Below are 115,343 nucleotides of genomic sequence, written 5' to 3'. Positions count from 1 at the left end.
TCACAGATGAAACGATTCAGCACGTCTCTCAATTATTTAGAGAACATGGCTCGAATATTTGGTTTGAAAAAGAAGCAAAAGAATTATTGCCTGAAGGCTTTACACATCCAGGCAGCCCGAACGGTGAATTTACAAAAGAGCAAGATATCATGGATGTATGGTTTGATTCTGGTTCTTCTCACCAAGCGGTATTAGAAGAACGAGATGATCTGGTTCGTCCGGCAGACCTTTACCTTGAAGGTTCTGATCAATATCGCGGCTGGTTTAACTCATCTTTATCTACAGCAGTTGCAGTCACTGGAAAAGCGCCATATAAAGGTGTTCTCAGCCATGGCTTTACGCTTGATAAAGAAGGACGCAAGATGAGTAAATCATTAGGCAATACGATTGATCCGACGAAGGTGGCGAAGCAGCTTGGTGCGGAGATTCTTAGACTTTGGGTATCTTCTGTCAACTATCAAGCCGATCATCCAGTGTCTGACGACATTTTAAAACAAGTCGCAGAAGTTTATCGTAAAATCCGTAACACGTTCCGCTTCTTGCATGGTAACCTGTTTGACTTTGATCCAGCAGTCAATGCAGTACCCGTCGAAGAGCTTCGCGAAGTGGATCAATATATCTTAATCAAATTAAACAAATTGATTGATAAAGTGAAAAAAGCTTATGATGATTACGAATTTGCGGTTGTCTATCATGCCATCCACAACTTCTGTACGATTGAGCTTAGCTCTTTCTATCTCGATTTTGCAAAAGATGTGGTATACATTGAGCATGCGGATCATCCAGACCGCCGCAGCATGCAAACGGTCTTCTACGAAACATTAATGGCGTTAGTGAAGTTGACAGCACCAATTCTTCCGCATACAGCAGATGAACTATGGAGCCACTTAAGCTTTGTTGAAGAGCCAAGTGTTCAGTTAACAGATATGCCAGAAGGTGTAGATGTTCCTCAAGCAGAAGCGACAGAAGTGAAGTTTGACCGCTTTATGGAAGTACGTGACGATGTGCTAAAAGCGCTGGAAATTGCGCGTAATGAGAAAGTCATCGGACGTTCACTTGAAGCAAGTGTGACCCTTTATGCAACAGAGGAAGTGAAAAACCTTCTTGCATCCATTAAAGAAGATGTGAAGCAGCTCTTTATCATTTCTGAGTTAACAGTAGAAGATGAGAAGCATGCAGACGCATCAGCGCCTGAATACACATCAGGACGTATTGTTGTTCAAAAAGCAGAAGGCGAACTGTGCGAACGCTCCCGCATTATTTCAAAAGATGTTGGCGCAAATCCAAAATACCCAACATTGTCGCTCAAAAATGCTGAAATCGTGGAGAAATATTACCAGAATTAACAGCGTGATATCACCAACTAGCGCCCCGCATATAGCGGGGCGTTTTTGATATAGAGAAAATGACAGCGTTTAGAACGAAAGGAAAAATCTTTTGGCTTTAAAGTGAACAGGCGGGGCAACAATATGATTATCACGACAGGGCAGGAGTTGAAACAGCGACATGAATGGCGATCTAGAGACGATTTACATGGAACTCCTTCAAATGAGAGAAGAACTGCAATCGAAACTGTTTGAATATGCATCATTGCGTTCACCCGCTGAACATGTCACTTTCGATCAAGCAAAAACGACCACGCTTCTTTATCACATCAAAGAAGAACTGCAAGATGTTTCGCTCGCGATTGCAAAAATTGAACAAGGAACTTATGGCATATGTGAGGCGACAGGGCATACAATGCCCATTGAACAAATGAGTATTCTTCCGACTGCTCGTACGACTGACGACTTTTTATATCATAAGCAATACGAGAAAAAAGCATTCACCCCTTATCCTTATGAATCAAACGATTCTCATTTTGAAGCCTTCCACATGTAGGGAGGTTTTTGTCTGTCAACTAAAGTTTCTTTACTCCATCCTGTTTTCTTGATAAAATGCATAAAGACCAAAGTATGAAGATGGAGGAACGTGTGTGTTCTATTACATAATCGCATTCGTGATAATTTGTTTAGATCAATTAACAAAATGGCTCATTGTCAAACATATGATGCTCGGTGATTCTATTCCTGTGATTGATGGCTTCTTTTACATCACATCCCACCGAAATTCAGGAGCCGCATGGGGGATTCTCCAAGGACAAATGTGGTTTTTCTATGTGATCACACTCGTTGTTATTGCAGGAATTGTTTATTATTTGCAAAAACATGGACAAAAGGACAAGCTACTTGGCGTAGCGCTTGCCTTAATGCTTGGCGGAGCGATTGGAAACTTTATTGACCGTATTTTCCGTCAAGAAGTGGTTGATTTTGCTCATTTCGTATTTGGGGATTATCATTATCCAATCTTTAATATCGCAGATTCCTCTCTATGTGTGGGGGTCATTCTGCTCTTTATTCAAATGCTGTTAGATGGAAAGAAAAATAAGGAGTCAACTACATGAATCAAGTAAACATTGCCGTTTCAGAAGAACAAACGAGTGAACGGCTTGATAAATTTTTAAGCACAACTGAACCAGAATGGTCAAGAACCCAAGTCCAGCAGTGGGTGAAAGATGGGCTCATCGAAGTAAATGGAAAACAAGTGAAGGCCAATTATAAAGTACAAGCTGGAGATCAAATCAAAGTAGAAATTCCAGATCCAGAAGCACTAGATGTAGAAGCGGAATCAATGGATCTTGATATTTATTATGAGGATGAAGATGTACTAGTGGTTAATAAACCAAGAGGAATGGTCGTTCATCCAGCACCAGGACATGTGACAGGTACTCTTGTCAATGGCCTCATGGCTCATTGCAATGATTTGTCAGGCATTAATGGTGTGATGAGACCAGGAATTGTCCACCGGATTGATAAAGATACGTCAGGGCTTTTAATGGTCGCAAAAAATGATATGGCGCATGAATCACTCGTCAATCAGCTGGTGGCGAAAACGGTCACTAGAAAATACACAGCCGTTGTTCATGGCATCATTCAGCATGATACTGGAACGATTGATGCACCAATTGGTCGAGACAAAAAAGATCGCCAAAGCATGACGGTCACAAAAGAAAATGCAAAGCAGGCGGTCACTCATTTTGATGTGATGGAGCGCTTTAAAGACTTTACCGTTGTAGAATGCCGCCTTGAAACAGGAAGAACCCACCAAATTCGTGTTCATATGAAATACATTGGCTATCCGCTTGCCGGAGATCCAAAATATGGCCCGAGAAAAACCGTTGATTTCAATGGACAACTGCTGCATGCAGGCGTGTTAGGGTTTGATCACCCTAGAACAGGAGAATATATGGAGTTTACAGCTCCAATTCCAGCTGATATGCGGGGCTTTATCGATTCATTAAGAAATAACGATTGACAGGCCGTTCTTTTTTTGAAATAATAAACGAAGAAATTGAGATTCTTTAAAACAGTCCAGAGAGGCTGAGAAGGATAACGGATCAATTTGTGCACGAGTATGCACAAATGAGCTGCCCCTCTCTGCCCTTTGCAGAAGGGGCTTTTTATTTGTCAAAAAGAGGTGTAAAAGATGGAACAAAAAGCAGTCATTCTTGATGAACAAGCGATAAGACGAGCGCTTACCCGTATTGCACATGAAATGATTGAGCGCAACAAAGGGATGAAGGATGTCATCCTGGCCGGGATCAAGACAAGAGGTATTCATCTTGCAAAGCGCCTTGCAGAGCGCATCGAGCAAATTGAAGGAAACCCCGTGACTGTGGGTGAACTGGATATTACGCTATACCGTGATGACCTGACAAAAAAGACAGAGAATCAAGACCCGCTTGTCAAGGGTGCAGACATTCCAGCTGACATTAATGACAAAACACTCATTGTCGTGGATGATGTTCTGTTCACAGGCAGAACGGTGAGAGCAGCTATGGATGCGCTTGTGGATGTAGGAAGACCATCTTCCATTCAGCTGGCTGTTTTAGTCGACCGGGGACACCGGGAGCTGCCGATTCGAGCGGATTATATCGGAAAAAACATCCCGACATCAAAAGCAGAGACAGTCATGGTTCAGCTCAATGAAGTAGATCAAAACGACCTTGTCGCTATATATGAAAAATAACCTTTTTAAATGCATTCCAGAGAGTTTGCAAAGAGGGCAATAACAGAGACACCGAGCACACGACTAAAGTGACGTGTACGGTTTTTCTAGGCCTCTTTGCGCATACTCGCAAAGAGGCTTTTTTAATGAAAAAGGACACATCTAGGAGGAAAATCATGAGTCAGCAAAAAGCCAATTTAGGCATTCGAGATATCCCAAAACCGTTCACATGGCTGTCACTCAGCCTGCAGCACTTGTTTGCCATGTTTGGTGCAACCATTCTTGTACCAAAGATCATTGATATGAGCCCAGCCGTTGCGCTCATATCAAGCGGGGTTGGAACCATTGTGTACTTAATCATCACAAGAGGGCAAATTCCGGCGTATCTTGGATCGTCCTTCGCCTTTATCGCCCCTATCTTGAATGTAAAAGCCACCGGCGGCCCTGGAGCCGCAATGGTAGGTGCCTTTATGGCGGGTGTGGCATATGCACTCATCGCATTATTTATCAAATGGCTCGGCACAGGTTGGCTAATGAAGCTTCTGCCGCCTGTCGTTGTAGGACCCGTCATTATGGTCATCGGACTCGGACTCGCTGGAACAGCTGTAAACATGGCGATGTACGTCGATCCAAATGCAAAGGAGCTTGTTTACAGCCTGAAGCATTTAATGGTTGCAGGCTTCACGCTCGCTGTCACCATTATTAGTATGATCTTCCTAAGAGGATTCCTTAGCTTGATTCCAGTCTTAATCGGCATTATCAGCGGCTATCTTTTTGCTTTAACACAAGGCATTGTGAACTTCCAGCCGGTCATTGACGCAAAATGGTTTGCTGTACCAGACTTTGTTGTGCCATTTGTCGACTATACACCTGCTGTGACCTTAAGCATTCTCACAGTGATGGTGCCGGTTGCCTTTGTGACCATGTCTGAGCACATCGGCCATCAAGTCGTGTTAAGCAAAGTTGTTGGACAAGATTTTATTAAAAAGCCAGGTCTTCATCGCTCCATTTTAGGAGACAGTGCGGCGACAATCTTCGCTTCACTCATCGGCGGACCTCCAACAACGACTTATGGAGAGAACATTGGTGTCCTTGCGATCACAAGAGTGTTCAGTATCTTCGTCATCGGCGGAGCAGCGGTGTTTGCGATCTGCTTCGGCTTTGTTGGGAAAATTTCAGCATTAATCAGTACAGTACCATCCGCGGTTATGGGGGGCGTTTCGTTCCTGCTCTTTGGAATCATAGCCTCAAGCGGACTGCGAATCCTGATTGATCATAAAGTGAACTTTGAAGAAAAGCGCAATCTCATTATCGCATCAGTCATCTTAGTCATTGGAATTGGCGGGGCATTCATTGAGGTGAAACAAATCAATCTGACGCTGTCAGGAATGGCACTCGCTGCCATTACTGGCGTCCTGTTAAACCTGATTCTGCCGCATCGGAAGGCAGAAGATGATGAGTCAAATGAATCGAATACCGAAAACCTTTTAAAAGAAGTCCAGTGAGGCTGACAAGGGTTCTAATCGGAGCAGAACGTGCGAAAGCACCCCTGCTTCTTTTGGAGAACCCTAAGCTGCCGAGGCTTAGGGTTTTTTTGAACCTGAAAGTGATGAAAAACTAGAGGGGGCAGAAAAAATGAATGATTTATCGACAATGAGCAGCTTGTCAAAGGAAGAAATTTTACAGTTGATTGAAGAAGCATGTGCATTGAAAAAAGGGAAACAGGAACATGGTTTAGCAGGTGAATTTGTGGCGAACCTCTTCTTTGAACCAAGTACAAGAACGCGTTTTAGCTTTGAGGTGGCAGAGAAGAAACTTGGAATGAATGTGCTGAACCTAGACGCAGCAAGTACCTCTGTTCAAAAGGGAGAGACCCTTTACGATACAGTGAAAACACTTGAATCCATCGGAGTCAAGGCATGTGTCATCAGAGACAGTACCGACGAATATTACAAAGAGCTGATTGGGAAGGTCGGGATTCCAATCATTAATGCGGGAGATGGCTGCGGACAGCACCCTACACAATCATTGCTGGATTTGATGACGATCTTCGAAGAGTTTGGCGGCTTTGAAGGATTAACGATCTCGATTCATGGTGATATCAAACATAGCAGGGTGGCAAGGTCCAATGCTGAAGTCCTCGCAAGACTAGGAGCGACAGTGCTCTTTTCAGGACCAGCTTCCTTCCAAGATGAACAAAATCCTCATGGAACGTATGTCGAAGTGGACGAAGCCATGAAGCGGTCTGACGTGGTGATGCTGCTGAGAATTCAGCATGAAAGGCACTCAGAAAAGATGGGCAATGAGGGTTACTTATCGACTTATGGATTAACAGTAGACAGGGCAAGCAAAATGAAAGAAAGAGCGATTATTATGCATCCAGCACCAGTAAATAGAGGTGTTGAAATAGATGATTCATTAGTAGAGTCAAAACAGTCAAGGATTTTCAAACAAATGGAAAATGGTGTGTATATCCGAATGGCTGTGTTAAAAAGGGCTTTTCAAAATAGCAGACTACATCAAAAAGGGAGAGATTCTGTCTATGTCATATCTCATTAAAAACGGTTTTATCTTATCAAGCACAGGGGAAAGAGTGCAGCAGGATATTAGGGTAGAAGGAAAAGTGATTCAAGCAATGGGTCACTTAGAAAGAGAAGACGGAGAAGAAGTCATTGATGCAGCAGGGCTATTTGTATCACCAGGTTTGATTGATCTGCATGTGCATTTAAGAGAGCCAGGCGGCGAGAAAAAAGAAACCATTGAAACAGGTTCTAAGGCAGCAGCAAGAGGCGGGTATACGACCATTGCAGCGATGCCGAATACAAGACCAGTTCCAGATACAAAAGAACAAATGGAATGGCTGATGAATCGAATCAAAGAGACCTCCTCTGTAAGAGTACTGCCATACGCTTCCATCACGACGAGACAAATTGGCGAAGAGATGACAGACTTTGCAGCGTTAAAAGAAGCGGGCGCTTTTGCCTTTACGGATGACGGTGTTGGTATTCAAACCGCAGGCATGATGTACGAAGCAATGAAAAAGGCAGCAAGCCTTGATCAAGCCATAGTGGCGCACTGTGAAGATAACTCACTCATTTATGGAGGGTGCGTTCATGAAGGAGACTTTTCAAAAGCAAATGGGTTAAACGGGATACCGTCAATTTGTGAATCGGTGCATATTGCAAGAGATGTCCTCTTAGCAGAAGCAGCGAATTGTCATTATCATGTATGCCATATCAGCACAAAGGAATCCGTCCGAGTGGTACGCGATGCAAAAAAAGCAGGCATTCGTGTGACGGCTGAGGTCTCGCCACATCACCTTCTCTTATGTGATGCAGACATCCCAGGTCTTGACACAAACTATAAAATGAATCCGCCACTCAGAGGAGCAGAAGATCGCGAGGCACTGATCGAGGGGCTTTTAGATGGCACGATTGATTTTATCGCCACAGACCATGCACCGCATACAGAAGAAGAAAAGAACGAAACGATGCAGAGGGCACCTTTTGGGATTGTTGGACTTGAAACAGCGTTCCCGCTTCTGTACACACGTTTTGTGAAAACAGGGGAATGGACATTAAAAGAACTTGTTGATTATATGACCATCAAACCAGCAGAAGCCTTTGCTCTTCCATACGGAAAGCTGGAAGAAGGTCAAATCGCTGATATCACACTGATTGATTTAAACAAAGAAATGGCAATTGACAAAAAAAGCTTCTTATCTAAAGGACAAAATACACCGTTTGACAAATTGACTGTATCAGGATGGCCGGTCATGACACTTGCATCTGGGAAAGTCGTTTATGAAGAGGGGAGACTAGTAAAATGAAGAGACGCTTAGTGCTAGAAAACGGAACAGTATTCGAAGGAACAGGCTTTGGCAGCTTAGAACCGTCAGTCGGAGAAGTCGTCTTTAACACAGGGATGACAGGCTATCAAGAGATTTTGTCTGACCCGTCGTACTGCGGACAAATTGTCACACTCACTTACCCGCTGATCGGCAACTATGGCATTAACCGTGATGATTTTGAATCGATCACACCGTTTGTGAAAGGGCTGATCGTGAAAGAGCTTTGTGAAAAGCCTTCAAACTGGCGCTCTTCATACTCACTTGATGAGTATTTAAAAATGAAAAATATCCCGGGTCTTAGCGGCATTGATACACGCAAGCTCACGCGCATGATCCGAAGTGCAGGTACATTAAGAGGAGCTTTTGCAGGACCGGATGAACAAGTAGAAGACGTTGTAAGCCGCCTTCAAACGATGCAGCTACCAACAGATCAAGTAAGCCAAGTATCTGTGAAAAATGCGTATCCAAGCCCAGGAAGAGGAAAAAGAATTGTGCTTGTCGATTTCGGCATGAAGCATGGCATTTTGCGCGAACTCAATAAGCGAGATTGTGATGTCATTGTGGTGCCATACAATATCACGGCAGATGAAGTATTACAGTTAAAACCAGACGGCATCATGCTTTCAAACGGACCTGGGGATCCAGTCGATGTGCCAGAAGCGGTTGAAATGATTCAGCAGCTGATTGGAAAGGTACCACTCTTTGGTATCTGCCTAGGACACCAGTTATTCGCGCTTGCGTGCGGCGCAAGTACAGAAAAAATGAAATTTGGGCATAGAGGATCCAATCATCCAGTCAAAGAATTAGCAACTGGCAAGGTAACCTTGACGTCTCAAAACCATGGCTACACGGTTAGCGCCATTAATGAAGACGTGCTTGAAGTCACACATATTGCGCTAAATGACAACACCATTGAAGGATTAAAACATAAAGAAGCACCAGCATTCACTGTCCAGTATCACCCAGAAGCATCACCGGGTCCAGAAGATGCGAACTACTTATTTGACGAGTTCATGGACATGATTCATACAACTGAGAAAGAAGGGGAAGAAGTATGCCAAAACGCGTAGATATCAAAAAGATTTTAGTGATCGGTTCAGGTCCAATCATCATCGGTCAGGCAGCGGAGTTTGACTATGCAGGCACACAGGCTTGCTTAGCGCTAAAAGAAGAGGGCTATGAAGTCGTTCTTGTGAACTCTAACCCTGCGACGATCATGACGGATACAGAAATGGCCGATAAGGTATACATCGAACCACTGACACCAGAATTTTTAACACGAATCATTCGAAAAGAACGTCCTGATGCGATTCTGCCAACACTTGGCGGACAAACTGGATTGAACCTTGCTGTTGAATTATCAGATCTTGGTGTACTCGCTGAATGCGGTGTTGAAGTACTAGGCACCAAGCTGTCAGCTATTCAAAAAGCAGAGGACAGAGATTTATTCCGTAATCTAATGAATGAATTAAATGAACCTGTACCAGAAAGTGAAATCATCCATAACCTTGAAGAAGCGATGGCATTCACAGATCAAATCGGTTTCCCAGTCATTGTTAGACCAGCCTATACACTAGGCGGAACAGGCGGCGGAATTTGTACAAATGAGCAAGAATTAAAAGAAATCGTCGAGAATGGACTGAAGTTAAGTCCGGTGACACAATGTTTGCTTGAAAAAAGTATCGCAGGCTTTAAAGAAATTGAATATGAGGTCATGCGTGACAGCGGAGATCATGCCATTGTGGTTTGTAACATGGAAAACTTTGATCCTGTCGGCATCCACACAGGTGACAGTATCGTTGTGGCACCAAGTCAAACGCTAAGTGATCGTGAATATCAGCTGCTTCGTAATGTGTCACTCAAGCTGATCCGTGCACTTGGCATTGAAGGCGGATGTAACGTACAGCTGGCGATTGATCCAGACAGCTTCCAATACTATATTATCGAAGTAAACCCCCGCGTGAGCCGTTCTTCTGCTCTTGCGTCTAAAGCAACTGGATATCCGATTGCAAAACTTGCAGCGAAAATCGCAGTTGGCCTAACACTTGATGAAATGATGAACCCAGTCACAGGTAAAACATATGCAGCGTTCGAACCAGCACTCGACTATATCGTTTCAAAAATCCCGCGCTGGCCGTTCGATAAATTTGAATCTGCCAACAGACGACTTGGAACACAAATGAAAGCAACGGGTGAAGTCATGGCGATTGGCCGCACATTAGAAGAGTCTCTTTTAAAGGCTGTTCGTTCACTTGAAGCGGATGTGCATCACATTGAATTAAAAGACGAAGCGGACATTACGAACGAAGTGCTCGAAAAGCGGATTATCAAAGCAGGAGATGAACGTCTGTTTTATATCGCTGAGGCACTAAGAAGAGGCTATACCGTCGAACAGATTCATGAATTCTCGAAAATTGATTATTTCTTCCTTCATAAACTGGAAGGCATCATCACATTTGAAAAGACACTAAAAGAAAACAAAGGCAATGTAGACGTTTTAAAAGAAGCGAAAGAAAAAGGTTTCTCAGATATTTATATTAGCCGCGAATGGAATATGAATGAGGCAGATGTCTATAACCTAAGAACAGAAGCAGGCATCGTTCCTGTGTATAAGATGGTGGACACATGTGCGGCAGAATTTGAATCAGAAACACCGTACTTCTACAGCACATATGAAGATGAAAATGAATCCGAACGAACAGAGAAGAAAAGTGTCATCGTGCTAGGCTCAGGTCCAATCAGAATCGGACAAGGGGTTGAATTCGATTATGCGACCGTTCATTCAGTGTGGGCAATCAAACAAGCAGGCTATGAAGCCATTATTATTAACAACAACCCTGAAACCGTCTCAACAGACTTTAGTATTTCAGATAAGCTCTACTTTGAACCACTCACTGTAGAAGATGTGATGCACATCATCGACCTTGAACAACCAGAAGGTGTCGTCGTTCAGTTTGGCGGACAAACAGCGATTAACTTAGCAGATGAATTATCAAATAGAGGGGTTAAGATACTTGGAACATCGCTTGAAGACCTTGACCGTGCGGAAAACCGTGACAAGTTTGAACAAACATTAGAAACTCTCGGCGTGCCGCAGCCAAAAGGTAAGACAGCAACGTCTGTGCCAGAGGCAGTAGCGATTGCGAATCAAATCGGTTACCCCGTGCTTGTCCGTCCTTCCTATGTATTAGGCGGCCGTGCAATGGAAATTGTGTATCAAGAAGCTGAGCTCCTTCACTACATGGAGAATGCGGTGAAAGTCAATCCGCAGCACCCAGTGCTCATTGACAAGTATTTGACAGGAAAAGAAATTGAAGTAGATGCTGTGTCTGACGGAGAAACGGTTGTCATACCAGGCATTATGGAACACATTGAAAGAGCCGGCGTTCACTCTGGAGACTCCATTGCGGTCTACCCGCCGCAAACTTTGTCAGAGGACATCAAAGCGAAAATTGCAGAATACACGATTAAACTGGCAAAAGGCCTTAACATCATTGGGCTTTTGAACATTCAATTTGTTCTATCAAAAGGAGAAGTGTACGTACTTGAAGTGAATCCGCGCTCAAGCCGGACTGTCCCATTCTTAAGTAAAATTACAGGCATTCCAATGGCGAACTTAGCTACAAAGGTTATTTTAGGAGAAAAACTGAAAAACTATGGCTACCAAGAAGGGCTTCATGTTGAGCAAGAAGGCGTATATGTTAAAGTTCCAGTCTTCTCTTTTGCAAAACTAAGAAGAGTAGATATTACACTAGGGCCTGAAATGAAATCAACAGGTGAAGTCATGGGGAAAGATGTCACAATCGAAAAAGCCCTCTACAAAGGGTTGATTGCATCAGGCATTCAAATTCCAAAAGACGGAACGGTGCTCCTGACAGTGGCTGATAAAGATAAAGAAGAAGGACTTGAGATTGCAAGAAGATTCCATTCCATCGGCTATCATATTTTAGCAACAGAAGGAACAGCGAATTACTTAAAACAAGCCTCTATTCCATCAAGTGTTGTCGGCAAAATAGGAGAAGAAGGAAAGAACCTGCTGGATGTCATTCGAAATGGTGAAGCCCAATTTGTCATCAATACCTTAACAAAAGGAAAACAGCCGGCAAGAGACGGCTTTAGAATTAGACGTGAATCTGTTGAAAATGGTGTCGCTTGCTTAACGTCACTAGATACAGCGGAAGCGATTTTAAGAGTGCTAGAGAGCATGACATTTAGAGCAGATGAAATGCCAGAAGTGAAAACGAATGCTGAGGTGACAGTAACGATATGAAAAAAGCATACTTGACGGTCGTCTCAAACCGAGAGATCGCTGATCATATTTACGAAATGACATTAAAAGGTGATCTTGTTGAATCCTTTCAAACAGCTGGACAGTTTCTTCATATAAAGGTCAGTGAATCCATGACACCGCTGCTGAGAAGACCGATCAGTATTGCCAACATTCATGCCGAAAAGCAAGAAGCAACCATCATTTACCGCGCAGAGGGAGAGGGCACAAAGCTCCTTTCCCAAAAGCGGGCGGGAGAGTCAGTCGATGTGTTAGGACCGCTTGGAAACGGCTATGACCCTTCAGTCGTTCAGGCCGGACAGACCGCATTATTAGTCGGTGGAGGAATCGGTGTGCCTCCGTTATATGAACTGTCTAAGCGGTTAACGAAAAAAGGCGTCATCGTAAAACATGTTCTCGGTTTTCAATCAAAAAAGGATGTATTTTATGAGGAGATGTTTCAAGCGCTCGGAGATACATTTATCGCAACCGTTGATGGAACATATGGCTCGAAAGGTTTCGTGACAAATGTCATTGAAGAGAATGAGCTGGACTTTGATGTCTTGCTTTCCTGTGGACCGACACCTATGTTAAAAGCACTAAAAGACTCTTATCCCGATAAGCCTGTCTATATTTCAATGGAAGAACGAATGGGCTGCGGAATCGGTGCATGCTTTGCTTGTGTCTGTCATACCGATCAGCACGAGAAACCGTACGTTAAAGTTTGTCTGGATGGACCTGTTTTTAAAGCGGAGGAGGTGGCGCTATCATGCTAAACATCGAATTACCCGGCTTATCTTTAAAAAATCCAATCATTCCTGCATCAGGCTGTTTTGGATTTGGAAAAGAATTCGCATCATTATATGACCTTTCCTTGCTGGGCGGCATCATGATTAAAGCCACGACCCTTGAACCGAGATTTGGCAACCCGACACCTAGGGTAGCTGAGACAGGAGCCGGTATGCTGAATGCGATTGGTCTCCAAAATCCAGGTCTAAAAGGCGTGCTTGAACATGAATTACCTTGGCTTGAGCAGTTCGATACCCCTATTATTGCCAATGTTGCTGGATCACAAGTTGATGATTATGTTGAAGTAGCAAAGCAAATTAGTCAAGCAAGCAATGTTCACGCCCTTGAACTGAATATCTCGTGTCCGAATGTGAAAACAGGAGGAATTGCCTTTGGGACCGATCCAGAAATGGCGGCTACATTGACAAAAGCCGTCAAGGAAGTTTCCTCCGTTCCTGTTTATGTGAAGCTGTCACCTAATGTAGCCAATATCGTTGAGATTGCTAAAGCGATTGAATCGGCTGGAGCGGATGGACTCACCATGATCAATACTTTGATTGGGATGCGTTTAGATTTAAAAACAGGCAAACCCATTCTTGCCAATAAAACAGGCGGATTATCAGGTCCTGCCGTAAAACCTGTTGCCATCCGAATGGTGCATGAGGTCAGTCAAGCCGTTACTATTCCGATTATTGGGATGGGCGGGGTGCAAAGCGCTGAAGATGTACTTGAATTTTTACTAGCTGGCGCAAGTGCGGTAGCTGTTGGGACAGCCAATTTTGTGAACCCATTTATTTGCCCGGAAATCATTGATGAACTGCCGAATGTGTTAGCGGCTTATGGGTATTCATCTGTAGAGGAATGCATCGGAAGGAGCTGGAAACATGAAGCACTTGCCCATCATCGCGCTTGATTTTCCATCAGGACAGGAGGCGCACGCCTTTATAGATCGTTTTGAAGGCACTCCATTATTCGTAAAGGTTGGCATGGAGCTGTTTTACCAAGAAGGTCCTGCCATTATTGACGCACTGAAAGAAAAAAATTGCCGTATTTTCCTTGATCTGAAGCTTCATGACATTCCAACAACCGTGCAAAAAGCGATGAACCGGCTTGCTGCACTTGGTGTTGATTTGGTGAATGTGCATGCAGCCGGCGGGAAAAGAATGATGCAGGCGGCCATAGAGGGGCTTGAAAGCGGAACCCCTGCCGGGCAAAATCGCCCGGGCATCATTGCAGTGACCCAGCTGACAAGCACGTCAGAAGATATGATGAAAAAAGAATTACTAATTGACCGCCCATTGCAAGAGGCTGTGCTTCATTATGGACAATTGGCATATGAAAGTGGACTTGATGGTGTGGTGTGCTCTGTTCATGAATCAAAACAGCTTCATGAACAAATCTCTCCCTCCTTTCTCACTGTCACACCAGGAATTCGCTTACCAAATGATCAAACGGATGACCAAAAGCGTGTGGCGACACCTGCCTTTGCCAAAGAGCAGGGTGTTTCACAGATTGTTGTGGGAAGATCGATCACAAAAGCCACAAACCCAGTGGAAGCTTATCAACAAATTTTGAAAGAGTGGGAGTGACTGCCGGATGAAAACGAAAATTGCGAAGCATTTATTACAAATCAAAGCTGTCTCTTTAAAACCAGACGAACCATTTACATGGGCGAGCGGTATCAAATCACCGATTTACTGTGACAATCGCCTCACCTTGTCTTATCCTGAGGTCAGAGGGGACATTGCGGAAGGTTTAAAAGACTTGATTCTCACTCATTTTGAAGGAGCGGAAGTTGTCGCAGGTACAGCTACAGCTGGCATTCCTCATGCGGCATTAGCAGCTGATCGTCTGAACGTACCGATGTGTTATGTAAGAAGTAAACCAAAAGCACACGGAAAAGGAAATCAAATTGAAGGAGCCGTATCACCTGGACAAAAGGTGGTTGTCGTAGAAGACCTCATCTCAACTGGAGGCAGCGTTCTTGAAGTTGTTGCTGCTCTTGAAGAAGAAGGCTGTGACGTACTCGGAGTTGTTGCGATCTTCACTTATGGACTGCCAAAAGCAGCTGCGGCTTTTCAAGAGAAAAACATTCCCTATGTCACGCTGACAGACTATGACACACTGACAGAAGTGGCACTTGAGCTAAAAGCAATTGAGCCTTCTGCTATGAATAAACTAAAACGCTGGAGACAGGATCCTTCGTCTGAATCTTGGATGGAAGAAACGGTCTAATAAGCTTGTCTTGTTTTAAAAAAGCTGTGCTGCGCTGCACAGTTTTTTATTTGGTTAAAAATAGTAAAATAGACTCAAATTTAAATAAAAACTAATCCTATCAATAAAGTCGGGTTGACTTTTGTTTGAATTGTGTTAATATTTAATACAAATTAAAACTCTTATCCAGAGAGGTGGAGGGACTGGCCCGATGAAGCCCGGCAACCTGCGATTTGCAAGGTGCTACTTCCTGCAAAATGATTCTATTTTGAAAGATAAGGAAATCGTGAGCTTCCTCATCTTTCTTTCGGACTGAAAGAAAGTTTTTTTATTTTAACGGTGAGGAGGAAGAGGAGATGGAACTGAAACAAAACCAGGATGAGGACTTAGTGAAGCATATGCAAGAGCTGATTGGGGATATGAAATTCGGTTCAATTACGTTGATCGTTCAGGACGGTCAAGTGATTCAAGTGGAAAAAAATGAAAAAATCAGATTAAAGTAGTGCGGAGAATAGCAATAGAAGCAGTACTCCGGAAGGGGAGAAACAATGTTAACTTATGAAAATTGGCAAGAGCCGTCCATTACATTTCAAGAGGACGATTTGTATAAAGGAGCCCTATCTGTGCTGAAATGGGCGTACGGCCACTATGGTGATCAGCTCGTTTATGCATGCAGTTTTGGCATTGAGGGCATTGTCCTGATCGATCTTATTGCGAAAGTAAAAAAAGATGCAAGAATTGTCTTTTTAGATACAGGTCTGCATTTCAAGGAAACATACGACACCATTGATGCAGTGAAGGAAAGATATCCTGGTTTAGACATCGTGCTGAAAACACCTGAGCTGACGGTGGAAGAGCAGAATGAGCAGCATGGTGATAAATTATGGGAAACGAATCCTCAAAGCTGCTGCCATATGAGAAAGGTCATTCCATTGCAAGAGGCACTATCTGGCTATCCGGCATGGCTGTCGGGTTTAAGAAGAGAGCAGTCGCCTAAACGAGCAGGTACGAACTTCTTAAATAAGGATGAAAAATTCCAATCAGTCAAAGTATGTCCGCTCATCCACTGGACGTGGAAGGACATATGGAGATATGCGTCTAGAGAGGATCTTACTTATAATCCGCTGCATGACCAAGGATATCCAAGCATCGGGTGTGCACCTTGTACACAGCCGGCATTTACTGCTGATGATTTGCGTTCTGGAAGATGGTCAGGGACAGCAAAGACTGAGTGCGGATTACATGAGTAAGGGAGCATAATGTATGGAAATCGCCGCAATTTTATTTAGCTTATTCTTTGCTTTAAATATTGGCGCAAGCGGAGCAGCTGCTTCGATGGGCATCGCATATGGTTCAGGTGCGATCAAAAAGCCAATATACGCGCTCAGCGTTTGTGCAGTTGGAATATTAGCAGGTTCAGTGATTGGCGGCGGTGAGGTCGTCAAAACGATCAGCTCCGGGATTATGCCGGAATCTGTCATCACACTTGAAATTGTGTGTATCATCATTGGCTCGGCCGCATTATCACTTTTCATAGCGAATCTCTTGGCCATTCCTTTATCCACAAGTGAGGTCACAGTAGGAGCTGTGGTCGGTGTGGCAGCCGCATATAAAGTGCTGTATGTGAAATCGATCTTAGTCATTGTCTCTTTTTGGGTGATTATTCCGATTGTTGCCTTTGTTTTTACCTTTGCTGTTGTCAAAATCATCAGATTGTTCCCTAAACGGACATTATCCAAAAAAGGTACATTGATCTTATCTGTTGTTTTGATTATCAGTGGGTTTTTAGAAGCATTTTCAGCCGGCATGAACAATGTCGCCAATGCGGTCGGCCCGCTTGTCGCGTCAGGTGTTTTAACAGTCGGGCAAGGAACCCTTTACGGCGGAATCTTTGTGGCCATTGGGGCGCTGCTTCTAGGAAGAAGGGTACTAGAAACAAACGGAAAGAAAATTACACGCTATCAAACGGGTGAAGGCATTCTATTATCGAGCACCGGTGCAGGACTTGTCATCGTCAGCTCTATATTCGGACTCCCTGTTCCCCTTACTCAAATTACCTCCTCGTCCATTATTGGGCTAGGTATGGCAAAGGGTGGACCGAACATATTCCATAAACATGTTGTGAAAAAAATGCTGAAGGTATGGGTTGTGTCACCTTTCTTATCACTTAGTCTATCTTATTTGCTGGTAAGCCTTTTCTTAAAAGGAGACTATTACTCTATCTTTATCATGATGAGTGTACTGCTAGCTTCACTAGGTGCACTGAGTCTTATGAAGGCAGTTAAAAATGAGAGCAGCTCGATTCATGAACAGGGCGGCGGGATTTAAATATAAATCCGACTATTAACATCTAATAAATATGAACATTGAGAGGAAGATGAACAAATGAGTTTAACACCACATGGTGGCGTATTAATTAATCGAGTAAATGAAGAATATGATCTCAGCACAGCTGCAAAGGAAATTGAACTAGATGCGATCTCCTTTGCAGACCTTGAACTCATTGCAATTGGCGGATATAGTCCAATTGAAGGGTTTTTAACAAAAGCTGATTATGAAGCAGTTGTGAGCAGTATGCGGCTAGCAAGTGGTGTCGTTTGGTCTCTTCCGATTACTTTGCCTGTCACAAAGGAAAAAGCAGCGGAGATCAATCAAGGTGACATTGTTCGTCTATCGTATAATGGAACAGTATACGGGGTCATTGAGGTGGAAGATCAATACACACCTGATAAGGAAAAAGAAGCAGTGAATGTGTATAAAACAGATGACCGCAATCACCCAGGCGTGAAAAAATTATTTGAACGCGGTGACACGTATATTGGTGGTAAAATTACACTGACGAAACGCAGTGAAAAACCTTTCCCGCAATTTACGTATGAGCCAGAAGAAACAAGAAAACATTTTAAAGAAAACGGCTGGAAAACCATTGTCGGTTTCCAAACGAGAAACCCAGTCCATCGCGCGCATGAATACATTCAAAAGACAGCACTGGAAACAGTGGATGGTCTATTTTTAAATCCACTTGTTGGTGAAACAAAATCTGATGATATTCCAGCAGATGTAAGAATGAAAAGCTATCAAGTGTTACTGAACGGTTATTACCCGAAAGACCGCGTCTTTTTAGGTGTTTTTCCTGCTGCCATGCGTTATGCTGGACCAAAGGAAGCGATTTTTCATGCGCTTGTGCGTAAAAATTATGGCTGTACACATTTTATTGTCGGCAGAGATCATGCAGGTGTTGGTGATTATTACGGCACATACGAAGCGCAGGAGTTATTTGAACAATTTACAAGCGAAGAAATTGGGATCACACCATTAAAATTTGAACACAGCTTTTACTGCAATACATGTGAAGCCATGGCAACACCAAAAACATGCCCACATGATAAAAGCGAACATGTCATTCTTTCAGGTACAAAGGTGAGAACGATGCTGAGAAATGGTGAATTACCACCGAGCACGTTCAGCCGAAAAGAAGTCATTGAAACATTAATCGAAGGATTAAAAACGACAGTATCTTAAAGGAGGATATGACATGAGCAACGAACATATCGTGTGGCATGATTCATCTATTACTAAAAAAGAATATCAACAGAAAAACAACCATACAAGCGGGATCATTTGGCTGACAGGTCTAAGCGGTTCAGGTAAATCGACGATCGCCAACGCAGCGGCTCGAGAGCTGTTTGAACAAGGGTACCAAGTGACAGTCCTTGACGGCGATAACGTACGCCATGGACTCAATAAAGATTTAGGCTTTTCAGATGACGACAGAAAAGAGAACATTCGGCGCATCGGTGAAGTGGCGAAATTATTTGTTGAGCAAGGAACGATTGTTATTACTGCTTTTATTTCACCATTTCAAGAAGACCGCCAAATCGTAAGACAGTTAGTCGAAGACGGAGAATTTCACGAAGTGTTTGTGAAATGTGATCTGAACGTGTGTGAAGAGCGTGATCCAAAGGGGTTATATAAAAAAGCAAGAAACGGCGAAATTCCATTTTTCACGGGAATCGATTCACCATACGAAGAGCCAGCTGCGCCTGAGCTCGTCCTAGATACAGGTGAATTATCACGCGAGGAGTCAAAACAGCGCCTTGTTGATTATGTAAAAGATAAAACGAAATAATCGCCTGATGGCAGGGGGAGAAAGCAAGATGGGGAAAGTATACATTGTTGGTGCCGGACCGGGTGACCCAGACTTAATTACGCTAAAGGCCCATAAGGCAATACAGCAGGCAGATGTCATTTTATATGATCGTCTTGTCAATCAAGAGATTCTTGCCCATGCCAAACCGGAGGCGGAGTTGATCTATTGCGGCAAACTGCCGAATCATCATACGATGAGACAGGAAGCGATTAACGAAGCGCTTGTTGCTCATGCGAAGGAAGGGAACATAGTCGTTCGTCTAAAAGGCGGTGATCCCTTTGTATTTGGCCGTGGCGGTGAAGAAATCGAATGCTTAGCTGAGCATGGTATTCCGTATGAAGTTGTCCCGGGGATTACTTCTGGCATTGCAGCCGCTGCTTATGCAGGCATTCCAGTCACGCACCGAGAATTCAGCTCAAATGTTGCGTTTGTAACAGGGCATTATCAAAAGGATGAACATTTTGAAGAAAAGTGGGAAGCGCTGGCGACGGGGATTGATACCCTTGTCATTTACATGGGCGTCAAAAACGTGGAAAGAGTCCAGCGGCTGCTTTTGAAAAATGGGCGGAATCCTGAAACCCCAGCTGCGTTTATTCACTGGGGAACGACCACAAGGCAAAAGACGACTTGCTGCACGGTGGCGACACTATCTGAAACGGTTGAAAAAGAAGGGATTGAGCACCCAAGTTTAATCGTGGTAGGAGATGTCGTTCACTTTCATCAAAAGTTGAACTGGTTTGAACCAGCACTGATTGAGAAATGAAAACAAAGATGAAAAGACACGTGTGGACATCGTGTCTTTTCGTCTGAATAAAACTAAGGTCGCAAGGAGGAGTCAAATGAAACAAGCTGTCCTTTATGTTGGGCATGGAAGCAGGGTAAAAGAAGCACAGGATAAAGCCATTTCTTTTATGAAAAGCTGTATGCCGTTAGTGGAAGCAGATATCCAAGAAATTTGTTTTTTAGAGTTGACGGACCCTTCAATTGAAGAAGGGTTTGAGACTTGTGTGCAAAAAGGAGCAACCCACATTGCGATCGTCCCGCTCCTCCTTTTAACTGCCATGCATGCCAAATCAGATATTCCAGATGAGATTGTGAAAGTACAAAAACGTTTCCCACAAGTGAAGGTGACATATGGAAGACCTATAGGCGTGAACCAAGAAGTCACGAAAGCGGTTATCGCAAGGATTGAAGAAGCTGGATACAAGGGAGAGCGTGCAAAAATTCTCTTAATTGGCCGTGGAAGCTCTGATCCAGATGTAAAGCGGGATGTGTTTGGCATTGCAGATGATGTCCGTAGCATGTTGCCTTGTACAGAGGTTTTTCCGTGTTTTATTACAGCGTGTGAACCGAATTATCGTGACGTCTTAGCACAGTTAACAGTAGATGACGATACGCCTGTCTATCTCGTGCCTTATCTTTTATTTACCGGCATTTTAATGAAAGAGATTGAGAGTGAAGCGAATCAGGCGAGAGAGCGGTTGCGAGATGTCCGTGTCTGCCGATATATTGGGTTTCATCCCCATGTAAAAGCAGCTTATATTGAACGTGTGCAGGAAACCATCTTAAACAAAGAGGATGCGTTTCGTTTTCAAGGAGAAAGCCATGCTTCCAGTTCATCTTAATCTAACCAATAAACATGTGCTGATTGCCGGCGGTGGAAGGATTGCGGCTAGAAGGACGAGTGCGCTATGCATGGAGCCATGCAGCATAACCATTGTGAGCCCTGACATTTGTGATGAAATGGCGGATCTCATTGAGACATATGAGCTGACTTGGAAGAAAAAGAAAGTTGAGGCGGAAGATGTAAAGGATGCATTTTTAATTGTCGCTGCTACAGACGATCCTTCAGTAAACGAGTGGATGACGCAATCAGCGCTTCCTCATCAGCTCGTCAACTGTGTGAGCCGGTCAGAGCTTGGCAATGTGATTGTGCCAAAAGTTGTGAGGGCAGGAAAAGTGACAATCTCTGTATCTACGAGTGGTGCAAGCCCAGCCCGCACTAAACAGCTGGCTGAGGCCATTGAGACCTTGCTTGAACAAGAGGATGTAGATGCACTCGATGAGCTCTATATAGAAAGAAAAAAACGACAAAGAAAAAGCCGATAAAATCTCATCCAAAGATTTAATCGGCTCTTTTTTATTTTCTCAGCTTTAGGACAACATCCTCATCAGGCGTCACAAATAATGTTTGCTGCTGATCATACGTGACAAAGCCCGGTTTTGCTCCGTTTGGTTTTTTCACATGCCGGATTTTCGTATAATCGACAGGGACGGAGCTTGATTCTTTTGCCTTCGAGAAGTAGGCAGCAATTTGTGCCGCTTCAAGCAAGGTTTGTTCATCAGGCGCTTTGTGACGAATGACAACATGTGATCCAGGAATATCCTTTGTGTGCAGCCAAATGTCATCACGAGCTGCCGCCTTTGTGGTCAAATATTCGTTTTGCTTGTTGTTTTTTCCAACGAGAATCGGAACACCTTGAGAAGATTCATATGCTTCAAGCTGAATGGCCGATGGTTTTTTCTTTTTGGCGTTGCGCTTTTGTTTGGGACGCAAATATTTTCCTTCCACCAGTTCTTCTCTTATTTCCTCTAAATCTTTTGGTGAGGCAGAGGACAGCTGCTGGATCAGCTCGTCAAAATAAACAATTTCTTCATGTGTTCGTTCGATTTGTTCATTTACGGCCTCTACTGCATTTTTTGCCTTTTGGTATTTTGTAAAATACGCTTGTGCATTTTCAGAAGGGGTTTTGTTTGTTTTGAGCGGAATCGTGATCTCTCCGCCTTCTTCATCATAATAATTGATGACAGTCGCTTCTTTATCCCCTTTTTTAATTGCATATATATTGGCAGTAAGCAATTCACCATAAAGCTGATACTTGTGCGCATTTTGAGATTCTTCAAGCGTTCTTGTTAGTTTTTTCAGCTTGTTTTCATTTTTCTTTTTTTCATTCGCAACAAAACGTTCAAGATCAGCCGCCTGCTGTTTGACTCTATCTCTTTCAGCTTTTCCGAAATAAAAACGGTCAAGTAGCTCGCTAAGAGAATCAAATGTCTTCATGTCACCATGGACGTGCTGAAGTTCTAATAAATAAAAATACTCTTTCCCATCTTTTCTCGTGAGCTGAGGGGTAAAAGAATGCGCCTGAATGAGCTGAAACATCTCGAGCAATGTACTTGGAATCGTTTCCTGATTGGCAAGACCGGCCCTGTGGACAGCTTCCTTAGCAAACAGCGGAGAAACCCCAGAGAATGTATCGACAATTTGATTGGCGATTTTCCCTTCTTGAAAACGTAAATGCTTTAAAATATCTTCCTTCGTCACGTCAAAAGGATTCAGCTTTTGCTGTGCCGGCGGCAGAAGATATTGATGTCCTGGTAGCACCGTTCGATAGCTGTTCACAGATGGAGAAAGATGTTTCAGTCCGTCAATGATCTGCTCCGTTTCGTCCTCCACGAGAATCAAGTTGCTGTGCCGGCCCATAATTTCAATATATAGCTTACGGGTTTGTTCATCGCCAATTTCATTTCGGCTTCGCACGTGCAGCACGATCACCCGATCTAACCCAATTTGTTCAAAACGTTCAATGAACCCACCCTCAAGATGTTTTCTGAGGAGCATACAAAACATTGGCGGTTCGCTCGGATTATCATCATGGTGCTCAGTGAGCTGTACCCTTGCATAGCTCGGGTGAGCGGATAAAAGAAGCTTATGATTCTTCCCCTTTGACCGGATATGAAAAATCAGCTCATGCTTGTATGGCTGATGTATTTTCGAAATTCTTCCGCCAGTTAATGTTTCTTGCAATTCATTAGTCATACCGTATGTAAAAATGCCGTCAAATGACATGTTGGATACACCCTCTTCTTTCACACAAATCTACTGAAAGAACCTTACGTTTTCTCGTTCTTTAGGCAGTCTTATTATTATAGCATGATTTAGGACGAGTCTGAATAAACTGGCTTATAGAACACTGCATAAGAGAGAGAACAAAAGAGGAGTGGACGAGGTCAAATGAATTGGCATGAACTGAACCAAACCGATTTATTAAAAACAATGAATACATCGATAGGTGACGGACTGTCAGAAAAAGATGTGCAAAAGCGGCTTGAAAAGCATGGGCCAAATGAATTGCAGGAAGGGAAAAAGGCATCGGCGTTCGTTATTTTTTTAGCACAATTTAAAGACTTTATGGTGTTAATCCTGCTTGCGGCAACGATTATTTCTGCCTTTTTAGGTGAATACATTGATGCTGTGGCGATTGTGGCGATTGTGCTGATAAATGGTGTGCTTGGCTTTTATCAGGAACGCCGTGCGGAAAAGTCCCTCCAAGCACTAAAGGAATTATCAACGCCGCATGTCTATGCAAGGAGAAACAATGAATGGGTCAAGATCCCGTCCAAGCACCTCGTGCCGGGAGATATTGTGAAGTTTTCAAGTGGGGATCGAATTGGCGCAGATATCAGATTACTAGAAACAAAGAGTTTGGAAATCGAAGAATCTGCCCTCACTGGAGAGTCCATCCCAGCGGTCAAACATGCGAGTCCGCTCTCGCGAGATCATGTCTCGCTTGGAGATTTGACGAACATGGCCTTTATGGGGACGCTTGTCACAAGAGGAAGCGGTGTAGGGGTTGTCATTGGTACAGGGATGAATACGGCGATGGGACAAATTGCCGGTATGCTGGATTCAGCAGGTAATATGGAAACACCGCTGCAAAGACGCCTTGAGCAGCTGGGGAAAATTTTAATTGTTGCTGCATTATTTTTAACTGTTCTTGTGGTTGTTCTTGGTGTGGTGCAAGGTCATGATTTGTATCATATGTTCTTAGCGGGTGTATCTCTCGCTGTTGCTGCGATTCCAGAAGGACTGCCGGCGATCGTCACTGTCGCACTTTCCCTAGGTGTGCAGCGGATGATTAAACAAAAATCCATTGTCAGAAAGCTGCCGGCTGTGGAAACACTCGGCTGCGCCTCGATTATTTGCTCAGATAAAACAGGCACAATGACACAAAATAAAATGACAGTGACACATGTATGGGCAGAGGGGAAAACGTGGAATATTTCTGGCACTGGGTACGAGCCGTCAGGTGATTTTACCTTAAACGGAGAACTTGTCCATGTAGACAAACATCCAAGCCTGCAAAAGGTGCTATTATACGGAGCACTTTGTAATACATCGACCATTGTTGAAAAAGACGGTGAGATGAGACTTGATGGCGATCCGACAGAAGGAGCACTTCTAACCGCTGCGCGTAAAGCGGGTTTTACAGAGCAATTCATCGAAGCGGGATTTCGTGTGGTGGAGGAATTCCCTTTTGACTCTGAAAGAAAAATGATGTCAGTCGTCGTGGAAACGAATCAGAAGGAGCGGTATGTCATTGCCAAAGGGGCGCCAGATGTGCTGATGAACCGTTCAAGTCATATGATGCACGGCGGACGCACCGCATCATTTTCAAAGGCCCACCGGCAAGAAACAGAAGCTGCCATTCAAGGTTTAGCAAGACAAGCGCTTAGAACCATTGCGATTGCATATAAAAAAGTAAGCCTGACAGAAAAAATCACCTCTGTTCAGCAGGCAGAAACTGGCCTCACATTTATCGGTCTAGAGGGCATGATTGATCCACCTCGTCCTGAAGTGAGACGAGCGATTAAAGAATGCCGGGATGCTGGCATTAAAACAGTGATGATTACAGGCGATCACGTAGAAACGGCTAAAGCGATCGCTAAAGATTTAAGTCTCTTACCGAAGCAAGGAAAGGTGCTTGATGGAAAAGCTCTGGATCAGCTAAGCGACAAAGAGCTGGAGCAAACAGCAGAAGATGTGTACGTCTTTGCCCGTGTATCACCTGAGCATAAACTGAGAATTGTGAAGGCCTATCAAAAAAATGGCCATATTGTCGCGATGACAGGTGATGGGGTGAATGATGCGCCAGCGATTAAACAGGCGGATATCGGCATATCCATGGGGATTACCGGAACAGACGTTGCCAAAGAAGCTTCTTCTCTTATTTTGCTTGATGACAACTTTGCGACCATTAAATCCGCTATTAAAGAGGGCCGGAATATTTATGAAAACATTCGCAAATTTGTCCGCTATTTGCTGGCATCGAATGTGGGAGAGATTTTGGTCATGCTGTTTGCGATGCTTCTTGCGCTTCCATTGCCTCTCGTTCCAATTCAAATTTTGTGGGTAAACCTTGTCACAGACGGCTTGCCGGCTATGGCACTTGGAATGGATAAACCAGAAGGCGATGTCATGAAGAGAAAGCCGCGGAACATGAAAGAGGGGATTTTTGCAAGAGGGCTTGGTTGGAAGGTCATATCAAGAGGGTTTCTGATCGGGATTGCCACTTTGTTAGCCTTTATGTTTGTGTATCACCGTGATCCGAACAATCTTCAATATGCGCAGACGGTTGCATTCAGCACACTCGTTTTGGCGCAGCTCATTCATGTGTTTGACTGCCGCAGTGAACGGTCTATTTTTGAACGCAATCCATTCGGGAATATGTACTTGATCGGCGCCGTTGTGTCTTCCCTTCTGCTGATGCTTGTGGTCATTTATTATCCGCCGCTTCAGCCGATTTTCAAAACGGTGGCAGTCGCACCAGTCGATTGGCTTCTGATCATCGGTATGTCTGCATTGCCAACTTTTTTACTGGCAGGATCACTTTTGACAAGAAAAAAATAATTGGTTATGGTATAATTTTGAGGTAATAGTGTCTGCTATTACCTTTTTCATTTTATTAATATGAAAGAATTGGGTGTTTTCACATGATACGCAGTATGACGGGATTCGGCCAAGCGAGTAAAACGGATGGTGAACTGACAGTGTCAGTTGAGCTAAAATCGGTCAATCACCGTTTTAAAGAGGTTCATGCCCGTTTGCCGAGGCCGCTTTTATATTTCGAAGATACATTAAAAAAAATCATTCTTCGTCACGTGCAGCGCGGTCGAATTGAGCTGTTTGTTACGATTGAAGGCGGTAAACTTGCAAGCCGGTCTTTACAGATTGACTGGCCGCTGCTTGATGAATATATGAAAGCCGCAAAAGACCTTGAGGACCGCTATCATATTTCAGGTATTCAGCATGCACATGACTTACTGAAGCTGGAACAGGCTGTTCAGGTGGAAGAGTCAGTCAGCCGTAATGAGCAGCTGGAGCATTTGCTGATAGACACTTGTGAAGAAGCTGTCAAGGAGCTTTGCTTTATGAGAGAGCAGGAGGGAACATCACTTCAAAAAGACTGTGAACTCAGGCTGTCTGAACTCGAGGCATTTACAGAAGAAATCAAAGTGTTTGCACCAGAGGTTGTGAGTCAGTACAAAGAACGATTGAATCAAAGATTGCAAGAATGGATCGGAGAGGCGCTTGAAGAGAGCAGGCTGATCACAGAGGCGGCCATCTTTGCGGATCGCTGTGACATTACAGAAGAGATTACCAGGCTGAAAAGTCATTTTCAGCAGTTCCAGCAAATTTTGACGCAAGGCGGCGCTGCCGGACGAAAGCTTGACTTTCTTGTACAGGAGCTCAACCGTGAAGTGAACACGATTGGATCTAAAGCAAACCATCACCATTTAACAAAGCTGGTGGTTGAAATGAAAAGCGCTATTGAAAAAATAAAAGAACAAGTGCAAAATATAGAATAGTCATTGTGTATGCTGTTTACAGTGCGTCTCTTTCGGCGAGACTAGAGACGTTTATATTACAGGGGGACGAAAGAAGATGACCATAAAGTTGATCAATATCGGATTTGGAAACATCATTTCAGCGAATCGGATGATTTCGATCGTCAGTCCGGAATCAGCACCGATTAAACGAATGATACAAGACGCAAGAGATCGAGGCATGCTCATTGATGCGACATACGGAAGAAGAACCCGTGCTGTTGTCATTATGGACAGTGACCATGTCATCTTATCTGCCGTTCAGCCTGAGACTGTCGCGCAAAGACTTTCTGTAAAAGAAGAAATCATAGATGAAGGGCAGGGGTAATACGCCATTATGAAAGAAAGAGGACTTTTAATCGTTCTCTCTGGACCTTCGGGAGTTGGAAAAGGAACGGTCAGACAAGCCATTTTCTCCCAGGAAGATACGAAATTTGAATACTCTATTTCTGTGACAACCCGCAAACCGCGTGAAGGTGAAAGAAATGGTGTTGATTATTTCTTTAAAACCAGGGAAGAATTTGAACATATGATTGAAAACAAAAAGCTGTTAGAATGGGCAGAGTATGTCGGGAATTACTACGGCACGCCTGTTGACTATGTAGAACAAACATTGAGCGAAGGAAAAGATGTTTTCCTTGAAATCGAAGTGCAAGGTGCACTTCAAGTAAGAGAAGCATTCCCGGAAGGTCTCTTTATTTTCCTTGCACCGCCAAGTCTTTCAGAACTTCAAAACCGCATTATTACACGCGGGACAGAATCTGAGGATCTCATCCGTAACCGAATGGCTGCTGCAAAAGAAGAAATTGAAATGATGGATGCTTATGACTATGTCGTTGAAAACGACGATGTCGAGCTTGCATGTGAAAGAATTAAAGCGATCGTCCTTGCAGAGCACCTGCGAAGAGACAGAGTCGCACCAAGATATAAAAAAATGCTGGGGGTAGAATAAACCATGTTAGATCCTTCAATTGACTCATTGATGAACAAACTTGACTCAAAATATACACTTGTCACAGTGTCTGCACGCCGTGCACGTGAAATGCAAATCCATCAAGATCAACAAATCGAAAACACAAAATCCTATAAATTTGTAGGGAAAGCTCTTGAAGAAATCGATGCTGGTCTTTTGACATTTGAAAAAGAAGAGCAAGAATAACATCGCTTCTGCTATGCAGATACGATACGTTCAAAAAAGTCAAAACTATGATTGGTTTTGACTTTTTTGAATTGTAGACGAATTTGTGAAAAAGGCCGTTAAGGGGGACAAACAAATGTTACAGTCAAAGAATATTTTACTCGGCGTCAGCGGAGGAATCGCCGTATATAAAGCAGCTGCACTCACTAGTAAACTCGTACAGGCAGGCGCAAATGTAAGAGTGATTATGACAGAATCTGCCCGTGAGTTTGTGTCTCCGCTCACCTTCCAAGCCCTATCTCGGCATGAGGTGTATGTGGATACATTTAAAGAAAACAATCCAAAAGTCATTGCGCATATTGATGTAGCTGACTGGGCCGATCTCATTCTTGTTGCCCCTGCAACAGCACATACCATTGGTAAAATGGCCGCAGGACTTGCTGATGATATGCTCACAACGACTTTGCTTGCTTCAACAGCTCCTGTATGGGTTGCACCGGCTATGAATGTGCACATGTATGACCATCCAGCTGTCAAGCGGAACATCCGCACTTTATATGAAGACGGCTACCGGTTTATAGAGCCAAGTGAAGGCTATTTAGCATGCGGCTACATTGGAAAAGGACGCTTAGAGGAGCCTGAAAAAATTGTTGAACACATCCGTGCGTTTTTTGATGAGCCAACCAGCTTGCCGCTTTCAGGTAAAAAAGTCGTGGTCACAGCTGGCCCTACACGAGAAGTGATCGACCCTGTTCGTTTTCTTTCAAATCGATCTTCTGGGAAAATGGGCTATGCCATTGCAGAAGCTGCCGAGCAAATGGGCGCCGATGTTACGCTTATTTCAGGACCTGTTTCGTTAACTGCGCCTGAGCATGTGGATGTGGTGCAAGTGGAATCGGCTGAGGAGATGTATCAAGCAGCGTTAGAGGTGTACGAGAAAGCAGATATAGTGATTAAATCAGCAGCCGTTGCCGATTATACGCCTGTCACGACGTATTCTCATAAAATGAAAAAACAAGACGGTGAACTAGCGGTTGAATTTAAGCGGACGAAAGATATTTTAAAAGAGCTTGGGAAAAGAAAAGAACATCAGGTGCTAGTCGGCTTTGCAGCTGAGACGCAGGATGTAGAATATTATGCGAAAAAGAAAATCGAATCCAAGCATTTAGATATGATTGTCGCGAACAATGTTGCAGCAGAGGGCGCAGGCTTTGGCACAGATACAAATGTCGCAGCATTGATCAAAGCAGACGGAACAAAAAAAGAGCTGCCAATGATGAGCAAAAAAGACCTTGCCTTTGAAATCTTACAGGAGGCAAAGCAGCTGCTGCCAAAAGAGCGTGATCGAGCATGATTGCTGAAGTGATCGTCGATGTCACAACGAAATCCATTGACAGGCCATTTGACTATCGTGTGCCAGACCGCTTTAAAGGCCTTGTCAAGGCTGGTATGAGGGTAGTGGTTCCTTTTGGCCCAAGGAAGATTCAAGGGTTTGTGACAAAAATCAAAGAAGAAACAGACGTACAGTCAGGAAACATCAAGGACATTGTCGATTTATTTGATTTATCTCCTGTTCTGACAGATGAGCTATTGGAGCTTTCCCACTGGCTGACGGAAAAAACATTGTCCTATCATATTACGGCGCTTCAATCGATGCTCCCAGCAGCGATGAAAGCCAAATATGAAAAAGAAATTCAGGTGTTATCAGCTGAGGAACTTCCGCAGTCATTGAAAGAGCTTTTCGGTCAGCAAGAGAGCATCCTTTACGCTGACATTCCGCCTGAACAGCTGAAGCCTATTCAAAAGCATGTCCAAAAAGGCCATCTAGAAGTCAGATATCACGTCTCACAAAAATCCGGAAAGAAAAAGGTGCGGACACTTCAGATAGCAGTTACGAAAGAAAAACTTGAAGAAAAGCAGGAACAGTTAAAGAAAAATGCGGTGAAACAGAAGGCGCTGCTTACCTTTTTATTTCAAGCGAATGAAACGACGTTTTTAGCAAAAGATTTGCAGCAACAAACAGGTGCTAGTTCTCAAACGATAAAAGCCTTGATTCAAGAAGGTCTGTTAACAGAAAGCTATGAAGAGATTTATCGAGATCCTTATCGGGATAGGGAGTTTACACCGTCTACTCCTCTTGATCTCACAGCAGAGCAAGCAGAAGCGGCAAAACCCATTCATCAAGCAGTGAGCGATGACAAACATGAAACGTTTTTACTGCACGGAGTCACAGGAAGCGGTAAAACCGAAATTTATTTACAGACGATTGATCATGTCCTCCAAAAGGGAAAAGAAGCGATCGTCCTAGTTCCTGAAATTTCATTAACGCCTCAAATGGTCCAGCGTTTTAAAGAGCGCTTCGGGTCCAATGTGGCTGTTCTTCATAGCGGCTTATCGACTGGGGAAAAATACGATGAATGGCGGAAAATCCACCGCAAGGAAGTCAAGCTTGTCGTTGGCGCAAGATCGGCTGTTTTCGCCCCGTTTGAAAATCTAGGAATGATCATTATAGATGAAGAACACGAATCGTCATATAAACAAGAAGAAATGCCTCGGTATCATGCGAAAGATGTGGCCATTGAACGAGCAGGGCGGCACCAATGTCCGGTTGTATTGGGCAGTGCAACGCCTTCACTTGAGTCATATGCGCGTGCGAAAAAGGGTGTGTATACACTGCTGACGCTCAAACGGCGCGTCAATCAGCAGCAGCTGCCGCACGTTTCGTTAATTGATATGAGAGAAGAATTAAGAAACGGCAACCGCTCCATGTTCTCAGAAGAATTAATGCTCAGGTTAAAAGAAGTACTTGAAAGGAAAGAGCAGGCGGTTTTATTTCTCAATAAAAGAGGCTATTCATCCTTTGTGATGTGCCGTGATTGCGGATATGTGGAACAATGTCCACATTGTGAGATTTCTCTCACTTATCACCGCTTTCAAAAACGGCTGAAGTGCCATTACTGCGGTCACGAAGCTCCTGTACCTGCAGAATGCCCAGAATGCCATAGTGAGCATATTCGCTATTTTGGTACAGGCACGCAGCGTGTGGAAGAAGAGCTGACGAAGGTATTGCCAGAAGCAAGGGTCATCCGAATGGATGTAGATACAACCTCTCGGAAAGGCGCGCACGAAAAGCTTCTCACGTCCTTTGGCAACAAAGAAGCGGATATACTGCTTGGGACGCAAATGATTGCAAAAGGCTTAGACTTCCCAGATGTTACACTTGTCGGTGTCCTTAGTGCGGATACGTCTCTTCACATCCCTGATTTTCGTTCAAGTGAAAAAACGTTTCAGCTTCTCACGCAAGTAAGCGGACGTGCGGGACGTCATGAAAAAGCGGGGTCAGTCATTATTCAATCATATACACCTTCGCATTATAGTATTGAATTAACCAAACAGCATGATTATGAAGCCTTTTATGAGCAAGAGATGTTGCACCGTCGTCATCAGTCCTATCCGCCATTTTATTTTTTGGCGATGGTGACTGTATCACATGAAGAAGTGACGAAGGCAGCGCATGTCACAGACAAAATTGTTCAGTTCTTGAAAATGAATTGTGCACCGAATACAAGGATTCTCGGTCCTGCTGCTTCTCCGATCGCTAAGATCAAAGATAGATATCGATATCAATGCGTGATAAAATACAAAAGGGAAAATGAACTGGCAAGTTTATTACGAAAAATACAAGATCATTATCAAAAAGAAATGGAACAAAAACAGTTGATGATATCAATCGATATGAATCCATATATGATGATGTAAAACGGAGGTCTTTTCGTGGCAATCAAACCGATAGTCTTACATCCTGCAGACGTGCTTGAACAACAAACAGAGCTTGTTGATACATTCGATAAAAAACTGAAAAAACTGCTGGATGATATGTATGATACAATGCTTGAACTAGATGGAGTCGGCCTAGCCGCACCACAAATCGGCATCTCAAAAAGAATCGCCGTGGTCGATATCGGAGAAGATTCTGGGAGGATTGACTTAGTTAATCCTGAGATTCTTGAAGTGGAAGGGAGCCAGACAGACATTGAAGGCTGCCTGAGCTTTCCATCTTTGTACGGAACGGTTGAAAGACCAAATTATGTGAAGGTGAAAGCCTTTGATAAGAAAGGCAAACCATTTACAATAGAAGCAGAAGGATTTTTAGCAAGAGCTTTATTGCATGAAATTGATCACTTAGACGGTGTATTATTCACGTCGAAAATCATTCAAACCTATACAGAAAAAGAACTTGCGGAAATGGAAGGGTGAAGAAAATGGCACGTATCGTATTTATGGGAACCCCTGATTTCTCAGTACCTGTGCTGCAAACACTTATCACAGAAGGATATGAAGTTGTCGGGGTCGTCACACAGCCAGATCGCCCGAAAGGCAGAAAACGAGTACTGACGCCGCCTCCTGTAAAAGTAGAAGCCTTAAAACACAGCATTCCAGTTTTACAGCCTGAAAAGGTACGTCTTGATGAAGAAATTGATAAAGTGCTTGCCTTAAAGCCAGATTTGATCGTAACAGCAGCGTTCGGACAAATTTTGCCAAAAAGATTACTTGATGAACCTGAATTTGGCTGTATCAACGTTCATGCCTCACTGCTGCCAGAATTAAGAGGCGGTGCACCGATCCATTATGCGATCCTGCAAGGCAAAAAGAAAACAGGCGTGACGATCATGTATATGGTAGAAAAGCTTGATGCAGGTGACATGATTAGCAAAGTAGAAGTAGAAATTGATGAATTAGACAACGTCGGAACACTGCATGATAAATTAAGTGTGGCTGGTGCGGCCTTATTAAAAGACACAGTTCCAAATGTGTTAAGCAGGTCTATCTCGCCAATTCCGCAAAATGAAGAGGCAGCAACGTATGCACCAAATATTAAGCGGGAGCAGGAAAGATTAGACTGGACCAAGCCAGGAGAAGAGCTTTACAACCAAGTTCGCGGCTTAAATCCATGGCCAGTTGCCTATACTGAATGGAGCGGTGCTAACTTAAAAGTATGGGAAGCGAAAAAAGTTCCGCTTCAAGCACCAGAAGAACCTGGGAAAGTGATTGAGCTTCAAAAAGAAGGACCAGTCGTTGGAACAGGAAATCAGCAAGGCCTTTTATTAACGAGTGTACAGCCCGCTGGAAAGAAAAAAATGAGCGGTGAAGACTTCTTAAGAGGCGCAAATATCGAAATTGGACAGAAATTAGGGTTAATCAATGAAGAAAAGTAATGTGAGAGAAATAGCGCTGGACGCTTTAATCAAACTCGAACAAAATCAAGCCTACAGTAACTTGCTTTTGCAGTCAGTGATGAAAGAGAAAGAACTTTCCGATCAAGACAAACCGCTATTAACAGAACTTGTATACGGTACACTGCAAAACAAGCTGGCACTTGATTATATGCTCACACCCTTTGTGAAAAAACCGCAAAAAGTGGCTCCATGGGTGATGCAGCTTTTGCGGATGTCTCTTTATCAGATGGTTTACCTTGAAAAAATTCCAGATCGTGCAGCCATCCATGAAGCAGTGGAGCTAACGAAAAAGCGCGGACATAAAGGCATTTCTTCACTAGTCAACGGCGTTCTTCGTTCTGTGCAAAGAGAAGGCGTGCCATCATTTGATGCGATCAAAGATCCGGTAAAAAGGCTCTCGGTTGAGACAAGCCATCCATTATGGCTCGTACAAGAATGGGTGGAGGCGTACGGTTTTGAAGCAGCAGAAAGCATGTGCCGTATTCATTTAGTCCCGCCAAAGCAGACATTGCGTGTCAATCAAATGAAAAAAAACCGCACTGCACTGCAGCAAGAACTCATGGATGCAGGAATTGAGACAGAGCTCGGCGACCTCTCTGAGGATGCACTCAAACTCATGAAAGGATCTATCGTATCCACTCCTTTCTTTCAAGAGGGCTTTGTCACGATCCAAGATGAAAGCTCCATGCTTGTCGCAAGAGCGCTGGACCCTCAGCCGGGAGAAATGGTGCTTGATGCCTGTGCCGCCCCTGGTGGTAAATCAACACATATTGCAGAGCGAATGAACGATGAGGGGAACGTTGTGTCTCTTGATTTACATGAGCACAAAGTAAAACTGATCAAACAGGCGGCAAAGCGTCTAAACTTAACGCATATTGAGGCAAAAGCACTTGATGCAAGAAAAGCATACGACCATTATGATGATGCTTCGTTTGACCGTATTCTCATTGATGCACCATGTTCAGGTTTTGGCGTCATCAGACGAAAACCAGATATGAAATATACAAAGTCCTCGGAAGACTCAGCAAGACTTGCGACAATTCAGCAATCGATCTTGCATGAAACAGCCCAGCTGCTAAAGCCAGGCGGAACCCTTGTATACAGTACATGTACAATGGATCCAACAGAAAATCAACAAGTGATTCATGCGTTTTTACAAGAACACCAAGACTTCGAACCCGATCTATCTCTTAATGAACGGCTGCCTGAGCAGGTTGCTCCGTTTGTTCAAAACGGAAGTGTACAAATACTTCCTCATTATTTCGGAACAGATGGTTTCTTTATTTGCAGCATGAGAAAGAAGGGATAAAAAATGACAGAACAAAAACAAAAAGTAAGAAAAGAACTGAAAACAGACATGCCGTCGATTTACTCATTTGAGCTAAATGAAATCAAAGACTGGTTAAAGGAACAAGGCGAAAAGCCTTTCCGTGCAACACAAATTTTCGAGTGGCTTTATGAAAAACGCGTCACATCCTTTGATGAAATGTCTAACCTATCAAAGGAATTAAGAGAAAAATTAAAAGATCAATTCGCCATCACGACTTTAAAAACAGTGATCAAACAAACTTCTCAAGATGGAACGATTAAGTTTTTATTTGAATTACACGATGGCTATACCATTGAAACCGTACTAATGCGCCACGAATACGGCAACTCTGTCTGCGTCACAACACAGGTTGGCTGCCGGATTGGTTGTACATTCTGTGCATCTACACTTGGCGGTTTGAAACGTAACCTTGAGGCGGGAGAAATTGTGGCCCAAGTATTGAAAGTACAACAGGCGCTTGATGAAACAGATGAACGCGTCAGCTCAGTTGTCATCATGGGAATTGGCGAACCGTTTGATAACTTTGATGAAATGCTTGCATTCCTTAAAATCATTAACCATGATAACGGCTTAAATATTGGAGCACGTCATATTACCGTTTCGACGAGCGGGATCATTCCAAAGATTTATCAATTTGCTGATGAGCAAATGCAAATCAACTTTGCTGTCTCCCTGCACGCACCAAATACTGACATTCGAAGCCGCCTCATGCCGATCAATAAGGCATACAAGCTGCCAAAATTAATGGAAGCTATTGAATACTACATTCAAAAAACAGGCAGACGCGTGAGCTTTGAATACGGTCTGTTTGGCGGAGTCAATGATCAAGTCCATCATGCAGAAGAACTTGCTGATTTATTAAAAGGAATCAAATGCCATGTAAACCTCATCCCGGTGAACTATGTACCAGAAAGAGATTACGTGAGAACACCAAGAGAACAAATCTTCCTATTTGAAAAAACGCTGAAAGAACGAGGCGTAAACGTAACGATTAGACGAGAGCAAGGCCATGATATTGATGCTGCTTGCGGTCAGCTAAGAGCGAAGGAGCGTCAGGAAGAGACGAGGTGACGAATGTTGATAAGGGCAGCCTTTCAAACCGATACAGGAAAAGTCCGTCAGCATAATGAAGATGATGCAGGTATTTTTGAAGCAAAAGAAGACACACTTCTAGCTGTTGTAGCAGATGGAATGGGAGGTCATCTTGCTGGTGATGTAGCCAGCAAGATGGCAGTTTCTTCTTTAAAAGAATACTGGCAGGAAACATCTTCAATTCCAAATAAACCAGCCGATCAAGAAAATTGGTTAATCTCAAAAATTAGCGACATTAATGACCAAGTATACGAACATGCGAAAAACAATGAGGAGTGCCAAGGAATGGGGACGACCATCGTTTGTGCGCTCGTTCATTTGCAAACGGTCACAATAGCCCATATTGGTGACAGCCGCTGCTATTTGCTAAGAGAAGGCGCGCTAACCCAATTAACAGATGATCACTCACTAGTGAATGAGTTAGTGAAAACAGGAGAAATTTCAAAAGCGGATGCAGAATATCATCCAAGAAAAAATGTGCTGACCAAAGCGTTAGGAACAGATAAACACGTTCAAATTGATGCACGAACTTTTGAAGTGGATCCAGGAGATCAAATTTTGCTTTGCTCAGACGGATTATCGAATAAAGTAGAAGAAGAACATTTGATTCAGATTTTATCGCAAACAACCGCACCAGATGAAAAAGTAACAGAGTTAGTTCAAACAGCGAATGACAACGGCGGTGAAGATAACATTACAGCAGTACTGTTAGAAATCTCCTCCCAAACAGAGGAGGGTGACAGCAAGTGTTGATCGGAAAAAGGATCAGCGGCCGTTATCAAATTCTTCGCGCCATAGGCGGAGGCGGAATGGCCAACGTTTATTTGGCGGAGGATATGATTTTAGATCGCGAAGTGGCGATTAAAATTTTACGGTTTGACTTTGCAAGCGATGATGATTTTATTAGACGGTTCCGGAGAGAAGCGCAATCAGCAGCCAGCTTAGATCATCCGAATATTGTCAGTATCTATGATGTAGGAGAAGAAGATGACATTTATTATATTGTCATGGAATATGTCGAAGGGATGACGTTGAAAGAATACATACACGCCAATGGACCGCTTCATCCAAAAGAAGCCGTTCGCATTATGGAGCAAGTCGTTGCGGCGATGGAAGAAGCCCATGCGAAACAGCTCGTCCATCGAGACATTAAGCCTCACAATATATTAATAGACAACTTGGGGAATATCAAAGTCACTGATTTTGGCATTGCCATGGCACTTAGCTCAGCGACCATTACCCATACGAATTCTGTTCTTGGCTCCGTGCATTATTTGTCCCCAGAGCAAGCGCGCGGCGGTCTTGCAACGAAAAAGTCAGACATTTATTCACTAGGTATTGTTCTTTATGAGCTGATTTCAGGACGCATGCCATTTGAAGGAGAATCCGCTGTCAGTGTCGCACTGAAGCATTTGCAATCAGAGCCGCCATCTGTGAGAAGGTGGAATCCTTCTGTACCACAAAGCGTGGAGAACATCATTTTAAAAGCGATGGCCAAAGATCCATTCTATCGATACGAAGATGCATCTGAAATGCAAAAAGACTTAAAAACGGCTTTTGACCCTGCAAGACTAAAAGAAAAGCGCTTTGTCATTGAAGAAGATCATGAAGCAACAAAAGCCATTCCTATTATAAAAGATCATCAAGTCGATCAAGACAATGAAAAAACAGCCGTCCACTCGGTTCAAAAACCAAAGAAAAAAGAGAAACAAAAGCCGAAGAAAAAACGGAAAAAATGGCCGTGGATTGTAGCATCGATCTTATTTGTTTTGACGGCTGCGACCATTTTAGCGATCACGGTCTTCCCAGGATTACTCTTTCCAAAGGATGTAGAGGTGACCGATGTTTCTGGCATGACGGTTGAAAAAGCGGAAGATACCTTGAAGAAAGCCGGATTTACCGTCGCTTCTGAACCCATTGATATTGCCGACGAGAAGATTGAAAAAGGGCTGGTTGTCAAAACAGACCCGAAAATCGGAACAAAGGTAAAAGAAGGGACAGAAATTCAGCTTTATCAAAGTACAGGTAAAGAAAAAACCGAATTACCTGATGTAACAGGTGAAAAGGTCGAGAAAGCAAAAGAACGATTAGAGAAAAAAGGGTTTAAACAGGTTGTTGTGGAGGAAGTGAATGATAATGACACAGAATCAGGCATTGTCATGGAACAGAAACCTTCCGCGAATACAGAACTTGTCGCAGCAGATGAAGAAGTCACATTGACCGTCAGTATAGGCCCTGCCGATATTACCTTACGGGATTTAACGACGTATAGTAAACAGGCCGCATCAAATTATCTAGAGGATAATGGACTAAAGCTAGATGAAAAAGAAGCATATTCTGACGATGTGCCGAAAGGTGAGGTCATGAAGCAGGAACCGGGAGCGGGGACAGCTGTTAAACCTGGTGATACGGTTAAAATTACGTTCTCTCTTGGACCAAAAGAGAAACCGGCCAAAACGGTGACTGAAAAGATTGCGATCCCGTATGAACCAGAAACAGAAGGACAAGAAATGAATGTTCAAATATCTATTGATGACGCAGAACATAGCATTTCTGATTTATATGAAACCTTTAAAATCACTGCGCCCACTGAGCGAACGATTAAATTTAAGATAGAACCTGGTCAAAAAGGATACTATCAGGTGACAGTGGATGATAAAGTAGTGAGCTCCAAAACGATTGAATACCCTGATGATGAATAAAGGAGGGACTTTATGCCTGAGGGCAAAATTATTAAAGCATTAAGCGGATTTTATTATGTGCTAGATGAGTCTCTAGAAAGTGGCAAAGTAATTCAGTGTAGAGCGAGAGGGATTTTTCGTAAAAACAAAATAACCCCTCTTGTTGGAGATTATGTCGTCTATCAAGCAGATAACGATAAGGAAGGCTATTTGCTGGAAGTAAAAGAGCGGACAAATGAGCTGATTCGGCCGCCTATTAGCAACGTTGATCAAGCGGTGCTCGTTTTCTCAGCAGCAGAGCCGACTTTTAGTACATCGCTTTTAGACAGATTCCTAGTGCTTGTTGAAGAGAGCCAGATTGAACCGATTATCTGCATCACAAAAATGGACTTGCTGAAAACAGACCAAGAGCGAGAAACGATTCAAGCCTATGCAGAAGACTATCGCCAAATTGGATACGACGTTCATTTAACATCGACGATCGAAGGGGATGGAATTGAAAAACTGACCCCGCATTTCCATCACAAAATTACTGTATTTGCAGGTCAATCAGGTGTAGGGAAGTCTTCGCTCTTAAATGCGATGAGTCCTGATTTAGCACTGAAAACAAATGATATTTCCTCCCATCTTGGCAGGGGGAAACATACAACAAGACATGTGGAACTCATTCGAACGGCTGAAGGGCTCATTGCTGATACACCAGGATTTAGCTCACTTGAATTTACAGGCATCGAAGTGGAAGATTTAGGGCTCTATTTCTTAGAAATCAGAGAGAAGAGTGCAGAATGTAAATTTAGAGGCTGTTTGCACGTAAAAGAACCTGGATGTGCGGTAAAAGAGGCAGTAGAACACGATCGCATCAGAGAGTATCGCTATCAGCATTATTTAGAGTTTTTAACTGAAATTAAAGATAGAAAGCCGAGGTACTAAATCATGGTTTATATTGCCCCATCCATTTTATCAGCCGATTTTGCCAATCTGGAGAAAGATATCCGTGATGTGGAACAAGGTGGTGCGGATTATATTCATATTGATGTGATGGACGGTCATTTTGTACCGAATATGACATTTGGACCAAATGTAGTGGAGGCGATCAGGCCGCATACAAAGCTGCCGCTCGATGTTCACTTAATGATTGAGCAGCCAGACCAGTATATCCCTGCATTTGCAAAAGCGGGCGCTGATATTATTTCTGTTCATGTCGAGGCGTGTCCACACTTACATCGCACGATTCAGCATATAAAAGAACAAGGTGTCAAAGCAGGGGTCGTTTTGAACCCGCACACACCCGTTTCTCAAATCGCGCATGTATTAGAGGATGTTGACCTAGTCTTATTCATGACGGTGAACCCTGGTTTTGGCGGACAGGCGTTTATTCCTTCTGTTCTCTCAAAGGTAAAAGAAGTAAAGACACTTAGTGAACAAAAGGGCTTAACCGATTTACTCATTGAAATAGATGGCGGTGTCAATGTAGAGACAGCAAAGAGCTGCAAAGAAGCAGGCGCTAATCTACTGGTTGCCGGCTCAGCGGTATATGGGAAAGACGACCGCGCGGCGGCCATTCAGGCCATTCGAGAAGCATAAGAAAAAGAACCAAAGTCATTGTGATCTTTGGTTCTTTTTCAATGGAGAGGAGCGTAATCATGCACATACATATCGTAGCCGGCGGTCCTTTTGCATACATCCCGCCGCTTAATCATGAAGCATCTGAGGAGGACATTCTCTGGGTCGGCGTAGATCGGGGAACCCTTTTCTTACTAGAGCATGGCATTGTACCTGACAGAGCATTTGGTGATTTTGATAGTGTGACAGAAGAGGAGCTTCATGAACTGAAAAAGAAATTGCCTGCACTCGCTCTATTTCAGGCAGAGAAAGATGAAACGGATTTAGAACTTGCGCTGAACTGGTCTTTGCGTCAGAATCCAGCACATATTCAAATTTACGGCATCACAGGCGGAAGAGCAGATCATTTTCTTGGGAATATCCATCTCCTTTACAAAGGCATTCAGCACAAACAGAGCATGACCCTTGTAGATAAACAAAATATTATTCAAATGTTTGGACCTGGTACATACGAAATCAAACAAGACCCGGATAAAAAATATGTGTCGTTTTTGCCCTTCGGTACATCGGTTGAAAAGCTGACATTAAAAGGTTTCAAATATCCTCTGAAAAATTGTCATATTGAGCCTGGTTCCACACTATGTATTAGTAACGAACTCATCCACTCAAATGGTACTTTTTCTTTTCATGAAGGCATATTAATAATGGTAAGAAGCAAAGATTGACCAACCTATCAATGTGGATGGCTGATTAAGCTCAATTGTGCTGCAAGCGGTACTTTTAGGAGGGGGACAAAATGAAATTTTATACAATCAAACTGCCTAGATTTCTTGGCGGCATTGTCCGTGCGATGCTTGGTTCATTTAAGAAAGATTAATGAGTAATCTCCTTTATTTCCACATAAAAACGCCTGCTACAGTTAAATGTAGCAGGCGTTTACTCTTGCTTATACACGCTCAACTTTACCAGATTTCAAAGCTCGAGCTGATACATATACTCTTTTAGGCTTACCGTCCACTAGAATACGAACTTTTTGAAGGTTCGCGCCCCATGTACGTTTTGTAGAGTTCATTGCGTGAGAACGGTTGTTCCCAGCTTTTGTTTTTCTGCCTGTGATAACGCATTTACGTGCCATTTGTTTCCCTCCTAACTGCGAAAACATCATCATATTCTTCATATACGTACTTAGAGATGCCTCAAGATACTTTAATAATTTACCACAGCTTCAAGGGGTTTGCAAGGATTGTTTACTCCTCTTTCAAGAAAAATACCTTGACATCTTGATAAAAAATCAAGGCTATAGTATAAGTAGATTGGGTCGGATTGAATGATTTCTTTTAAAAAGAAGGGTCTTATAGTAAAATAGTGATAACTCAGGGCAATTTCTCAAAAAGGGGGAACCAATGTGTCCATTGAACTTAGAACGAAATACGGACAAATTGATATATCAAATGAAGTCATTGCAATGGTGGCAGGAGGCGCTGCGATCGATTGCTATGGTATTGTTGGCATGGCGTCCAAAAATCAAATAAAGGACGGCTTGACGGATATTCTCCGCAAAGAGAACTTCAGCCGGGGTGTTCTTGTGCGTCAAAAAGAAGATCGCATTCATATTGATATGTACATCATCGTCAGCTACGGTACAAAAATATCAGAAGTCGCACATAATGTTCAAACGAAAGTCAAATATACGATTCATCACACGATTGGACTTTCAGTTGACTCAGTCAACATTTATGTACAAGGAGTAAAAGTTACGAACCCGTAGTAAGGAGGAAATATATTGTCTATTAGAAATCTGGGTGGCCGCTCATTTGCAAAAATGATTCTTGCAGGTGCTCACCATCTTTCTCAAAACGCACAAATTGTTGATGCGTTAAATGTTTTTCCAGTGCCAGACGGAGACACGGGGACAAATATGAATTTGTCAATGACTTCAGGGGCAAAAGCAGTTGAAGAAACAAATACCGATCACATTGGTAAGGTCGGGGTGGCTCTGTCGAAAGGGCTGTTAATGGGGGCAAGAGGAAACTCAGGTGTGATCCTGTCTCAGCTCTTCAGAGGTTTCAGCAAAAATATAGAACAAAAAGAAACAATTGACGCAAAAGAATTTGCGCTTGCCTTGCAGGCTGGTGTTGATACAGCATATAAAGCCGTCATGAAACCGATTGAAGGAACCATCTTAACGGTTGCAAAAGACGCAGCAAAGAAAGCGGTTGCTGTTTCAGCAACAGAAGACCAAATCGATCGTGTGCTTGAATTAACGATTGAGGAAGCAAGAGCATCACTAGACCGCACACCAGATCTCCTTCCTGTTTTAAAAGAAGTCGGCGTTGTAGATAGCGGCGGTAAAGGACTTCTTTGTGTATATGAAGGTTTCCTTGCTTCATTAAGAGGAGAAGAGCTTCCTCCTAAAACGGCCTCTTTGCCAACATTAAAAGAATTAGTGAGTGCAGAGCATCATAAAAGTGCACAAAGCCATATGAACACAGAAGATATTGAATTTGGCTATTGTACAGAATTTATGGTGAAATTCGAAGAAGACAAACAGTCCTTTGACGAAAATGCCTTCAGAGAAGAATTAAGCGAATTCGGAGATTCACTTCTTGTGGTATCTGATGATACGCTTGCAAAAGTTCATATTCATGCAGAGCAGCCAGGAGATGTCTTATCATATGCACAGCGCTACGGCAGCTTAATTAATATGAAAATTGAAAACATGAGAGAGCAGCATAGCTCGATCGTCAATGAAGAAAAAGATCACTCGCCTGCTGCACCAAAAGCAACAGCTGCTGAAAAACAGCGTTTTGGAGTAGTGAGTGTCGCAATGGGAGAAGGGATTGCTGACTTGTTTAAAAGTATCGGAGCATCCGTCGTCATTGAAGGCGGACAGACAATGAATCCGAGCACAGAAGACATTGTCAAAGCAATTGATAGCATTCATGCCGAAACCGTCTTTATTTTACCTAATAATTCTAATATTGTCATGGCAGCTAAACAGGCGGCAACTGTCTCAAGTCGTGAGGTCGTTGTTATTCCGACAAAGACCGTTCCTCAAGGAATGTCGGCACTTCTTTCTCTAAATGAAGCAGCTTCAAATGAAGACAATGAAGCAGCGATGTTAGAAGCGATTGATCATGTGAAAAGCGGCCAAATTACCTTTGCAGTGAGAGATACTCAAATTGATGGGATCGACATTGCCAAAGGCGATTATATGGGCCTATACAATGGAAAAATCACCTTAACAGCTAAAAATCAATTAGATGCAGCAAAAGAGCTTTTGACCCAAATGGTGACAGAAGATGATGAGATTGTCACAATCATCAAAGGGGAAGATGCATCATCTGATGAGATGGAAGCTTTAGAAGCATATATTGAAGAAACATTTGAAGATGTAGAAGTTGAAGTCCACGATGGAAAACAGCCGCTTTATTCATATATTTTGGCTGTTGAATAAAGAAAGAAGGGCACATGAAGCCCTTCTTCTTCTTTTGCATTTTTTTACTATGTGTTCATTCGTCAAATGAGTTGCGGGAATCGAATGAATCCATTAGTCTAAAGGGAGTAACAAACCAATCTGTGATTGGTGATGAGAGGGGAAGACCTATGAAATTTAGAAGTGTGTTTGATATTATTGGACCCGTCATGATTGGTCCATCAAGTTCGCACACGGCGGGTGCGGCTCGTATTGGAAGAGTGGCTCGCAGCTTGTTCGGAAGAGAACCGAAACGAATTACTGTATCGTTTTATGGCTCTTTTAAAGATACGTATAAAGGACACGGGACAGATGTAGCCATTATCGGCGGTGTTCTTGACTTTGATACATTTGATGAACGAATTAAAACAGCGATCGATATTGCAAAAAGCAAAGAAATCGACATTGAGTTTAAAGAAGAAGATGCGGTTCCAGCGCATCCAAATACAGCAAAAGTAGAAATTTCAGATGCGAATGGAAGCCTTGAATTAATCGGGATTTCCATTGGCGGAGGTAAAATTGAAATCACAGAATTAAATGGCTTTGAACTGAGACTCTCAGGGAATCATCCGGCCATTCTTGTGGTTCATAACGACCGTTACGGGACGATTGCAGCAGTTGCCAATGTGCTAGCGAAATTCGCCATCAACATTGGTCATATGGAAGTGGCACGTAAAGAGGTCGGACAAGAAGCACTCATGACGATTGAAGTGGATCAGAATATTGATCCAGCGGTTTTAACAGAGCTTGAGACGCTGCCAAACATTATTCAAGTCACACAAATTGCAGAGTAACAACAAGGAGGTTATGTATGATGTTTAAAAACGTCAAAGAACTCGTGCAGCTAACAGAAGAACGGAATACCTCCATTTCAGAAATTATGATTACTCAAGAAATGGAAGTGACAGGGAAGTCACGTGAAGACATTTTCTCGCAGATGTACCGCAACCTAGAAGTGATGGAACAGGCCGTTGAAAACGGACTGAAAGGTGTGAAATCATTATCTGGTTTAACAGGCGGGGATGCGGTGAAACTTCAAGCATATATCGCATCAGGCAAAACATTGTCTGGTCATACCATTTTAGATGCTGTCAGTAAGGCAGTGGCAACAAATGAAGTGAACGCAGCAATGGGAACGATCTGTGCAACGCCTACAGCTGGCTCAGCAGGTGTTGTGCCAGGAACGCTCTTTGCGGTGAAAGAAACATTAAAGCCAACAAAGGAACAAATGGTCAGATTCCTATTTACATCTGGTGCATTTGGTTTTGTTGTCGCCAATAACGCAAGTATCTCTGGTGCAGCAGGCGGCTGTCAGGCAGAAGTAGGATCTGCATCAGGTATGGCAGCAGCAGCCATTGTAGAAATGGCAGGCGGTACGCCGCAGCAATCCGCTGAAGCCATGGCCATCACCCTAAAAAATATGCTAGGTCTTGTTTGCGATCCAGTCGCAGGACTTGTGGAAGTGCCATGTGTGAAACGAAACGCAATGGGCGCTTCTAATGCGATGATTGCAGCAGATATGGCACTTGCCGGCATTACAAGCCGCATCCCTTGTGATGAAGTCATTGATGCGATGTACAAAATTGGTCAAACGATGCCAACCGCTCTTCGTGAGACTGCACAAGGCGGACTTGCTGCAACACCGACAGCAAGGGAGCTTGAAAAGAAGATTTTCGGAGGTGTGACCTCATCTCGTGATACAGAAACTGCAAGATAAGATCTCTGCCTTGAAAGGGATTGGAGAAGAAACAGAAAAAACACTAAATGAACTTGGAATCTACACAGTAGCCGATTTACTCGGCTACTTCCCTTATCGATATGACGACTATGAGCTTCGCAACTTAGAAGAAGTCAGGCATGACGAACGTGTCACAGTTGAAGGAAAAGTGCACAGTGAGCCCGTTCTCACCTATTATGGAAAAAAACGAAGCAGGCTGACATTCAGGCTGCTTGTCGGTCGTTTTTTGATTACAGCCATATGCTTCAATCGCCCTTATTTAAAACGAAGTCTTGTTTTAGGCGATACGGTATCCGTCACAGGGAAGTGGGATAAAAACCGGCAATCCATTATGGTTCAGGAATTTAAAAAAGGAACACACGAACAAGATGGCAGTATAGAACCTGTTTATTCGGTCAAAGAAAATGTAACCGTGAAGATGATGAGGCGTTTTGTGAAACAAGCGTTGTCACTCTATGTAGACCATGCAGAAGATCCACTGCCAAAGCAGCTTGTAGCTGCTTATAAACTCATGTCTTATCAAGAAGCACTAAAAACCATTCATCTCCCTGAAACGAGAGACTCGCTCAAGCAAGCAAGACGACGCTTCGTGTACGAGGAATTTCTCATCTTTCAGCTGAAGATGCAGGCGATCAGAAAAAAAGAACGAGAAAAAACATCAGGCATCCAGCATCCGTTCTCAAAAGAGGCGGTCTTTGAGTTTGTTCATAGCCTGCCGTTCCCACTGACAAAAGCACAATCAAGAGTGCTGGATGAAATTATGTCAGATATGGCATCCCCGTACCGAATGAACCGGCTTCTTCAAGGGGATGTTGGATCGGGGAAAACAGCTGTAGCGGCAATTGCCCTTTATGCCGCTCATTTATCCGGCTTTCAAGGTGCGCTGATGGTGCCAACTGAAATCTTGGCTGAACAGCATGCCGATTCACTGTATCAGCTATTTGAAAAATGGGGGCTAAATATTGCTCTTTTGACGAGTTCAGTGAAAGGAAAGCGCCGCAGAGAACTGCTTGAACGTCTGAAAGAGGGAGATATTGATATTTTAGTCGGCACGCATGCCCTTATCCAGGACGAAGTGGAATTTCAGCAGCTTGGTCTTGTTATTACAGATGAACAGCACAGGTTCGGCGTGGAACAGCGGAAAAAACTGCGAAGCAAAGGGCAGGACCCAGATGTTTTGTTTATGACCGCAACGCCGATTCCAAGAACGCTTGCCATCACAGTATTTGGAGAAATGGACGTTTCTGTCATTGATGAGCTACCAGCCGGCCGAAAGCAGATTGAAACGTATTGGGTGAAGCATGACATGCTTGAGCGGATTCTTGCTTTTGTTGATAAAGAGCTGAGAAAAGGCAGACAAGCGTATATTATTTGTCCACTTATAGAAGAATCAGACAAACTGGATGTCCAAAATGCGATTGATGTTCACAGCATGCTGACAGAGGCGTATCGCGGAAAATGGTCGATCGGCTTAATGCACGGGAAACTTGCAAGTGATGAAAAAGATCAAGTGATGAGAGATTTCACTTCCAATGAAGTGCAAATCCTTGTGTCAACGACAGTTGTTGAAGTTGGAGTCAACGTGCCAAATGCGACCATCATGGTCATTTATGATGCGGACCGTTTTGGACTGTCACAGCTTCATCAGTTAAGAGGCCGAGTCGGACGCGGAGAGCATCAATCTTTTTGTATTTTAATGGCGGACCCTAAATCAGAGACCGGTAAAGAGCGCATGCGGATCATGTCTGAAACAACGGATGGCTTTGAACTGTCTGAAAAGGACTTAGAACTAAGAGGCCCTGGCGACTTCTTTGGCAAAAAACAAAGCGGAATGCCTGAATTTAAAGTGGCAGACATGGTTCATGACTATAGAGCGCTTGAAACCGCTAGAAAAGATGCGGCAGAGCTCGTGCAGTCTGAAGCCTTTTGGACAGACCCTGAATACAAAGAACTTAGGCAAACACTCGTAGACAGCGGTGTGCTTGGCGGAGATAAATTGAGCTGATCAAGTGCTGGAGGAATTTTCTTGTCTTTTTGAAACAAGGATTGATTTATCATCTATGAGATTATATACTACTATTAGTACCTAGTCATAAATGTACGGATGGTGTCTGCATATGAAACTAAATAAAAAAGAACGACAAAGGCTTCTCCAGCAAACGATCAGCTCGACTCCGTTCATTACTGATGAAGAATTGGCAAGTAAGTTCGGTGTAAGCATTCAAACAGTTCGTCTGGACCGTTTGGAGCTGTCAATCCCTGAATTACGCGAACGAATTAAACACGTGGCCGAAAAGACATTAGAGGATGAAGTGAAGTCTCTTCCGCTGGATGAAGTTATTGGAGAAATGATTGATGTAGAGCTTGATGATCAAGCGATTTCCATTTTTGAAGTAAGAAAAGAGCATGTATTCAGCCGTAACCAAATTGCCAGGGGACATCATCTTTTTGCCCAGGCAAATTCGCTGGCAGTAGCCGTCATCGACGATGAACTGGCTTTGACAGCAAAAGCAAATATTAAGTTTACAAGGCAGGTCAAACAAGGCGAAAGAGTCGTCTCAAAAGCCAAAGTTGCCTCACATGATAAAGAAAAAGGCAGAACCGTAGTTGAAGTAAACAGCTATGTAGGTGAGGAAGTTGTCTTCTCAGGCGATTTCGTCATGTATCGCTCAAAACAAAAGTAAAAGGTGGCACATAACATGAGAATTGCAGTCGATGCAATGGGGGGAGATCATGCCCCTAAAGCCATTATTGACGGTGTGCAAAAAAGCTTAGAAGCATTTTCAGATATCGAGATTACACTAGTCGGCGATGAAAGCAAGATCAAATCATACATAACAAATCATGAACGCATCACGATCTTAGATGCAAAAGAAGTCATTGAACCAACGGATGAACCAGTGCGTGCAGTGAGACGTAAAAAGGATTCTTCTATGGTGAAAATGGCGCAGGAAGTTTCAGAAGGAAGAGCAGATGCCTGTATTTCAGCTGGAAATACTGGGGCACTCATGACAGCAGGCCTGTTTATCGTAGGCAGAATTGATGGCATTGACAGACCAGCACTTGCTCCGACGTTGCCAACACTTGATGGCAGCGGGTTCTTATTATTGGATGTCGGCGCAAACGTTGATGCAAAGCCAGAGCATCTTGTGCAATATGCCATGATGGGATCTATTTATGCAGAGCATGTCTTCCCGAAGAGCAATCCACGCGTTGGACTTTTAAATGTCGGGACAGAAGATAAAAAAGGCAACGATTTAACGAAAAAAACCTTTGAATTATTAAAAGCATCAGATTTGAATTTCGTAGGAAATGTAGAATCGCGTGATTTATTAGAGGGTGTAGCTGATGTCGTTGTCACAGATGGTTTCACGGGGAATATCGCCCTTAAAACGATCGAAGGCACAGCCCTTTCTGTTTTTAAAATGCTGAAAGAAACCTTAACATCCAGTTTCACAGCTAAAATAGCAGCAGGTATGATGAAGCCAAAATTAATGCAGATGAAATCTAAAATGGATTACTCCGAATATGGTGGTGCCGCATTATTTGGTTTAAAAGCACCGGTTATTAAAGCGCATGGTTCCTCTGATGAAAATGCGATTTTTCATGCTATTCGTCAGGCGCGCGACATCGTTAAAAAAGACGTTTCAGCTATCATTCATCAAGAAGTTCAAAAAGAAGACACGAATGAGTCGTAATGGAGGTAGAGCAGCATGAGTAAAATTGCTTTTTTATTCCCAGGCCAAGGCTCTCAAAAAATTGGCATGGGAAAAGATTTATTTGACCAAGAAGCAGCATCTAAAGCTGTGTTTGAAGAAGCAGATCAGACCCTTGGTTTTGATTTATCTTCAATGATTTTTGAAGGAGATGCAGAAGAACTGACGCTGACATATAATGCACAGCCAGCTCTTTTAACGACAAGCATCGCGATCTTAAAGAAATTTGAAGAGAGCGGAATCAAAGCAGATTATGCAGCAGGGCACAGCCTGGGTGAATATACAGCCCTTGTTGCAGCGGGAGCTCTTTCGTTTAAAGATGCCGTTTTCGCAGTGAGAAAGCGCGGCGAATTAATGAATGAAGCCGTTCCAGCAGGAGAAGGCGCAATGGCGGCGATTCTTGGCTTAGACCAAGCAGCGCTTGTAGAAGTGACAAAAGAAGTGACAGAAAGCGGTCATCTTGTAGAACTTGCGAACTTAAACTGTCCGGGCCAAATCGTCATCTCTGGTACAGCAAAAGGTGTGGAACTTGCATCAGAGAAAGCGAAAGAAAAGGGCGCAAAACGTGCAATTCCACTTGAAGTGAGTGGACCTTTCCATTCTGCATTAATGAAACCAGCAGCTGAAAAATTCACAGATGTATTATCTAAATTAGACATTTCTGATGCCGCGACGCCAGTGATTTCAAACGTAACAGCAGACATCGTGACATCACGTAATGAAATTGAAACGAAGCTGATTGAACAATTGTATTCTCCTGTTCGATTTGAAGAAAGTGTAGAACGCCTGATTGACTTAGGCGTGACAACATTTATTGAAATTGGTCCTGGTAAAGTGCTCTCAGGTCTTGTGAAAAAAGTCAATCGCCGCCTGACGACCATTTCCGTATCAGATCAAGAAACAATTGAAGCAGCCATTCAAACACTCAAGGGGGATTCTTGATGCTTACAAATAAAACAGCCGTTGTCACAGGTGCATCTCGCGGTATTGGTCGTTCGATTGCGATCGATTTGGCGAAAAAAGGTGCCAATGTTGTGGTGAACTATTCAGGCAACGAAGCAAAAGCAAATGAAGTCGTCGATGAGATCAAAGCACTTGGCCAGCAGGCTTTTGCTGTCAAAGCGGATGTGTCAAATGCAGAAGAAGTACAGGCATTAATGAAACAAGCCGTTGATACATTTGGTTCAATCGACATTCTTGTGAATAATGCTGGAATTACAAAGGACAACCTGCTCATGAGAATGAAAGAAAATGAATGGGATGATGTCATTAACATAAACTTAAAAGGTGTCTTCAACTGTACAAAAGCTGTGACACGTCAAATGATGAAACAGCGCAGCGGAAGAATCATCAATGTAGCATCTGTTGTCGGCGTTTGCGGAAACCCTGGACAAGCAAACTACGTTGCAGCAAAAGCTGGTGTGATCGGTTTAACGAAAACAACAGCGAAAGAGCTGGCAAGCCGTCATATTACAGTCAATGCCGTAGCACCAGGCTTTATTTCTACTGATATGACTGACAAGCTTGATGAGAATGTTCAAACAGAAATGCTAAAGCAAATCCCGCTCGCACGCTTTGGTGCGCCTGAAGATATAAGCAACGTTGTTGTCTTTTTAGCTTCAGAAGGAGCAGGTTATATTACAGGCCAAACCATCCAAGTAGATGGCGGAATGGTTATGTCCTAAGAAATATCAAAATTTCGTTACGTTTTCTCTAGTTTTTTAAAAACGAATCAACTATAATACTTTGAGGGGAGGTGAAAGGCAATGGCAGACGTATTAGAGCGTGTATCAAAAATTATTGTAGACCGCCTTGGCGTTGATGAGGCTGACGTGAAAATGGAAGCTTCATTTAAAGAAGATTTAGGCGCTGATTCCCTTGATGTAGTTGAGCTAGTTATGGAACTTGAAGATGAGTTCGATATGGAAATTTCTGACGAAGATGCTGAAAAAATTGCAACAGTCGGTGACGCTGTGAACTACATAAATAGCCAGCAATAAGCGTAACAAAGTCCCGTCTATTTTCATGGCGGGACTTTGAAAATTTATGTTAGTTTCAACATATTCAGCTGATCAATTGTCAGCCTTTTTCAGATGCTAAGGAGCACGGTTTCCTTGCATGTAGAAAGAGAGACTCCATATAATCAGTATCCTTAAAGGCGATGACGCCTACCTGGAGGTTGCTATGCCAAAACACTATAAAGACAAACAGAAACAGAGCAAAAAACTAGAGCAATTCAGAGAATTTCAGCAGCGCATTTCTGTACACTTTAAAAATGAAAAACTACTCTATCAAGCCTTTACACATTCCTCTTATGTGAATGAGCATCGGAAAAAACCTTATGAGGATAATGAAAGACTTGAATTTTTAGGGGACGCTGTTTTAGAATTGACGATCTCACAGTTCTTATTTGCAAAGTATCCAGCCATGAGCGAGGGAGATTTAACAAAACTGAGAGCGGCGATCGTATGTGAGCCATCACTTGTGTCATTAGCACATGAGCTGTCCTTCGGAGACCTTGTTCTTTTAGGAAAAGGGGAAGAAATGACAGGCGGCAGAAAGCGTCCGGCACTCTTAGCAGATGTATTTGAGGCGTTTATCGGAGCGCTTTATTTAGATCAAGGACTTGAGCCTGTTGAACGATTCCTAGAAGCCTATGTGTACCCGAAAATTAATGACGGGGCATTCTCACATGTCATGGACTTTAAAAGCCAGCTTCAAGAATTTGTTCAGCGAGATGGAAAAGGTGTACTTGAATACCGAATCCTGCATGAAAAAGGCCCAGCACATAACCGGGAATTTGAAGCCAATGTATCCCTTAGAGGAGAAGTGCTAGGAATTGGAAATGGTCGTTCAAAAAAAGAAGCGGAACAGCATGCTGCACAGGAAGCACTTGCTAAATTACAGAAACATCATATGAACCAATAAAATCCCCCTCGTGATTCAGGGGGATTTCACTCTGTTTTCCATCATCTTTTTTCAGTTCATATGGTAAGATAATAGTACTTTAAATACATAAGGAGGATCACTCTCATGTTCCTCAAACGTTTAGACGTGATAGGATTCAAATCTTTCGCACAGCGGGTGACTGTAGACTTTGTCAAAGGGGTTACAGCTGTTGTTGGACCAAACGGAAGCGGCAAAAGTAATATTACTGATGCGATCCGCTGGGTACTTGGAGAGCAATCAGCAAAAAGCCTCCGCGGAGGAAAAATGGAAGACATCATTTTTGCAGGAAGTGACTCAAGAAAACGAGTCAACTTAGCAGAAGTGACATTAACGCTCGATAACGAAGATCACTTTTTGCCAATCGATTTTCACGAAGTCAGTGTGACAAGAAGAGTCTATCGTTCTGGAGAAAGTGAATTTCTCATTAACAATCAATCTGTCCGCTTAAAGGATATTATTGATCTTTTCATGGATTCAGGTCTTGGAAAAGAAGCTTTTTCGATCATCAGCCAAGGTAAGGTAGAAGAGATTCTATCGAGTAAAGCTGAAGAAAGACGTAGCATCTTTGAAGAAGCAGCTGGTGTCCTGAAATATAAAACAAGAAAGAAAAAAGCCGAGAATAAACTGTTTGAAACGCAGGACAACTTAAACCGGGTAGAAGATATTCTGCATGAACTAGAAGATCAAGTAGAACCACTAAGAATGCAGGCATCTATTGCAAAAGACTATCTGCAAAAGAAAGAAGAACTTGAAAATGTAGAAATTGCTCTCACCGTCCATGATATTGAAGCACTGCACAAAAAATGGACAACACTTGGTGAAGCTGTCGAGCGGTTCAAACAAGATGAAATGAAGCAGTCCACAGACATTCAAGCGAAGGAAGCCAAAATCGAAGAATCGAGAGACCGTATTCAGGCACTTGACGATTCGATTCATGACCTTCAAGAATTCCTCCTTTTCACAAGTGAAGAACTAGAAAAACTTGAAGGGAAAAAAGAAGTTCTAAAAGAACGGAAAAAAAATGCGGCCGCTAACCAAGGGCAGCTAGAAGACACGCTCGTGCGTTTAACCGAAAAACAGGCGTTGTTAACGGAAAAGATTGAACAGCAGAAAGTCACACGTGACGGCCTGCAAACAGAAGTGCAGCAGCTAAAAGATGAAGTGAAAACAAAACAGCATCAGCTGTCTCTTCATAGTGAAGATGTGGAAGGGCAAATTGAACAGCTGAAAAGCGATTATTTTGACCTATTAAACGAGCAAGCTTCTATCCGAAACGAACGTACATTACTAGAAGAACAGCAGCGCCAAGCAGCCTTGCAGCTAGAGCGGTTAACGCAAAATAATCAGAAACATATCGAAGAACGGGTATCTGTGAAGGAAAAGAAAACAGAAGCCGAGAAGCAACTTTCAGAACGAGAAGAAGACATTTTGGCTCAGGTGAAACGCTTTAGAGAAGCGGAACAAAAGCTAGAGCAGATGAAACGTCAATACGAGAAAAAAGAAACGGCACTTTACCAAGCCTATCAATATGTACAGCAGGCAAAATCTAAAAAAGAAATGCTTGAATCCATGCAGGAAGACTTCTCAGGATTTTTCCAAGGAGTGAAAGAGGTTTTAAAGGCAAAGGACCGGTTAGGCGGTATTCACGGGGCGATTGCAGAGCTGATTCAAACAGAGCAGCAACATGAAACAGCGATTGAAATTGCACTTGGCGCAGCCACGCAGCATGTCGTTACTGAAAATGAAGCGGCTGCCAGACAGGCCATTGGATACTTAAAGCAGCATTCCTTTGGGCGTGCGACCTTCCTGCCAATGAACGTCATCAAAGAACGAACCATTCAGTTCAGAGATATTCAAACAGCTGAGCAGCATGACGCATTTATCGGCGTAGCGAGTCAGCTCGTTTCCTTTGATGAAAAGTATGAAAAAGTCATTCGGAATTTGCTTGGAACGGTCCTAATCGTGAAAGACTTAAAAGGTGCCAACGAGCTAGCGAAAATGCTAGGACATCGTTATCGTATCGTGACCCTTGATGGGGACGTGGTGAACCCAGGCGGTTCAATGACTGGGGGAGGCGTAAAGAAAAAGAACAATTCCCTCCTGTCCAGAAACCGAGAGATTGAAACATTAACAAAGCAGCTCGTTGAAATGGAAGAAAAAACAACGATCCTTGAAAAAGAAACAAAAGAAACGAAGCAATCGATTGCCGAAAGCGAAGTCCAATTAAATGAATTGCGTCAGCGCGGCGAAATGCTTCGAGAAAAGCAGCAAGAGTTAAAAGGGACATTATATGAACTGCAAGTAGCTGAAAAAAATATTAACGCTCATCTAGAGCTCTATGATCAAGAAAAAGAAGAGTTGCAGCAGCGCTCTAGCGAACTTGCGAGCAAGGACAAAGAGCAGGCAGCCCTTGAAACATCTATAGGTGAGAAACTGACCTCTCTTGACGAAGAGATCAACACGTTAACAAAACGGAAGCAGACCCAAAGCTCAACGAAAGAAACCATTTCTTCCGAATTAACAGAGCTGAAAATCTCGCTTGCCAAAAAAGAGCAGTCTTTAGCAAATGAACAAGAAAAACTGTCGAGCTTAACGGCTGAATTAGAAGAGGCTGAAAAGACGCTGACGGAAACAAAAGAAGATTTGTCTCTCTTAACAAGTGAAATGTCATCCAGCTCAAGCGGCGCCGAACAACTGGAAGAAGCGGCAAAAGAGAAACTGGAACATAAAAACAAAACGACAGCGCTTATCTCAGAGCGACGCAAACAGCGCCTGGCTCTTTCTGAAACATTAGAATTCGCAGAACGTGAACTAAAAGAGCAAAAACGCCTGTATAAACAGCTCACGACAAGCTTAAAAGATGAAGAAATCAAGCTTGGCCGCATGGAAGTTGAACTTGATAACCTCATCGCCTATTTAAACGAAGAGTATGCCCTTTCGTTTGAAGGAGCAAAAGAAATGTATCATCTGACGCTATCGCCGGATGAAGCAAGAAAACGCGTGAAATTGATCAAACTAGCCATTGAAGAGCTTGGAACAGTGAACTTAGGCAGTATTGACGAGTATGAACGTGTGAATGAACGTTTTCTCTTCTTAACTGAACAGCGCAATGATCTGACAGAAGCGAAAAATACGTTATTCCAAGTCATTGAAGAAATGGATCAGGAGATGACGAAACGTTTCTCTGAGACATTCTCTCAAATCCGCGGGCATTTTGAATCTGTTTTCCAAGCATTATTTGGCGGAGGAAGAGCAGACCTTAAGCTCACAGATCCAAACGATTTACTAAACTCAGGCGTCGATATTGTGGCGCAGCCGCCGGGGAAAAAGCTGCAAAATCTAAGCCTGCTTTCAGGCGGAGAAAGAGCATTAACAGCCATCGCTTTATTATTCTCGATCTTAAAAGTGAGACCTGTTCCATTCTGTGTGCTAGATGAGGTAGAAGCAGCGCTTGATGAAGCGAATGTGTTCCGCTTTGCCCAGTATTTAAAGAAATATAGCCAAGAAACACAGTTTATTGTTATTACACACCGAAAAGGAACCATGGAAGAAGCAGATGTTCTGTACGGTGTCACGATGCAGGAGTCGGGTGTCTCAAAACTAGTATCTGTCAAACTAGAGGAAACGAAAGAGCTTGTCCAGTAATTAAAGGAGGTTTTTGAACCCATGAGCTTTTTTAAGAAATTAAAAGAAAAATTTACGCAGCAAACCGATTCAGTATCAGAAAAGTTTAAAGATGGACTTGAAAAAACGAGAAATTCGTTTCAGGGAAAAGTAAATGAACTCATTTCTCGCTATCGTAAAGTGGATGAAGACTTTTTTGAAGAACTAGAAGAAGTGTTAATCGGTGCGGATGTCGGTTTCACGACTGTGATGGAACTGATTGATGAGCTGAAAAAAGAAGTGAAATTAAGAAACATTCAAGACCCAAGTGAAGTACAAGCAGTCATCTCTGAAAAACTCGTGGAGATTTACAATAGCGGTGAGGAACAAATTTCTGAACTGAACATTGAAGACGGCCGTTTAAATATTATTTTATTTGTAGGCGTGAACGGTGTCGGTAAAACCACCACCATTGGTAAGCTGGCAAACAAGCTAAAAAATGAAGGGAAATCCGTCATTTTAGCAGCAGGTGATACGTTCCGTGCGGGGGCGATTGAACAGCTTGAAGTGTGGGGCGAGCGCTCTGGTGTTCCTGTCGTTAAACAAACAGCAGGCTCTGACCCGGCAGCGGTCATCTATGATGCCGTTCAATCAGCTAAAGCCAAAAAAGCAGATGTCTTGATCTGTGATACAGCAGGCAGACTGCAAAACAAAGTCAACTTGATGAAAGAGCTAGAGAAGGTCAAGAGAGTCATTGAACGCGAAGTGCCCGATGCGCCGCACGAAGTACTGCTTGCCCTTGATGCGACAACAGGTCAAAATGCGATGGCGCAAGCGAAGGAATTTTCTAAAGCAACAAACGTGACAGGTATCGCTTTAACAAAGCTTGACGGTACTGCAAAAGGCGGGATTGTTCTTGCCATTCGCAATGAGCTCAACATCCCTGTAAAACTTGTCGGACTAGGTGAAAAAGTAGACGATCTGCAAGAGTTCGATGCTGAATCGTATGTGTACGGATTATTCTCAGACATGATTGATCAAGAAGACTAATCAAGATGTCGGCAAAACTGCCGGCATTCAGCGTGTAGACAAACCCTCGCATTCTTTGTCAGTCCTGCGTGCTGGTGCTCACGAATGATAAATTCGCTCCGCGCCAGTACTCGTCCTTCCTAGACTGCAAAGGTTTTCTATCACGCTGAAAAGAAGACAAAGTGCTAAAATCAAGTTCATTTTAGCCCTTTGTCAACAATCTGGGGATGCCGGCAAAACTGCCGGCATTTTTATTTATATATCGCCGCAGGAAGTGACAAGATAAAAACTTGACACATAGATTAGAACCGTGTAAACTTAGTTGTTGTAAAGGGAATGAACTTAACAAAGGGGAGAGAGCCCATGACGCTTGAAAAAACAACGAGAATGAACTACTTGTTTGATTTCTATCAATCGTTGTTGACCGCAAAACAAAAGAGCTACATGTCGCTTTACTACCTAGACGATTTTTCCCTCGGTGAAATTGCGGATGAATATGAAGTATCAAGACAGGCTGTTTATGATAATATTAAACGGACTGAAGCGATGCTTGAACAATATGAAGAAAAGCTGCTCTTGTTTAAGAAATTTAAAGAGCGTAAAGAACTTCTCACAAAAATGAGAGAGCTTGTAGCAGATTCCGCGCAAAAGGAAGAAGCAGAAGCTTTAATTGAATCGCTTGAGAAATTAGATTAGGAGGCGGCACAGTATGGCATTTGAAGGATTAGCCGACCGACTGCAGCAGACGATTTCAAAAATCCGCGGCAAAGGAAAAGTGTCAGAGCAAGATGTAAAAGAAATGATGCGCGAGGTACGCCTTGCCCTTCTTGAAGCTGACGTCAATTTTAAAGTAGTCAAAGACTTTGTGAAAAAAGTAAGCGAGCGGGCAGTTGGACAAGAGGTCATGCAAAGTCTTACCCCAGGACAACAGGTCATTAAAGTTGTAAAAGAAGAACTCACTGAATTAATGGGCGGGGAAGAGAGTAAAATCGCTGTAGCGAAAAAATCTCCAACTGTCATTATGATGGTTGGTCTTCAAGGGGCAGGTAAAACGACCACAACTGGAAAGCTTGCCAACTTACTTCGCAAAAAACATAATCGCAAGCCGATGATGGTGGCCGCTGATATTTACAGACCAGCAGCGATTCAGCAGCTTCAAACGCTTGGGAAACAGCTTGATATGCCCGTATTCTCATTAGGTGATCAAGTTAGTCCTGTCGAAATTGCCAAACAGGCAATTGAAAAAGCGAAAGAAGAACATCACGATTATGTCATTTTAGATACAGCAGGACGTCTTCATATTGATGAAGACTTGATGGATGAACTTCAGAAAGTAAAAGAAGTCGCAAATCCAGAAGAGATTTTCCTCGTTGTTGACTCGATGACTGGTCAAGATGCTGTCAATGTCGCAAAAAGCTTTAATGAACAGCTTGGTTTAACAGGTGTTGTTCTGACAAAACTAGACGGTGATACGCGAGGCGGGGCAGCACTTTCAATTCGTGCAGTCACAAATACGCCGATTAAATTCGCCGCACTAGGTGAAAAGCTTGATGCAATTGAACCATTCCACCCGGAGCGGATGGCATCGAGAATTCTTGGCATGGGAGATGTGCTCACGCTTATTGAAAAAGCACAAGCAAACGTTGACCAAGATAAAGCGAAAGAGCTTGAACAAAAAATGCGGACAATGAGCTTCACGCTCGATGATTTCCTCGAGCAGCTTGGGCAGGTTCGCAACATGGGTCCACTTGATGAACTGATCCAAATGATGCCGGGAGCCGGTAAAATGAAAGGGCTCAAAAACGTCCAAGTAGACGAAAAGCAGCTCAATCACATCGAAGCGATCATTAAATCAATGACGACCGAAGAAAAAGAACAGCCAGAGGTCATCAATGCAAGCCGAAGAAAACGGATTGCAAAAGGAAGCGGAACATCTGTACAGGAAGTCAATCGCCTTTTAAAACAATTTGACGAAATGAAAAAGATGATGAAGCAAATGACCAACATGTCCAAAGGAAAGAAAAAAGGCGGCTTTAAATTACCATTTATGTAATTGGTTATACATGATAAAACCGTTGTTAAGAAAAAACACTTTACAAACCCTTTTATCATTGTTAATATACTATCTTGTTGAAATATTTTCGGAGGTGCTAGTAAAATGGCAGTAAAAATTCGTTTAAAACGTATGGGAGCAAAAAAATCTCCTTTCTATCGTATTGTTGTAGCAGATTCTCGTTCACCACGTGACGGTCGTTTCATCGAAACAGTTGGAACTTACAACCCAGTGGTATCACCAGCTGAGGTGAAAATCAACGAAGAATTAGCGCTTAAATGGCTTCAAAATGGTGCGAAACCATCTGATACAGTTCGTAACCTTTTCTCAAGCCAAGGAATTCTTGAAAAATTTCATAATGCGAAAAACAGCAAATAATGAATGAGCTGTCCTTGGAAGAATTGATTGTGTCCATCGTCGAGCCACTTGTTGATTTCCCTGAAGATATTCACGTATCTTCATTAGAAAAAGATGAGCAGGTCATTTACACACTGTCTGTCAATGCTGAAGATACCGGAAAAGTGATCGGAAAGCAGGGACGTACAGCTAAAGCGATACGAACAGTCATGTTTGCAGCAAGTGCAGAGTCTTCTAAGAAAGTTCAACTTGAGATTGCTGACTAAAAAGGGAGAGGGCTTAGGACCTCCCCTTTTTTTACACGTTTAAATCTATTTTTCGTTATACTGTAGAGGACAAATGCCTTCGGATAGGGGGACAAAAAGGAAGATGCAGATCATTCAACATGTCACCGTTATGCAAGTATTAACTGAAAGCAGTAAGGACAAACTGTTAACGACTTTTTTGGAGAAAAAAGAAAGACTAGAACGTGAGTGCAATCAACTATATTTTCAACTAAAAAAGCATGAAAAAGAACCGCATCAGCAAGAAGCCATCCCTCAATTTCAAAAAGCCATTGAAAAAAGACAAGAGAAAATGAGGCAAATTGATTTTCAAGTCGAGCAGCTTCATATCTTGCCTCTTGGCAGTGAAATGAAAGAAACAGAAGTGGATGCGCTGATTGAAGTAAAAATAGGTGATAAATGGGATGACAAAATGCAAGACAATGTCATCGTCGTGAAAGACGGCACCATTGTGGAAATACGTCAGGGGTGATTGAGAACATGGAGCTAGAATGGTTGAATGTCGGAAAGATCGTCAATACACATGGAGTGCGCGGAGAAGTACGTGTTGTGTCAAAGACTGATTTCCCAGAGGAACGCTACAAAAAAGGCAGCGTCCTTTATATTTTCAAACAAAATCAAAAAGAACCGCTAAAAGTGACTGTCGCATCACATAGACAGCACAAACAATTTGATTTACTGACATTTGAAGAAGTTGGCTCGTTAAATGAAGCTGAGCAATTAAAAGAGTCGATTTTAAAAGTAGAAAAAGAACATCTTGGTTCATTAGATGAAGGGGAATTCTATTTCCACGAAATCATCGGCTGTGAAGTATATGATGAAGAGGACAAACTGATTGGTCAAATCAAAGAGATTTTAACGCCAGGGGCAAATGATGTATGGGTGGTTGGAAGAAAAGGCAAAAAAGATGCCCTCATCCCTTATATTCCATCTGTCGTCAAAACAGTTGATATTTCATCCAAGAAAGTACACATTGAAGTGATGGAAGGACTCATTGACGAATGAAAATTGACTTTTTAACACTGTTTCCTGAAATGTTTGAAGGAGTGCTTCACTCATCGATCTTAAAAAAAGCTCAGGAAAAAGATGCGGTCTCGTTTGATGTCGTGAATTTTAGGGAGTATTCCGATCATAAACATAAAACAGTGGATGACTATCCGTATGGCGGCGGTGCTGGCATGGTTCTGAAAGCACAGCCTGTATTTGATGCGGTAGAAGATTTAACGAAAAAAGCAAACAAGAAGCCCCGCATTATTCTTGTCTGTCCTCAAGGAGAAAGATATACACAAAAGAAAGCAGAAGAGCTTGCAAAAGAAGAGCATCTTATGTTCATTTGCGGCCACTATGAAGGCTACGATGAGCGCATCAGGGAGCATCTTGTCACAGATGAAATCTCAATCGGAGATTTCGTTCTCACAGGCGGAGAGCTGCCGGCGATGATGATTGCAGACAGTGTGGTCAGGCTTTTGCCTCATGTGCTTGGAAAAGAAGCGTCTCATATCGAAGATTCATTTAGTACAGGTCTGCTTGAGCATCCGCACTATACAAGACCAGCTGATTATAAAGGATTGAAAGTACCAGATGTGCTTCTCTCTGGAAATCATGCCAAAATTGAAGAGTGGCGGCGTAAAGAATCGTTGAAGCGAACCTATACAAGACGGCCAGATTTGATCGATTCTTGCAAAACATTAACGGATGAAGAAAAAAGATGGCTTTGGCAGCTTCATAATGACTAGATTGTATTGCACAAGGTATACAGGTGTGGTATGATACTACTTGTGACTTGGACGGCTTGCCGATTCAAGTTTGAAAACGATGTTCCGCTGCAATGAAGAAAGAGGACATGAGCATCTGTTGGAAGGAGTTGAAAACGATGCAACAATTGATTGAAGAAATCACAAAAGAACAATTACGCACTGATCTTCCTGCGTTCCGTCCTGGTGACACTTTACGTGTACACGTGAAAGTTGTCGAGGGTACTCGTGAGCGTATCCAGATCTTTGAAGGTGTTGTAATTAAGCGTCGTGGTGGTGGAATCAGCGAAACTTTCACAGTTCGTAAGATCTCTTACGGTGTAGGCGTTGAGCGTACATTCCCTGTACACACACCAAAAATCGCTAAGATCGAAGTTGTACGTCACGGTAAGGTACGTCGTGCGAAACTTTACTACCTACGTGAACTTCGCGGTAAAGCGGCTCGTATCAAAGAAATCAGACGATAATGATATCAAAGGAAAGAGCTTGTTACCTGTAACAGGCTCTTTTTTTGTACAATGTATAGAGACAACCGTTAGAAGAGAGAAGGTGCACATATGACAATTCAATGGTTTCCAGGCCATATGGCAAAAGCAAGACGGGAAGTCACAGAAAAATTAAAGCTCATCGACATCGTATTTGAATTAACCGATGCAAGAATTCCGATGTCCTCTAGAAACCCAATGATTGAAGAAATCCTCCAAAACAAACCGAAAATTATGCTTTTGAACAAAGCAGATAAAGCAGATCCTCGTATGACAAAAGAGTGGCAGGCACACTTTGAAGCGCAAGGCGTAAGGTCACTTGCCATTAATTCTGTCGATGGACAAGGGTTAAATCAAATCATTACGACATCAAAAGAAATCTTAAAAGAAAAGTTCGATCGAATGAAAGCAAAAGGTGTTAAGCCGCGTGCCATTCGAGCTTTGATTATCGGAATTCCCAATGTCGGCAAATCAACGCTGATCAATCGGTTGGCAAAGAAAAATATTGCGAAAACAGGAGATCGACCTGGTATTACGACGTCACAACAATGGGTGAAGGTCGGAAAAGAACTTGAACTGCTCGATACCCCCGGAATTCTCTGGCCGAAATTTGAAGATGAACAAGTAGGTCTTAGGCTGGCCGTCACTGGAGCGATTAAAGACTCAATCATCAACTTGCAGGATGTCGCTGTGTATGCGCTCCGCTTTTTAGAAGAGCACTATCCAGAGCGGTTAAAAAAACGCTATGATTTAGCAGAAATACCTGAAGATACAGTTGAGCTGTTTGATGCCATTGGCACAAAACGCGGCTGTCTGATGAGTGGAGGATTCATTAATTACGACAAAACGACCGAAATCATTATTCGGGATATTCGAACGGAAAAATTTGGTCCCCTCACTTTTGAGAAGCCTGAAAGCTAAAAGACACGCAGCTCATGCGGGTCTTTATTTTTTGCGAAAAACTGCCGATATAAAGAAGGAGGCTGCGGAAAAGCCAATGTACACGGTCAAACAAATAAAAGAATTAATAGAACAACATGCTGACGACGAGTCATACATTCGTGAACTATTGAAAGACGATACAAGAAAAAGTGTCCAGAAACTGATGGACAAATGGAACAAAGAGAGAGAAAAACAGCAAGAACTGCATGCAGCATGGAAGCAAATGCTGCAATTTGAAACCAAAGCAAGAGCGCAAGGATACACTTGTATTGCAGGCATAGATGAAGCAGGAAGAGGACCACTTGCTGGCCCAGTTGTTGCGGCAGCTGTGATATTAAAAGAAGATACCGTCCTACTCGGTTTAAATGATTCAAAACAGCTATCTGAGAAAAAAAGAATGACCTATTATGAGCTCATTCAAAAGGAAGCACTCGACATCGGCATCGGCATTGTTGATGCGGCAACGATTGACGAAATGAATATATACGAAGCATCAAGACTGGCGATGGTGAAGGCTGTAAAGCAGCTCACTCACACACCTGATTATCTACTCATAGATGCGATGACGCTCCCGCTTCCTACTCAACAGGAGAATATCATCAAAGGAGATGCTAAAAGCGCATCCATCGCAGCTGGTGCATGTATTGCCAAAGTGACAAGGGACAAAATGATGGAAGAGTATGGACGCCAGTACCCTGAGTATCAATTTGAAAAACATAAAGGGTATGGAACGAAAGAGCACCTGGCTGCCATTCAAACACATGGCGCCACACCTATCCACCGGTTATCATTTGCACCAGTGAAATCTGTTATTTCATAAATATTTTGACACAAGGAGGCTGCCTGTGATGACAAGAGTTGAAGATATACATACTGCACTGAATAGTCGGCTGAATACGGCAGAATCTGTTCCGCTTAACACGGAAGGAAAGGAAAATATTCACCGGCTCATTCTCGGCAAAGTACTGAAAATGCTTGGTGATGATACAGCACTTGTTCAAATAGGTTCGACCAAAATCAAAGCGCAGCTAGCGGCTCAGCTCAAAGCCGATTCTTTCTACTGGTTCCAATTAGAACAAGAAGGTGGAGGCAGTCTGAGTAAATTAAGACCTGTTCAGCAATTTGACCAAGATCCTAAAACATTAAAGGATGCCGCAGCTAAACTACTAGAAGGTCTGTCGCTTAAAAATGGACTTGAACAAATGTTAACAGCTACAGCCTTTTTAAAAGAAAAACCGGTCATCAACGAAGCAGAGTTAAAAACGGCAGTAAAATGGATTGAACAACTTCAAGGCGCGGATATCAAAAAAGGTCTGCAAGCACTTCTTTTTGCTTTAAAGAAAGATTTGCCGATTCAGCAAGGAGTGCTCCAATCAATATTAGCGATGAAATCCCCCTCTGCACTTCATCAAGATGTGACAGCACTGCTAGATCGATTAACACAGCTTCCGAAGCAAACAGAAGCCACACAGGCTCTTACACAGGCCGTTCGTACGGTTGTAAATGCTGAGACAACTGTTCATGCAGAAAAGCTCTTATCGGTGCTTCTAGGAGCAAAAGAAGGTCAAACGAAGCAAGGAGAAAGCTTGCCGCAGCTGCAGCCTCATGTCAATCCGGCTCAGCAAACAAAGCAGAGCCAGCCCGCCGCTATACAAGGGCGGCAGGTGGATACAGTGAATCAGAACAGCGTGCAGCAATTATTAAGTCCAAAACAGCTCCCGCTTCAGCAAATAGAACGCATTCTGACAAGCATCACAAAGCAAGGCACAGACGGACAGCAGCAGCTTGATGTAAAACAACTCACATCACTGGTTCAAGCAGTCCAGCAGGCAGGGCCACAGGCTGACGCAAAGGCAGCCGTGCTTCAAAAGGAATTTCCGTTTCTTTCAAAAACAGAGGCGAACGCATTGGTAAAGGTCATTCAGCAGACTGAACCAGCATTAAGCAATAAAACCGATGTACTCGATTTACTGATGACGATGAAAAAAGCGATAGGTGTACGAGATGAAATCGGGATGCTGAAATTACTGGAAAAGGGCAGCCAAGATGTCAAAAGCCAAGAGCTTCACCAATTAAAGATGGTTTTAAATGATGCAAGGCAAGCTGATGTTCCGGAACCCGTAAAAAAAGAAATGGATCAATTATTCCATAGATTAAATGGGCAGTTACTAGTGCATCAGGAAAACCAAACAGTTAGTCAAATGATGGTTTCTTACCCTCTTTTCTCAAAACATAGTGTTCAAGATTTAACCTTTATTCTAAAAGGGCATAAGAAAAAAGATGGCTCTATTGACATTTCTCAGTGCCGTTTAATGTTTTATTTAAACATGGAAAACTTAGAAGAAACGTTAATAGACTGTACGATTCAGCAAAAAGTGATGTCAATTACAGTCGAGACGGCTCACGAACTTCAAGGGACCATTAATCCAATGATTCCAGCTGTTCGAGAGAATTTAAATGCCCTAGGGTATAGTTTAACGGGGATTACAGCGAAAAAGAGAGAAGAGCCAATTGATCCGTCTGACTTTCTAGATGAACACTTTCATAAAATCAGCGAGAAAGGGCTGGACTTACGAGTATGAAAGATTCAAAACCGCTTAGAAGAGCGGTCGCTCTACACTATGATGAAGAAAAACAAAAGGCGCCAAAAGTCGTTGCAACAGGCAGCGGCTATGTGGCTGATCATATTATTGAAGAAGCTCAAAAAGCTGGGGTTCCTATCCAAGAAGACCGTAATTTAGTAGAACTGATGCGCCACTTAACGCTCGATGAGGAAATCCCAGAAGCGTTATACGATACTGTAGCAGAAATATTTTCATTTATCTATCGATTGGATCAAAAAATGAAAAAATAAGGTAAAATAAGTGTTTTGACTGAAAAATTTATATTTTTAATAAAATAAAAGTTTGAATGTTTAGAAGGATTTTACGATTTTACATAGAACCCTAGACATTCTCTTTTTTATTCTTTAAAATGAAAGCGCAGTCTATTTTATAATTTTTGTTTCTACATATGTTGGGAGGATGGGAAATGAATATCCATGAGTACCAAGGAAAAGAAATCCTAAGAAAATATGGGGTTTCAGTTCCAAATGGTAAAGTAGCATTTACACCTGATGAAGCAGTGAAAGCATCAGAAGAGCTTGGAAGCTCTGTATATGTCGTAAAAGCACAGATTCATGCAGGCGGCCGTGGTAAAGCAGGTGGGGTAAAAATTGCAAAAACAAAAGATGAAGTGAAAGGGTTTGCAGAGGAATTGCTCGGCAAGACACTTGTCACACATCAAACAGGGCCTGAAGGGCGCGAAATAAAACGCTTACTTATTGAAGAAGGCTGCGATATTCAAAAAGAGTACTATGTAGGACTCGTTTTGGATAGAGCGACATCAAGAATTGTTTTGATGGCTTCTGAAGAAGGCGGTACTGAAATTGAAGATGTAGCAGAAAAAACGCCAGAAAAAATCGTGAAAGTGGTCATCGACCCAGCGATTGGTCTCCAAGCCTATCAGGCGAGAGAAGTTGCGTTTAAAATTAATATTCCAACAAAATTAGTTGGTCAAGCTGTTAAGTTTATGACAAGCCTTTACAATGCGTTTATTGAAAAGGATTGTTCAATTGCCGAGATAAATCCTCTTGTTGTAACAGGTGATGGAAAAGTCATGGCACTTGATGCAAAATTAAACTTTGATAGCAATGCCTTATATAGACAAAAAGATATATTAGAATACCGTGACCTTGATGAAGAAGATCCAAAGGAGATTGAAGCATCTAAATATGACCTAAGCTACATTTCACTAGATGGGAATATTGGCTGTATGGTGAATGGAGCAGGCCTTGCGATGTCTACAATGGATATCATCAAGCATTACGGCGGGGACCCTGCAAACTTCCTTGATGTTGGCGGCGGTGCAACTGCTGAAAAAGTAACGGAAGCATTTAAAATCATCTTATCTGATCAAAATGTCAAAGGGATTTTCGTGAACATTTTTGGCGGCATCATGAAATGTGATGTCATTGCAGAAGGTGTTGTTGAAGCGACGAAACAAGTCGGCTTAACATTACCACTCGTTGTACGTCTTGAAGGAACAAACGTTGAATTAGGGAAGAAAATCCTGAGTGATTCAGGCTTAAATATCACTTCTGCTGAGTCTATGGCTGACGGGGCAGAAAAGATTGTATCTTTAGTCAAGTAGAGCAGAAAGGCAGGGAACCTAAATGAGTGTATTTATTAATAAAAATACGAGAGTAATTGTTCAGGGGATTACCGGTTCAACCGCATTATTCCATACAAAACAAATGATTGAGTATGGAACAAATATCGTTGGCGGTGTCACACCTGGAAAAGGTGGAACTGAAGTAGAGGGAGTTCCTGTATTTAATACTGTATCTGAAGCAGTACAGACAACTGGAGCAAATGCTTCTGTTATCTATGTACCAGCACCATTTGCAGCAGACGCCATTTTAGAGGCTGTTGATGCAGAAGTGGATCTAGTGATTTGTATCACAGAACACATTCCAGTTCTGGATATGGTTAAAGTGAAACGCTATATGGAAGGTAAGAAGACAAGACTTGTTGGACCGAACTGTCCTGGCGTGATTACACCTGAAGAATGTAAAATTGGCATCATGCCTGGCTACATTCATAAAAAAGGTCATGTTGGTGTTGTGTCTCGTTCTGGAACGCTTACATATGAAGCGGTACATCAGCTTTCAGAGGCTGGTGTTGGTCAATCAACAGCTGTAGGAATTGGCGGAGACCCTGTCAATGGCACGAACTTTATTGATGTATTAAAAGCCTTCAATGAAGATCCTGAAACGCATGCTGTGATCATGATTGGTGAAATCGGTGGTACTGCTGAAGAAGAAGCAGCTGAATGGGTAAAAGCAAATATGACCAAGCCGGTTGTTGGCTTTATTGGCGGTAAAACAGCGCCTCCAGGAAAACGTATGGGACATGCTGGTGCCATTATTTCTGGTGGTAAAGGAACTGCTGATGAAAAAGTAAAAACAATGCGTGAATGTGGAATTGCAGTGGCAGAGACACCATCTGTCATGGGAGAAACCTTAATTAAAGTGTTAAAAGAGAAGAATCTCTTCGAAGCTTGTAAAACGCATTAATGACACAAGAAGACTTGTTCTTTGACAAGTCTTCTTCTTTCTATCTTAAACTGGAGGAATGGTATGTACAACGTGTCCGAAAGAATGATTTTTCACCGCTTAAAAGGCCTCATCTCACCCTCTTTGTTAACAAAATGGTGGAAAGTCGATCCTGAGCTATATATAAATGAAGAAACACATCATTTCAAACAGGATCGATCATTACAAAAGATCGACTTTACCCGCTTACAACAAGCTGAAGAAAATGAATTCCCCATTTTTCAACACATCGTTCAAGCCTATTTAAAGCAAAATATTCACATGATTCCCATCACATCACCTTTATATCCCAGCTCACTAAAACACATTTATGATCCTCCCCCAGTATTATTCCTAAAAGGAAACGTTACCTATTTAAATGAAGAAAAAAGTTTAGGTGTAGTAGGTACACGAGTGCCATCCTCTTATGGAGAAGCGTGCGTGAAGAAAATTGTTGGAGAACTTGTAGAGGAAGATTGGATGATTGTGAGTGGTTTAGCAAAAGGAATTGATGGACTTGCACACAAAGAGTGCATAAGAAAAAAAGGAAAAACGATTGGTGTTGTAGCTGGCGGCTTTCAACATGTATATCCAAAAGAACATGTGCAAATGGCTCAATATATGGGAGAACATCATTTACTGTTGTCAGAGCATCCGCCTTATATCAAACCAGAAAAATGGCATTTTCCAATGAGAAACCGATTAATTAGTGCCCTGACAAGAGGAACCATCGTGGTCCAGTGCAAAGAAAAGAGCGGTTCGCTTATTACAGCCTACCAGGCATTAGAGCAAGGAAAAGAAGTGTTTGCTGTTGCAGGATCGATCTTTGATTCTAATTCTATAGGTCCAGCTAGACTGATTCAGCAAGGTGCCAAGCTTGTTCATTCAACGAAGGATATTTTAGAGGAATTCTCCTTGAGTGGTGTTCAATATACTGAACTCCCATAAAAATATCGTTTGACAAAAGACATCGGAATATTTAATAATAGTGAGGATTTAAGTTTACACTTTGTTTTTCGTGTTTATAATGATGTTCATCATAAAGAATTTTTAACGATTGCCTGTTAGATAGGTGCAATTAACATAAATATAAATTTGTGAAATGGATAAAGAGAGAACACCTCTTAAGGGGGATTTTGAGTATGGCTGATTATTTAGTCATCGTTGAGTCGCCAGCAAAGGCGAAAACGATTGAGCGTTATTTAGGAAAAAAGTATAAAGTAAAGGCTTCAATGGGGCATGTAAGGGATTTACCGAAAAGTCAGCTTGGTGTTGACACTGAGCATGACTTCGAACCGAGATATATTACGATTCGAGGAAAAGGTCCAGTCTTAAAAGAATTAAAAACAGCAGCGAAGAAAGCAAAAAAAGTATATCTCGCAGCTGACCCCGACAGAGAGGGAGAAGCGATTGCTTGGCATTTAGCCCACAGCCTTGACCTTGACCTCTCTTCAGATTGCCGCGTTGTCTTTAACGAGATTACAAAAGATGCAATTAAAGATTCCTTTAAACATCCACGTATGATCGATATGGACTTGGTTGATGCGCAGCAGGCAAGACGGATTTTAGATCGTCTCGTTGGATATAAAATCAGCCCGATTTTATGGAAGAAAGTCAAAAAGGGTTTAAGCGCCGGTCGTGTTCAATCAGTTGCACTCCGCCTGATTATTGACCGCGAGAATGAAATTAATGAATTCAAACCAGAAGAATACTGGACAATTGATGGCACCTTCCTAAAAGGGAAAGAAAGCTTTGAAGCGAGTTTCTTTGGCGTAAATGGCAAAAAACATCCGCTAAAAACAAAAGAAGATGTAAAAGAAATCCTTTCGAAATTAAAAGGAAGCAAGTTTTCTGTTGAAAAAGTGACGAAAAAAGAACGTAAACGCAACCCAGCTGTTCCGTTTACAACATCTACCTTACAACAAGAGGCAGCGAGAAAACTAAACTTCCGTGCGAAGAAAACGATGATGATTGCACAGCAATTATATGAAGGAATTGATCTTGGTAAAGAAGGTACAGTAGGTCTCATTACATATATGAGAACGGACTCAACACGTATTTCCAATACGGCAATTGAAGAAGTATCTGCTTTCATTGATCAAACGTATGGCAAGAATTTCTTGAATACAACAAAACGTACTGCCAAAAAGAACGAAAATGCACAGGATGCTCACGAAGCCATCCGTCCGACTTCTACGCTAAGAAAACCAGCAGATGTCAAACACGTGCTAAGCAGAGATCAACTTCGTCTTTATAAATTGATTTGGGAACGTTTTGTGGCAAGCCAAATGGCACCAGCTGTTCTTGATACAATGAGTGTGGATCTTGAAAATAACGGGCTTACTTTCCGTGCAAATGGGAGTAAGGTGAAATTCCCTGGATTTATGAAAGTATATGTTGAAGGGAAGGACGACCAGTTAGAAGAAAAGGACAAAATGCTTCCTGATCTGAAAGAGGGAGACACCGTTCTTTCAAAAGATATTGAACCAGAGCAGCACTTTACGCAGCCGCCTCCACGCTACACTGAGGCTAGACTTGTCAAAACCCTTGAAGAGCTAGGTATCGGCCGCCCATCGACGTATGCACCAACATTAGATACCATTCAAAAGCGCGGCTACGTGGCACTTGATAACAAACGGTTTATTCCAACAGAGCTTGGAGAGATTGTGCTCAACTTAATTATTGAATTCTTCCCTGAAATCATTAACGTAGAATTTACTGCGAAAATGGAAAAAGAACTTGATAGCGTTGAAGAAGGTACGATTGAATGGGTACGCATTATCGACAGTTTCTATCAAGATTTTGCAAAACGGGTAGAAAAAGCAGAAGCAGAGATGCAGGAAGTTGAGATCGAGCCTGAATACGCCGGAGTTGATTGCGAAGAGTGTGGTCATCCAATGGTGTACAAAATGGGGAGATACGGTAAGTTCATGGCATGCTCTAATTTCCCTGACTGCCGTAACACAAAACCAATTGTCAAAGATATTGGTGTCAAATGCCCGACTTGTCACGAAGGAAATATCGTTGAACGGAAATCTAAGAAGCGCCGCATTTTTTACGGTTGCGATCGTTTTCCAGAGTGTGAATTCGTCTCTTGGGACAAACCAATTGAAAGAAAGTGTCCAAAATGCGAAAATATGCTTGTAGAGAAAAAGCTGAAAAAAGGCATTCAAGTTCAATGTGTGAACTGTGATTATAAAGAGGAACAACAAAAATAGCGGTGAGCAACCTTGTTCACCTGCTTTTTTATGTCATCAAATAGAACTTACGAAATAGGAGAGTTGTACAATGAGTCAATTTGTAAATGTGATCGGAGCAGGTTTAGCAGGAAGTGAAGCGGCATGGCAAATTGCCAAGCGCGGAATTAAAGTTCATCTGTATGAAATGAGACCTGTCAAACAAACACCAGCTCACCACACTGATAAATTTGCGGAGCTCGTATGCAGTAACTCATTGCGTGCGAACGCTTTAACAAACGCAGTAGGTGTACTAAAGGAAGAAATGCGTCATTTAGATTCAGCAATCATCGCAGCAGCAGATGAAAGCTCGGTTCCTGCTGGTGGAGCGCTTGCAGTAGATCGTCATGAATTTGCAGCTAACGTCACAGACCGCGTGAAAAATCACCCGAATGTGACGGTCTTTCAAGAAGAAGTGCAAAGCATTCCAGAAGGTCCGACGATTATCGCAACGGGTCCTCTAACATCAGAAGCACTTTCAAAAGAATTAAAATCCTTAACAGGTGAAGAGTATTTATATTTCTACGATGCAGCAGCGCCGATCCTCGAGAAAGACAGCATCGATATGGATAAAGTGTACTTGAAATCACGTTATGATAAAGGGGAAGCGGCTTATTTAAACTGTCCGATGACAGAAGAAGAATTCGATCGTTTTTATGAGGCGCTCATTTCTGCTGAAACTGTGCCGTTAAAAGAGTTCGAAAAAGAAATCTTCTTCGAAGGCTGTATGCCCATTGAAGTCATGGCCAAAAGAGGGAAAAAAACCATGTTGTTTGGCCCGATGAAACCAGTTGGACTTGAAGATCCAAAAACAGGAAAAAGACCTTACGCTGTTGTTCAATTAAGACAGGATGATGCAGCAGGTACTTTATATAATATTGTTGGGTTCCAAACTCATCTGAAGTGGGGCGATCAAAAGGAAGTATTCCGTTTGATTCCAGGTCTTGAAGAGTCAGAGATTGTTCGCTATGGTGTGATGCACCGTAATACATTTATTAACTCGCCAAGCCTTCTAAAACCGACGTATCAATTTAAAAATAGAGACGACTTATTCTTTGCCGGACAAATGACTGGTGTTGAAGGATATGTTGAGTCCGCGGCTTCAGGACTAGTGGCTGGAATCAACGCAGCTCGTTTTGTTAAAGGAGAAGAGCTTGTGACACTTCCAGAAGAAACAGCGATTGGCAGTATGGCTTACTACATCACATCAACAAACAAGAAAAGCTTCCAGCCGATGAATGCAAACTTTGGCTTGCTGAAAGATCTTGGCGTTCGAATTAAAAACAAACAAGAGCGCTATGCAGAGTACGCTAAACGCGCAATCGGAACTATTCAAACTATTTCGAAATCTCTGTAGTAAAACATTGCACGGGAAGCAAGATATGTGATACCATTTAAAAGCCTTAAAGAGGTGTAAAAATGACAGATAAACAGCGTCTTGTCCACTTATTCATTGAATATTTGCAGATTGAAAAGAACTATTCAGCTTTAACGATCTCGGGTTATACTGAGGCGATTGAAGAGTTTGTCAGATTTATGAACATTCAAGGAATAGACGGTTTTGAAGAGGTATCCTATCAAGATACGAGAATTTATTTAACAGAAGCTTATGAAAAAGGCCTTACAAGAAGAACGATTAGTAAGAAAGTCTCTGCACTTCGCAGCTTTTATAAATTTTTATTAAGAGAACAGCTTGTGAAAGAAAATCCTTTTTTACTCGTTAGCTTACCAAAGCAGGATAAGCGAATTCCTTCATTTTTGTATGAAGAGGAGCTAAAAGAGCTATTTACAGTTTCTGATGTAAATACACCGCTTGGTCAAAGAAATCAAGCCATTTTAGAACTTCTTTATGCAACAGGTATGAGGGTCAGTGAGTTATGTTCATTAAAAGAATCTGATCTTGATTTATCGATGGATACAGTGCTTGTTCATGGGAAAGGCAGCAAACAACGGTATGTACCTTTCGGCTCTTATGCACATGAAGCGCTCTCCACATATTTAGAGGATGGAAGGCAGAAGCTGAAAGTGAAGGGAAAGGATCGTGCTGATTCACATGTGTTTTTGAATCAGCGCGGAGCTCCTCTTACAGACAGAGGCGTTCGATTCATTCTAACTGAATTAATGAAAAAGGCGTCTGGCACATTACATATCCATCCTCACATGTTAAGGCACACCTTTGCTACGCATCTTTTAAACGAGGGAGCGGATTTAAGAAGTGTTCAAGAACTTCTCGGTCACTCAAATTTATCATCCACACAGGTGTACACGCATGTATCAAAAGATTCTTTAAGAAAAACGTACATGTCTCATCACCCAAGGGCTTTTAAACGATCCTAAAAGGAGGTTTTTTCATGTCATCATTTCATGCAACCACAATCTTTGCCGTTCAACATAAAGGAAAAAGTGCGATGGCTGGAGACGGTCAAGTCACTTTTGGGCAGGCTGTCGTCATGAAACACACAGCAAAAAAAGTGCGCCGTCTTTTCGGAGGCAAAGTACTCGCAGGTTTTGCTGGTTCAGTTGCAGATGCATTTACACTCTTTGAGAAGTTTGAAACGAAGCTTGAAGAATACGGTGGTAACCTAAAACGAGCAGCTGTAGAACTGGCGAAAGAATGGCGAAGTGACAAGATGCTCAGACAGCTTGAGGCCATGCTGATCGTCATGAATAAAGAAAGCATCCTGCTCGTATCTGGAACAGGAGAGGTCATCGAGCCAGACGATGGCATTTTGGCTATCGGGTCAGGCGGTAACTATGCGCTTAGCGCCGGGAGAGCACTCAAAAAACATGCAGGTGACCATCTCTCAGCTCGAGAGATTGCAAAGGCGGCTCTTGAAACGGCCGGAGAAATCTGTGTCTACACGAACGATCAAATCACTTTAGAAGAGCTTGAATAGAAAGGACATGAGACGTATGGAGAAAAAGCCGTTCACCCCAAGAGAGATAGTTGAAAAGCTCGATCAGTACATTATTGGTCAGCTTGATGCGAAAAAAGCAGTGGCGGTGGCTTTAAGAAACCGTTACAGAAGAAGTCTTTTACATGATAAGCTAAAGGATGAAGTCGTTCCTAAAAACATCTTAATGATTGGTCCGACAGGTGTGGGGAAAACAGAAATTGCCCGCAGAATTGCAAGGATTTCTGGTGCACCTTTCATTAAAGTGGAAGCGACGAAGTTTACTGAAGTTGGATATGTCGGACGTGACGTAGAATCAATGGTCAGAGATTTAGTGGAAACAGCAATCAGACTAGTCAAAGAAGAGAAAATGAAGGATGTTCAAGAAGAAGCGGAAAAACAAGCAAACAAACGGCTTGTTCATCTACTTGTTCCTGGAAAGAAAAAAAGTCAGTCTGTGAAAAATCCTTTTGAGATGCTGTTTGGTAGTTCTGATGCTGATGAAAGTGATCGAGATCACTCAAGTGAAGAAGTAGAGCTTGAGTCGACGAGAAAACGCATTGCGCACCAGCTGGCGATGGGTGAACTTGAAGACCATTACGTCACGATTGAAGTCGAAGAGCAGCAGCCTTCCATGTTTGATATGCTTCAAGGCTCGGGTATGGAGCAAATGGGTATGAACATGCAGGATGCGCTTAGCAATCTCATGCCTAAAAAGAAAAAACGCAGAAAGCTGACCGTCAGAGAAGCGAGAAAAGCGTTAACTGCTGAGGAAGCTTCAAAACTGATTGATATGGATGAAGTCGGTCAGGAAGCCGTGCAAAAAGCAGAGCAGCAAGGAATAATCTTTATCGATGAGATTGATAAAATTGCCAAAAGCGGTGGTGCATCGTCTGCAGATGTTTCTCGTGAAGGGGTTCAACGTGATATTTTACCGATTGTAGAAGGTTCCACTGTGATGACGAAGTATGGGGCTGTGAAAACAGATCATGTTCTATTTGTAGCAGCAGGCGCTTTTCATATGGCGAAACCCTCGGATTTGATTCCAGAGCTTCAAGGGCGCTTCCCAATCCGTGTAGAATTAGATAAATTAAGTATAGAAGACTTTGTGAAAATCTTAACGGAACCAGATAACGCGTTATTAAAGCAATATAAGGCTTTACTTGAAACAGAAGGTATATCTCTTGAATTTTCTGACGATGCTATTCATAAGATTGCCGAAGTGGCTTATCACGTCAATCAGGAGACGGATAACATCGGTGCAAGAAGGCTTCACACCATACTTGAGAAGCTGCTAGAAGAGCTCTCATTTGAGGCGCCTGATATTACAATGGAAACAGTGACCATTACCCCTCAGTATGTAGAAGAGAAGCTAGGAAAGATTGCAAATAATAAAGACTTAAGTCAATTTATACTTTAACAAATGAATAAAGTAATCTAGGAGGATCATTATTATGGCGTTACTACAAAAAACAAGGATTATTAACTCGATGCTGCAAGATGCAGCGGGGAAGCCGGTTAATTTTAAAGAAATGGCAGAAACATTGAGAGATGTCATTGATTCAAACATTTTCGTATTAAGCAGAAGAGGGAAGCTTCTTGGCTACTCCATTAACCAGCAGATTGAAAATGCACGTATGAAAAAAATGCTGGAAGATCGTCAGTTCCCTGAAGAATATACAAAAAGCTTATTCAATGTCCCTGAAACATCTTCAAACCTTGACATCAACAGTGAGTACACAGCTTTCCCGATTGAGAACCGTGATTTATTCCAATCAGGTTTGACAACGATTGTACCAATCATCGGAGGCGGAGACCGCTTAGGGACGTTAATCCTTTCTCGTTTGCAAGATACATTCACAGATGATGATTTAATTCTTGCTGAATACGGCGCAACAGTTGTTGGAATGGAGATTCTTCGCGAGAAAGCGGAAGAAATTGAAGAAGAAGCAAGAAGTAAAGCGGTTGTTCAAATGGCAATCAGCTCTCTTTCATATAGTGAGCTTGAAGCGATTGAGCATATCTTTGAAGAACTTGATGGAAACGAAGGGCTGCTTGTGGCAAGTAAGATTGCTGACCGTGTAGGAATCACTCGTTCAGTGATCGTAAACGCACTTCGTAAATTAGAAAGTGCAGGCGTTATTGAATCTCGTTCTCTTGGAATGAAGGGAACATACATCAAAGTGTTAAACAACAAATTTTTAATTGAACTTGAAAATTTAAAATCTCACTAATCAAAAAAAACCCTTTTCGGCCGAAATAAATGCTGAAAAGGGTTTTTTTGTATAAAAAATGAGGATTTGTCCGAAAAATGACACTCTTTTTTCCAAGAAACCCCTTACAATTCTGTAGTGCTTTGAATCTAGGTCTTTATACCTATTCGTAAAATAGATATATATTACGAGTTTTTTTTACAATTACATCATAGACTTTAATCCTATTATTTCTTACAATGAACATATGGTTTTACAAATCTCGACATGATTAAATGGAATGAAATACATATGATTGGAGGTATATGGTTTTGGATATATTTTCTGGAACGATAAGTAACCTTGAGAATGCCTTGGGCAGAGCGAACGTTAAGCAAAAAGTCATAAGCAATAATATCGCGAATATAGACACACCGAACTACAAGTCTAAAAAAGTTGCATTCCACGACATGCTAAATGATGCGTCAATCAAATTAGATGCTAAAAAAACATACCAAGGTCACATTGATTTCTCTAAAACAGGGTCTAATTATTCAGTTGTTTCGAGTAACCGTACTTCTTATCAAGAAAACGGAAATAATGTCGATATTGATCAAGAGATGAGTGAACTCGCTAAAAACCAAATTCAGTATAATGCGTTGGTTGAAAGAATGAGCGGAAAGTTCAATTCTCTTAAAACAGTTTTGACAGGAGGTAAGTGATGTCGATTTTTTCAGGCGTGAACGCTTCGGCCTCAGCATTAACAGCACAGAGGCTCAGAATGGACGTTGTATCCTCTAACCTTGCGAATATGGATACAACAAGAGCTAAACAGGTTGATGGCAAGTGGGAGCCTTATAGACGCAAGCTCGTCACATTACAGCCGTCAGGTGAATCATTTTCATCTATATTGAACTCAAGCATGAATTCGAGCGGCAAATTAGGAAACGGCGTCAAAGTAACAAAAATTACTGAAGACGAAACTCCATTCAACCTTCAATATGATCCTACAAATCCCGATGCCAATGAAAATGGATATGTTCAAACACCAAACGTTGATCCATTAAAGGAAATGGTTGATCTCATCAGCAGCTCAAGGTCATATGAAGCAAACGTGACTGCGCTGAATGCGAATAAAAGCATGCTGATGAAAGCTTTAGAAATAGGAAAGTAAGGTGAAAAGAATTGGTTAACGCAATATCTCCTTTCCAGCTTCAAACCGCTCAGCAAGCAAGTGAATTGACGAATGCATCGTCTGTGCAGGCGGCTGCACCTAAAAGTCAAACGAATTTCTCTGATGTGCTGAAGAATTCCATTGAGGCATTAAATCAATCACAGCTGAAATCAGACCAGTATACGAATGCTCTCGCACAAGGGAAAGATGTCAATCTCGATGAAGTCATGATTGCTTCACAAAAAGCGAGTGTGACACTCACAGCTGCAACCGAGTTTCGGAATAAAGCAGTCGAAGCGTACCAAGAGATTATGAGAATGCAGATGTAGGAGGTGCTGGTGGACAAAAAATAGACTGAATGGAATGACCGGGGGTTAAGATGAATCGTACTTTAATGCAATTAAGAACAAAAACAGTTGAGTTTTGGCGAAATCGATCAAAATTACAAAAAATACTCATGATTGGCGGCGTAGCTGCCCTAGCAATCATTATTACGGTTGTTAGCATCTTTGCTTCTTCTGAAAAAATGGTTCCGTTGTTTAGAGATTTGTCTGAGGCAGAAGCAGGACAAATCAAACAGGAACTGGATGGCAAAAACGTTAAATCGGAACTTGCAAATAACGGAACGACGATTTTAGTTCCAGAAAAGCAAGCAGACACTTTAAAAGTAACACTTGCATCAGAAGGACTTCCTAAAACGGGGAATATTGATTACTCCTTCTTTGCGAACAATTCCGGCTTCGGTTTAACAGATAATGAATTTGATGTTCTGAAAGTAGACGCAACTCAGACAGAACTATCCAATCTGATCAACACGATTGATGGGATTAAAGATTCAAAGGTTATGATTAACCTGCCAAAAGATTCCGTTTTTGTTGGAGAAGAGCAAAGTAATGCATCAGCATCAATTGTGCTGCAAGTTCAACCAGGCTACACGCTTACTCAGCAACAAGTAAAAGGCCTTTATCATCTTATTTCAAAAAGTGTGCCGAATTTAAAAACAGAAAACATTGTCATTATGGACCAAGATTCCAACTACTATGACTTAAACAGCAGCTCAGATTCCTATGCAAGTGGAATGGATGCACAGCAGCAGAAAAAAGAGGAGATTGAAAAGAATCTTCAACGAAAAATTCAACAGCTGCTTGGAACGATGATGGGTCAAGAGAAAGTTGCCGTATCGGTCACTACAGACATTGATTTTACTGAAGAAAAAAGAAAAGAAGATCTTGTCGAACCAGTTGATCAAGAAAACATGCAAGGAATTGCTGTCAGCGCTGAAAAGATTGCTGAAACTTATTCAGGCAATGGCGCAGCAGCTGGAGGCACCGCTGGAACAGGTGACGATGATGTCACAAATTATCAAGGTGCCGATGGAACGAATGGAAGCGGAGATTACGAAAAGAGCGAAGATCGTATCAATTATGAAGTCAACCGCATTCATAAAGATATCAAAGAAAGTCCTTATAAAATCAGAGACGTTGGCATTCAGGCACTGGTTGAACCACCTACTGCAAACGATCCGAACTCATTAACTGCTGAAAGGCAGGATGATATCAAAAAAATTCTTTCAACCATCATCAGTACATCGATTGATAAAGAATACACAAACGGTCAAGCGCTCACTCAAGCTGACTTAGATAACAAAATCGTTTTATCTGTATCAAAATTAGACGGTAAACAGCAAACGGCAGCAGAAAACCCTTCAAACAATATTCCAATTTGGGTTTATATTGTTGGCGGTGTGCTACTACTTGCCATTATCGCTCTCATTATCCTTCTCGTACGTAAGAGAAGAAAAGATGAGGAAGAAGAGTTTGAGTTTGATGAACGTACACCAATTCATGTTCCTGATATCGATACTGAGCCAGAAACAGAAGAAATGGTGAGAAAAAATCAGCTTGAAAAAATGGCAAAAGATAAACCAGAAGACTTTGCTAAATTGCTACGCAGCTGGCTGTCCGAGGATTAGGAGGAATACACATGTCGAGAAAAGATCCAAATCGACTAACAGGCAGACAAAAAGCAGCAATCCTAATGATTTCCTTAGGGCTAGACGTGTCAGCATCTGTATACAAACATCTGTCTGAAGACGAAATAGAAAAATTAACATTAGAAATTTCAAATGTAAGAAGTGTAGATACTGCTAAAAAAGATGAGATCATCGAAGAATTTCACAGCATTGCCATCGCGCAGGACTACATATCACAAGGCGGCCTTATGTACGCAAGACAAGTGCTTGAAAAAGCGCTTGGTGAGGACAAAGCGGACAGCATCTTAAATCGCTTAACATCCTCACTTCAAGTGAAACCATTTGATTTTGCTAGAAAGGCTGACCCAGAGCAAATTTTAAACTTTATCCAGCACGAGCATCCACAAACCATTGCGCTCATTCTTTCCTACTTAGATCCAGTACAGGCTGGACAGATTTTATCTGAGTTAGGCGAGGAAGTACAAACTGAGGTTGCAAGAAGAATTGCTTTAATGGATCGCACATCTCCAGAGATCATCAATGAGGTGGAACGTATTCTTGAACAAAAGCTTTCTTCAACCTTTACGCAAGATTATACCCAAACGGGCGGAGTCGAAGCGGTAGTCGAAGTACTGAATGGTGTAGACCGTGCAACGGAGAAAACCATTTTAGATACACTGGAAATTCAAGATCCTGAGCTTGCTGATGAAATTAAGAAACGTATGTTTGTCTTTGAAGACATTGTTACTCTTGATAGCAGAGCCATTCAGCGTGTGATTCGAGATGTTGAAAATGACGATTTACTACTTGCACTCAAAGTGGCAAGCGAAGAAGTCAAAGAAATTGTCTTCCGCAACATGTCGCAACGTATGGTCGAAACGTTCAAAGAAGAAATGGAGTTTATGGGACCTGTCCGGCTTAGAGATGTCGAGGAAGCACAGACTCGTATTGTCAGCATCGTAAGACGACTTGAAGAGGCTGGAGAAATCGTCATAGCTCGAGGTGGAGGAGACGATATCATTGTCTAGGATTATCAAACATGAAACATCTGTTATTCCTGAACAAGGCCGTCAAACCATTCCCTTGCAGCAAGTGGAATTCAAAAGAGAACATCACGAAGAAGAGCTTGTCAACGAGACAGAAGCATCTCAACTTGTATTAAGTGATGCGCAAGATGAAGCAAGCCGTATTTTAGAACAAGCAAATCGTGAGCTGGAACAAACAATGGCTGAAATCAATCAGCGGCGAGCTGATTTTGAAGCAGAAAGAGTACAGCTCATTGAAGAAGCGAAACAAACAGGATATCAAGATGGTTTTCAAAAGGGCGAAGCAGATGCGAATTTACAGTATCAATCGATTCTTGATCAAGCGAATGACATTGTCAGCCTTGCAAAGCAGGACTATGAAGCGAAAATCGAAAGCTCTGCTGAAGAAATTGTCGAACTTGCCTTTGAGCTCGCTAAACGAGTATGGAATGCAGCTGAGGACACAAAAGAACAATTTTTAACGCTAGTGAAGCAGGTCATTTCAGAAGTGAAGGAATATGACGATATTTCCATCTATGTCGACCCTGCACATTACGAACATGTGATGGAATATAAAGACGAATTAAATAGAATCCTTCAAAAGAATACACATCTTGCCATTTACTCGGATGAAAAAGCACCAAAAGGTACTTGTTACGTCGAAACAAGCTTTGGAAAAGTGGAAGCGAGTGTTGATACCCAAATGAATCAGTTAAAAGAAAAGTTATTAGAAGTCATTGATTCAGGTGATCACAAATGAACATAGATGTGCTAAAAGAAACGATTGAAACCGCCGATCCTTATAAACGTTTTGGTAAAGTCAATCGAGTTGTTGGACTGATGATCGAGTCCAAGGGGCCAGAAAGCTCAATCGGTGATGTATGTCTTATTCACAAAAAAGGGAGTAAGAATCATCCGATCAAAGCAGAAGTCGTTGGCTTTAAAGATGAAAACATTCTACTCATGCCCTACGTAGAAGCCTCTAACATCTCACCAGGCAGTCTTGTTGAAGCAACAGGTGAATCGTTAAAGGTCAAAGTAGGAACTGGTTTAATCGGTCAGGTTGTTGATGCCTTCGGTGATCCACTGGACGGCAGCATGCTTCCTAAAGGACTTGCACCTGTCTCAACAGAACAATCTCCTCCAAACCCGATGGACAGACCGCCTATTCGTGAAAAAATGGGCGTTGGTGTCAGAGTGATTGACAGCTTGCTCACAGTCGGCACTGGTCAAAGAATTGGCATATTCGCGGGAAGCGGTGTTGGTAAAAGTACCTTGATGGGGATGATTGCCAAGCAGACAGAAGCGGATCTCAATGTCATTGCACTTGTTGGAGAGCGTGGACGTGAAGTTCGCGAGTTTATCGAAAAAGATTTAGGAGCTGAAGGACTGAAGCGTTCGATTGTTGTTGTCGCAACTTCAGATCAGCCCGCACTGACAAGATTAAAAGCAGCCTATACTGCAACAGCTATTGCCGAATATTTCAGAGACAGAGGCAAAAATGTCATGTTTATGATGGATTCTGTCACAAGGGTCGCCATGGCACAGCGGGAAATAGGACTTGCAACCGGTGAACCGCCAACAACAAAAGGATATACGCCTTCAGTGTTCGCTATACTGCCAAAATTGCTAGAACGAACTGGTACAAATCAACTTGGTTCCATCACAGCGTTTTACACAGTGCTTGTTGATGGTGACGATATGAATGAGCCGATCGCTGATACAGTGCGGGGGATTTTAGATGGCCACATAGTACTTGATCGTGCACTGGCCAACAAAGGACAGTTTCCAGCTGTCAATATTCTGAAAAGTATCAGTCGTGTCATGAGTAATATCGCAAGTCATGATCACAAGGAAGCGGCTAACCGGTTCCGCCAGCTTTTATCCACATATCAAAACGCTGAAGACCTCATTAACATTGGAGCATATAAAAAAGGCTCCTCTAAAGATATTGATGAGGCCATGCAAGCTTACCCACAACTGATTTCATTTTTGAAGCAGGACGTTGAAGAGGCTGTATCGATTGAAGACAGCGTGAGGATATTGCTCAGTTTGATGAATAGAGAGGATTGACAAAAACAGTGAGATATCAATACAAATTTCAAAAGCTCTTAGAATTGAAAGAAAGTGAAAAAGACAAATCACTCGCAGCGTATCAACAATCCGTTTCGGCATTTGAGCAAGCCGCTGAAAAACTCTATGAAAATATGAGTAAAAAAGAGCTAATGGAAAAGAGCAAAGAAGAAAAGCTGAGAAGTGGGATGAGTGTTCAAGAAATGCGTCATTATCAGCAATTTGTGACGAACTTAGATAACACGATTCATCATTATCAGCAGCTTGTGATCATGAAACGCCATCAAATGAATGAAAAACAATCTGATTTAACTGAAAAAAATATTGAGTTTAAAAAGTTTGAAAAAATGAAAGAAAAGCAATTTGAAAAGTTCTCCCTTGAACATAAGGCAATTGAAATGAAAGAAATGGATGATATCTCTATCAGCCAATTCATGTTTCAAGGACATTAGGAGTCGAGATGAATGCCTAAGAAGGAAAAAACAAAGGAATCAAGCGGCGGCGGTAAATTTCAATGGATCTTGTTTATTGTCATTATCCCATTGGTTGTGCTTGTGATTGTAACGGGCACAATCCTTTATATGGCAGGTTATGATCTAAAGAAACCGCTCCAAAACATTCCAGGGATTAGCAGCTTGGTTGGATCAGATGACACATCAAAAACGTCATCTTCAAATAACGATCAACGTGATACAGAGTTGAAAGCGTTGAAAAAGACGATTAAAGAACAAGAGAATGAACTTGAAATTGCTCAAAAAGACTTGAAGACAAGTGATGAAGAGATTAAACGATTGAATCAAAAAATCAATTCACTTGAAAAAACATCTGATAAAGAGAACACGTCAGCAAGTGACAGTTCATCAAACAGTACAACATCAAGTAATAACGCATCAGGATCTTCAACTGATTCGTCAGCATCTTCTAATCAGCAATCAAAAGGAAAGGTCGCCAGCATTTATGAAAGCATGGATGCAGGAAAATCTGCCAAAATTCTATCAGAGCTAAGTGATAAAGAAGCTTTGAAGATCCTTGAAGAGCTGAGTAAAAATAAGCTGACGGACATATTAGCAAAACTGACACCTCAGAAGGCAGCAACGTTCACGAAGGAGCTTGCCAAAAAAGAAGAAAGTGAAAATGGAGGTGGACAATAAGTGAAGCTATTGGACATTGGAGCCTTACAGCAATCTTCCCAAGGTCTCTCGGGACTAAAGGGAGAGGGGGCAGAATCTGCTCGCGGCCTGTTTAAACAATTGTTAAATGGCGCAGGTATTCAAAGTGGTCCAGCTATTTCTCAGCCAGCGGAAACCAATCTATCCATGAATGATGCGATGCAAATCATTGGAAAATGGATGCAATCACCTGAAGAAGGAATAGGTGGAGATCTTCTTGCGGCACTTCAGGCGCTGCAAGGGCAAAAGCTTGAAGGGGCTGACTTAAAGTCACTTGAAGAGCTATTTCAAAAGATGGAATCGGTTATCTATGGCGATCAGGATGAGAAGCCAGTTGCTGAACATAGTGAACAGCTCATACAAGTCCACTTTTTCTTATATCAAATACTGAATCAGCAGCCGGTGAGCTTTGATGCAAAACTTGTACAGAATATCCAAGCAAAAGGTGAAGATTTCATCAAGTTTCTAACGAAAAACGGAGCAGATGAAAAGCTCATTCAACAAGTAAAAGAGCAGTTCTTCTCGCAAGGATCGGCACCTAAGCTGAATAATATGTCGCAAAGCGAGCTGAAACACTTTAATCAGTTAATCGATCATATGATGGCGAATGCGAAAGGGTCAGATAAAGAGTGGAAAATTTCCTTAGGAGAGTTAAAAGAAATGGTTGCTCCAAGGCAAGAATCTTCCTTCTCATCTCCAGCAAAAGGTGCTGCCTCACTTGAATGGCTTATGAAAAAAGAAGTCACCAAAGGTCAAGGCACTACGGCACCTGCTTCTGAAAAAACAATCACCCATACGCTGCTTCCAGGGCATAAACAGTTCTTCCAACTGCAATCAGCTGCTCCTGTGCAGCAGACGCAAACAACTGACGAAAAGCCAGGCACGGTTGATCAGCAGATTTTAAATACGTGGAAACAAATGAAGTTCACACCATTTGGCAATTCAAGCGGACGGTTTACCGTACGATTAAATCCAGAAAATCTAGGGTTTATTACCATCCAGCTAACGAAACAAAACGGGATGTATGCGAGTAAAATTACAGCTTCAACGCAAGCAGCAAAAGAGCTGCTCGAGCATCATCTGCCGCAGCTCAAGCAGGCGCTACCGAATATGTCGGTTCAAGTTGACCGTTTCCATATACCGCTTCAGTCAAATGAGCAGCCGTCTTTTGGACAATTTAATGAGGAAGGCAAGCAGCAGCCATCAAAAGGACAAAGTTTCCAGCAGCCTGATGAACAGGAAGCTGAATTCCAAGATGTACTAGATGCGCTTGTTGGATCAGAAGAAGAAGAGGAGGAGATCTAATGGCAACTGTTGATGCGACGAATAGAACAGCCGCACAAGCGGACACTTCTTCAAACGCAGCAAAGAAAACAGATACACTTGGCCGAGATCAGTTCTTGAAAATCTTGCTTACGCAGCTTCAAAACCAAGATCCGACAAACCCGATTGATGACCGTGAGTTTGTCACACAGCTTGCAACATTTTCTTCTTTAGAACAGCAAATGAATATGAACGAATCTATCACTCAAATGAATCAGATCATGTCTACATTTGTTGCACACCAGGATCCATTTACGACATATGTAGGATGGATTGGTAAAGAAGTAGCGGGCAAACAAGATGATAAAGACATATCTGGCACTGTGAAGTCTGTGAAAAACATAAACAATGAATACTTCCTATATTTAGAAGATGGAACGAAAATCAGCCCATGGGATGTTACAACTGTTGGAGAAAAATCGTAAGCAAATCGAGGAGGAAAATAAATGTTACGCTCACTTTACTCAGGAATTAGTGGAATGAAAAACTTCCAATCAAAATTAGATGTTGTAGCCAACAACGTAGCCAACGTCAACACACACGGATACAAAAAAAGCCGTATCACTTTTAAAGATATGGTCAGCCAAACCATTGGAAGTTCTGGTGGGCCAACGAACAACTCTGGTTCAATCAACTCAAAGCAAATTGGTTTAGGGTCATCTTTATCTTCAATCGATAAAATCATGTCAGCGGGATCTTCTCAAAATACAAATGAACCTTACGACTTCTATATCAATGGAGATGGGTTTTTCCGTATTGAAGTTCAAGGAGAAGTTCTTTATACAAGAACAGGAAATTTCGACACTGATTCAGAGGGAAGCTTAGTCACCCCTGATGGAAATTATCTACTTGGAATGAATGGACAAAAGATAACGATTCCAGACGGTGTTTCAAGTGTAAGTGTTGGTCCAGATGGAACGATTTCGGTTGTTGAAAACAATGTATCAAGAACCGTTGGTCAAATATCACTCGTATCTTTCCGTAACGCAGGAGGGCTAGACAAAGTTGGTGACAACCTTTACCGCCAAACGTTAAGCTCAGGTGCTCCAAGTAATCCAATCGTACCAGGTGAACAAGGAACGGGCGTCGTCCAAACAGGTAAACTTGAAATGTCAAACGTTGATTTAACAGACGAGTTTACAGAAATGATTATCGCACAGCGTGGATTCCAATCGAATGCAAAGACGATCACAACATCTGATGAAATTCTGCAAGAACTTGTGAATCTGAAACGATAGGAGGTAGGGGGAGCGGTTTATCGCTTCTCTGCTTAATATGATTGAAGTGACAAGATTAAATGGCAAAGGATTTATGCTCAACGCTCTCCATATCGAGCAAATCGAAAGCTTTCCAGACACGACCATTACACTCGCCAATGGAAAGAAATTCGTTGTGAAAGAAGATGAAGAGCAGCTTCAGGAGAAAATCATTTCTTTCTATAGAAAAATCCAAGTCATTTCATTGAATCAAGGAATAGAGGAGTTTGAATGAAGAAGAAATTAGTCGTAGTAATGCTAATCATGATTATTGCTATCGTCGGAATTGGAGCAGGTATTGTCTTTCTGGTGAATGGGTCAGACGAAGCAAAAGCAGAAAAAGAGCCAACAGCAGATGAAGTCGTAAAAGCTTCTGTTGAAATTCCTGAGATTGTGACCAATTTAAAATCTGAAGGAAATGCGGTCAAACTTGTACTAAATATTGAAACAGATTCAGAAAAAGCCAAAGAAGAGCTTGAAAAAAGAAGCTTCCAAGTGAAGGATGCTGTGATCGACATTTTATCAGACACGAATGCAGATGAACTTGATGGCAAAAAAGGCAGAGAACATTTTAAAACACAGGTCAAAAACAAAGTGAATAACTATTTGCAAGATGGCAAGGTGAAAGAAGTTTATATAACCTCCTTTAATCTGCAATAGAGGCGATTAATTGACACGATGGAGGTGAAGAAATGTCAGGAGAAGTGCTTTCCCAGAATGAGATCGATGCATTATTATCCGCCATATCAACAGGCGAAATGGATGCAGAAGAGCTGAAAAAAGAAGAAACGACGAAAAAAGTGAAAGTGTATGACTTTAAACGTGCACTGCGCTTTTCAAAAGACCAGATTCGAAGTTTAACAAGAATTCATGATAACTTCGCTAGACTGCTTACCACACACTTTTCAGCGCAGCTAAGATCATATATTCAAATTTCTGTCAGCTCGGTTGACCAAGTGCCATATGAAGAATTTATTCGTTCGATTCCTAATATGACATTATTAAACTTATTTTACGTCAGCCCGCTTGAAGGAAGAATCATGCTTGAAGTGAACCCAACGATTGGCTATGCCATGATGGATAGGCTGATGGGTGGGATTGGCATTAGTCATAATAAGACAGAATCACTGACAGAAATCGAAACAAAGATTATCTCAAACATGTTTGAGGGAGCTTTGGAAAACTACAGAGAAGCGTGGCAGTCCATAACCGACATCGAGCCAGAAATGGCAGATTTCGAGGTAAATCCCCAGTTTGTTCAAATGGTGTCACCAAACGAAACAGTTGTCGTCATTTCTCTTAATACACAAATTGGTGAGGTAAGCGGGGTTATTAATCTCTGTATTCCTCACGTAGTATTAGAGCCTATTATTCCGAAGCTGTCTGTACACTACTGGATGCAATCGGAACGAAATGAACCGAAACAAGAAGAAACAAAGGCCATTGAAAAACGGATTATGACGGCGAAAATACCGGTAGTCGCAGAGCTTGGACAATCGGAAATGACGGTGGAAGAGTTTTTGAATTTGGAAATTGGTGATTGTATTGCCTTGGACAAACCAGTAAATGCGCCTCTTACTGTTATGGTCGGAAATAAACCGAAATTCTTGGGACAGGCCGGCCGCGTGAATCGGAAACAGGCGATTCAAATTCTAGATCACGACATAAGAGGTGAAGAAGATGGAGAATAACGGAAGTAAATTATCACAAGATGAAATCGATGCGCTCCTTAAAGGAGGCAGCAATGACGATATAGAGCCTGATACACTCCTTTCTGCAATGGAACAAGATGCCATTGGGGAAATCGGAAATATATCATTTGGAAGCTCTGCAACAGCACTTTCAACCCTATTAAGTCAAAAAGTGGAGATTACAACTCCAACTGTCACAGTGATTCAAAAAAGCAAGCTGAATGAGGAATTTCCTCATCCGTATGTCGCAATTGAAGTGAATTATACGGAAGGCTTCAGCGCTAGTAACCTGCTTGTCATCCAGCAAACCGATGCGGCAGTCATTGCGGATTTAATGATGGGCGGAGATGGAACAAATGCTGACCCGTCGTTAAGTGAAATTCACTTAAGTGCAGTACAAGAAGCGATGAACCAAATGATGGGTTCAGCAGCGACGTCCATGTCAACAGTCTTTAATAAAAAGATTGATATTTCTCCGCCTCGCGTTGAGCTGCTTGATGTGAAAGAAGGAGAAGGCACAGACCGCATTCCAGCTGAAGAGATGCTTGTCAAAGTGTCCTTTAGATTAACGATAGGTGAACTCATAGATTCAAATATTATGCAGCTTTACCCTATTACGTTTGCGAAAGATTTGATTGCAGAATTAACAGACCCAGCGGAAGAAGAGCCGGTTCAAGAAGCACCTCAGAGTGCACCTGAACCACAGCAGGCTGCTCCGCAAGCACAATCTGCTCCTATGCAGCAATCGGCACCGCCGAAAAGACAGGCGAAGCCAAAGCCGGCAGAACCTGTCAATGTGGCGCCAGTTGAATTTGAGGCATTTAGTGAGCCTCAGCATACAACAAGTCAGCTCGGTAATCTTGATATGCTGATGGATATTCCACTTTCCATTACAGTGGAGCTTGGAAGAACGCAGCGCAGTGTGAAAGAAGTACTTGAACTTTCCGCTGGAAGTATCATTGAACTGGACAAACTTGCAGGTGAGCCAGTCGACATTCTGGTCAACAAACGAATCGTCGCCAAAGGAGAAGTTGTTGTCATTGATGAGAACTTTGGTGTACGTGTGACTGACATTTTAAGTCAGTCTGAAAGACTTTCTAATTTAAAATAAACAAACATATAGGGAGAGAATAAGTAAATGGCTACTAAGGTATTAATCGTAGATGATGCAGCATTCATGAGAATGATGATTAAGGATATTCTTGTAAAAAATGGATTTGATGTAGTAGGAGAAGCAGAAAACGGCGCACAAGCTGTTGAAAAATATAAAGAAACATCTCCTGATCTAGTCACAATGGATATCACAATGCCAGAAATGGACGGGATCACAGCATTAAAAGAAATTAAACAAATCGATGCTTCGGCAAAAATCATTATGTGCTCAGCGATGGGACAACAATCAATGGTTATTGATGCCATCCAAGCAGGTGCAAAAGACTTTATCGTGAAGCCATTCCAGGCAGACCGTGTACTTGAAGCAATTAATAAAACGTTAGGCTAAAAAAGGGTGTAAGACTTGTTGAAAAAACGTTTGATATGTATAGCAATGATCAGTTTTATGCTTTTCTTGACAGCGCAGCCCGCCTCACTGTTTGCTGAAACAAAAGATCCTGAAAATGGCACGGTGAATGACTGGCTCAAAGATGAGAAAGAAAGCAAAAAGGATACAGAAAAGAAAACCACTGACAATCAAACGAATCCGGCAGAAGAAGTTCCCTCTTCTTCTGTCTCCATTATGGATTTTGTCAAAATGATTGGTGCCTTACTTTTTGTCATCCTGCTCATTTACGGATTGGTGAGATTTGTTGGAAAGCAAAACCGCTTACTCAAGCCATTTCGCTATGTTGAAAATATTGGCGGAACGACGGTTGGTCAAAATCGTTCAGTTCAGCTGATCAAAGTGGGCAAACGAGTATTAGTTGTCGGCGTAGCAGACTCAATCCAGCTGCTAAAAGAAATCGATGATGAACAAGAATGCGAAGCGATTGTGAAACAATACGAAGAAGCGATGGAAAGTAAGACTGACTTACCGAAAATGATGCAAAAATTAACATCGCAAGTGAAGAAACACGATCAGCCGACCACTTCTTCTTTTTCAGCCAATTTAAAGGCGCAGCTAGCCGAATTGAAAAAGACCCAATCAGAAGTCAGAAAGAAAGGCCCGAAACAAAATGAATGAGTTTATCGATTTATTTAATTCCAGTGGCGCAGGGAATATTAGCACATCTGTCCGTCTTCTTTTATTGTTAACTGTATTTTCAGTTGCACCAGGCATTCTTATTTTAATGACCTGTTTTACACGGATTGTGATTGTTCTTTCGTTCGTCAGAACATCACTTGCAACCAACTCAATGCCGCCAAACCAAGTGCTTGTAGGACTTGCTTTGTTTCTCACATTTTTTATTATGGCACCCACGTTCTCAGAGATTAATAAAGAGGCACTCACGCCGCTTTTAAATGATGATATTACGTTAAATCAGGCCTATGAAAAAGCCGAAGTGCCAATTAAAGAGTTTATGAGTAAACATACGAGACAGAAAGATTTGGCTTTATTTCTTAGTTACGCAAAAATGGATACCCCTGAATCGATTAAAGATATTCCTTTAACGGCGATGGTACCAGCGTTTGCAATTTCAGAATTAAAGACGGCATTTCAAATTGGTTTTATGATTTTTATTCCATTTTTAATTATTGACATGGTGGTCGCAAGTGTCCTGATGTCGATGGGGATGATGATGCTTCCGCCGGTTATGATATCGCTCCCTTTCAAAATATTGTTATTTGTATTAGTTGATGGATGGTATTTGATTGTTAAATCTTTGCTGCAAAGCTTTTAGAGTAGGTGCTTAAAACATGAGTTCAGAATTTGTCATTACGATGGCTGAAAGATCAGTGTATGTTGTATTACTTGTCAGCGGGCCGCTTCTAGCGCTCGCACTAATCGTGGGACTAATTGTCAGTGTGTTTCAGGCGACAACCCAAATCCAAGAACAGACGCTTGCGTTCATTCCGAAAATTGTTGCAGTGCTCATTGGACTTGTTGTGTTTGGTCCGTGGATGCTTTCAACAATTGTGTCATTTACAACAGAGCTGTTCTCGAATTTAGATCGATTTGCAGGTTAATCAGAGATGTCAATCATAGAATTATTTCCTGCCTTTCTTCTCGTTTTCATTCGGATCACCGCTTTTTTCGTGACAGTGCCGCTATTAGCGCATCGAACGATACCAGCAGTTCACAGAGTTGGTTTTTCACTGTTTTTGGCTGTCATTAGTTTTAGCACCATTAAAGAACCGCCAGCACTCGATATCGATGGTCTTTATATGATGCTTGCCGTGAAAGAAGCAATGGTCGGACTTCTTCTTGGACTGATTGCATATATCATGGTGTCCGCAGTTCAAATTGCCGGCTCATTCATCGATTTTCAAATGGGTTTTGCAATCGCCAATATCATTGATCCACAAACAGGGGCGCAAACGCCGCTGATGGGGCAGTTTTTTTATACGGTGACCTTGCTACTGATGCTGGCAACAAATGCACATCATTTGCTGCTTGATGGAATCTATTACAGTTTTCAATATATTCAAGTTGATCAGTATGCGCTGAACTTCGGTAGTGAATCCTTTGCTTACTTTATTGCAAAGAGCTTCAACCAAATGTTCATCATAGCCTTTCAAATCTCAGCACCTGTTGTGGCTAGTTTGTTTTTAGTCGATTTGGCATTAGGAATTGTGGCACGTACAGTTCCACAAATGAACGTATTTGTCGTTGGACTTCCCATTAAAATGGGCGTGAGTTTTATTATGATCATCATTTGTATGGGTGTCATCTTCGGGGTCGTCCAAAATACATTTGAAACGATTGTGCTCACCATGAGGAATTTCTTAGCATTGGTCGGTGGTTCGTCATGACGACAAGACTTAGACTCGACTTGCAATTTTTCGCAGGTGAAAAAACAGAAAAAGCAACACCGAAAAAAAGACGGGATTCACGTAAAAAAGGGCAGGTTGCCAAAAGTACCGACGTCAATACAGCCATCTCATTTCTACTAATCTTTTTATCATTCTTTTTTATTGGGCCTTTTATGAAAGAGCGTATTATTGCGCTCATTGAACGTTTTTATTCAACAACGATGCTAATGAAGGTTAGCACATCTAATATTCACCAGTTGTTCTTGGAATTGCTTCAAGAGACAGGTCTCCTCCTCATGCCAATTCTTGGTGTTGGGATGCTTGCAGGGATCATTAGTAACTATTTGCAGGTTGGCTTTCTCTTTTCAACAGAAGTAATCAAACCGAAATTAGAAAAACTCGATCCAATCAAAGGGTTTAAACGAATATACAGTATTCGAGCACTCGTTGAGCTATTAAAATCCATTTTGAAAATTGGTTTTGTTGGTTTTGCAACATTTATCGCTCTATGGATGCACTTTGACGAAATCTTGCGGCTCCCTCTACTCACTGCAGAGGAAACTCTTCATTTCGTGGCAAATATGACCTTGATTATGGGGCTATATGCAGCAGGTGCTCTTCTCATCTTAGCCGGGCTTGATTATATGTATCAGAAATTTGATTATGAAAAAAACTTACGGATGTCTAAACAAGACATCAAAGATGAGTATAAAAAATCAGAGGGTGACCCGCTCATAAAATCAAAAATTAAACAGCGGCAAAGGGAAATGGCCATGAGACGGATGATGCAGGAAGTCCCAAAAGCGGACGTCATCATTACAAACCCGACCCACTACGCAATTGCCTTGAAATATGACGAAGAAAAGATGGACGCGCCCTATGTTGTGGCAAAGGGAACAGATATTTTGGCTTTGAAAATTAGAACAATTGCGAAAGAACATGATGTCATGACTGTAGAGAACCGGCCACTCGCCCGCGCCCTCTATGATCAAGTGGATATCGACCAAGCGGTGCCGGAGGAGTATTTTAAGGCGATCGCAGAAATTTTGGCTTACGTATATAAAACGAAACAAAAGATTTTATGAATTTTTGGTTTTAAAAGGAGAGAACAGGCATGTCAGCAAGAGATTTATCTGTTTTATTCAGTGTTATTTTAATCGTGGCGATGCTGGTCATACCGTTTCCGCCCATCCTATTAAGTATTTTAATCATTATTAATATTTCTCTTGCGCTTATCGTGCTTCTCACCACAATGAACATGCAAGAACCACTGCAATTTTCCATTTTTCCATCTTTGCTTTTGCTCTTAACACTGTTTCGTTTAGGGCTTAACATCTCTACAACCCGTTCTATTTTATCAACTGGAGATGCTGGTAAGGTTGTAGAAACGTTTGGATCATTTGTTGTTGGGGGCAATATACTCGTTGGTCTGGTTGTCTTCCTTATTCTGATCATCATTCAGTTTATTGTCATCACCAAAGGGGCAGAGCGTGTATCAGAGGTTGCGGCCAGATTTACACTCGATGCGATGCCAGGTAAACAGATGAGTATTGACGCAGATTTGAATGCAGGAATGCTGACAGAAAGTGAAGCTAGAAACCGCCGTGAAAAAGTAGCAAGAGAAGCAGACTTTTATGGTGCGATGGATGGTGCAAGTAAGTTCGTTAAAGGGGATGCCATCGCAGGTATTATCATCGTCATTATCAATATTATTTTTGGCATCATTATTGGGATGATTCAGCAAGGAATGTCAATTCAAGAATCAGCTTCCCACTTTACTCTGTTAACAGTAGGGGACGGAATTGTTTCCCAGATCCCTGCACTTCTTATTTCAACAGCGACAGGGATTGTTGTCACGAGAGCGGCTTCTAACGGAAACCTTGGTTCAGACATTACGGGTCAGCTCTTTGCCTTCCCTGCCATGCTTTACGTCACAGCAGGTACGATCTTCCTGCTTGGATTGTTTACGCCAATTGGCGTACTTTTGACAGGGCCGATCGCAGGTTTACTTGCACTCGGTGCGTACATGATGTCGAAAAACAAACAGGATCAAGAAGAGATTGAAGAAGTACTGGAAGAACAGGCAGAGGTAGAAGAGATGAAAAGTCCAGAAAGCGTCATTCATCTCCTGCAAATGGATGCCATTGAATTTGAATTTGGCTACGGGTTGATCCCGCTTGCAGATGCCAATCAAGGCGGAGACCTGCTAGACCGAATTGTCATGATCAGAAGGCAGCTTGCTCTTGAACTAGGTCTTGTCATTCCAGTTGTCCGTATTCGAGACAACATTGCGCTGAACCCGAATGAATACAGGCTCAAAATAAAAGGGAACGAAGTGGCAAAAGGAGAGCTGCTGCTCGATCATTACTTAGCGATGTCTCCAACGCCTGATGATGATCCGATTGAAGGAATTGAAACAATCGAACCATCCTTTGGTCTGCCGGCAAAATGGATATCAGAAGCAGAAAAAGATCAGGCTGAAATGCTTGGATATACAGTGGTCGATCCAGCATCTGTTGTGTCTACCCACATCACAGAGAAGATTAGACAAAACACCCATGAACTGCTTGGACGCCAAGAAACGAAGCAATTAATCGATCATCTGAAAGAAAGTTATCCAGTTCTAGTAGATGAGGTAACACCAAATCCTCTAGCAGTCGGGGATATCCAAAAAGTACTTGCAAAGCTTCTGAAAGAAAAGGTCTCTATTCGAAACCTTGTGACCATTTTTGAGACTCTTGCAGACTACGGAAAATTAACGACTGATACAGACTTGCTAACAGAGTATGTTAGACAGGCACTTGCAAGACAGATTACTGCACAGTATGCAAGAGAAAATGAATCACTGAAAGTCGTGACATGCTCTGGCCGAGTCGAAAAGGTGATTGCAGACAGCGTGCAGCAAACAGAGCATGGGAACTACTTATCGTTAGATCCAGAATCCTCTGAAAGTGTGATTCAATCAGTGGCGAGAGAAATTGAACAGCTTTCGCTTCGTCAGGAAACGCCGGTTCTATTATGCTCACCTCCTATAAGAATGTACGTCAAACAGTTGTTAGAAAGATATTTCCCAGATTTACCGGTACTATCTTATAACGAACTAGAAGCAAATGTGGAAGTACAGAGCATCGGAGTGGTGGATATCTAATGAAAATGAAAAAAATCACAGCGAATTCTATGCAGGAGGCAACGATTCAAATCAGGCAGCAGCTTGGGAAGGATGCCGTCATATTAAATTCGAAAACCGTTGTCAAACGAAAGCTGTTCGGTTTAAAGAAACAGCAAATGGTCGAAGTGATTGCAGTGCTGGATCAAGATTTTGAAGAAAGAGCCGGTAAAGGATTACAACCAGCAGCTGCGTCTATCCCGGTGTTACCGAAAAAGGAGCAGACTCAACACCTTACACAAGAGCTGCCGGCTGCTGCTCAAGCAGTCAAAGCAGCGCCTTCTCATTCTCAGCCTATAGAATATGCAAGAAACGAACGCCATGCCGGGATCTTGCCGGATTCTCTCATGCAAATGGATCAAAAGCTAAAGGATCAAGGTCTTGATGCTGAGATTCGAGATGAGTGCTTAAAGGGTCTTTTAACAAAAGGTGCTGTGAAAGAAGAGCAGATTGAAAAAGAACTTGAAAAACTACTCACAGGGATGCTGCCGGCTCACACTTCTGATGAGCCGATGATTCGTTCGAAATACATTGTGCTGTTTGGTTCAACTGGTGCTGGTAAAACGACAACGATTGCAAAGCTGGCTGCGAAAACGGCTATTCAGCAGCAAAAGAAAATTGCTTTTATCACAACAGATACGTACCGGATTGCCGCGATTGAACAACTAAAAACATATGCTGAACTGCTGAATGCACCTCTTGAAGTTTGTTATTCAAGAGAGGACTTTGTGAAAGCACAGCAGACCTTTAAAGACTATGATCATATTTTCATCGATACAGCAGGCCGTAACTTTAAAGAAGAGGCGTACATCAAAGAGCTGACAGATATCATTCCATTTGATGAAAGCATTCAAAGTTTTCTCGTCATGAGTGCGACATCGAAATATCAAGATATGAAAGCCATGGTCAAACGTTTTGAACACGTTCCAATCGATCAATTTATTTTTACAAAAGTTGATGAAACAGACACGATGGGAACGATCTTTCAAATCATTGCAGAATCTCAAATCGGGCTCGGGTTTTTAACAAATGGCCAAAATGTGCCTGAGGATATTCTTGAGAGTTCCCCCCTTGATTTAACAAGGATGGTCTTACAATGATGAAGCCTGACCAAGCCGAAGGTTTAAGAAAGCTTGTTCAGCAGAATCAACTGATTGTACCGAACTCTCTTCATGCGAATGGACAGGCGAAAACCATTGCTGTCATGAGCGGTAAAGGCGGAGTAGGTAAATCGAATTTGACGCTGAATATGGCACTGTCTATCGCAAGTACGGGCAAGCAAGTGCTCATCATCGACCTCGACTTTGGCATGGGGAATATTGATATTTTACTAGGGAAAACATCGACCAGCTCTATATTAGACGTGCTTGTTAGAAAAAAATCCTTCCAAGCGGCTATGACAAAAGGAACGGACAATCTGTATTACATTTCTGGCGGCAGCGGGCTTGACCAGCTGTTTTCTTTAGACAAAGATCAATGGTCGTTCTTTTTAGAAGAGATGGAGAAAATATTGAATGACTTTGATTGTATATTCTTTGATATGGGTGCAGGCTTGTCAAAAGATCAACTCCCATTTGTCTTATCGGCAGGAGAAGTGGTCGTTGTGACAACGCCAGAACCAACATCCATCATGGATGCCTACAGCGCAATTAAGCACTTAGCCATTCATCAGTTTGAACAGTCTGTTCAAATCATTGTCAACCGGTGTAAAACCCCTTCGGAAGGATCTGAAACGTACCGGAAATTAGCGGGAGTGGTGACGTCATTTCTACACCGAAAGCTTGTGTTTGCTGGTGCGGTACCTGATGATCCTGCTGTTCCTAAAGCAGTCACTGAACAAATACCATTTTATATGAAGCAGCCTCATTCAAGGCTAAGTAAAACCATTAAAATGTTGGCTGAAACACTTTATCATCAGCAGATAAGAGAGGCACAGAGAGAGCAGCATACGTTTATAGATAAGTTGTCCTCTTTTTTTAAAAGGAGGAAAGTGGACTCATGATTAGAGTGCTTGTAGTAGATGACTCGGCTTTTATGAGAAAACTCATCAGTGATTTCCTAAGTGCCGAGCAAGAAATTGAAGTCGTCGGAACGGCGAGAAATGGAGAAGATGCCTTAAAACGGATTAAGGAATTGAATCCAGATGTTGTCACACTTGATGTGGAAATGCCTGTTCTAAATGGAACAGAAGCATTAAAACAAATTCTGGCTGAACACGACCTTGCTGTGATTATGGTGTCAAGCCAGACGAAGCAAGGGAAGGAATTAACCATCCATTGCTTAGAACTCGGTGCTTTTGACTTTGTGACAAAGCCTTCAGGAAGTATTTCGCTCGATTTACACAAAGTAAGAGGTCAAATTGTAGAGCGGGTACTTGCGGCAGGCCTGTCTAGAAAACGTACTGAGAAACAAGTTTCTCCTAAGCCGTTCATGAAGCCGCCAAGTCCAATTCCAGCGGCCGCTCCCCGCCTGCAAGAAGTAAGAAGCGGCTCATCACTCCGAAAGATTATTTCAATCGGAACTTCTACGGGAGGGCCTAGGGCGCTTCAACGAGTCGTCACGAAGCTGCCAAAAGACATAGAGGCGCCGATTTTGATTGTGCAGCATATGCCGGCAGGATTTACGGCATCGCTGGCTACTAGATTAGATCATTTATCACAAATTACGATCAAAGAAGCTCAAGATGGAGACATCGCTAAAAATGGAGTGGCTTACATAGCTCCTGGTGGATTGAATATGTCACTTCATGAACAAGGGGCAGCTTTAGTGATCAGGCTGTCCCCAGAAGACACTGACAGCCGTCACAAACCTTCTGTTAACTATTTATTTGAATCCATCAGCAACATAAAAGGTTACGAGAAAATCGCTGTCATTATGACAGGAATGGGTAGTGACGGCACAGAAGGTGTCAAAAAAATGGTCGCAAGTGGTCATACAAAAGTCATTGCAGAAAAAGAAGAATCATGTGTTGTTTTCGGAATGCCTAAATCAGTCATTAAAGCAGGCCTTGCACATGAAACAAGGCATGTGGATGACATCGCACATGCAATTATAAGCTCCATGAAAAAAGAGAGGGCGTGAACACGTTGGATGTAAACCAATACTTAGATATCTTTTTAGATGAAAGCAGAGAACACTTACAAACTTGTAATGAAAAACTTCTTGAATTAGAAAAGAACCCAACAGACTTGCAGCTAGTGAATGATATATTCAGAGCCGCTCATACACTGAAAGGCATGAGTGCAACGATGGGCTATGATGATATGGCTCAATTAACACATCATTTAGAAAACATGTTTGATGCCATCAGAAACGAACAAATGATTGTCACTCCTGAATCAATGGATACGATGTTTGAAGCACTCGATCACCTTGAAGCAATGGTTCAATCGATTGCAGAGGGCGGGGATGGAAAACGTGATGTCACGGAGATTAGTAAAAAACTAGATGTGACAGGAAGCCATGCAGAAACAGCATCTGCCGTTGAGACAGCTGAAGCATCATCAGCTGCAAGCGACCTAGATTATAACGAATTTGAACGAACAGTTCTTGATGAAGCAAGAGAACAAGGCTTTAAATGTTATGAGCTGACCGTGACATTAAGTGACGCATGCTTATTAAAAGCCGTTCGTGTCTATATGATTTTTGAAAGACTGAACGAAGCAGGAGAAGTTGTCAAAACGGTTCCGAATGCAGAACTTTTAGAATCAGAAGATTTTGAATCTGAATTCAGCATTTCTTACTTATCGAAACAGCCGATGGAAGAAGTGAAAAAAATCGTGACAGCGATCTCAGAGGTTGAACAAGTGGAGATTTCTGAAGTCTCTGCCTTTGAAGAAGCGGCTCCGGCTGAAACAAAAGCAGCGAAACCTGAGCAGAAAAATGAAGAAGCCACAGTTCCTGCCACTAAAGCGCCAGCAAACGATGCGCCAAAAGCAAATGGCAATAACGGTGCAGCTGCCGGCGGAACGAAAACGATCCGTGTCAACATCGATCGTCTAGATTCACTTATGAACCTGTTTGAAGAGCTTGTCATAGATAGAGGACGTTTAGAACAGATTGCCAAAGAACTTGAAAACAACGAACTCACGGATACAGTGGAAAGAATGTCCCGTATTTCTGGCGACCTGCAATCGATCATCTTGAACATGAGAATGGTGCCTGTAGAAACGGTGTTTAACAGATTCCCTCGTATGATTCGTCAATTGACGAAAGAGCTCAATAAGAAAATTGAACTGATCATTGAAGGTGCTGAGACAGAGCTTGATCGAACAGTGATCGATGAAATTGGCGATCCGCTCTTACACTTACTTAGAAACAGTCTCGATCACGGGATTGAATCACCAGAAGAACGTGTGAAAAAAGGCAAACCAGAAAAAGGAACCGTTCTATTAAAAGCGTATCATAGCGGAAACCATGTCTTCATTGAAGTAGAAGATGATGGCGGCGGGATTAACCGTAAAAAGGTCCTTGAAAAAGCATTAGAGCGCGGAGTTATTACGGAAAGAGAAGCGGAAACACTTGAAGATCACCAAATTGATTCATTGATCTTTGCAGCAGGGTTCTCTACAGCTGATACGATTTCTGATATCTCGGGCCGAGGTGTAGGTCTTGACGTTGTGAAAAACAAGCTGGAATCATTAGGTGGTTCTGTGAGTATTAACTCAACAGAAGGTCAAGGCTCACTTTTCTCAATTCAGCTTCCACTCACATTATCGATCATTTCCGTACTTCTTGTGAAACTAGAGGAAGAAACATTTGCTATTCCGATTTCTTCTATTATAGAAACGGCTGTCATTAAGAAGAGTGACATCCTTCAAACGCATGATCGTGAAGTCATTGATTTCCGCGGATTTATCGTACCGGTTGTGTACTTGAAGAAACAGTTCAACGTACCAAATGCGAATGATTTAGAAGAAGAACTGCACATTATTGTTGTCCGTAAAGGAGACAAGCTAACAGCATTTGTGGTCGATTCGTTTATCGGTCAGCAAGAGGTCGTATTAAAATCACTTGGAGATTACCTACCAAACGTATTTGCGATATCAGGCGCAACAATCTTAGGTGACGGTCAGGTTGCACTCATCATTGACTGTAATGCACTGATTAAGTAAAAAACAATAGAGGAGCGGTCTGAAATGAGTACAGATATCAAAACTGGCGAAAAGATGATTGTGTTTATCGTAAACAAAAAAGAATACGCCATTTCAGTATCAGAAGTAAAGTCCATTGAAAAATGGCAGCAGCCGACAAGAGTTCCTGGCGTTGCCCCTTATATTTGCGGTGTCATTAATCTACGTGGTGTCGTGACACCTGTCATTGACCTTAGAGTGAGACTTGGATCAACTGACAACGAGATTACAGACGAAACAAGAATGATTATTGTACAAGTTGGTGACATTGAAGTCGGCTGGATTGTTGATGAAGCAAATGATGTCATTACTGTTCATCAGGAAGAGGTAGAAACTTCTACTGATTCAGCTGAAAAAGAAGGACTGTCATGGGTGACAGGAATTATTAAGCATGATCAGCGTCTATTCAATATCATTCATGCTGGTGCGGTCCTCGACAAGAGCGTGCAAGATGCACCTGTTCATTAAGGGGGATGTGAAATGAGCATTTTCAATGAAATTAAAGATGAACAGCTAGATATTTTAAGTGAGGTTGGGAATATCGGAGCAGGCCATGCAGCGTCTGCTCTTGCCAGCCTATTGAACCGCAAAATTGATATGGCTGTTCCTTTTGTCAAAGTTCTCTCGTTTGAAGATTTAATGGATTTCTTTGGTGGAGCAGACCTTCCAGTTGCCAGTATCTTTTTGCGAATGGAGGGTGATCTTACCGGTTCAATCTTTTTCATTATGCCGTTTGAACAAGCGGAACAATTTGTAAGAGAGCTTGTTCAGGACCCAGCATTTGATATTGATACGATTCATGAACACATGCTAGGAACATCAGCGCTTCATGAGCTAGGAAATATTTTAGCGGGCTCTTATTTATCAGCACTTGCCGATTTAACAAAACTGCAGCTTCACCCAAGTGTTCCAGATGTCACGCTCGACATGTTCGGGGCTGTCATTAGTGAAGGATTAATGCAGTTTAGCCCGCTCGGCGATCAGGCGATTGTGATTGATACATCGATTTTTGATGATCAAAATCAGCAAGAGCTGAAAGGAAATATGTTTCTATTACCAGACTTTGAATCGTTTGAAAAACTGTTCAAAGCATTAGGTAACCTATAATGAACGTGCAGATTCCGGCAGTTGTAAAGGTTGGTATAGCGGATGTTCAGCTTGTGAAAACACCGGACCGTATACGGACATCCGGTCTCGGTTCTTGCGTAGGACTTGTCCTTTTTGACCAAGAAAAAAAACTGGCAGGACTTGTCCATGTCATGCTTCCAGACTCCTCTCTTTCAAAAGGAGCGGTAGAGAACTTGGCTAAGTATGCAGATACAGGTGTCAAGCATACAATTGATCTGCTCTTAAAAGAAGGAGCGCGCAAACATGCGCTAAAAGCGAAGCTTGCTGGCGGCGCAGAAATGTTTAAATTTAAGTCAACCAATGATCTGATGAGAATTGGACCTAGAAATGTATCAGCTGTGAAAGAACATCTGTCTCTTCATCATATCCCGATCATTAGTGAGGACACGGGCGGAAACAATGGACGCACGATTGAATTCGATCCGCTTACAACAGAACTTGAGATCCGCACTGTGAAACAAGGCATTATGAAGATATAACTAAGGAAGTATAGGGGGAGAAAGATGCAATCCTTAAATTACGAAGATCAGGCGCTATGGGCTAGATGGAAAGAGTGGAAGGACCCAGCTGCTGGAGATGATCTTATGCGCCGCTATATGCCGCTCGTCACATATCATGTTGGAAGAATTTCCATCGGTCTCCCGAAGTCAGTGCACAAAGAAGACTTGATCAGTCTAGGGATGCTCGGTTTATATGATGCCCTTGAAAAATTTGACCCCGGAAGAGATCTGAAGTTTGATACATATGCATCCTTCAGAATTCGGGGGGCCATCATCGACGGTCTTCGTAAAGAGGACTGGCTGCCTCGTACATCAAGAGAAAAAACAAAAAAAGTAGAAGCGGCAATTGAAAAGCTTGAACAGCGATATTTACGAAATGTGACACCAACAGAGGTTGCTGAAGAACTCGGCATGAGTGAACAAGATGTGGTCACAACGATGAATGAAGGGTTCTTTGCGAATTTGCTCTCGATTGATGAGAAGCTGCATGATCAAGAAGACGGAGAAAACGTTCAAGTCATGATTCGCGATGAAAAGACTGTGACACCTGAAGAGAAAATGCTGAAAGATGAATTAATTGAACAGCTTGCCGAAAAAATGACAGAGCTTTCGGAAAAAGAAAAGCTTGTGATTAGTCTTTTCTATAAAGAGGAATTGACGTTAACGGAAATTGGTCAAGTGCTTAATTTATCGACCTCCCGCATTTCGCAAATTCATTCAAAGGCATTGTTCAAGCTTAAGCATCTGCTTGATAAAGCCATTCAATCTTAAAGAGTTAGTGAGTGAAAAAATATGCTATGGCTGATTAGCTTTATGCTTCATGCTGCACTTATTTATTTTGTGATCATTTTATACACGAGAATGAATTCGCTGAAGGCAACAGAACAAAAGCAGCGAGAGCTTTTAGAAGAAACGGAAAATACCCTGGCTGCATTTTTGATGGAAGTCAAAGAAGAGAATGAAAAACTATCAAAAGCTGCAGCCACTTCCCCTGATTTTTCTGCTGAAGAGCTGAAATCGGATCTTCAGACACCAAAGCAGCCACAACCACCAATTGAATCCCAGCAATCGGTAGAAAGTGAAGATCCAGTTCCAGAGCACCTGTCGGCTCTCCTTAGCGAAGTTGAGGTGCAGGAAGAGAAGGTAAACGAACCCGTTTCAAGTCTCGAAACAGAAGCTTCTGCGCCTTCTGAAAGTGAAAGAGAAGAAACATTTGAGGATCAAGTAAAGGCCTTATATGATCAAGGGCTATCATTAGAAGAAATAGCGAAAGAATTAAAAACGGGCAAGACAGAAATCGAGCTTTTATTAAAATTTAGCGGAAAGCTGTAAAGGATTCTTGATTGTCAGTCCATCATGTGTTATATTATTTCTTGGTGTTAAATACACACGCTTAATGATTCGTATGAAGGTGCTGCCGTGGCGCAGTTTTATGTGAACATGACTTAAGCGGAGGAAAAAAAACCATTATATTAGGAGGCAACAACATGTCAGTTATTTCTATGAAACAATTGCTAGAAGCTGGTGTTCACTTCGGTCACCAAACACGCCGTTGGAACCCAAAAATGAAGCGTTACATCTTTACAGAGCGTAACGGTATCTACATCATCGATCTTCAAAAAACGGTGAAAAAAGTAGAGGAAGCTTACAACTTCACGAAAAACCTTGCTGCTGACGGAGGAAAAATCCTTTTCGTTGGTACGAAAAAGCAAGCACAAGATTCAGTGAAAGAAGAAGCAATCCGTTCTGGTATGTTCTATGTAAACCAACGCTGGCTTGGTGGAACGTTAACAAACTTTGAAACAATCCAAAAACGTATCAAACGTTTAAAAGATATTGAAAAAATGCAAGAAAACGGTACGTTCGAAGTTCTTCCTAAGAAAGAAGTCGTTCAACTGAAAAAAGAATTAGAACGTCTTGAAAAATTCCTAGGCGGAATCAAAGACATGAAGGGTCTTCCAGATGCACTTTTCATTATCGACCCTCGTAAAGAGCGTATTGCAGTTGCAGAAGCTCGTAAATTGAATATCCCAATTATCGGTATCGTTGACACAAACTGTGATCCAGACGAAATTGATGTTGTGATCCCTGCAAACGATGATGCAATCCGTGCTGTAAAACTTCTAACTGCTAAAATGGCAGATGCGATTCTTGAGTCTAAACAAGGCGAAGAAGAAGCTGTTGTAGAAGAAACGACAGAAACTGAAACAACAACTGCGTAACCTATTCAAAAGGTGATAAGAGGGAACTGCCTTTTATCACCTTTTTTTCACCTAGTAATCCGTGTTTTAACATAGAAGGAGGAAATGTAAAATGGCAATTACTGCTCAATTAGTAAAAGAACTGCGTCAAAAAACTGGTGCAGGTATGATGGACTGTAAAAAAGCGTTAACAGAAACTGATGGTGACATCGACAAAGCAATCGATCTTCTAAGAGAAAAAGGGATCGCAAAAGCTGCGAAAAAAGCAGACCGTATTGCGGCAGAAGGATTAACTCTTATTAAAACTGACGGCAACACTGGTGTTATCCTAGAAGTAAACTCTGAGACTGATTTCGTTGCGAAAAACGAAGGATTCCAAAATCTTCTTAACGAACTTGCTGATCATTTACTTGCTGCGAAACCTGCAACAATTGAAGAAGCACATGCTTCTAAAATGGAAAATGGTTCAACAGTTGAAGAACATATTACTTCTGCAATTGCGAAAATCGGAGAAAAAATTACGCTGCGCCGTTTCTCAGTCATCACAAAAGAAGATAACGCTGCATTCGGTTCTTACTTACACATGGGCGGACGCATCGGTGTATTAGCGGTTCTTAACGGAACAACTGATGAAGAGCTTGCGAGAGACATCGCAATGCACGTTGCTGCTGTAAACCCTAAATACATTTCTCGTGACCAAGTGTCTGAAGAAGAAGCAAACCGTGAGCGTGAAGTATTAACACAACAAGCGCTTCAAGAAGGAAAGCCTGAAAATATCGTTGCTAAAATGGTAGAAGGCCGTCTAAACAAATTCTTCGAAGAAATTTGCTTACTTGACCAAGCATTCGTTAAAAACCCAGATGAAAAAGTGAAACAAGTTGTAGGTGCGAAAAACGCAACTGTTCAAACTTATGTTCGCTATGAAGTGGGCGAAGGTATCGAAAAGCGTCAAGACAACTTTGCTGAAGAAGTCATGAGCCAAGTGAAAAAATAATGTTTGAAAAGCTCTCTGGGGCTTTTTTAGGGAGCACAAGCACTGTGTTCCCTATTTTTTAGAGGATATTGATTTACAAAAGACGGTTTCTTACGCATAATAAGAGACGGTATAGTTTACACTTGGAGGTTATCATGAGCAAACCGAAATATAATCGCATTGTACTGAAGCTAAGTGGAGAAGCACTAGCTGGTGATGCTGGAAATGGAATTAACCCAACTGTCATTCAATCAATTGCAAAGCAAGTAAAAGAAATTGCAGAACTTGATGTTGAAGTTGCAGTCGTTGTAGGTGGAGGAAACCTTTGGCGTGGTAAGACAGGCAGTGACTTAGGAATGGACCGGGCAACAGCAGACTATATGGGGATGCTTGCAACAGTGATGAATTCATTGGCATTACAAGACAGCCTAGAAACGCTTGGCATTCAGTCTAGAGTACAAACCTCTATCGAAATGAGACAGGTTGCAGAGCCATACATAAGAAGAAAAGCGATCCGTCACCTTGAAAAGAAACGTGTCGTGATTTTTGCTGCAGGTACTGGTAACCCTTATTTCTCTACTGATACAACAGCAGCACTTCGTGCAGCTGAAATTGAAGCAGATGTCATTTTAATGGCGAAAAACAATGTAGACGGTGTCTACAGTGCTGATCCTCGTACAGATGCGGATGCAGTAAAATATGATAAGCTTTCATATCTTGATGTACTAAAAGAAGGGCTTGCTGTAATGGATTCTACTGCGTCCTCATTATGTATGGACAATGACATTCCATTAATCGTCTTCTCTATTATGGAAGAAGGAAATATTAAACGTGCCGTCAATGGCGAATCAATCGGAACGATCGTGAGGGGGAAATAACGTGTCAAAAGAAGTGTTGAACCAAACAAAAGAAAAAATGGAAAAAGCCGTTCAAGCATACGGACGTGAACTAGCAACTGTCCGTGCGGGCAGAGCTAATGCTTCCCTTTTAGACAAAGTAACAGTGGATTACTATGGTGCGCAAACACCACTAAACCAAATTGCGTCAATTACAGTGCCAGAAGCACGTATGCTGATTATCACACCTTACGATAAAACAGCGATCGGTGATATCGAAAAGGCGATCCAAAAGTCTGATCTTGGTATCACACCAACAAGTGACGGAAACGTGATCCGTATTGCGATCCCAGCACTAACAGAAGAAAGACGTAAAGAACTTGTAAAAGTTGTGAGAAAATACTCAGAAGAAGCAAAAGTAGCTGTTCGTAACGTTCGTCGTGATGCAAACGATGAATTGAAAAAGCTAGAGAAAAATGGGGAGATCACTGAAGATGAATTAAGATCATCTACAGAGGATGTTCAAAAATTGACAGATGAATATGTCGCTAAAATTGATGAAGTGACAAAAGATAAAGAAAAAGAAATCATGGAAGTTTAAGAAAAAACTATGTACAATAGATAATAGTGAAAAGACCCTCTTCATGTTTACAGGGGGTTTTTTTGTTAATACTGTTGAGGACTATATTATTAGCGGGAACGCAACCTTTTTGGGTGATGGAGGAATCTCATGCTCAATATACTCAAAAATTGGAAGAATCAGCAAACAGCAGCTTCCAACTTAGAAAGCCTGACAAAAGAAGACATATTAAATGGAGAAATTCCTGAACATATCGCCATTATCATGGATGGGAATGGAAGATGGGCAAAGAAACGTGCACTTCCACGGGTAGCAGGACATCATGAAGGAATGAAAGTTGTCAAGCGCATGACCAAGCTTGCAAATAAGCTGAATGTCAAAGTGCTGACTTTGTATGCTTTCTCTACAGAAAATTGGAAACGTCCAAAACTAGAAGTAGACTTTTTAATGAAGCTTCCTGAAGAGTTTCTTAACATCTATCTGCCTGAACTCATCGAGGAAAATGTCCGTGTACGTTTAACAGGTGATCCAGACGGCCTCCCGCAGCATACGAAAAAAGCGGTAGAGAACGCAGTGAAGAGTACGGCGAATAATAACGGACTCATTTTAAATTTTGCGCTCAATTATGGAGGACGGACAGAAATTATTTCTGCATGCAGACAAATTTCTGAAAAAGTCAAAGAAGGCAAGCTTCGAGCAGAAGACATCACAGAAGAGATGTTTTCAGCTTATTTAATGACAGAATCTCTTCAAGATCCGGATTTGCTTATTCGCACGAGTGGAGAAATTAGATTAAGCAACTTTATGCTTTGGCAAATTGCATACAGCGAGTTTGTCTTTACGGATGTGCTTTGGCCTGACTTTTCTGATGAGCATCTCATAGGCGCTATCGGAGAGTACCAGCGCCGCGGCCGGAGGTTCGGTGGAATTTAGAGGGTGGTGCAGATGAAACAAAGAATTTTGACGGGTGTTCTGGCAGCTGCAGTGTTTTTACTTGCAGTGATTTATGGACAAATGCCCTTTACCCTGCTGATTTATTTAATGGGAAGTGTCGCTCTCTTTGAGCTTCTTAGAATGAAAAAGATTTCGATTTTCAGCTTTCCTGGCATTGTCAGCTTAATATTGCTTTGGCTTTTAATGGGCGGAGAAAATAGCTTCTTCCCGAACGTAGACGCATCAAAAATGCAGATTGCTTTATTTGCAGTCTTAATCCTTTTAACTTATACAGTTCTGAGCAAAAACTCTTTCACATTCGATGAGGTTGCTTTTGTTATATTAGCCACATTATATATTGGCGTTAGTTTCTATTATTTTATTCAAATTAGAGGCTTGTATGGCATGAGTGCGATCTTCTTCGCAGCGGTGATTATTTGGTCCACTGACTCAGGTGCCTATTTTATTGGGAAATCTATGGGGAAACGAAAGCTTTGGCCAGAGATCAGCCCAAACAAAACAGTAGAAGGATTTATCGGCGGAATCGTCACAGCGGTCGTGCTGTCACTTGTGTTCCAGGCGGTTACAGGATTTTTGCCATCATATCTGCTTGTTATGTTTATTACTCTTTTGCTCAGTATTTTTGGACAGCTTGGCGACCTTGTGGAATCTGCTTTAAAGCGTCATTACCATGTGAAGGATTCAGGGACAATCCTCCCAGGTCATGGCGGAATTTTGGACAGGTTTGACAGCTTTTTATTCGTTCTGCCGTTTTTATATTTATTGCTGGCCACGTTTGCTAGCTAACCTCATAGAAACTAATTGAACGAGAGAAGGAGTGGCAATTTGAAATATATTTCGCTATTAGGCGCAACAGGATCAATTGGAGAACAAACATTAGATGTGATCAGGCAGCATCCAGACAAATTCAAGTTGAAAGCGATGACGTTTGGCAGAAATATAGACAAGGCCATCCCTATCATTGAACAATTTCAGCCTGAATTTGTTGGATGTGTAGACGAAGCGACCTATCGCACGTTAAAAGGTCATTCATTTCAATACGATGTCAAAATGGCTGCGGGTGATGAAGCAAACATCGAAGCAGCGACCTATGATGCAGTGGATGTTGTGGTCAATGCACTGGTAGGAAGTGTCGGACTTGTACCGACATTAAAAGCCATTGAACAAAAAAAGACGATCGCACTTGCAAATAAGGAAACACTTGTGACAGCTGGTCATATAGTAAAAGAGTACGCCAAAAAGTATGACGTGCCTTTACTTCCTGTCGATAGTGAACACTCCGCTATTTTTCAATCCCTGCAAGGTGAACAAGCTAAAAACATTGAACGCTTAATCGTCACAGCTTCAGGCGGCAGTTTCCGAGATAAAAAACGCACGGAGCTTGAAGGTGTAACGGTTGAAGAAGCGCTGAATCATCCGAACTGGTCCATGGGCGCAAAAATCACGATCGATTCAGCGACCATGATGAATAAGGGGCTTGAGGTAATTGAGGCGCATTGGCTGTTTGATATCCCATACGATCAAATTGATGTGCTGTTACATAAAGAGAGCATCATCCATTCCATGGTGGAATTCCATGACAAAAGTGTCATGGCTCAGTTAGGTACACCTGACATGAGGGTTCCGATTCAATACGCGCTCACTTATCCTGATAGAGCGCCATTAAAAGAGGCGAAATCATTAAACCTTTGGGAGATTGGACAATTAAATTTCCAAAAAGCGGATTTTGACAGGTATCGCTGCTTACATTTTGCTTATGAATCAGGTAAAATAGGAGGGACAATGCCTACTGTGCTTAATGCAGCCAATGAAATAGCTGTTGATGCATTTTTAAAAGGCAAAGTAACGTTCCTGCAAATTGAAGAATTGATTGAAAAGGCACTGAACAGACATCATGTGATTTCAACGCCTAGTTTGCAAGATATCCATGAAGTGGACAAAGATACACGAGACTTTGTTCAATCAATCCTCGCATAAGGTGGTATGTTCGTGAATACAGTGATTGCGTTTATTATTATTTTTGGAACGCTCGTTTTTTTCCACGAGCTTGGCCATTTAATTATGGCGCAGCGCGCAGGCATTTTATGCCGCGAGTTCGCAATTGGTTTTGGACCGAAGATTTTCTCCTTTAAACGAAAAGAAACCGTCTATACCATCAGACTTCTGCCAATCGGCGGATTTGTTAAAATGGCTGGAGAAGACCCTGAAGTCATTGAAATTAAACCGGGTCATACAGTGGGGCTCTTATTCAATGAGCAAAATGAAGTAGAAAAAATCATTTTAAATGATAAAGAGAAATATCCTGATGCACTTGTCATTGAAGTTGAACAAATTGATTTAGATCATGCGATGAGAATTTCAGGATATGAGGCTGGAAATGAAGACATTCTGACTGGCTACAATGTAAGCCAAACAAGCTTCTATATTGCAGATGGTGAAGAAATTCAAATTGCGCCATACAACCGTCAGTTTGGTTCAAAAACAGTATGGCAGCGTATTAAAGCCATTGCAGCTGGACCGATTATGAACTTTATCCTGGCATATGTGATTCTAGTGGCTTTAGGATTTATTCAAGGTGTAACCGTGGATGATCCTGTACTTGGTAAGCTGACAAAAGACGGCCGGGCAGCGCAAGCTGGGCTTATGCAGGGAGATCATATCGTTTCAATTAACGGGGATAAAATGAATTCTTGGACAGACGTTGTTCAAACGGTTCAAAAGAACCCAGATAAAAAAATGAATGTCGTCATTGACCGAGATGGCAAAGAAAGCACCATTCAAGTTGTACCGGAAGCTGTGAAGGCCGAAGGAAAAACCATTGGCCGTTTTGGCTCTTACCCGCCAACAGAAAATGGCTTTCTCAAAGTCATCTCATCTTCAGGAACGACAGTGATATCAACAGCAGGTCTCATCTTAACGAACTTGCAAAAGATTGTCACAGGACAATTTTCATTAGATATGCTTGCAGGTCCTGTTGGAATATATGACATGACAGGAGAAGTAGCGAAACAAGGTGTGTTAACATTAATGCAGTTTGCTGCGTTTCTTAGTATCAACTTAGGGATCGTGAATTTATTACCGATTCCTGCATTAGACGGAGGAAGATTACTTTTCCTATTCGTTGAAGCCATTCGCGGCAAACCAATTAATCGTGAGAAAGAGGCACTTGTTGTCTTCATTGGTGTTGCGTTCCTCATGCTATTAATGCTAGTAGTGACATGGAATGACATCCAGCGATTATTTTTATAAAAACCAATGTCTCTTGTTTCTCATTCTGGGAAACAAGAGTTTTTGTGAGAAGTCCTATTTCTTAAATGAGGTGTAACGACATGAGACAATCCCTGACTTTCATTCCAACTCTTCGAGAGGTGCCGGCAGATGCTGAGGCAAAAAGTCATCAGCTATTAGTAAGAGCTGGATTTATTAGACAAAACACGAGCGGTATCTATCATTATCTGCCGCTAGCACATAAAGTTATTCAGCACATTCAATCCATTGTTCGCAAGGAAATGGAAAAGGCGGGAGCAGCTGAGCTGTTAATGCCAGTGCTGCAGCAAGCAGAAATGTGGCAAGAGTCAGGAAGATGGTATACATACGGTCCAGAACTCATGCGTATGAAAGATCGTCACGGCCGCGAGTTTGCACTTGGCCCAACACACGAAGAAGTGATCACATCACTCGTACGCAGTGAAGTCAAATCGTATAAAAAGCTTCCTTTGACACTGTATCAAATCCAATCAAAATTCCGTGATGAACAAAGACCTCGCTTTGGGTTATTGCGCGGACGTGAATTTATTATGAAGGACGCCTATTCATTCCACTCTTCACCAGAGAGCCTTGATGACACATACAACAAAATGTTTACAGCTTACTCGAATGTCTTTTCAAAAGTAGGTCTTAACTTTAGACCCGTCATTGCCGATTCTGGGGCAATGGGAGGAAAAGATACACATGAGTTTATGGCACTGTCAGAAGTAGGAGAAGATACAATCGCATACTCTGACACATCTTCCTACGCTGCGAACATTGAAATGGCTGAGGCTGTGTATCACGGAGAAGAAGCAAACCCTGCGGACTTCAAAGAACTCGAAAAAGTACACACGCCTCAGGTGAAGACGATACAAGATGTTGCGTCATTCTTAGAAGTGGCTCCTTCTACATGTATCAAATCTGTCTTGTTTAAAGCGGACGATGCGTATGTACTTGTCCTGACAAGAGGCGATCATGAAGTAAATGATGTGAAAGTGAAAAACTTAGTTGGAGCACAGCTTGTAGAGCTTGCTTCACGTGAGGAAGTACTAGACGTGATCGGAACAGAACCAGGATTTGTTGGACCAGTGAAGCTTGAAGCGGAAGTAACGATTTATGCAGACCACGCTGTCAAAGGAATGACAAATGCAGTTGCAGGTGCAAATGAATCGGATTATCACTATGTCAATGTCAATCCTGCTCGTGATCTATCAGTGAAGGAATATACAGATCTTCGCTTGATTCAAGAAGGAGACGTTTCTCCAGATGGTGAAGGCACAATCCAGTTCGCAAAAGGAATTGAAGTAGGACAAGTCTTTAAGCTAGGCACACGTTATTCAGAGGCAATGGATGCAACATACCTCGATGAAAATGGACGTGCGCAGCCAATGATCATGGGCTGCTATGGCATCGGAATTTCTAGAACCCTTTCTGCGATTGTTGAACAACATCATGATGACAAGGGGATTATTTGGCCAGAAACAGTTGCGCCATATGATCTTCATCTACTTGCCTTAAATATGAAAAACGATGCACAAAAGGAACTGGCTGAAACGCTGTATGAGCGTTTACAGGAAGAGGGCTATGAAGTCCTTTTCGATGACCGCCAAGAGCGTGCAGGCGTCAAATTTGCCGACAGTGACTTAATTGGACTGCCAATTCGCATTAGCTGCGGGAAACGTTCAGAAGAAGGAATTGTCGAAGTGAAATTCAGAAAATCAGGTGAATCACACGAAGTATCTGTTGATGAACTGATTTCATTTATACGCCAAGCATAAAAAACGAACAAAAAAATGAAGGTACCTCCTGCAAAAAAGAGGTACCTTTCTGATTTGCAAAAGGAGGGTCCTGTCTTGGATGAACAATTACCGATTACCCGGCGGCAATTTCATATATTACTCAATCAGATTCAAATGACAGATGATGACCTCAGCCGTTACTTTGAAGAAGGCGAGATCGTCAAATTGACGGTGCATAAGGCGGCAAAAACGTGGCATTTCCATTTTAAATTTAAGGCGCTTTTGCCTTACAAAGTATATGCAATGTTTTTAAGCAGGCTGACAAATGCATTTTCTCATATCGCACAAGTCACTTGTACGATTGAAGTCAATGATCCGCACATATCTGAAGAGCTCGTTCAATCGTATTGGTCACATTGTGTGGAAGAGCTTCAAGGAATTTCTCCCCCAATCATCAGCTTGCTTCAACAGCAAAAACCAGCGCTGTCTGGACATAAGATCATCATCAAAACAAAAAGCGAAACTGAGGCTCTGGCCATCAAGAAGAAATATAGCCCAATGCTTCAGGCTGCATTTAAACAAGTTGGTTTTCCAGAACTTCAATTTGATACAGAAATTTTTGTATCAGATCAAGAGATTCAGAAGTTCAGAGAACAAAAACTTGCTGAAGATCAAGAAAGAGCCATGCAAGCCCTTGTTGAGATGGAGAAGAAGGAAAGTGAGGATCAAGAGGAAGCTCCTTCTGGCCCACTGATGATTGGCTATCAAATCAAAGACAATGAAGAAATACGTACGCTTGATAGTATTATGGACGAAGAAAGACGAATCACCGTCCAAGGATACGTGTTTGATGCAGAAACGCGCGAACTAAAAAGCGGCAGAACCCTTTGTATCTTTAAAATTACCGATTATACGAATAGTATTTTGATCAAAATGTTTGCGAGAGAAAAAGAAGATGCTCAGCTCATGAAAACCTTGAAAAAAGGGATGTGGGTCAAAGCAAGAGGAAGCATTCAAAACGATACGTTTGTGAGAGATCTTGTCATGATCGCAAATGACGTCAATGAAATGAAACCTCAGCTGAAAGAAGATACTGCACCTGAGGGAGAAAAGCGTGTTGAGCTCCATTTGCATTCGCCAATGAGCCAGATGGATGCTGTCACTGGCATCGGTAGACTTGTTGAACAAGCAAAAAAATGGGGGCATGAGGCCATTGCCCTGACAGATCACGCCGTTGTACAATCCTTTCCAGATGCGTATGCAGCAAGTAAAAAGCATGGCATCAAAATGATGTACGGGGTGGAAATCAATTTAGTCGACGACGGGGTACCGATTGCGTATAATCCAGAGCACCGCTTATTAGAAGATGCGACGTTTGTCGTATTTGATGTTGAGACAACAGGACTCTCTGCTGTGTATGATACGATCATTGAGCTTGCAGCCGTGAAAATCAAAGGCGGGGAAATCATTGACCGCTTTGAGGCATTTGCAAACCCTCATCATCCATTATCAGCGACAACCATTGAACTAACTGGCATCACGGATGACATGGTGAGAGATGCACCAGATGTGGTCGATGTTGTTCGGGATTTCAAAGAGTGGATTGGACAAGATATCCTTGTTGCTCACAATGCGAGCTTTGATATGGGCTTTTTAAATGCAGCATATAAGCGACTGTTAAAAACAGATAAAGCATCAAATCCTGTCATTGATACACTAGAACTCGGTCGATTCCTTTATCCTGAATTTAAAAATCACCGGCTGAACACGCTGTGTAAAAAGTTTGATATTGAACTCACGCAGCATCACCGGGCGATTTATGATGCAGAAGCAACTGGTTACCTCATGCTGAAGATGCTAAAAGATGCGGCTGAAAAAGAGATTGCTTACCACGATCAATTGAATGAAAACATGGGACAGTCCAATGCGTATCAGCGCTCACGTCCTTACCATGCAACCGTGATTGCACAAAATGAGACGGGTCTAAAGAATTTATTTAAGCTTGTTTCACTTTCTCATATTCATTATTTCTACCGCGTGCCACGTATCCCTCGCTCACAGCTTGAGAAATATCGAGAAGGTTTAATTGTTGGGTCTGCTTGTGATAAGGGTGAAGTGTTTGAAGGGATGATGCAGAAGTCACCTGATGAGGTAGAAGACATTGCCGCATTTTACGACTATTTAGAAGTTCATCCGCCAGAAGTGTATCAGCATTTACTCCAGCTGGAGCTTGTTCGGGATGAACGTGCATTAAAAGAGATCATCACCAACATTGTGAAACTTGGAGAAAAACTGAATAAACCAGTCGTGGCGACTGGAAATGTGCACTACCTGCATCCAGAAGACAAAATTTATCGCAAAATCTTAATTTCATCACAAGGCGGGGCGAATCCGCTTAATCGTCATGAACTGCCAAAAGTTCATTTTAGAACAACTGATGAAATGCTAGAAGCATTCTCTTTCCTTGGAGACGAGAAGGCGAAAGAGATTGTCGTGACGAATACGCAAAAAGTATCTGAGATGGTCGAAAGTATTAAACCAATCAAAGACGATCTTTATACACCAAAAATCGAAGGTGCAGATGAAGAAATTCGGGAAATGAGCTATAACATGGCTCGCAGCATCTACGGTGACGATTTACCGAAAATTGTAGAAGACCGGATTGAGAAAGAATTAAAGAGTATTATTGGTCACGGTTTCGCTGTTATTTATTTAATTTCTCATAAGCTTGTTAAGAAATCACTTGATGATGGATATCTAGTTGGTTCAAGGGGATCAGTTGGTTCATCTCTCGTTGCGACATTAACAGAGATTACAGAAGTAAACCCGCTTGCACCGCACTATGTATGTCCAAGTTGCAAGCACTCTGAGTTCTTTAATGACGGATCGGTTGGCTCAGGATTTGACCTTCCTGATAAAGACTGTCCTGAATGCGGGACGCCGTATAAAAAAGACGGACACGATATTCCGTTTGAAACGTTCTTAGGTTTTAAAGGAGATAAAGTGCCTGATATCGACTTGAACTTCTCAGGAGAATATCAGCCGATTGCCCATAACTATACAAAAGAGCTGTTTGGTGAAGAGTATGTATACCGCGCAGGTACAATCGGTACCGTTGCAGAAAAAACGGCATATGGTTATGTGAAAGGCTACGCAGGAGATCATAACCTTCATATGAGAGGTGCTGAAATTGACCGGCTCGTACAGGGCTGTACGGGCGTCAAACGGACAACGGGCCAACATCCAGGCGGTATTATCGTCGTGCCGGATTATATGGACATTTACGATTTCTCACCAATTCAATATCCAGCAGATGCGACAGGTTCTGATTGGAAAACGACGCATTTTGATTTCCATTCAATCCATGATAACTTGCTGAAACTAGATATTCTTGGACACGATGATCCAACGGTCATTCGGATGCTT

117 protein-coding genes and 1 riboswitch (2 of these 118 cut by a window edge) are annotated in these 115,343 nt (G+C 42.2%); of the genes, 115 read left to right on the top strand and 2 right to left on the bottom strand.

Going from position 1 to position 115,343, the window contains the following annotated elements:
- The 22 genes from ileS to ACTJJQ_RS03990 form a co-directional block, all read left to right on the top strand.
- Positions 1-1,346: the 3' end of an isoleucine--tRNA ligase gene (ileS, locus tag ACTJJQ_RS04095; RefSeq protein WP_047946970.1), read on the top strand. The gene continues 1,420 nt to the left of window position 1, outside the view; only the last 1,346 of its 2,766 coding nucleotides appear in the window; its start codon lies beyond the left edge, outside the window; its stop codon occupies positions 1,344-1,346.
- Positions 1,347-1,506: 160 nt separating this feature from the next.
- Complete coding sequence (locus tag ACTJJQ_RS04090; protein WP_008344944.1) at positions 1,507-1,881, top strand: TraR/DksA family transcriptional regulator; 375 nt, start codon at positions 1,507-1,509, stop codon at positions 1,879-1,881.
- Between the two features lie 94 nt (positions 1,882-1,975).
- The gene (lspA, locus tag ACTJJQ_RS04085; RefSeq protein WP_008344942.1) at positions 1,976-2,443 is read left to right on the top strand and encodes a signal peptidase II; all 468 of its coding nucleotides are present in this window, start codon (positions 1,976-1,978) and stop codon (positions 2,441-2,443) included.
- A complete protein-coding gene (locus ACTJJQ_RS04080; protein ID WP_007499719.1) occupies positions 2,440-3,354 on the top strand; it encodes an RluA family pseudouridine synthase in 915 nt (304 codons plus the stop codon). The genes lspA and ACTJJQ_RS04080 overlap by 4 nt, the downstream gene beginning before the upstream one ends.
- Positions 3,355-3,525: 171 nt before the next feature.
- Positions 3,526-4,068 (top strand): bifunctional pyr operon transcriptional regulator/uracil phosphoribosyltransferase PyrR, encoded by a 543-nt coding sequence (gene pyrR, locus ACTJJQ_RS04075; RefSeq protein WP_007499718.1) that lies wholly within the window; start codon positions 3,526-3,528, stop codon positions 4,066-4,068.
- Between the two features lie 155 nt (positions 4,069-4,223).
- Positions 4,224-5,552, top strand: coding sequence for a uracil-xanthine permease family protein (locus ACTJJQ_RS04070; protein WP_440599972.1), 1,329 nt, complete (start codon positions 4,224-4,226; stop codon positions 5,550-5,552).
- A 130-nt stretch (positions 5,553-5,682) separates the two neighbouring features.
- On the top strand, positions 5,683-6,606 hold the full coding sequence (locus ACTJJQ_RS04065) for an aspartate carbamoyltransferase catalytic subunit (RefSeq protein WP_017367206.1): 924 nt from the start codon (positions 5,683-5,685) through the stop codon (positions 6,604-6,606).
- Positions 6,590-7,876 carry a dihydroorotase gene (locus tag ACTJJQ_RS04060; protein WP_008344934.1) on the top strand — a complete coding sequence of 429 codons (1,287 nt, stop codon included), beginning with the start codon at positions 6,590-6,592 and terminating at the stop codon, positions 7,874-7,876. The genes ACTJJQ_RS04065 and ACTJJQ_RS04060 overlap by 17 nt, the downstream gene beginning before the upstream one ends.
- Positions 7,873-8,967 (top strand): carbamoyl phosphate synthase small subunit, encoded by a 1,095-nt coding sequence (locus tag ACTJJQ_RS04055; protein WP_019743288.1) that lies wholly within the window; start codon positions 7,873-7,875, stop codon positions 8,965-8,967. Before ACTJJQ_RS04060 ends, ACTJJQ_RS04055 begins: the two co-directional genes overlap by 4 nt.
- A complete protein-coding gene (carB, locus tag ACTJJQ_RS04050; protein WP_206114318.1) occupies positions 8,952-12,167 on the top strand; it encodes a carbamoyl-phosphate synthase (glutamine-hydrolyzing) large subunit in 3,216 nt (1,071 codons plus the stop codon). The genes ACTJJQ_RS04055 and carB overlap by 16 nt, the downstream gene beginning before the upstream one ends.
- Positions 12,164-12,940 carry a dihydroorotate dehydrogenase electron transfer subunit gene (locus ACTJJQ_RS04045; RefSeq protein ID WP_008344928.1) on the top strand — a complete coding sequence of 259 codons (777 nt, stop codon included), beginning with the start codon at positions 12,164-12,166 and terminating at the stop codon, positions 12,938-12,940. Before carB ends, ACTJJQ_RS04045 begins: the two co-directional genes overlap by 4 nt.
- Complete coding sequence (locus ACTJJQ_RS04040; protein ID WP_281215352.1) at positions 12,934-13,866, top strand: dihydroorotate dehydrogenase; 933 nt, start codon at positions 12,934-12,936, stop codon at positions 13,864-13,866. Before ACTJJQ_RS04045 ends, ACTJJQ_RS04040 begins: the two co-directional genes overlap by 7 nt.
- Positions 13,838-14,542 (top strand): orotidine-5'-phosphate decarboxylase, encoded by a 705-nt coding sequence (gene pyrF / locus ACTJJQ_RS04035; protein WP_046527254.1) that lies wholly within the window; start codon positions 13,838-13,840, stop codon positions 14,540-14,542. Before ACTJJQ_RS04040 ends, pyrF begins: the two co-directional genes overlap by 29 nt.
- Positions 14,543-14,549: 7 nt before the next feature.
- Entirely contained in the window at positions 14,550-15,188 is a 639-nt protein-coding gene (gene pyrE, locus ACTJJQ_RS04030) for an orotate phosphoribosyltransferase (RefSeq protein WP_017359346.1), read from the top strand.
- 158 nt (positions 15,189-15,346) lie between these two features.
- Positions 15,347-15,449, top strand: a riboswitch (SAM riboswitch).
- A gap of 74 nt (positions 15,450-15,523) precedes the next feature.
- Positions 15,524-15,670 (top strand): YezD family protein, encoded by a 147-nt coding sequence (locus tag ACTJJQ_RS04025; RefSeq protein ID WP_008344920.1) that lies wholly within the window; start codon positions 15,524-15,526, stop codon positions 15,668-15,670.
- Positions 15,671-15,715: 45 nt separating this feature from the next.
- Positions 15,716-16,417 carry a phosphoadenylyl-sulfate reductase gene (locus tag ACTJJQ_RS04020; protein WP_008344917.1) on the top strand — a complete coding sequence of 234 codons (702 nt, stop codon included), beginning with the start codon at positions 15,716-15,718 and terminating at the stop codon, positions 16,415-16,417.
- A gap of 13 nt (positions 16,418-16,430) precedes the next feature.
- Positions 16,431-17,495 (top strand): inorganic phosphate transporter, encoded by a 1,065-nt coding sequence (locus ACTJJQ_RS04015; RefSeq protein WP_050827247.1) that lies wholly within the window; start codon positions 16,431-16,433, stop codon positions 17,493-17,495.
- 57 nt (positions 17,496-17,552) lie between these two features.
- The gene (gene sat / locus ACTJJQ_RS04010; RefSeq protein ID WP_440599971.1) at positions 17,553-18,689 is read left to right on the top strand and encodes a sulfate adenylyltransferase; all 1,137 of its coding nucleotides are present in this window, start codon (positions 17,553-17,555) and stop codon (positions 18,687-18,689) included.
- A gap of 13 nt (positions 18,690-18,702) precedes the next feature.
- Positions 18,703-19,296, top strand: a complete 594-nt coding sequence (cysC, locus tag ACTJJQ_RS04005) for an adenylyl-sulfate kinase (RefSeq protein ID WP_008344911.1) — start codon at positions 18,703-18,705, stop codon at positions 19,294-19,296.
- A 28-nt stretch (positions 19,297-19,324) separates the two neighbouring features.
- Positions 19,325-20,080 (top strand): uroporphyrinogen-III C-methyltransferase, encoded by a 756-nt coding sequence (cobA, locus tag ACTJJQ_RS04000; RefSeq protein ID WP_035700704.1) that lies wholly within the window; start codon positions 19,325-19,327, stop codon positions 20,078-20,080.
- Positions 20,081-20,123: 43 nt separating this feature from the next.
- Complete coding sequence (locus ACTJJQ_RS03995; RefSeq protein WP_440599999.1) at positions 20,124-20,942, top strand: sirohydrochlorin chelatase; 819 nt, start codon at positions 20,124-20,126, stop codon at positions 20,940-20,942.
- The gene (locus tag ACTJJQ_RS03990; protein ID WP_440599970.1) at positions 20,923-21,426 is read left to right on the top strand and encodes a precorrin-2 dehydrogenase/sirohydrochlorin ferrochelatase family protein; all 504 of its coding nucleotides are present in this window, start codon (positions 20,923-20,925) and stop codon (positions 21,424-21,426) included. The genes ACTJJQ_RS03995 and ACTJJQ_RS03990 overlap by 20 nt, the downstream gene beginning before the upstream one ends.
- 31 nt (positions 21,427-21,457) lie before the next feature.
- Here the strand turns inward: ACTJJQ_RS03990 and ACTJJQ_RS03985 are convergent, their stop codons facing one another.
- A complete protein-coding gene (locus ACTJJQ_RS03985; protein ID WP_440599969.1) occupies positions 21,458-23,167 on the bottom strand; it encodes an Rqc2 family fibronectin-binding protein in 1,710 nt (569 codons plus the stop codon).
- A gap of 165 nt (positions 23,168-23,332) precedes the next feature.
- On the opposite strand from ACTJJQ_RS03985, the gene ACTJJQ_RS03980 reads away from it, so the two are divergent.
- The 17 genes from ACTJJQ_RS03980 (at position 23,333) to spoVM (ending at position 40,903) form a co-directional block, all read left to right on the top strand.
- Entirely contained in the window at positions 23,333-26,008 is a 2,676-nt protein-coding gene (locus tag ACTJJQ_RS03980) for a calcium-translocating P-type ATPase, SERCA-type (RefSeq protein ID WP_007499684.1), read from the top strand.
- A gap of 83 nt (positions 26,009-26,091) precedes the next feature.
- Positions 26,092-26,967: a YicC/YloC family endoribonuclease gene (locus tag ACTJJQ_RS03975; RefSeq protein WP_017359340.1), complete on the top strand. Its 876-nt coding sequence runs from the start codon at positions 26,092-26,094 to the stop codon at positions 26,965-26,967.
- Positions 26,968-27,043: 76 nt separating this feature from the next.
- Positions 27,044-27,313 (top strand): extracellular matrix/biofilm regulator RemA, encoded by a 270-nt coding sequence (remA, locus tag ACTJJQ_RS03970; protein WP_008344898.1) that lies wholly within the window; start codon positions 27,044-27,046, stop codon positions 27,311-27,313.
- 9 nt (positions 27,314-27,322) lie between these two features.
- Complete coding sequence (gene gmk, locus ACTJJQ_RS03965) at positions 27,323-27,937, top strand: guanylate kinase (protein WP_007499680.1); 615 nt, start codon at positions 27,323-27,325, stop codon at positions 27,935-27,937.
- 3 nt (positions 27,938-27,940) lie between these two features.
- Positions 27,941-28,144, top strand: a complete 204-nt coding sequence (gene rpoZ, locus ACTJJQ_RS03960) for a DNA-directed RNA polymerase subunit omega (protein WP_008344896.1) — start codon at positions 27,941-27,943, stop codon at positions 28,142-28,144.
- Positions 28,145-28,259: 115 nt separating this feature from the next.
- Complete coding sequence (gene coaBC, locus ACTJJQ_RS03955) at positions 28,260-29,477, top strand: bifunctional phosphopantothenoylcysteine decarboxylase/phosphopantothenate--cysteine ligase CoaBC (protein ID WP_326110332.1); 1,218 nt, start codon at positions 28,260-28,262, stop codon at positions 29,475-29,477.
- Positions 29,474-31,882, top strand: a complete 2,409-nt coding sequence (gene priA, locus ACTJJQ_RS03950; protein WP_440599968.1) for a primosomal protein N' — start codon at positions 29,474-29,476, stop codon at positions 31,880-31,882. The genes coaBC and priA overlap by 4 nt, the downstream gene beginning before the upstream one ends.
- Before the next feature lie 15 nt (positions 31,883-31,897).
- Positions 31,898-32,380, top strand: a complete 483-nt coding sequence (def, locus tag ACTJJQ_RS03945; protein WP_017359337.1) for a peptide deformylase — start codon at positions 31,898-31,900, stop codon at positions 32,378-32,380.
- 5 nt (positions 32,381-32,385) lie between these two features.
- Positions 32,386-33,339 carry a methionyl-tRNA formyltransferase gene (fmt, locus tag ACTJJQ_RS03940; protein ID WP_007499673.1) on the top strand — a complete coding sequence of 318 codons (954 nt, stop codon included), beginning with the start codon at positions 32,386-32,388 and terminating at the stop codon, positions 33,337-33,339.
- Complete coding sequence (gene rsmB, locus ACTJJQ_RS03935; protein ID WP_440599967.1) at positions 33,326-34,669, top strand: 16S rRNA (cytosine(967)-C(5))-methyltransferase RsmB; 1,344 nt, start codon at positions 33,326-33,328, stop codon at positions 34,667-34,669. The genes fmt and rsmB overlap by 14 nt, the downstream gene beginning before the upstream one ends.
- A 3-nt stretch (positions 34,670-34,672) precedes the next feature.
- Positions 34,673-35,761 carry a 23S rRNA (adenine(2503)-C(2))-methyltransferase RlmN gene (rlmN, locus tag ACTJJQ_RS03930; RefSeq protein ID WP_007499669.1) on the top strand — a complete coding sequence of 363 codons (1,089 nt, stop codon included), beginning with the start codon at positions 34,673-34,675 and terminating at the stop codon, positions 35,759-35,761.
- Between the two features lie 3 nt (positions 35,762-35,764).
- A complete protein-coding gene (locus ACTJJQ_RS03925) occupies positions 35,765-36,535 on the top strand; it encodes a Stp1/IreP family PP2C-type Ser/Thr phosphatase (protein WP_034647887.1) in 771 nt (256 codons plus the stop codon).
- Complete coding sequence (gene pknB / locus ACTJJQ_RS03920) at positions 36,529-38,484, top strand: Stk1 family PASTA domain-containing Ser/Thr kinase (protein ID WP_440599966.1); 1,956 nt, start codon at positions 36,529-36,531, stop codon at positions 38,482-38,484. Before ACTJJQ_RS03925 ends, pknB begins: the two co-directional genes overlap by 7 nt.
- 12 nt (positions 38,485-38,496) lie before the next feature.
- Positions 38,497-39,393, top strand: a complete 897-nt coding sequence (gene rsgA, locus ACTJJQ_RS03915; protein WP_440599965.1) for a ribosome small subunit-dependent GTPase A — start codon at positions 38,497-38,499, stop codon at positions 39,391-39,393.
- Between the two features lie 3 nt (positions 39,394-39,396).
- The gene (rpe, locus tag ACTJJQ_RS03910; protein WP_017367226.1) at positions 39,397-40,047 is read left to right on the top strand and encodes a ribulose-phosphate 3-epimerase; all 651 of its coding nucleotides are present in this window, start codon (positions 39,397-39,399) and stop codon (positions 40,045-40,047) included.
- A gap of 59 nt (positions 40,048-40,106) precedes the next feature.
- Positions 40,107-40,751 carry a thiamine diphosphokinase gene (locus ACTJJQ_RS03905; RefSeq protein ID WP_072367277.1) on the top strand — a complete coding sequence of 215 codons (645 nt, stop codon included), beginning with the start codon at positions 40,107-40,109 and terminating at the stop codon, positions 40,749-40,751.
- A 71-nt stretch (positions 40,752-40,822) separates the two neighbouring features.
- Positions 40,823-40,903 (top strand): stage V sporulation protein SpoVM, encoded by an 81-nt coding sequence (gene spoVM / locus ACTJJQ_RS03900; RefSeq protein ID WP_008354550.1) that lies wholly within the window; start codon positions 40,823-40,825, stop codon positions 40,901-40,903.
- Between the two features lie 69 nt (positions 40,904-40,972).
- On the opposite strand, the gene rpmB is transcribed toward spoVM, so the two are convergent.
- Complete coding sequence (gene rpmB, locus ACTJJQ_RS03895; RefSeq protein ID WP_003212514.1) at positions 40,973-41,161, bottom strand: 50S ribosomal protein L28; 189 nt, start codon at positions 41,159-41,161, stop codon at positions 40,973-40,975.
- A 270-nt stretch (positions 41,162-41,431) separates the two neighbouring features.
- On the opposite strand from rpmB, the gene ACTJJQ_RS03890 reads away from it, so the two are divergent.
- The 76 genes from ACTJJQ_RS03890 to ACTJJQ_RS03515 all read left to right on the top strand — a co-directional run.
- Complete coding sequence (locus tag ACTJJQ_RS03890) at positions 41,432-41,794, top strand: Asp23/Gls24 family envelope stress response protein (protein ID WP_008344871.1); 363 nt, start codon at positions 41,432-41,434, stop codon at positions 41,792-41,794.
- A gap of 15 nt (positions 41,795-41,809) precedes the next feature.
- On the top strand, positions 41,810-43,483 hold the full coding sequence (locus ACTJJQ_RS03885; protein ID WP_017367228.1) for a DAK2 domain-containing protein: 1,674 nt from the start codon (positions 41,810-41,812) through the stop codon (positions 43,481-43,483).
- 149 nt (positions 43,484-43,632) lie between these two features.
- Positions 43,633-44,295 (top strand): L-serine ammonia-lyase, iron-sulfur-dependent subunit beta, encoded by a 663-nt coding sequence (sdaAB, locus tag ACTJJQ_RS03880; RefSeq protein ID WP_017367229.1) that lies wholly within the window; start codon positions 43,633-43,635, stop codon positions 44,293-44,295.
- Positions 44,296-44,315: 20 nt separating this feature from the next.
- Complete coding sequence (gene sdaAA / locus ACTJJQ_RS03875) at positions 44,316-45,218, top strand: L-serine ammonia-lyase, iron-sulfur-dependent, subunit alpha (RefSeq protein ID WP_008354543.1); 903 nt, start codon at positions 44,316-44,318, stop codon at positions 45,216-45,218.
- The gene (gene recG / locus ACTJJQ_RS03870; RefSeq protein ID WP_041507316.1) at positions 45,196-47,244 is read left to right on the top strand and encodes an ATP-dependent DNA helicase RecG; all 2,049 of its coding nucleotides are present in this window, start codon (positions 45,196-45,198) and stop codon (positions 47,242-47,244) included. The genes sdaAA and recG overlap by 23 nt, the downstream gene beginning before the upstream one ends.
- 112 nt (positions 47,245-47,356) lie before the next feature.
- Positions 47,357-47,923, top strand: coding sequence for a transcription factor FapR (fapR, locus tag ACTJJQ_RS03865; protein WP_008344859.1), 567 nt, complete (start codon positions 47,357-47,359; stop codon positions 47,921-47,923).
- Positions 47,924-47,938: 15 nt separating this feature from the next.
- Positions 47,939-48,937, top strand: a complete 999-nt coding sequence (gene plsX / locus ACTJJQ_RS03860) for a phosphate acyltransferase PlsX (RefSeq protein WP_017359101.1) — start codon at positions 47,939-47,941, stop codon at positions 48,935-48,937.
- Positions 48,938-48,952: 15 nt separating this feature from the next.
- Entirely contained in the window at positions 48,953-49,897 is a 945-nt protein-coding gene (gene fabD, locus ACTJJQ_RS03855) for an ACP S-malonyltransferase (protein WP_046343522.1), read from the top strand.
- Positions 49,897-50,640, top strand: coding sequence for a 3-oxoacyl-[acyl-carrier-protein] reductase (gene fabG, locus ACTJJQ_RS03850; RefSeq protein ID WP_008344855.1), 744 nt, complete (start codon positions 49,897-49,899; stop codon positions 50,638-50,640). Before fabD ends, fabG begins: the two co-directional genes overlap by 1 nt.
- 81 nt (positions 50,641-50,721) lie before the next feature.
- The gene (gene acpP, locus ACTJJQ_RS03845; protein WP_003212028.1) at positions 50,722-50,955 is read left to right on the top strand and encodes an acyl carrier protein; all 234 of its coding nucleotides are present in this window, start codon (positions 50,722-50,724) and stop codon (positions 50,953-50,955) included.
- A gap of 184 nt (positions 50,956-51,139) precedes the next feature.
- A complete protein-coding gene (gene rnc, locus ACTJJQ_RS03840; protein WP_017367233.1) occupies positions 51,140-51,883 on the top strand; it encodes a ribonuclease III in 744 nt (247 codons plus the stop codon).
- Between the two features lie 105 nt (positions 51,884-51,988).
- Positions 51,989-55,549: a chromosome segregation protein SMC gene (smc, locus tag ACTJJQ_RS03835; RefSeq protein WP_440599964.1), complete on the top strand. Its 3,561-nt coding sequence runs from the start codon at positions 51,989-51,991 to the stop codon at positions 55,547-55,549.
- Positions 55,550-55,570: 21 nt separating this feature from the next.
- Entirely contained in the window at positions 55,571-56,557 is a 987-nt protein-coding gene (gene ftsY / locus ACTJJQ_RS03830; protein ID WP_017359097.1) for a signal recognition particle-docking protein FtsY, read from the top strand.
- A 342-nt stretch (positions 56,558-56,899) separates the two neighbouring features.
- Complete coding sequence (locus ACTJJQ_RS03825) at positions 56,900-57,232, top strand: putative DNA-binding protein (protein WP_008344844.1); 333 nt, start codon at positions 56,900-56,902, stop codon at positions 57,230-57,232.
- A gap of 13 nt (positions 57,233-57,245) precedes the next feature.
- The gene (gene ffh, locus ACTJJQ_RS03820) at positions 57,246-58,589 is read left to right on the top strand and encodes a signal recognition particle protein (protein ID WP_008344842.1); all 1,344 of its coding nucleotides are present in this window, start codon (positions 57,246-57,248) and stop codon (positions 58,587-58,589) included.
- Positions 58,590-58,694: 105 nt separating this feature from the next.
- Positions 58,695-58,967, top strand: coding sequence for a 30S ribosomal protein S16 (gene rpsP, locus ACTJJQ_RS03815; RefSeq protein WP_008344841.1), 273 nt, complete (start codon positions 58,695-58,697; stop codon positions 58,965-58,967).
- Positions 58,967-59,212 carry a KH domain-containing protein gene (locus ACTJJQ_RS03810; RefSeq protein ID WP_012009937.1) on the top strand — a complete coding sequence of 82 codons (246 nt, stop codon included), beginning with the start codon at positions 58,967-58,969 and terminating at the stop codon, positions 59,210-59,212. The genes rpsP and ACTJJQ_RS03810 overlap by 1 nt, the downstream gene beginning before the upstream one ends.
- A 103-nt stretch (positions 59,213-59,315) precedes the next feature.
- Complete coding sequence (locus ACTJJQ_RS03805; RefSeq protein WP_008344839.1) at positions 59,316-59,702, top strand: YlqD family protein; 387 nt, start codon at positions 59,316-59,318, stop codon at positions 59,700-59,702.
- Positions 59,703-59,710: 8 nt separating this feature from the next.
- Positions 59,711-60,235, top strand: coding sequence for a ribosome maturation factor RimM (rimM, locus tag ACTJJQ_RS03800; protein WP_007499637.1), 525 nt, complete (start codon positions 59,711-59,713; stop codon positions 60,233-60,235).
- On the top strand, positions 60,232-60,966 hold the full coding sequence (gene trmD / locus ACTJJQ_RS03795; protein ID WP_007499635.1) for a tRNA (guanosine(37)-N1)-methyltransferase TrmD: 735 nt from the start codon (positions 60,232-60,234) through the stop codon (positions 60,964-60,966). The genes rimM and trmD overlap by 4 nt, the downstream gene beginning before the upstream one ends.
- 137 nt (positions 60,967-61,103) lie before the next feature.
- Complete coding sequence (gene rplS, locus ACTJJQ_RS03790; RefSeq protein ID WP_008344834.1) at positions 61,104-61,451, top strand: 50S ribosomal protein L19; 348 nt, start codon at positions 61,104-61,106, stop codon at positions 61,449-61,451.
- A 90-nt stretch (positions 61,452-61,541) separates the two neighbouring features.
- Complete coding sequence (ylqF, locus tag ACTJJQ_RS03785) at positions 61,542-62,390, top strand: ribosome biogenesis GTPase YlqF (protein WP_007499632.1); 849 nt, start codon at positions 61,542-61,544, stop codon at positions 62,388-62,390.
- A gap of 76 nt (positions 62,391-62,466) precedes the next feature.
- The gene (locus ACTJJQ_RS03780) at positions 62,467-63,231 is read left to right on the top strand and encodes a ribonuclease HII (protein ID WP_193804275.1); all 765 of its coding nucleotides are present in this window, start codon (positions 62,467-62,469) and stop codon (positions 63,229-63,231) included.
- Between the two features lie 28 nt (positions 63,232-63,259).
- Positions 63,260-64,993 (top strand): glycosyltransferase, encoded by a 1,734-nt coding sequence (locus ACTJJQ_RS03775; protein WP_242731996.1) that lies wholly within the window; start codon positions 63,260-63,262, stop codon positions 64,991-64,993.
- On the top strand, positions 64,990-65,265 hold the full coding sequence (locus ACTJJQ_RS03770; protein WP_008344827.1) for a FlhB-like flagellar biosynthesis protein: 276 nt from the start codon (positions 64,990-64,992) through the stop codon (positions 65,263-65,265). Before ACTJJQ_RS03775 ends, ACTJJQ_RS03770 begins: the two co-directional genes overlap by 4 nt.
- A 176-nt stretch (positions 65,266-65,441) precedes the next feature.
- Complete coding sequence (gene sucC / locus ACTJJQ_RS03765) at positions 65,442-66,602, top strand: ADP-forming succinate--CoA ligase subunit beta (protein ID WP_268438727.1); 1,161 nt, start codon at positions 65,442-65,444, stop codon at positions 66,600-66,602.
- 22 nt (positions 66,603-66,624) lie between these two features.
- Positions 66,625-67,527 (top strand): succinate--CoA ligase subunit alpha, encoded by a 903-nt coding sequence (gene sucD / locus ACTJJQ_RS03760; RefSeq protein ID WP_242731998.1) that lies wholly within the window; start codon positions 66,625-66,627, stop codon positions 67,525-67,527.
- Between the two features lie 63 nt (positions 67,528-67,590).
- A complete protein-coding gene (gene dprA / locus ACTJJQ_RS03755) occupies positions 67,591-68,493 on the top strand; it encodes a DNA-processing protein DprA (RefSeq protein WP_041090524.1) in 903 nt (300 codons plus the stop codon).
- 194 nt (positions 68,494-68,687) lie between these two features.
- On the top strand, positions 68,688-70,763 hold the full coding sequence (gene topA, locus ACTJJQ_RS03750) for a type I DNA topoisomerase (RefSeq protein ID WP_008344821.1): 2,076 nt from the start codon (positions 68,688-68,690) through the stop codon (positions 70,761-70,763).
- Positions 70,764-70,833: 70 nt separating this feature from the next.
- Complete coding sequence (gene trmFO / locus ACTJJQ_RS03745) at positions 70,834-72,138, top strand: FADH(2)-oxidizing methylenetetrahydrofolate--tRNA-(uracil(54)-C(5))-methyltransferase TrmFO (protein WP_440599963.1); 1,305 nt, start codon at positions 70,834-70,836, stop codon at positions 72,136-72,138.
- A gap of 62 nt (positions 72,139-72,200) precedes the next feature.
- Entirely contained in the window at positions 72,201-73,118 is a 918-nt protein-coding gene (gene xerC, locus ACTJJQ_RS03740) for a tyrosine recombinase XerC (protein ID WP_007499616.1), read from the top strand.
- 14 nt (positions 73,119-73,132) lie between these two features.
- Positions 73,133-73,678 carry an ATP-dependent protease subunit HslV gene (gene hslV / locus ACTJJQ_RS03735; RefSeq protein ID WP_007499614.1) on the top strand — a complete coding sequence of 182 codons (546 nt, stop codon included), beginning with the start codon at positions 73,133-73,135 and terminating at the stop codon, positions 73,676-73,678.
- Positions 73,679-73,694: 16 nt separating this feature from the next.
- On the top strand, positions 73,695-75,095 hold the full coding sequence (gene hslU / locus ACTJJQ_RS03730) for an HslU--HslV peptidase ATPase subunit (protein ID WP_039166692.1): 1,401 nt from the start codon (positions 73,695-73,697) through the stop codon (positions 75,093-75,095).
- A 34-nt stretch (positions 75,096-75,129) separates the two neighbouring features.
- Positions 75,130-75,909: a GTP-sensing pleiotropic transcriptional regulator CodY gene (gene codY / locus ACTJJQ_RS03725; RefSeq protein ID WP_007499612.1), complete on the top strand. Its 780-nt coding sequence runs from the start codon at positions 75,130-75,132 to the stop codon at positions 75,907-75,909.
- A 290-nt stretch (positions 75,910-76,199) separates the two neighbouring features.
- Positions 76,200-76,589, top strand: a complete 390-nt coding sequence (gene flgB / locus ACTJJQ_RS03720; protein ID WP_017359092.1) for a flagellar basal body rod protein FlgB — start codon at positions 76,200-76,202, stop codon at positions 76,587-76,589.
- The gene (flgC, locus tag ACTJJQ_RS03715; RefSeq protein WP_007499610.1) at positions 76,589-77,041 is read left to right on the top strand and encodes a flagellar basal body rod protein FlgC; all 453 of its coding nucleotides are present in this window, start codon (positions 76,589-76,591) and stop codon (positions 77,039-77,041) included. Before flgB ends, flgC begins: the two co-directional genes overlap by 1 nt.
- A gap of 11 nt (positions 77,042-77,052) precedes the next feature.
- Positions 77,053-77,370, top strand: coding sequence for a flagellar hook-basal body complex protein FliE (gene fliE, locus ACTJJQ_RS03710; protein ID WP_007499609.1), 318 nt, complete (start codon positions 77,053-77,055; stop codon positions 77,368-77,370).
- A gap of 50 nt (positions 77,371-77,420) precedes the next feature.
- Entirely contained in the window at positions 77,421-79,013 is a 1,593-nt protein-coding gene (gene fliF, locus ACTJJQ_RS03705; RefSeq protein ID WP_024720350.1) for a flagellar basal-body MS-ring/collar protein FliF, read from the top strand.
- 11 nt (positions 79,014-79,024) lie between these two features.
- Entirely contained in the window at positions 79,025-80,041 is a 1,017-nt protein-coding gene (gene fliG, locus ACTJJQ_RS03700) for a flagellar motor switch protein FliG (protein WP_008344808.1), read from the top strand.
- The gene (gene fliH / locus ACTJJQ_RS03695; RefSeq protein ID WP_017367245.1) at positions 80,034-80,798 is read left to right on the top strand and encodes a flagellar assembly protein FliH; all 765 of its coding nucleotides are present in this window, start codon (positions 80,034-80,036) and stop codon (positions 80,796-80,798) included. The genes fliG and fliH overlap by 8 nt, the downstream gene beginning before the upstream one ends.
- Positions 80,795-82,111 (top strand): flagellar protein export ATPase FliI, encoded by a 1,317-nt coding sequence (gene fliI / locus ACTJJQ_RS03690; RefSeq protein WP_008344803.1) that lies wholly within the window; start codon positions 80,795-80,797, stop codon positions 82,109-82,111. The genes fliH and fliI overlap by 4 nt, the downstream gene beginning before the upstream one ends.
- Positions 82,112-82,119: 8 nt before the next feature.
- On the top strand, positions 82,120-82,563 hold the full coding sequence (gene fliJ, locus ACTJJQ_RS03685; protein ID WP_024720352.1) for a flagellar export protein FliJ: 444 nt from the start codon (positions 82,120-82,122) through the stop codon (positions 82,561-82,563).
- Between the two features lie 12 nt (positions 82,564-82,575).
- Positions 82,576-83,262, top strand: coding sequence for a MotE family protein (locus ACTJJQ_RS03680; protein ID WP_061419077.1), 687 nt, complete (start codon positions 82,576-82,578; stop codon positions 83,260-83,262).
- Positions 83,263-84,585: a flagellar hook-length control protein FliK gene (gene fliK, locus ACTJJQ_RS03675; protein WP_440599962.1), complete on the top strand. Its 1,323-nt coding sequence runs from the start codon at positions 83,263-83,265 to the stop codon at positions 84,583-84,585. It begins immediately after the preceding gene.
- A complete protein-coding gene (flgD, locus tag ACTJJQ_RS03670; RefSeq protein ID WP_041507305.1) occupies positions 84,585-85,028 on the top strand; it encodes a flagellar hook assembly protein FlgD in 444 nt (147 codons plus the stop codon). The genes fliK and flgD overlap by 1 nt, the downstream gene beginning before the upstream one ends.
- A 21-nt stretch (positions 85,029-85,049) precedes the next feature.
- On the top strand, positions 85,050-85,841 hold the full coding sequence (flgG, locus tag ACTJJQ_RS03665; RefSeq protein ID WP_017359086.1) for a flagellar basal body rod protein FlgG: 792 nt from the start codon (positions 85,050-85,052) through the stop codon (positions 85,839-85,841).
- 37 nt (positions 85,842-85,878) lie between these two features.
- Entirely contained in the window at positions 85,879-86,094 is a 216-nt protein-coding gene (locus ACTJJQ_RS03660; protein WP_008344794.1) for a flagellar FlbD family protein, read from the top strand.
- On the top strand, positions 86,091-86,519 hold the full coding sequence (gene fliL, locus ACTJJQ_RS03655) for a flagellar basal body-associated protein FliL (RefSeq protein ID WP_007499592.1): 429 nt from the start codon (positions 86,091-86,093) through the stop codon (positions 86,517-86,519). The genes ACTJJQ_RS03660 and fliL overlap by 4 nt, the downstream gene beginning before the upstream one ends.
- Before the next feature lie 32 nt (positions 86,520-86,551).
- Entirely contained in the window at positions 86,552-87,550 is a 999-nt protein-coding gene (gene fliM / locus ACTJJQ_RS03650) for a flagellar motor switch protein FliM (RefSeq protein WP_008354483.1), read from the top strand.
- Positions 87,540-88,661, top strand: a complete 1,122-nt coding sequence (fliY, locus tag ACTJJQ_RS03645; RefSeq protein ID WP_007499588.1) for a flagellar motor switch phosphatase FliY — start codon at positions 87,540-87,542, stop codon at positions 88,659-88,661. Before fliM ends, fliY begins: the two co-directional genes overlap by 11 nt.
- A gap of 27 nt (positions 88,662-88,688) precedes the next feature.
- Complete coding sequence (locus ACTJJQ_RS03640) at positions 88,689-89,051, top strand: response regulator (protein ID WP_007499584.1); 363 nt, start codon at positions 88,689-88,691, stop codon at positions 89,049-89,051.
- Between the two features lie 18 nt (positions 89,052-89,069).
- On the top strand, positions 89,070-89,729 hold the full coding sequence (gene fliZ / locus ACTJJQ_RS03635) for a flagella biosynthesis regulatory protein FliZ (protein ID WP_024720357.1): 660 nt from the start codon (positions 89,070-89,072) through the stop codon (positions 89,727-89,729).
- Positions 89,722-90,387, top strand: coding sequence for a flagellar type III secretion system pore protein FliP (gene fliP, locus ACTJJQ_RS03630; RefSeq protein WP_007499580.1), 666 nt, complete (start codon positions 89,722-89,724; stop codon positions 90,385-90,387). The genes fliZ and fliP overlap by 8 nt, the downstream gene beginning before the upstream one ends.
- A 16-nt stretch (positions 90,388-90,403) precedes the next feature.
- Positions 90,404-90,673 (top strand): flagellar biosynthesis protein FliQ, encoded by a 270-nt coding sequence (gene fliQ, locus ACTJJQ_RS03625; RefSeq protein WP_003211206.1) that lies wholly within the window; start codon positions 90,404-90,406, stop codon positions 90,671-90,673.
- Between the two features lie 6 nt (positions 90,674-90,679).
- Positions 90,680-91,459 carry a flagellar biosynthetic protein FliR gene (fliR, locus tag ACTJJQ_RS03620; protein WP_007499578.1) on the top strand — a complete coding sequence of 260 codons (780 nt, stop codon included), beginning with the start codon at positions 90,680-90,682 and terminating at the stop codon, positions 91,457-91,459.
- Positions 91,456-92,544: a flagellar biosynthesis protein FlhB gene (gene flhB / locus ACTJJQ_RS03615; protein WP_008344784.1), complete on the top strand. Its 1,089-nt coding sequence runs from the start codon at positions 91,456-91,458 to the stop codon at positions 92,542-92,544. The genes fliR and flhB overlap by 4 nt, the downstream gene beginning before the upstream one ends.
- Before the next feature lie 29 nt (positions 92,545-92,573).
- A complete protein-coding gene (gene flhA / locus ACTJJQ_RS03610; RefSeq protein ID WP_008344782.1) occupies positions 92,574-94,607 on the top strand; it encodes a flagellar biosynthesis protein FlhA in 2,034 nt (677 codons plus the stop codon).
- Positions 94,607-95,725, top strand: coding sequence for a flagellar biosynthesis protein FlhF (gene flhF / locus ACTJJQ_RS03605; protein ID WP_440599961.1), 1,119 nt, complete (start codon positions 94,607-94,609; stop codon positions 95,723-95,725). The genes flhA and flhF overlap by 1 nt, the downstream gene beginning before the upstream one ends.
- Positions 95,722-96,627 (top strand): MinD/ParA family protein, encoded by a 906-nt coding sequence (locus tag ACTJJQ_RS03600; protein ID WP_440599960.1) that lies wholly within the window; start codon positions 95,722-95,724, stop codon positions 96,625-96,627. Before flhF ends, ACTJJQ_RS03600 begins: the two co-directional genes overlap by 4 nt.
- The gene (locus ACTJJQ_RS03595) at positions 96,624-97,706 is read left to right on the top strand and encodes a protein-glutamate methylesterase/protein-glutamine glutaminase (protein WP_008344775.1); all 1,083 of its coding nucleotides are present in this window, start codon (positions 96,624-96,626) and stop codon (positions 97,704-97,706) included. Before ACTJJQ_RS03600 ends, ACTJJQ_RS03595 begins: the two co-directional genes overlap by 4 nt.
- Positions 97,707-97,711: 5 nt before the next feature.
- Positions 97,712-99,739, top strand: coding sequence for a chemotaxis protein CheW (locus ACTJJQ_RS03590; RefSeq protein WP_440599959.1), 2,028 nt, complete (start codon positions 97,712-97,714; stop codon positions 99,737-99,739).
- A 24-nt stretch (positions 99,740-99,763) separates the two neighbouring features.
- Entirely contained in the window at positions 99,764-100,225 is a 462-nt protein-coding gene (locus ACTJJQ_RS03585) for a chemotaxis protein CheW (protein WP_045034266.1), read from the top strand.
- Between the two features lie 12 nt (positions 100,226-100,237).
- Positions 100,238-100,864 (top strand): chemotaxis protein CheC, encoded by a 627-nt coding sequence (locus ACTJJQ_RS03580; protein WP_007499567.1) that lies wholly within the window; start codon positions 100,238-100,240, stop codon positions 100,862-100,864.
- A complete protein-coding gene (locus tag ACTJJQ_RS03575) occupies positions 100,864-101,364 on the top strand; it encodes a chemotaxis protein CheD (RefSeq protein WP_007499566.1) in 501 nt (166 codons plus the stop codon). Before ACTJJQ_RS03580 ends, ACTJJQ_RS03575 begins: the two co-directional genes overlap by 1 nt.
- Before the next feature lie 24 nt (positions 101,365-101,388).
- Positions 101,389-102,156: a FliA/WhiG family RNA polymerase sigma factor gene (locus tag ACTJJQ_RS03570; RefSeq protein WP_007499565.1), complete on the top strand. Its 768-nt coding sequence runs from the start codon at positions 101,389-101,391 to the stop codon at positions 102,154-102,156.
- A gap of 21 nt (positions 102,157-102,177) precedes the next feature.
- Positions 102,178-102,717 (top strand): hypothetical protein, encoded by a 540-nt coding sequence (locus ACTJJQ_RS03565; RefSeq protein ID WP_045034267.1) that lies wholly within the window; start codon positions 102,178-102,180, stop codon positions 102,715-102,717.
- Positions 102,718-102,872: 155 nt separating this feature from the next.
- Positions 102,873-103,607, top strand: a complete 735-nt coding sequence (rpsB, locus tag ACTJJQ_RS03560) for a 30S ribosomal protein S2 (RefSeq protein ID WP_007499561.1) — start codon at positions 102,873-102,875, stop codon at positions 103,605-103,607.
- A gap of 91 nt (positions 103,608-103,698) precedes the next feature.
- The gene (gene tsf / locus ACTJJQ_RS03555; RefSeq protein ID WP_007499558.1) at positions 103,699-104,580 is read left to right on the top strand and encodes a translation elongation factor Ts; all 882 of its coding nucleotides are present in this window, start codon (positions 103,699-103,701) and stop codon (positions 104,578-104,580) included.
- 134 nt (positions 104,581-104,714) lie between these two features.
- Positions 104,715-105,437 (top strand): UMP kinase, encoded by a 723-nt coding sequence (pyrH, locus tag ACTJJQ_RS03550; RefSeq protein WP_008344767.1) that lies wholly within the window; start codon positions 104,715-104,717, stop codon positions 105,435-105,437.
- A 1-nt stretch (position 105,438) separates the two neighbouring features.
- On the top strand, positions 105,439-105,996 hold the full coding sequence (gene frr, locus ACTJJQ_RS03545; RefSeq protein ID WP_008344764.1) for a ribosome recycling factor: 558 nt from the start codon (positions 105,439-105,441) through the stop codon (positions 105,994-105,996).
- A 129-nt stretch (positions 105,997-106,125) separates the two neighbouring features.
- Positions 106,126-106,908 carry an isoprenyl transferase gene (locus tag ACTJJQ_RS03540; RefSeq protein WP_242732003.1) on the top strand — a complete coding sequence of 261 codons (783 nt, stop codon included), beginning with the start codon at positions 106,126-106,128 and terminating at the stop codon, positions 106,906-106,908.
- A 12-nt stretch (positions 106,909-106,920) separates the two neighbouring features.
- Positions 106,921-107,715 carry a phosphatidate cytidylyltransferase gene (locus ACTJJQ_RS03535; RefSeq protein ID WP_007499550.1) on the top strand — a complete coding sequence of 265 codons (795 nt, stop codon included), beginning with the start codon at positions 106,921-106,923 and terminating at the stop codon, positions 107,713-107,715.
- 39 nt (positions 107,716-107,754) lie between these two features.
- Positions 107,755-108,906 carry a 1-deoxy-D-xylulose-5-phosphate reductoisomerase gene (dxr, locus tag ACTJJQ_RS03530; RefSeq protein WP_017359078.1) on the top strand — a complete coding sequence of 384 codons (1,152 nt, stop codon included), beginning with the start codon at positions 107,755-107,757 and terminating at the stop codon, positions 108,904-108,906.
- A gap of 6 nt (positions 108,907-108,912) precedes the next feature.
- On the top strand, positions 108,913-110,178 hold the full coding sequence (gene rseP / locus ACTJJQ_RS03525; protein WP_007499546.1) for an RIP metalloprotease RseP: 1,266 nt from the start codon (positions 108,913-108,915) through the stop codon (positions 110,176-110,178).
- Positions 110,179-110,258: 80 nt separating this feature from the next.
- Positions 110,259-111,956: a proline--tRNA ligase gene (locus ACTJJQ_RS03520; RefSeq protein WP_045034268.1), complete on the top strand. Its 1,698-nt coding sequence runs from the start codon at positions 110,259-110,261 to the stop codon at positions 111,954-111,956.
- A gap of 75 nt (positions 111,957-112,031) precedes the next feature.
- On the top strand, positions 112,032-115,343 hold the 5' portion of the coding sequence (locus tag ACTJJQ_RS03515; protein WP_440599958.1) for a PolC-type DNA polymerase III. The gene runs 1,002 nt beyond the window's last position; the window shows 3,312 of its 4,314 coding nt (coding positions 1-3,312); it begins with the start codon at positions 112,032-112,034; its stop codon lies off the right edge, out of view.

The sequence above is a fragment of the Bacillus sp. 22483 genome (assembly GCF_052044605.1).
Lineage (GTDB): Bacteria > Bacillota > Bacilli > Bacillales > Bacillaceae > Bacillus > Bacillus altitudinis.
Note: the sequence above shows the minus strand (reverse complement) of the source record. Positions and strands in the feature narration are given on the sequence as shown.

Bases quoted from the DNA above. Each gene is read 5' to 3' on its own strand.
- ACTJJQ_RS03535 (WP_007499550.1), top strand. From the start codon at position 106,921: ATGAAACAAAGAATTTTGACGGGTGTTCTGGCAGCTGCAGTGTTTTTA.
- ACTJJQ_RS03980 (WP_007499684.1), top strand. From the start codon at position 23,333: ATGAATTGGCATGAACTGAACCAAACCGATTTATTAAAAACAATGAAT.
- codY (WP_007499612.1), top strand. From the start codon at position 75,130: ATGGCGTTACTACAAAAAACAAGGATTATTAACTCGATGCTGCAAGAT.
- ACTJJQ_RS03680 (WP_061419077.1), top strand. From the start codon at position 82,576: ATGCCTAAGAAGGAAAAAACAAAGGAATCAAGCGGCGGCGGTAAATTT.
- plsX (WP_017359101.1), top strand. From the start codon at position 47,939: ATGAGAATTGCAGTCGATGCAATGGGGGGAGATCATGCCCCTAAAGCC.
- ACTJJQ_RS03975 (WP_017359340.1), top strand. From the start codon at position 26,092: ATGATACGCAGTATGACGGGATTCGGCCAAGCGAGTAAAACGGATGGT.
- rplS (WP_008344834.1), top strand. From the start codon at position 61,104: ATGCAACAATTGATTGAAGAAATCACAAAAGAACAATTACGCACTGAT.
- ACTJJQ_RS03905 (WP_072367277.1), top strand. From the start codon at position 40,107: ATGCACATACATATCGTAGCCGGCGGTCCTTTTGCATACATCCCGCCG.
- fliY (WP_007499588.1), top strand. From the start codon at position 87,540: ATGGAGAATAACGGAAGTAAATTATCACAAGATGAAATCGATGCGCTC.
- rpoZ (WP_008344896.1), top strand. From the start codon at position 27,941: ATGTTAGATCCTTCAATTGACTCATTGATGAACAAACTTGACTCAAAA.
- ACTJJQ_RS03985 (WP_440599969.1), bottom strand. From the start codon at position 23,167: ATGTCATTTGACGGCATTTTTACATACGGTATGACTAATGAATTGCAA.
- ACTJJQ_RS03585 (WP_045034266.1), top strand. From the start codon at position 99,764: ATGAGTACAGATATCAAAACTGGCGAAAAGATGATTGTGTTTATCGTA.
- pyrE (WP_017359346.1), top strand. From the start codon at position 14,550: ATGAAAACGAAAATTGCGAAGCATTTATTACAAATCAAAGCTGTCTCT.
- ACTJJQ_RS03660 (WP_008344794.1), top strand. From the start codon at position 85,879: ATGATTGAAGTGACAAGATTAAATGGCAAAGGATTTATGCTCAACGCT.
- rpmB (WP_003212514.1), bottom strand. From the start codon at position 41,161: ATGGCACGTAAATGCGTTATCACAGGCAGAAAAACAAAAGCTGGGAAC.
- ACTJJQ_RS04090 (WP_008344944.1), top strand. From the start codon at position 1,507: ATGAATGGCGATCTAGAGACGATTTACATGGAACTCCTTCAAATGAGA.
- cobA (WP_035700704.1), top strand. From the start codon at position 19,325: ATGGGGAAAGTATACATTGTTGGTGCCGGACCGGGTGACCCAGACTTA.
- ACTJJQ_RS04020 (WP_008344917.1), top strand. From the start codon at position 15,716: ATGTTAACTTATGAAAATTGGCAAGAGCCGTCCATTACATTTCAAGAG.
- ACTJJQ_RS04025 (WP_008344920.1), top strand. From the start codon at position 15,524: ATGGAACTGAAACAAAACCAGGATGAGGACTTAGTGAAGCATATGCAA.
- rpsB (WP_007499561.1), top strand. From the start codon at position 102,873: ATGTCAGTTATTTCTATGAAACAATTGCTAGAAGCTGGTGTTCACTTC.
- ACTJJQ_RS03990 (WP_440599970.1), top strand. From the start codon at position 20,923: ATGCTTCCAGTTCATCTTAATCTAACCAATAAACATGTGCTGATTGCC.
- pyrR (WP_007499718.1), top strand. From the start codon at position 3,526: ATGGAACAAAAAGCAGTCATTCTTGATGAACAAGCGATAAGACGAGCG.
- hslV (WP_007499614.1), top strand. From the start codon at position 73,133: ATGTCATCATTTCATGCAACCACAATCTTTGCCGTTCAACATAAAGGA.
- sat (WP_440599971.1), top strand. From the start codon at position 17,553: ATGAGTTTAACACCACATGGTGGCGTATTAATTAATCGAGTAAATGAA.
- ACTJJQ_RS03540 (WP_242732003.1), top strand. From the start codon at position 106,126: ATGCTCAATATACTCAAAAATTGGAAGAATCAGCAAACAGCAGCTTCC.
- ACTJJQ_RS04040 (WP_281215352.1), top strand. From the start codon at position 12,934: ATGCTAAACATCGAATTACCCGGCTTATCTTTAAAAAATCCAATCATT.
- fliQ (WP_003211206.1), top strand. From the start codon at position 90,404: ATGAGTTCAGAATTTGTCATTACGATGGCTGAAAGATCAGTGTATGTT.
- ftsY (WP_017359097.1), top strand. From the start codon at position 55,571: ATGAGCTTTTTTAAGAAATTAAAAGAAAAATTTACGCAGCAAACCGAT.
- rnc (WP_017367233.1), top strand. From the start codon at position 51,140: ATGCCAAAACACTATAAAGACAAACAGAAACAGAGCAAAAAACTAGAG.
- cysC (WP_008344911.1), top strand. From the start codon at position 18,703: ATGAGCAACGAACATATCGTGTGGCATGATTCATCTATTACTAAAAAA.
- fabG (WP_008344855.1), top strand. From the start codon at position 49,897: ATGCTTACAAATAAAACAGCCGTTGTCACAGGTGCATCTCGCGGTATT.
- coaBC (WP_326110332.1), top strand. From the start codon at position 28,260: ATGTTACAGTCAAAGAATATTTTACTCGGCGTCAGCGGAGGAATCGCC.
- priA (WP_440599968.1), top strand. From the start codon at position 29,474: ATGATTGCTGAAGTGATCGTCGATGTCACAACGAAATCCATTGACAGG.
- fliP (WP_007499580.1), top strand. From the start codon at position 89,722: ATGAATGAGTTTATCGATTTATTTAATTCCAGTGGCGCAGGGAATATT.
- fliG (WP_008344808.1), top strand. From the start codon at position 79,025: ATGTCGAGAAAAGATCCAAATCGACTAACAGGCAGACAAAAAGCAGCA.
- ffh (WP_008344842.1), top strand. From the start codon at position 57,246: ATGGCATTTGAAGGATTAGCCGACCGACTGCAGCAGACGATTTCAAAA.
- flgC (WP_007499610.1), top strand. From the start codon at position 76,589: ATGTCGATTTTTTCAGGCGTGAACGCTTCGGCCTCAGCATTAACAGCA.
- ACTJJQ_RS03600 (WP_440599960.1), top strand. From the start codon at position 95,722: ATGATGAAGCCTGACCAAGCCGAAGGTTTAAGAAAGCTTGTTCAGCAG.
- ACTJJQ_RS03580 (WP_007499567.1), top strand. From the start codon at position 100,238: ATGAGCATTTTCAATGAAATTAAAGATGAACAGCTAGATATTTTAAGT.
- ACTJJQ_RS03805 (WP_008344839.1), top strand. From the start codon at position 59,316: ATGCAGATCATTCAACATGTCACCGTTATGCAAGTATTAACTGAAAGC.
- dprA (WP_041090524.1), top strand. From the start codon at position 67,591: ATGTACAACGTGTCCGAAAGAATGATTTTTCACCGCTTAAAAGGCCTC.
- fliI (WP_008344803.1), top strand. From the start codon at position 80,795: ATGAACATAGATGTGCTAAAAGAAACGATTGAAACCGCCGATCCTTAT.
- ACTJJQ_RS03570 (WP_007499565.1), top strand. From the start codon at position 101,389: ATGCAATCCTTAAATTACGAAGATCAGGCGCTATGGGCTAGATGGAAA.
- rpsP (WP_008344841.1), top strand. From the start codon at position 58,695: ATGGCAGTAAAAATTCGTTTAAAACGTATGGGAGCAAAAAAATCTCCT.
- fliR (WP_007499578.1), top strand. From the start codon at position 90,680: ATGTCAATCATAGAATTATTTCCTGCCTTTCTTCTCGTTTTCATTCGG.
- flhF (WP_440599961.1), top strand. From the start codon at position 94,607: ATGAAAATGAAAAAAATCACAGCGAATTCTATGCAGGAGGCAACGATT.
- flhB (WP_008344784.1), top strand. From the start codon at position 91,456: ATGACGACAAGACTTAGACTCGACTTGCAATTTTTCGCAGGTGAAAAA.
- fmt (WP_007499673.1), top strand. From the start codon at position 32,386: ATGGCACGTATCGTATTTATGGGAACCCCTGATTTCTCAGTACCTGTG.
- ACTJJQ_RS03810 (WP_012009937.1), top strand. From the start codon at position 58,967: ATGAATGAGCTGTCCTTGGAAGAATTGATTGTGTCCATCGTCGAGCCA.
- trmD (WP_007499635.1), top strand. From the start codon at position 60,232: ATGAAAATTGACTTTTTAACACTGTTTCCTGAAATGTTTGAAGGAGTG.
- hslU (WP_039166692.1), top strand. From the start codon at position 73,695: ATGGAGAAAAAGCCGTTCACCCCAAGAGAGATAGTTGAAAAGCTCGAT.
- rlmN (WP_007499669.1), top strand. From the start codon at position 34,673: ATGACAGAACAAAAACAAAAAGTAAGAAAAGAACTGAAAACAGACATG.
- fapR (WP_008344859.1), top strand. From the start codon at position 47,357: ATGAAACTAAATAAAAAAGAACGACAAAGGCTTCTCCAGCAAACGATC.
- ACTJJQ_RS04015 (WP_050827247.1), top strand. From the start codon at position 16,431: ATGGAAATCGCCGCAATTTTATTTAGCTTATTCTTTGCTTTAAATATT.
- ylqF (WP_007499632.1), top strand. From the start codon at position 61,542: ATGACAATTCAATGGTTTCCAGGCCATATGGCAAAAGCAAGACGGGAA.
- ACTJJQ_RS03770 (WP_008344827.1), top strand. From the start codon at position 64,990: ATGAAAGATTCAAAACCGCTTAGAAGAGCGGTCGCTCTACACTATGAT.
- acpP (WP_003212028.1), top strand. From the start codon at position 50,722: ATGGCAGACGTATTAGAGCGTGTATCAAAAATTATTGTAGACCGCCTT.
- ACTJJQ_RS03575 (WP_007499566.1), top strand. From the start codon at position 100,864: ATGAACGTGCAGATTCCGGCAGTTGTAAAGGTTGGTATAGCGGATGTT.
- tsf (WP_007499558.1), top strand. From the start codon at position 103,699: ATGGCAATTACTGCTCAATTAGTAAAAGAACTGCGTCAAAAAACTGGT.
- flgD (WP_041507305.1), top strand. From the start codon at position 84,585: ATGGCAACTGTTGATGCGACGAATAGAACAGCCGCACAAGCGGACACT.
- flgG (WP_017359086.1), top strand. From the start codon at position 85,050: ATGTTACGCTCACTTTACTCAGGAATTAGTGGAATGAAAAACTTCCAA.
- sucC (WP_268438727.1), top strand. From the start codon at position 65,442: ATGAATATCCATGAGTACCAAGGAAAAGAAATCCTAAGAAAATATGGG.
- rsmB (WP_440599967.1), top strand. From the start codon at position 33,326: ATGAAGAAAAGTAATGTGAGAGAAATAGCGCTGGACGCTTTAATCAAA.
- ACTJJQ_RS04080 (WP_007499719.1), top strand. From the start codon at position 2,440: ATGAATCAAGTAAACATTGCCGTTTCAGAAGAACAAACGAGTGAACGG.
- ACTJJQ_RS04065 (WP_017367206.1), top strand. From the start codon at position 5,683: ATGAATGATTTATCGACAATGAGCAGCTTGTCAAAGGAAGAAATTTTA.
- spoVM (WP_008354550.1), top strand. From the start codon at position 40,823: ATGAAATTTTATACAATCAAACTGCCTAGATTTCTTGGCGGCATTGTC.
- sdaAA (WP_008354543.1), top strand. From the start codon at position 44,316: ATGTTTAAAAACGTCAAAGAACTCGTGCAGCTAACAGAAGAACGGAAT.
- ACTJJQ_RS03595 (WP_008344775.1), top strand. From the start codon at position 96,624: ATGATTAGAGTGCTTGTAGTAGATGACTCGGCTTTTATGAGAAAACTC.
- ACTJJQ_RS03825 (WP_008344844.1), top strand. From the start codon at position 56,900: ATGACGCTTGAAAAAACAACGAGAATGAACTACTTGTTTGATTTCTAT.
- ACTJJQ_RS04055 (WP_019743288.1), top strand. From the start codon at position 7,873: ATGAAGAGACGCTTAGTGCTAGAAAACGGAACAGTATTCGAAGGAACA.
- flhA (WP_008344782.1), top strand. From the start codon at position 92,574: ATGTCAGCAAGAGATTTATCTGTTTTATTCAGTGTTATTTTAATCGTG.
- fliM (WP_008354483.1), top strand. From the start codon at position 86,552: ATGTCAGGAGAAGTGCTTTCCCAGAATGAGATCGATGCATTATTATCC.
- ACTJJQ_RS04045 (WP_008344928.1), top strand. From the start codon at position 12,164: ATGAAAAAAGCATACTTGACGGTCGTCTCAAACCGAGAGATCGCTGAT.
- rpe (WP_017367226.1), top strand. From the start codon at position 39,397: ATGGTTTATATTGCCCCATCCATTTTATCAGCCGATTTTGCCAATCTG.
- ACTJJQ_RS03565 (WP_045034267.1), top strand. From the start codon at position 102,178: ATGCTATGGCTGATTAGCTTTATGCTTCATGCTGCACTTATTTATTTT.
- ACTJJQ_RS04060 (WP_008344934.1), top strand. From the start codon at position 6,590: ATGTCATATCTCATTAAAAACGGTTTTATCTTATCAAGCACAGGGGAA.
- carB (WP_206114318.1), top strand. From the start codon at position 8,952: ATGCCAAAACGCGTAGATATCAAAAAGATTTTAGTGATCGGTTCAGGT.
- ACTJJQ_RS03780 (WP_193804275.1), top strand. From the start codon at position 62,467: ATGTACACGGTCAAACAAATAAAAGAATTAATAGAACAACATGCTGAC.
- gmk (WP_007499680.1), top strand. From the start codon at position 27,323: ATGAAAGAAAGAGGACTTTTAATCGTTCTCTCTGGACCTTCGGGAGTT.
- trmFO (WP_440599963.1), top strand. From the start codon at position 70,834: ATGAGTCAATTTGTAAATGTGATCGGAGCAGGTTTAGCAGGAAGTGAA.
- ACTJJQ_RS03775 (WP_242731996.1), top strand. From the start codon at position 63,260: ATGACAAGAGTTGAAGATATACATACTGCACTGAATAGTCGGCTGAAT.
- ACTJJQ_RS04070 (WP_440599972.1), top strand. From the start codon at position 4,224: ATGAGTCAGCAAAAAGCCAATTTAGGCATTCGAGATATCCCAAAACCG.
- rseP (WP_007499546.1), top strand. From the start codon at position 108,913: ATGTTCGTGAATACAGTGATTGCGTTTATTATTATTTTTGGAACGCTC.
- pyrF (WP_046527254.1), top strand. From the start codon at position 13,838: ATGAAGCACTTGCCCATCATCGCGCTTGATTTTCCATCAGGACAGGAG.
- smc (WP_440599964.1), top strand. From the start codon at position 51,989: ATGTTCCTCAAACGTTTAGACGTGATAGGATTCAAATCTTTCGCACAG.
- fliL (WP_007499592.1), top strand. From the start codon at position 86,091: ATGAAGAAGAAATTAGTCGTAGTAATGCTAATCATGATTATTGCTATC.
- rimM (WP_007499637.1), top strand. From the start codon at position 59,711: ATGGAGCTAGAATGGTTGAATGTCGGAAAGATCGTCAATACACATGGA.
- ACTJJQ_RS03925 (WP_034647887.1), top strand. From the start codon at position 35,765: ATGTTGATAAGGGCAGCCTTTCAAACCGATACAGGAAAAGTCCGTCAG.
- fabD (WP_046343522.1), top strand. From the start codon at position 48,953: ATGAGTAAAATTGCTTTTTTATTCCCAGGCCAAGGCTCTCAAAAAATT.
- pyrH (WP_008344767.1), top strand. From the start codon at position 104,715: ATGAGCAAACCGAAATATAATCGCATTGTACTGAAGCTAAGTGGAGAA.
- xerC (WP_007499616.1), top strand. From the start codon at position 72,201: ATGACAGATAAACAGCGTCTTGTCCACTTATTCATTGAATATTTGCAG.
- rsgA (WP_440599965.1), top strand. From the start codon at position 38,497: ATGCCTGAGGGCAAAATTATTAAAGCATTAAGCGGATTTTATTATGTG.
- fliF (WP_024720350.1), top strand. From the start codon at position 77,421: ATGAATCGTACTTTAATGCAATTAAGAACAAAAACAGTTGAGTTTTGG.
- ACTJJQ_RS03640 (WP_007499584.1), top strand. From the start codon at position 88,689: ATGGCTACTAAGGTATTAATCGTAGATGATGCAGCATTCATGAGAATG.
- topA (WP_008344821.1), top strand. From the start codon at position 68,688: ATGGCTGATTATTTAGTCATCGTTGAGTCGCCAGCAAAGGCGAAAACG.
- sdaAB (WP_017367229.1), top strand. From the start codon at position 43,633: ATGAAATTTAGAAGTGTGTTTGATATTATTGGACCCGTCATGATTGGT.
- ACTJJQ_RS03520 (WP_045034268.1), top strand. From the start codon at position 110,259: ATGAGACAATCCCTGACTTTCATTCCAACTCTTCGAGAGGTGCCGGCA.
- sucD (WP_242731998.1), top strand. From the start codon at position 66,625: ATGAGTGTATTTATTAATAAAAATACGAGAGTAATTGTTCAGGGGATT.
- remA (WP_008344898.1), top strand. From the start codon at position 27,044: ATGACCATAAAGTTGATCAATATCGGATTTGGAAACATCATTTCAGCG.